This is a genomic window from Rhodoglobus aureus, assembly GCF_039527955.1.
GTDB lineage: Bacteria > Actinomycetota > Actinomycetes > Actinomycetales > Microbacteriaceae > Rhodoglobus > Rhodoglobus aureus.
Window position 1 is genome coordinate 1 of record NZ_BAAAKW010000008.1, and the last position, 114628, is coordinate 114628.

The window sequence follows — 114628 nt, forward strand, 5'->3', positions numbered from 1 at the left end:
GTCTGCCTGAAGTTGGGCCTGAGTCCCGAGGTAGAGACGTTCCTGTGGGCCACGAGTATCGAGCCGGTTGCGCAGGTACGGGCGCAGATTTGCGTGATCGTGCTCCGGCTGCCACGAACCTCGGTCCACCTCTCGGGTGATCGTGGAACGGTGAACCCCTAAACGGCGAGCAATCGCCGACCGACTGACACCACCTTCCCAGAGGCGTTGGAGCTCGAAGCGGTCATCGATCATCAAATGTCGGTATTGTGCGGTCAAGGAAGTGCAACCCTTCTCGGAGTGATCTCAATAACCACAACTTAGAAGGTGTTGCACTTCCGCTTAGAACCCGGGTTGTGCTCGACATGCGGGGCAACCGGACAGCGGCACAAATCCGCAGCATCTTGGCGCCCGGCGCACGCTATGTGGCCGCCAGTGGGCCGAAGACGAACCGCGTTCTCGGGCCCGTGCCGCACATCCTCAGAATGAAGTTCGCTATGAAGCGTGCCGGTGTGGGTTTCTCCCAGTTCACCGCCGCAGCCAACCACGACGACCTCAGCTACTTGGCGGGGCTGTTGGCGTCAGGGCAACTCGTTCCTGCGGTGGAGCGAGTCGTCGGTCTCGATGGGGTCGCCGAGGCGATCGACCAAATCGCTTCGGATCATGGACCGGGCAAGATCGTGGTCGTCCCGAGCAAGATTCCCTCGCAACCAGAGGGCGAAAGTTCACCCGCCGAGCGTCATATTCAGTAACTCAGCGCCAACGCGGGACTGTTCGTTTTAGCCTCGTGGAGTGAACGATCCCCGCAACCAACCCCAGTACCAAGTGCGTTTCGGCTTCGGCCGCCAACGTGCGCTCGAACTGAGCCCCGGTGCTGACGTCGTTGTGTGGGCGGATGCTCTGGCCAACGGTTCAACGCCCGTGCCCGAGTTGCCCGGAGCGTTCTCGATTCTCGCTGCCGGAACCGGGGCAGCCACAGCCGTCGCCGAGTGGGTCATCGCGCAACAAGAACTCAAGGGTGACAGGTTCACCGTTGCCGTAATCGCGGCGGGCGACCCGGACGGCGGGTTCACCGTCGACGATCTCCTCGCTGCCGGCGCGATCATTGATGCGCTTGCGGATGCCGGGGTCGACTACATTTCTCCAGAGTCGGCATCCGCTGTCGCCGCTTTCGCTAGCCTGAAGCCTGCCCACGACCACCTCTTGTCGGCCTGCGTAGCTGGACAACAGCACGTCAACAGCGCTGGCCGAGAAGCCCTAGATGCTGCCATCGCCAGCAACGCTGCAGCCAGTTTTGAGATCGTTCGGGAATGACGCTTGCTTCTCGAACGTTGGAGTGAGCAATCACCGACTCAATGGAGGACAGTATGAAGGCAGTAATCGGCGACACTGTGATCGCAGAAGCACCCCAAGAAGATCTCATCAAGATCGAGGGCAACTGGTACTTCCCACCGGCCAGCGTCAACCACGAGCTGCTTGAAAAGAGCCCCACCCCGTACCACTGCCCGTGGAAGGGTGACTGCCAGTACTTCGTCGTTAGTGCTGATGGCCAGAAGTTTCAGGACCGCGCCTTCAGCTACCCCAACATTCTTCCCGGCGCTGCCGAGCGCGTCGGTAAGGACTTCTCCAACTACGTAACCTTCTGGAAAGAGGTTCAGTTCGTCGAATAATCGACAACTGAGTGTGCACCGCTAGCGTCGAGTGACGCCGGGCGGGCACCTATCTTGTGCGCAGCTAGCGTGCCGCATTTCGGGCACGGTGGCTGCGCACTTTTGCGCGGTTACCGCAGCGCTGCATTGAGCACCAGCGGCGGTTGTTTGAGCGCGATTCGTCGTAGAAGACGAGTGCGCAATCATCGGCGGCGCACTCCCGAATTCGCTCGTGCTGTTCAGCCCCGAAGAGGAACACGGCCTCGCGGGCCATCGATGAGAGTGCTTGGCTGGTGCGAACGGTGGTGCGGCCGGCTTTCATGCCGCCACCCGCCAGTCGTGGCGGAACATCCGGTGTCGCCGCAAAGAGATTAATCACGTCGACCTGTTTCAGGTCGGGAGTCTCGTTCACGCTCAGAGCGGACGCAATTGTTGCGATCGCTTCTCGCAGGCCCCGAGCGTCGGTCAGGTCGCGCTCGCTGACGGTGCCATCGGATGCCTCGAATCGTCCTTCGAGCCACTGGGCAAAGTCGCTGGGGGAGTGCAATTTCTCCCAGGCCGGGTTGTCGCCCATGGCGCCGGTGTAGGCGAAATCGAGGGCGCGCGCACCAGAGTCAAACCACCACTGTCGTGAGGTGCTTGAGGTGAACCATTGGCCGTTGGGGCCAGAATTGCCGCTAATAGCGGGAGTATCGGGATTTTGCACCTAACCATTATCGCCGGTTACGCGTTGGCGCCTCGACCGCTAGGAGCCGCCGCGGCAACGACGCCGCCGCAACCATCTCTATTAGACGCGTGGACGCGAGACTGTGCGGTGCACCCATTCGATGCGGTGGGCGGTGGCGAACTTTCGTGAACACAGCCCGCACGCGAGAACGCGGGTCGGTTTGCGGTACCGGTAGTGCAGGTGTCCTGCTGGGCACGTGCCCACCCAGGGAGCGAACTCATCGGCGATTGCACCACCGTGCAGCCTTTTGCCTTCGTAGCCGAGCTCTTGCGCAACGGCTTTCCAGCGAGCTCCGTGGCCCGCACCAGATCCTGCCATCGCATGAGCGACCTCATGGAGCAATACCTGGTAGATCTCGTCATCCTCATAGCGGCGAGCTAAATATTTTGACACCGAAATGCGTTTGTGGGTGTAGTTACAGAGCCCGGCCCGCGTTTTGGCGTTGTCGAAAGTGAACTGCCAGTCGTCAGTCAGATGGAGTCGGATGAGCGCGTCAGCCCACACGCGCACTCGGGGAAGATCAGCCACCTATTGAGGCTAATCGATTGTGGGCTAGCGCTTCCGCGCGGCCTTGTTGGTGGGTGTCGCTGTGGACTTTTGTGCGGGCTTGCGTGTGGGATTCACGGCGGGTTCGGCTGCGACCACGACAGGTGCAGCCTCAACGAATGCAGCGAGTTCGGCTTCATGCTCGGCTTCGACGCGTTCCTGCTTCCGCTTACGAACGCTCGAGACGACGCCGCTCATGATCATGAAGCCGGCGTAGACGAAGAGGCTAATGGCAATTACGGGAACGAGCCACGATTGGCCATTTCCATTCACGTAGTTGCTGACATTTCCGATCCACGGAACGCTGTACCAGAGCTTGCCGACTACCTGCACGGGCAACACCTGAAGTTCATCGGCGACGTCATTGTTGTCGCCCTTCAGTGTGAAGGTGCGGTCGCCATCGCTCGAGTTGGTGATTCCCGTGACGCGGTGGGTGATCACGCCGGGTTTACCTGACTCGATTTGGTAGGTGATGACGTCGCCCATGGCGATCGCGTTGGTCTCAATCGGTTTCACCACGATGAGGGTTCCCGGCGGCAGCCCGGGTTCCATCGAACTCGTGAGCACTGTAAGCGGCATTGCGCCGGCGACTGTAGGGATAACGATCACGAGGGCACCAACCAGCAGTACTAGCCCGAAAAGACCCGCGCTTATGCCCATTCCCAGGTAATGGAGAGCCCCGTTCGGCTTATCGTCGGCGGTTCGCTGAGTTTTGCTTGGCTTAGCAGGCGCGCTGACCTCAACCATCTGCAGCCTCCTTTCGTGAACGTCGACCGGCTAGCCATGAGATACCGGCACCAATGCTTGCTGCCAGAAAGAGAATGAGTACAAGGTACTCCTGGTAGAGCCGCCAGGTGTTGGGGTCAAGGCTGAATGCTGAAGGCAACGCGGGGAGAAGTCCAGCGCTCGTCTCTTCTCCCGGGATTGTCGATGCGGAAGGGCTCGAATCCGGGTTCTGAACCGGAACGAATTCTTCGCCAAACGAGGAGTCGCTGGAGCCCGTAGAGCCACTGGCACCAGTTGAGTCCGTCACCACTGGTGACCCCGGAGAACCGGGACCCGGTGGAGTTGCCGGTACTGTCGTGCCCGCGTTGCCGCAGTTCGTGGGGGGCAGCGTGCCGGGGGTCGAATCGGAGAGGGAAAATCGCAGCGCAAGGGATGCGGTAGAGCCCTGCCCATCACTGCCGTTCAAATTCCCCAGCGCGAGCGTGGCAACGACGGGCACCACTTCGCCTGGAGCGACCACGGTTCCTTCGTGAGTCACTTGACACGGATTTGCGGAGCTGATTGCTCGAGCGTTGCCTGTGCTGCTCGGGGTGCTGGTAGTCACCGTCAGCGCATCGCCGTAGTGCTGGTCTGAATATTGCACGTCGCGCAGCGAGATACGAAGGTAACCCGAAACCGTTCCTGTGTTGCGGACGTAGATCGTTTCAGACTGGCTGTCACCCGGGCTCATTCGCGCGATGTTGTCAAAAACCACTCCGGGATAGCTGCGCGCAAAGGTCACGCCATCGTCGCTAACCTCAAGCACTCCCACGTTGCCTGCGGCGTTTGCGGGTGTGGCGCCGAGCATCAAGCCGAATGCCACCACTAGTGCTATTCCGGGTGCGAGGTTCGCTAGTTTACGCATGATAGGCCGCTGTTTCCGCTGCGCGGTTGAATCGGAATCACGGCCGAATCCACAGATTCAGTGCCCGTCAAGGTCACCGCTCGTACCGTCAGATTGCCCGTATTTCCACCGCTTGCAGAGTTTGACTGATCTGTCAGGATCGCGTTGGTCCCGGTGTTGGCCCTATTGGACACAAGAGTGCTGGCGCTCGTCGTGTTGCCTAGGTAGACACCCTCGAGATAGACGTTGTAGCCGCCATTGAGCACAGGGAATCCGCTAGGAGTGCTCCACGAAATGGTGATCATGCTCTTGTCGTGGTTGTCAACACACAGAATGTTGAGTGGCTGGTTCGGCGCGATGGGCTTGAAGATCAACTGCGTGAAAGTGCGGCTAGCGGAAGGCAATAAGTCATCCGCGACCCAGTTGGCGCTAGCGCTAGTTCGTACGGTAAAGCTGGAAGAGATCGACTGACCAGCCAGGGTCGTCATGTTGCCGGTGAATGTGGTTGACACACAGAGAACGGCGGAGTTGGATGCCGCGATCGTCAAGTTGAGGGTGCTCAGCGATACAGTTCCGCTACCGAGGGTTGTCGTGATGGTGGGAGTGGTGGCCGCGCAAGCGCTGCTCGTGCCGGCCCAAAACCTGGCAGTGATCTCTGAACCGGCGAGGGTTCCAATGCTTGTAATGGCGATGCTGCTTACAGACGCCTCGACGCTGCCGGTGTTGCGAACCGTGACGGGCTTCGTCACACTCTGGTTCGTTGATGTGTAGGTGAACGGGCCGAGCGCAGCGATCGTAGCGAGTCCACCGCTCGTTGCGGTGCTCACTGCCACGGCGCCCGCAGTTGCGGTAGCTGACTTGGATGACGAAGCAGTCCACGCCGCGAAACCGATGCTGGATGTCAGCGAAAGAAAGATAACGATACCGGCGGTGATTGACATCCGAGTTGAACGCTTCATGCCCTGGCGTTCCCCGGCGTCAGCACGCTCGGCGCGGCGGCTCACGGCTGCACCCCTGCGATTGTTGCGACGATTGAGGCACTCGCGGACTGAGCGCTTGCTGGTGCGTTCGCGGGCAGAGTGACCACGAGGCAGGCGCTAGTAGATGCGCCAGCAGCGAGCGTGTCGCTCAAGGTTCCCGCGGGAACGCCCGATGCCGGGCAGGTGCCATTGGCGACCGAGATGGTGAACGGGTTCGCGAGAGCTGACGGTGTCATGGTTGCTGCGATTGTCGCAGAAAGAACCAGAGGCACGTCACCAGTGTTGGTAATAGAGAAGGTGCCGGTGACTGACTTGCCAGGCGTGAGAGCTGACCAGTTGAGAGATTGCGATCCGACAGCAAGCGAGGAGGTGCCGGCGCTGAGTATCGACGCGGGCGCTGCCATGGCCGACGAGTTCAGGTAGGCATAAGTTCCACCCGTGCCGATGAGGCCGACGGTGATGGCGATGGTGAAGACTGCGGCGATCCTTAGGGTGCCAAGCAGTCCGCCACTGAACGAGGCTGGCGATAGTGCCGAGCGGCGCTGGAGGAGTCCCTTAACGCTGTAAAGACGGTGCGAGCCGCGAACGGTTGAAGAGTTCATGGTGCACCGCCTTTCAGGGTGAGAAGAGTGTTGTGAAGTCAAACAGGTTGATTGCCGGGTGTGCGTCCCCCCAGAGCGCACACCCAGCCGGGTAAAGCTAGTTCTGTGTGAGCGTGATTGCGAAGTTGCTGAGCGAAACTGCGCCGAGCATCGACGAGTTCTCGGTGCCAGCCGTGGTGCTCTTCGGGTACGTGATGGTGACAGTCACGACAACCTCTTGCGTGCCTGATTTCGGGCTAATGGTCGTTGTGGTTTTGTTGTCGACTGTGAAGACGGCCGACTTGGTGAGCGCCGCGGCAAGCGCCGTATCTGCTGCCTTAGATGAGCTGACCGGTGCGATAGCGAGTGTGCCAAGTGCGATGACTGCACTGAGGTTGTCACCGGTTGCGGTCACGTCGAAGGTCTTCGTGTAGGTGACGGTGTCGCCCGGAACGATCTTGAAACTAGCAGGCGAAGAAACTATTGAGCCGCTGCCGAGCTTCCAGCCGTCGTAATTACCGGTTGCTGCAACCACGTCGAGCGTTCCTGCGGTGATGCTGCCAGGTGCGGCTACGACCACGCTGGAGTTCCAGGTAGCGAGGGTTCCTGCGCCACCGAGGAGCAATGCGATTCCTGCTGCGCCTGCGATGGAGCCTTTAACGAGCTTGTTCATGATTTCCTTTCGCGGCGCAGCAGTTACTGACCGGGATGATTGTGGTTCGGGTTATCGGGATTCAAGAAGCTGTGTGCTGGTTTCGGGTTCCTGCAACTCGGTGGTGCGTGCGCGAGCTTTCGGGGCTCGCGTTCAACTTCTAATATCGAATCTATCTGTCCTCACTATGGAGGACAGTCCCCAGTAGTGGGGGGCAAGATGAGTCCGCACCATGGGGGACTAGATGTATCGGTTCGGGGGACGAACTACCCCGGTTTTCCGCGGAATTCGCGGTAAACAGGCAAAAAGGGGGACGGATTTGTACCCCGTTTGCTTCAACGAAACCGGGGTACAGGCGTCCCCCGTGTACGGAACGGTCTATCCACGCCCCTGTTTTACCTGGAAAATACTTTTCGCTGGAGGGGGTGATTTGACCGCAGTGTGGTCCGTAACGACCGGAGAGCTGCCAATAAAGTCGAGCAGTTCGACGCCCGCAATCACCTTTGAGGGGTGCGGGCCGCCGGCGAGGAGGCGCGGCATCCACTGAAGGGGCAGCGGCGCGGGTGAGCCCACAAACACGATGTTGCCGAATCGTCGACCTTTAAGGATCTGCGTTTCAGCAAGCGCAGCCACATGCCCAACCGTGTGTTTGAGGGTTGCTGCTTGGCTTCGAGCAAATGCGAGCCCTGGGCCGTCGGCGACGTTCACCACGATTACGCCCTCGGGCGCGAGCAGTGTCATGGCATCTGTATAGAACTCGAGACTCGTCACATGGGCTGGCGTGCGAGCCCCACTAAAGATGTCGACGACGAGGAGGTCGACGGCGCCGCGCAAGCCGGGCGGAAACTTTGCGAGCACGTCACGCGCGTCACCGTGACGCACACGAATGGATGCCTGCTTCGACCAGGGAAGCTCCTTGCGAACAAAATCGACGAGATCCGATTCCAGCTCGACGACCTGTTGGCGCGAGCCTGGGCGCGTGGCCTCAACGTAGCGGGGAAGGGTGAGTGCGCCACCGCCGAGGTGAACGGCGGTGATGGGCGCACCCGATTCGGTGAGTTGGTCGATCACGTGCCCCATTCGCTGCACGTACTCAAAGAACAACTCGCTGGGGTCATCCATGTTCACATGGGATTGCGGGGTGCCATCGACGGTGAGCGTGTAAGCGCCATCCATCCACTTATCGGGGGCGATCTCGGCTAGGTGGCCGCTGAGTTTTAATGTGATTGTTGGATGCTCGGCCATGTCATTGACTTTGCCACAATCCGGTGCACGCTGGAGTCGCGCGTCGGTGCGGCACGCCCGTGAATGCGTGTGCTGAGGGGATACGGTGAAGCATGGTCGATGTGAATCGTGAGCTTCCCCCTCACCTTCGAGCGCAATTGAATGCGCAGTCTTATGTTGGTCCCGCCACCTTCGGTATGCGACCGATGTTGAGCGAGCCAGAGCAGCTTGATTCGTGGATGCCCGATGTTGCCGTCGTGGGTGCGCCGTGGGACGACAGCACCACTAACCGTCCTGGTGCGCGCTTCGGGCCTCGGGCCCTTCGCGCCAGCGCCTATGACCCCGGCACCTATCACCTCGATCTTGGTGTCGAGATCTTCGACCACCTCGATGTCATCGACTACGGGGATGCCGTAACGAGCCACGGAATGTGGGAACTATCGAAGGCAGCCATTTACGAGCGCGTCTCTCAGGTCGCCAGCCGCGGAATCATTCCGTTCATCATTGGCGGAGACCACTCGATAACCTGGCCGGCAGCTACTGCGGTGGCCGAGCACCACGGTTTCGGCAATGTGGTGATGATCCACTTTGATGCCCACGCCGATACGGCAAACATTCTCGAGGGCAACCTCGCCAGCCACGGCACCCCGATGCGTCGGCTCATAGAGTCGGGCGCGATTCCGGGCCCCAACTTTTTGCAAGTCGGCTTGCGCGGTTACTGGCCAGGAGAAGAAGACCAGAAGTGGATGCGCGATAACGGTCTCAAGCACTTCATGATGCAAGAGTTTTGGGAACGTGGGGTGAAGGCCGTGATTCCCGACATAATCGCAGCAGCGAAGGCTCGAGCATCCAAGGTCTACATCTCAATAGACATCGATGTGCTTGATCCTGGGTTCGCCCCCGCAACGGGAACGCCCGAGCCTGGTGGTTTCGCGCCCATTGATTTGCTGCGCATGGTGCGTCAAATTGTGCTCGAAACGGATGTCGTTGGTTTCGACATCATGGAGGTCGCGCCGGCCTATGACCACGCCGATATCACGGTGAATAATGCCCACCGTTTGATCTGGGAGGCGTTCGGAGCGCTGGCGTCAAAGAACCGCGCTGCAGGACTCACAGCAAACCCCTAGTCGAAATTGTGAATTTGGTCAAGAATCAGGTGGACACGGGGCGGCATTCCGGCTTATAGTAGATCCTTGCGCTCCCAGACAAATTAAGCAGTCATATTGCGGACAGCTGGGTGCCCCGAGTATAGCGGCGGGGTGTTTCTGGTGAGCATTTCATTACCGACCGTCAATTATCTTGACAGACGAACCCGACGGGGTTCACGGAGGTTGTTCCTTGGCTGCTGCGCGCGATGCGTCCACCAATAAGTCCCTGAAAAACGGCCGCTCAGCTTCGCGGCTTTCTTTCGCAAAAATCACTGACACGCTAACGGTTCCCGATCTGCTCGCATTGCAGACCGAGAGCTTTGACTGGCTCGTCGGAAACGACATCTGGAAGCAGCGTGTAACTGACGGTGTAGCCGCTGGTCGCACTGATCTGCCGACACGCAGTGGTCTCGACGAAATCTTTGAAGAGATTTCGCCGATCGAAGACCTCGGCGAGACGATGCAGTTGTCGTTCACGGAGCCGGAGCTCGAAGAGCCCAAGTACTCCATCGACGAGTGCAAGGAGCGCGGCAAGACTTTTGCTGCTCCTCTCTACGTCAACGCCGAATTCATGAACCACCTCACCGGTGAGATCAAGACTCAGACCGTGTTCATGGGTGACTTCCCGCTCATGACCGAGCGCGGTACCTTCATCATCAACGGAACCGAGCGCGTAGTTGTTTCGCAGCTCGTGCGTTCACCCGGTGTGTACTTCGACCGCCAGCCTGAGAAGCTCTCCGACAAGGACATCTACTCGGCTCGCATCATCCCCAGCCGTGGTGCTTGGCTTGAATTCGAGATCGACAAGCGCGACCAGGTCGGCGTTCGCATCGACCGCAAGCGCAAGCAGTCGGTCACGGTCTTCCTGAAGGCCCTCGGCCTCTCGAGCGAAGAAATCCTTGAAGAATTCAAGGGCTTCCCGTCGATCGAAGCCACCTTGGAGAAAGACAACATCCTCACCAAGGAAGAAGCGCTCAAGGACATCTACCGCAAGCTTCGCCCAGGCGAGCAGGTTGCTGCCGAAGCCGCACGCGCGCTTCTTGACAACTTCTACTTCAACTCCAAGCGCTACGACCTCGCGAAGGTTGGTCGCTACAAGATCAACCGCAAGCTCGGTCTCGACACTGACATTAAAGAGTCGGTGCTCACCGTTGAAGACATCATCGCGACCATCAAGTACATGGTTTCGCTTCACGACAACTCGGCTCCCAACGTTTCGGTAAGCGACAGCGGTGTAGCCAGTGTCAAGGGAGTCCGCGACGGCAAGAAGGTAAATGTTCGTCTCGACATTGACGACATTGACCACTTCGGCAACCGTCGCATCCGTGCCGTGGGTGAGCTCATCCAGAACCAGGTTCGTACCGGCCTCAGCCGTATGGAACGTGTTGTTCGCGAGCGCATGACCACGCAGGACATCGAAGCGATCACTCCGCAGACCCTGATCAACGTGCGCCCCGTCGTTGCCGCGATCAAGGAGTTCTTCGGTACTTCGCAGCTCTCGCAGTTCATGGACCAGAACAACCCGCTCGCGGGACTGACCCACAAGCGTCGCCTTTCGGCGCTGGGCCCAGGTGGTTTGAGCCGTGAGCGTGCTGGTGTTGAAGTTCGAGACGTTCACCCCTCTCACTACGGCCGTATGTGCCCGATTGAGACTCCTGAAGGCCCCAACATTGGTCTGATTGGTTCGCTCGCATCGTTCGCCCGCATCAACGCATTCGGTTTCATTGAGACCCCGTACCGTCGCCTCATTAACGGCACGGTCTCAACCACGATCGACTACCTGACCGCGAGCGAAGAAGATGAGTTCGTTGTCGCCCAGGCAAACGCACCGCTCACCAAGGACATGAAGTTCGCTGAGCCTCGCGTTCTTGCTCGTAAGAAGAGCGGCGAGGTTGACCTCGTTCCCGTTGAAGACATCGCTTATATGGATGTTTCGCCGCGCCAGATGGTGTCGGTAGCTACCTCGCTCATTCCGTTCCTCGAGCACGACGATGCAAACCGCGCCCTCATGGGTGCCAACATGCAGCGTCAGGCTGTCCCGCTGCTGCGCAGCGAGAGCCCGCTCGTCGGAACCGGTATGGAAGGCTTCGCCGCAATTGACGCTGGAGACGTAGTCACCACGCTCAAGGCTGGTGTTGTTTCCGAGGTCTCGGCAGACGTCGTTGTAGTTCAGCTCGATGAGGGCGGAACGCAGGAATACTTCCTGCGCAAGTTCGACCGCTCCAACCAGGGCACGAGCTACAATCACCGCGTAATCGTCAGCGCCGGAGAACGCGTCGAAGAGGGTCAGGTTATTGCTGATGGCCCCGCGACCGAGAACGGCGAGCTCGCACTCGGAAAGAACCTCCTCGTGGCATTCATGCCGTGGGAGGGTCACAACTTCGAGGACGCGATCATCCTGAGCCAGAATCTGGTGAAGGACGACGTACTGTCGTCGATCCACATCGAAGAATATGAAGTGGATGCTCGCGACACCAAGCTCGGCAAAGAAGAGATCACTCGCGACCTGCCGAACGTCAGCCCAGAAATCTTGGCTGACCTCGACGAGCGTGGAATCATTCGCATCGGTGCCGAGGTTCGCCCCGGCGACATCCTCGTTGGCAAGGTAACGCCGAAGGGCGAGACCGAGCTTTCAGCCGAAGAGCGACTGCTCCGTGCCATTTTCAACGAGAAAAGCCGCGAAGTTCGCGACACCTCGCTGAAGGTTCCCCACGGTGAAGCCGGCACGATCATCGCTGTCAAGGAGTTCTCCGCAGACAACGATGACGAGCTCGGCTCTGGCGTCAACCAGCGTGTTGTTGTGTACATCGCCCAGAAGCGCAAGATCACCGAAGGTGACAAGCTCGCTGGTCGTCACGGCAACAAGGGTGTTATCTCGAAGATTCTGCCTGTCGAAGACATGCCGTTCCTCTCAGATGGAACCCCGGTTGACATCATCCTGAACCCGCTAGGTATCCCCGGTCGAATGAACTTCGGTCAGGTACTCGAAACTCACCTCGGTTGGGTTGCGAAGCAGGGTTGGGAAGTTGAAGGAAAGCCGGAGTGGGCACGCGCCCTCCCCGAGGAAGCCTTCAGCGCTGCGCCAGGAACCAAGGTTGCTACCCCTGTATTCGACGGTGCTTACGAAGAGGAAATCGCGGGTCTTCTTGACTCCACGACTCCTACTCGTGACGGCGTTCGCCTCATCGACTCCTCGGGTAAGACCCCGCTGTTCGATGGTCGCTCGGGTGAGCCGTTCCCGGCTCCCGTTTCGGTCGGCTACATGTACATCCTCAAGCTGCACCACCTCGTTGACGACAAGATCCACGCTCGTTCAACCGGACCGTACTCCATGATTACTCAGCAGCCACTCGGTGGTAAGGCTCAGTTCGGTGGGCAGCGCTTCGGTGAGATGGAAGTTTGGGCGCTCGAGGCATACGGTGCCGCATACGCACTGCAGGAGCTTCTGACGATCAAGTCGGATGACATCCTCGGTCGCGTCAAGGTATACGAAGCCATCGTTAAGGGCGAGAACATCCAGGAGCCCGGTATCCCCGAGAGCTTCAAGGTGCTTATCAAGGAAATGCAGTCGCTGTGCCTCAACGTCGAAGTTCTTTCGGCAGACGGTTCAACGGTCAACCTTCGCGACACGGACGATGAAGCGTTCCGTGCAGCAGAAGAGTTGGGCATCAACATTTCCGCGCGGTTCGAATCCTCGTCTGTCGACGAGATTTAACCGACCGATTACGACTGCAGAACTTTCGAAGAGAGAAGATAAATGCTCGACGTTCACGCGTTTGATGAAATCAAAATCGGTCTCGCTACCGCCGACGACATTCGTCGCTGGTCGCATGGTGAGGTTAAGAAGCCAGAGACCATTAACTACCGCACACTCAAGCCGGAGAAGGATGGTCTGTTCGGTGAACAGATTTTCGGTCCTTCCCGTGACTGGGAGTGCTCCTGTGGCAAGTACAAGCGTGTCCGCTTTAAGGGCATCGTTTGTGAGCGCTGTGGTGTTGAAGTAACCAAGTCGGCTGTGCGCCGTGAGCGCATGGGTCACATTGAGCTTGCTGCTCCGGTTACTCACATCTGGTACTTCAAGGGTGTTCCGAGTCGTCTCGGTTACCTGCTTGACATGGCGCCGAAGGACCTCGAAAAGGTCATCTACTTCGCCGCATACATGATCATTTCGGTTGACGAAGAGGGCCGTCACGCTGACATGCCTGCGCTTGAGAACGAGATCCGTCTCGAAATCAAGACGCTTGAGGGCCAGCGCGATTCCCGCATCGCCGACCGCTTGACCAAGTTCGAGGAAGACCTCGCCGCTCTGGAAGAAGAGGGCGCCAAGGCCGACCAGAAGCGTCGCATCAAGGATGCAGCTGAAAAAGAAATGAGCCAGCTGCGCAAGTCCATCGACGAGCAGATCTCACAGCTCGAGCGCGTCTGGGACGACTTCCGTAGCCTCAAGATCGGTGACCTCAAGCCTGAGGATTCCGTCTTCCAGGAGCTGCAGGACCGTTTCGGAAGCTACTTCGAAGCATTCATGGGTGCTGAAGCGATCAAGAAGCGCCTTCAGGCATTCGATCTCGCACTCGAGAGTGTTGAACTGCACGACCAGATCGCTAACGGCAAGGGTCAGAAGAAGATCCGCGCCATCAAGCGCCTGCGCGTAGTCAACTCCTTCCTGCAGACCGGTAACTCGCCGGCCGCGATGGTGCTCGACGTTGTTCCGGTTATTCCTCCGGAACTGCGCCCGATGGTTCAGTTGGATGGTGGCCGCTTTGCGACCTCCGACCTCAACGACCTCTACCGTCGTGTGATCAACCGCAACAACCGTCTGCGTCGCCTCCTTGACCTCGGTGCTCCCGAGATCATCGTCAACAACGAGAAGCGCATGCTTCAGGAAGCCGTTGACGCACTGTTCGACAACGGTCGTCGTGGTCGCCCCGTAACCGGTACCGGCAACCGTGCCCTCAAGTCCTTGAGCGACATGCTCAAGGGTAAGCAGGGTCGTTTCCGCCAGAACCTGCTCGGAAAGCGCGTTGACTACTCCGGTCGTTCAGTGATCATCGTTGGTCCGCAGCTCAAGCTGCACCAGTGTGGTCTGCCTAAGCAGATGGCTCTTGAACTCTTCAAGCCCTTTGTTATCAAGCGCCTGATCGACCTGAGCCACGCCCAGAACATCAAGAGCGCCAAGCGCATGGTTGAGCGTGCACGTCCGCAGGTATGGGATGTGCTCGAGGAAATCATTCGTGAGCGCCCCGTGCTGCTGAACCGTGCACCTACCCTGCACCGTTTGGGCATCCAAGCATTCGAACCTCAGCTCGTTGAGGGTAAGGCTATTCAGCTTCACCCCCTCGTTTGTGCTGCATTCAACGCTGACTTCGATGGTGACCAGATGGCTGTTCACCTTCCGTTGTCGGTCGAAGCACAGGCTGAAGCTCGCGTACTGATGCTCGCAAGCAACAACATCCTCAAGCCGTCTGACGGTCGCCCGGTGACTCTGCCTACCCAGGACATGATTATCGGTCTGCACCACTTGACGACGCTGAAGGAAGATGTCGCTGGCGAAGGCCGTGCGTTCACGTCGGTTGCGGAAGCGATCCTCGCGTTCGATCAGCACTCGCTCGACCTCAACGCCAAGGTGCGCCTGCGTCTTGACAACGTGTACCTCTCTGAAGAAGATGCCCCTGAGGGCTTCGTTCAGGGTCAGTCCAAGCTCATGGAGACGACCCTCGGTCGGGCCCTCTTCAACGAGGCTCTCCCTAAGGACTACCCCTACATTGAGTCGCTCGCTGACAAGGGCCAGATTTCGGCCATCGTCAACGACCTTGCTGAGCGGTACGTGAAGGTGGAGGTTGCTGCAGCCCTCGACGCGATCAAGGATGCTGGTTTCCACTGGGCTACCCGTTCAGGTGTTACCGTTGCGCTGTCTGACATCGTGACCCCGCCGAACAAGCCGGAGATCATCGGCCGCTACGAGAAGTTGGCTTCGAAGGTTCAGGGCCAGTTCGAGAAGGGACTCACGACCGACGCCGAGCGTCGTCAGGAGCTCATCGAGATCTGGAACAAGGCAACCGCAGAAGTTGCCACTGCCATGCAGTCGAACTTCCGCACAGACAACAACATCAACCGCATGGTGTCGTCTGGTGCTCGTGGTAACTGGATGCAGGTTCGTCAGATCGCCGGTATGCGTGGTCTGGTATCAAACCCGAAGGGTGAGATCATTCCTCGCCCGATCGTCCATTCCTACAAGGAGGGCCTGACCGTAGCCGAGTACTTCATCTCGACTCACGGTGCTCGTAAGGGCTTGGCTGACACCGCACTGCGTACCGCAGACTCTGGTTACCTGACGCGTCGACTCGTTGACGTTTCGCAGGATGTCATCATTCGTGAAGACAACTGTGGCACTGGCAAGGGCCTCGACATGCCGATCGCAGCACAGGATGCTGATGGCAAGTGGATTCTTGACGACAACGTCGAGAACTCGGTCTACGCACGCAGCCTCGCCGCAGACGCCACAGACGACAAGGGCGCTGTTGTCGCCTCGGCTGGTGCCGATGTCGGAGACGTTCTGCTCGAGAAGCTGGTTGCTGCTGGAGTTCACAGCATCAAGGTTCGTTCGGTACTCACGTGCGAGTCCGCTGTTGGTGTGTGTGCAGTCTGCTACGGCCGCTCGCTCGCGACTGGGCTACTCGTTGACATCGGTGAGGCTGTCGGAATTATCGCCGCACAGTCGATCGGTGAGCCCGGTACCCAGCTGACCATGCGTACCTTCCACACTGGTGGTGTTGCTTCGGCAGATGACATTACGCAGGGTCTTCCCCGCGTTACGGAACTCTTCGAAGCTCGTACCCCTAAGGGTGCAAGCCCCATTGCAGAAGCCGCTGGTCGCGTCACGATCGAAGACACCGACCGCAGTCGCAAGCTGATCCTCACGCCAGACAATGGCGACGAGCCCATCGCTTACCCGATCCTCCGTCGCGCAACCCTCCTCATCGAGGATGGCGAGCACGTCGAACTCGGCAAGCAGCTGCACGTCGGAAACGTTGACCCGAAGGAAGTTCTTCGAGTCCGCGGTGTCCGTGCCGTACAGCAGCACCTCGTCGATGGTGTGCAGGGCGTTTACCGTTCGCAGGGTGTACCGATTCACGATAAGCACATTGAGGTCATCGTTCGTCAGATGCTCCGCAAGGTGACTGTTGTTGACCACGGTGACACCGGTCTGCTTCCTGGTGAGCTCGTTGATCGTTCCAAGTACAACGACCTCAACCGGTCGGTACTGACCGAGGGCAAGGCAACGGCATCCGCGCGTCAGGAGATCTTGGGAATCACCAAGGCTTCGCTGGCAACCGAGTCGTGGCTGTCGGCTGCGTCGTTCCAGGAGACCACCCGCGTTCTTACGCAGGCGGCCATGGAAGGCAAGTCTGATCCGCTCATGGGACTCAAGGAGAACGTCATCATCGGTAAGCTCATCCCGGCTGGTACGGGATTGCCGCGCTACCGCGATGTGTCGGTCGAGGCAACGGAAGAGGCGAAAGCCGAACGTTACCCGAACCGCATCTTCGCCGATGATGCAAGCCTCAGTGAGAGCGACTTGAGCTTCGTCGACTTCGACAGCTTCAGCTCAAACGACTCAACACCGGGTACTTACAACTAAGTAGTCTCGGCGTCACCTTCGGGTGATACCACCGAAGGGCCCCTCGTCACTGCGACGAGGGGCCCTTCGTCGTTGGAGGCTAGGGTGCGGCATCCACCGGCTGCGCTGCACGGCCACTTGCTGCACTGGACAGCCACTGGCTTCGCTGTGCGTCCAGTGGCTATGCCGCCTGACCAGCGGATGCGAGACGACCGCGGCGATCTAGGTGACGGAAGCAGCAGTGGCAACGCTTGGCAGCGACGGCAGCTCGACCCGAGCGTACTCGTCGCCGTCTGCTACCAGCGTAGAGAGTAGTTGCCGGCCGGCGGGCAGCAGGCGAATCGTCACTGTGCCGTCATCGGCAGAGTCGAGCATCCGAACCGACGCACTAATCACTCGAGAAAGGGCCTCAGAGGGCAGCGCGAGTGGGTAGCGGTCGTCGAGTAAAAGTACGACGATGCCACGGCGCCGGGCGCGCTGAACCGCAGCAACGATCTCCGGAAGGTCAAGCTGGCGAGCGCGCAAACTGTCGCGAAGTCGTGCTTCTGCCACGAGAAGTTCGTGCCGGTCATTGTCGCTGAGTTCGGTGCCGTCAGCGATGCGTTGCAACTGGGGACCAACGGCGGCGTCGAGAGCGGCAAGGCGACGTGATCGCTCCGCAGTTCGCGCGAGTGCACCAGCTTCGGCAGCGACTCGAGCAGTATCTGCCTCGTGCACGTTCTCAAGCTTCTTGCTCGTGCGTTTCATTCCGAAGGAGAACAGCGAGCCAACCAACACAATGGGTGCCTGCCGAGCGACCAACAAAATCGCTTCAATCAAGCGATCGTCGGTCGTGAGGCCCCAAGCAATAGCAGCGAGCCCGATGGCGGCAAAGCCGACCCACGCGAACAGATCACGACCACGCAGACTGAGGTAGAACATGGCGAGCGCTCCAGCGCCGACATACCACTGGGAGAAGCCACCATGGATTGCGTTCCACGATGAGAGCAGCGTGGTGAACACACTTGCCGCGATGACAAAAACGGACACCCGAACGCTCACACGCTCACCCGTGTCGTTGGTGAGCGCGAACCAGATTGCTCCGAAAACTGCGACCGAAAGGTAGACAATCGTGGGGGAGTCCACATCGTCGAGAGAGAGCAGGGCAAGCGCCGACATCGTGATGAAGTAAATCCAGATCAGCAGGTGGGCGCCGCGACCTCGGAGCTCTGGGAGTTCTAGCCGCTGTGGCGTGCTCGAGTAGCGCTTCACCCCTGCCACCCGACGCTCACCCGTGTGCCTTCGCCTGGCTGCGACCAGACATTCGCTTGGGCGTTGGGAAGCGCATTGATCCGACCCAAGATGCTCACCACGATGCCGAGACGATTGTTGGGCACATTCGCGGCATCAAATCCGCGCCCATCATCGGTGATGGTGATATCGACACGTTCCGAACTCAGGCGAAGGCCGACGACTCGGTTTACTACCGCGGAGTCGAGCGATGCGTGGACGACACTGTTGCGCAGGGCCTCGACCGTAGCTTCGATAAGTGCGCTTGCAATCGAGGATGGGATGGGGTGCCGCCGCTCGCCGGTGACAACGAACTCAGCGGCGTCCGTGGCATCGTTGATCGAGGTGGCGAGACCCTGAATGAGGTAGTCAGAGTGGATGAGTTCAGGAACGCTTGCGGTGGCCTCGTGAAGTTCACTGAGGCGAGCGATGGTGCGCGCGGCCTGTGCACGTGTTGACTCCGAGTCGCTTCGTCCGGCTCCTGCCGCCGCAAAGATTGTCGCAATGACCTCGTCGTGAACAAGCGCATCAAGGTGAGCCTGTTCTTCGGCGCGTGCGGTTAACGCTGCGGCGCGCATCGATGATGTCCGTGCTGCGGCAGTCGCGACATCCACTTCTCGCCCAGCACCTATCGCGACAGTGGCAACAGCGGTAAACACCGCACACACCGTGATCGTGAAGAATGCGAACTGCACTGCGAGCGAAACATCGGCGCCGCCATCCGCAATGATGCGGATCGGGGCTATGACAAGAGAACTCGCAAGGAGAAAGGTCCAGGCAACTGCCGGGCGCCAGGCGATGGCGGCAGGAACCGTGCCCAGGGCGGTCATCCCTACAGTCCAGGGCGCCACATCGGTCGGCATGGGCCCGTTGATGAACGCGGGGATCCAACTCACTACTATCGCGCTGAACACTATCGCGTAGCCACCGTGCATGATTCGAAGCGCGCGGAGTGAACTCCACGGCGAAACTGCCGCCAGAATGACGGGGAGGCCAAAAATGGCTGCGGCCGCCACTGCCTGCCAGTGCGGAATAACAAAGCGATTCTGGTCAAAAAGTGAACCGATCGTGAGCGCCAGGAAGAGCATCGTGGTCGCTGCAAGTACCGCGCTCATTACGCGAACGACACCGAGTTCGGCGCTGGCGGTTGTTGGGGTACGTGGCGAGGAGCTGTTCACGAGTTGGGGGGAGGAAGGATGCCATCTTCGACAGCGCGCTTATAGAGGTCAACTTTGGTATGCGCTGGTCGGCCGACCATCGCGTACTTGTGGCGGATGCGGCGAACGTATTCCGCGACGGTGCTCGACGATAGTCCGGCGCGATGAGCCACCGCGATCGACTTGTCGCCTGAGGCGTAGTGCGCAAGCACTTCTTGTTCCTTGGGGCTCAGCCCGGCGGCGGCAAGTTCGGGATCGGAGTCAAGGGCTGCTGCCCAGTCAGTTGTCACGACAGGGTTGCCGAGCGCAGCCTGTCGAACCGCATCGACAATGACCCCACGGGATTCAGACTTGCGCATGATGCCCAGTACGCCGGCGCGGGAGGCTGCGCGGACCTCGCCAGCGTTGTCTGCAGCTGTGAAGACCAGCACGTTGATTCCCTGCTCGCGCAGCCAGGCGACATTGTTCTCTACTGTGCTGCCGTCAGAGAGGCGTACATCGAGAACCACCAAATCGAGGCGATCAGCGACTGAACTCAGTTCACGCACGCTCGATACGGATGCCTCGAGGCTGATATCAGGGCACTGCGAGAGCAGGGCGGCGAAGCCCAGCTGCACAGTTTCGTGGTCGTCAACATGCCCCACGCGATACGTGCGCTGAACATCACCTTGCGTTATCAATCGTGTCCCCGTTCGGGTCAGGGTGAACTAGGCCGCGACATATATTCGCATTCGCCTACGACAACCGTACCGGAACTTTCTGTCTGCCCCCCGAACGGGTGTCATTGATTATGACGACTGCCGCAAGTGTCGTCGTGGTGCGACGATCGATTGGTCACAACAATCAAGGGGGCGGAGGGCTTGTGAATCGTCACGCGGTTAACGATCTCATTGAGTGCTCTCTTCAGCGGTGGTACCGCACTGTCTCCGAGTGGCGCGGCCCTGTAGGCGGAACAGCGACCGGATGCGTGGCGTGCCGGGCATCGGAATTCGCGGTCTTCGATCGACAAGGGCAGTGGCCGCACGATCTTCTTCACTCACTTGTGGAGACTCTCGAACTCGTCTCGATGCAACTCGCGGTTGCTCTTCACGAAGACCGCCACTGCACAGGCGAAAGTGGGCGCGCTACTGCGCCGTGCGACACGTGCGCCGCCGAGGCCCGTTCAACCGTAAGTGCGCGCGCTCATCGTCACGGGCAAGACATCATTGACGTGATCAACGAGTGTGCGATTCCACGATTGGCCGCCTACGTCGAAAAGAACGCCAATTTGGCACTCAATGCCGCGACTCGCGGCGAATGGGCTTCCTGAAGCGGCTCAACGCCGGGAATCTGCAGCAAGGAACGCCAGTTCCACAGCAGCGCTAGTCAGGCTCTCGCTAGTAGACCGCGCGGGGCGTATACCCCCCGATAATGGGTATGGCGGTGAGGTGCCCCGGCGCGTTAGATTGACATCTCGGTGTTGAATGCCGCCTCATCCGACGAGGCACCAGCGCTGGGAGGAGCGACTTTAGGGGGAAGTTCTATGACTTCATTGACGGAGATTCTCATTCTGCGTGGGGTCATGCCCATTGAAAGCCTCGACTCTTTTACTGATGGCTGGGGCGAGGAAGAGAGTTCGGTTCGCGCCCTTGTTGAGAAGGGCGTCCTCAGCGAAGCCCAGGTAGCCTCGGCCCGTGCAGCCCAAGCAGGGTTGCCATTCATCGAACTCATCGAGCACCCTGTTGATCGAGTCGCTGTTTCACTGGTGCCTGTAGCACTCTGCCGCCGCCACGAAGTTTTGCCGATCGCCGTAGGCGAGGGATTCCTGACCCTGGCAATGGTTGATCCCGGAAACATCTTCGCCATTGATGATGTGCGTGCCGCAACGAAGATGCAGATTCATCTCGCTGTCGCAGAGCGCTCCGACCTGCTTAGCGCCATTGACCGCTTTCACCGCGCAGACGGTGAACTCAACGACCTCACCTCAGAGCTCGAAGAAGAAAACGTCGGAACTGACGTGGCGCTTGCCGGCGGGCAGGAGCCGCAACAGGATGATGCGCCGATCGTACGTTTCGTGAATCTGTTGATCAGCCAGGCCATCCAAGACCGTGCATCAGATATTCACATCGAACCAGCCGAACGCCAGCTCGATGTCCGCTACCGCATTGACGGTGTGCTCCACGAGATGCAGCAGGCACCGAAGTCAATCCAGAACGGTGTGATCTCTCGACTGAAGATCATGAGCGATATCGACATCGCGGAACGCCGCAAACCGCAGGATGGCCGCATGTCGGTCAGTCACGGCGGCCGAAAGATCGACCTTCGAGTAGCCACGTTGCCTACTGTATGGGGCGAAAAGGTCGTCATGCGTATTCTTGACAACGCACAATCCAGCATGGCTCTGAGCGACTTGGCGATGCTTGACCACAATTTGGACAGCTTCCGGTCGTCGTTTACGAAGCCTTACGGCATGATTTTGGTTACCGGACCGACTGGTTCCGGTAAGTCGACGACTCTATACACGACGCTGCATGCGGTGGCGAAGCCAGAGATCAACGTGATTACCGTCGAGGATCCGGTGGAATACCGGATGGCGGGCATCAACCAGGTGCAGGTCAACGCGAAAGCGGGCCTCACCTTCGCGAGCGCGCTGCGGTCCATACTTCGTTCCGACCCCGACGTGGTTCTCATCGGTGAGATCCGCGACCATGAGACGGCGCAGATCGCCATCGAGGCGGCCCTCACAGGTCACCTTGTACTCTCTACTCTTCACACCAACAATGCTCCGAGTGCTGTTACGCGTCTTACTGAAATGGATATCGAGCCTTTCTTGGTTGGGTCTGCCATCGACTGCGTCGTCGCGCAGCGTCTCGCTCGGCGGTTGTGTGACCGGTGCAAGCAGCCGTATCAGCACGATGCGACCGCGTTGACGAACCTGCGGGTCGGATACGATCCAAGCCAACCTCTGCCGACTCTGTTTCGCCCCGGCGGCTGCCAGACCTGTTCGGGAACCGGATACCGCGGTCGTATCGCCATTCACGAAGTCATGCAGATGTCTGAGGAGATCGAACGGATGGCGGTGGACCGTGCGTCCGCAGCCGATATTGCCCGAACCGCACGCTCGCAGGGGATGGTCCCACTGCGCGAGGACGGTTGGAAGAAAGTTCAGATGGGGCTCACCTCCGTAGAAGAAATTTTGCGGGTAGTTGCCTAATGTGGGCGAACAAGATCCTGGGGGGACCTGATGAGCAGAGAAGTACATGAGATTCCGATTTCCGATACGGCGAGTCCACTGCGCTCGCGCATTCGCAATCAGTCGACGGAGGGGTTTCCGCCACTGAACACACCGGTTCCAGCGTCCGCGTACGAGACCGCACCGCCGCCAGCGATGCCGGGCGCAGCTGCGCCGCAAACTTCAGGCGCGGAGTCCACGTCGCAGCCGCACGCAACGCCGCCTCATTCGGCACCAGTTGGGGCGCCTACGGCGGCACCTACCACCGCCGTTCCACCGATGGCTCCGCCTCAGAGGACGGTGCCTGCTTCGTCGATGGCTCCGCCTCAGATGGCTCCGCCTACCGCGCCGACGGCTCCGCCTCAGACGGCGGCGCCTGCCGCCTCGTTCGTTCAGCCTGCCGCGCCGCAGCCAGCAACCTCGACCACGCAGCCGCCTTCCGCCTTCGCGATGCCTACAGAGACCGCATCTACTTCGCCGCCTGCGACAGCGTCACCGAACGTTACGCCGCCGGACGAGGCGGAGCCACTCGATTCAGCGCCCCTTGGCGGGTTTCCACCGCCGGTCCCGAGCTTGCCTGAACCGCTCGAGGAAGACATCGATCCGTCTGGTCTCGGCGAAACTGGCGGCACCGTGCGCCCTGACGCTGACCCCCAGTTGCTTGCTGCACTTCGGGATGTTGTGCGATTGATCGCTTCTGACCTTCACGTGACGTCGAACGCGCCACCAATGCTGCGAATCGATGGCGCGTTGCAACCCCTTCCAGACTCCACAGTGTGGGATAAGAACCGGGTTTCCGACGCACTTGCGAGCCTGCTCACGCCTGCCCAAGCTGCGACATTTGAAGAGAACCTCGAACTCGACTTCGCATTCGCGGTGTCCGACAGCGCCCGTTTTCGCGTGAACTATTACCGTCAACGCGATGCAATAGGTGGTGCATTCCGTCTCATCCCGACCGAGATCAAGCCGCTCGAACAGCTGGGAATTCCCGATACGGTATCGCGCTTTGCGGAATTGGCTCGTGGTCTCGTGCTGGTCACTGGTCCAACCGGTTCGGGAAAGTCCACGACGCTCGCAGCCCTAGTGGATTTGGTAAACCGCACGCGTACCGACCACATTGTGACCGTCGAAGACCCGATTGAATTCATGCACGGCAACAAGCGGTCACTAATTAACCAGCGTGAAGTCGGAAGCGACACTCACAGCTTCGCTTCTGCACTCAAGCACGTACTTCGCCAGGACCCTGACGTGATTCTGATCGGCGAGCTCCGAGACCTTGAGACGATTTCGGTTGCGCTGACCGCTGCTGAAACCGGTCACCTCGTGTTCGCCACTCTGCACACGCAGAACGCGGCATCCACTATCGACCGTGTCATTGACGTCTTCCCGCCGCACCAGCAAGAGCAGGTGCGCGCGCAACTGGCCTCGACCCTTCAGGGTGTTGTGTGCCAGACGCTGGTAAAGAGGGCAAGCGGAAAGGGACGAGTTGTCGCTACTGAAGTAATGGTGGCCACTCCGGCAATCGCCAACCTGATCCGTGAAGGTAAGACCTACCAGATTCCTACCGCACTTCAGGCTGGCCGCGATCTTGGAATGTACTCGATGGATCAGCATCTCGCTGAATTGGTCGACAACGGCAAAATCACCCACGCGGCGGCGATGGAGAAAGCGCAAGACCTCGAGGGGTTGAAGCGACTCATTAACCGGGTCGATTCTGGTGGGGGCGCCGCATCTACTCAGATGGCGGCTGCCGCTCACGACTTCAGCGAAAGCTTCTCCGGAATGGGGAACTGACATGGCTAGTGCGGCAACGTTTACGTACAAAGGGCGGGATTCGAGCGGGAAGGTCGTCAAGGGCCGTATCGATGCGATGACCGAAGGCGCTGTCGCAAATCGACTGCGCACGATGGGAATCTCCCCGCTGTCGATTGAGGAAGCATCCGGGGCCACCGGTCTCCAAATGGAGATCAATCTGGGCTCGTTCGGCACGAAGGTTAAACTGAAGGACCTGGCCGTCATGAGCCGTCAGATGGCCACGATGATCACCTCGGGCCTCTCCCTCTTGCGCACTCTGGCGATCCTCGCCGAGCAGACCGTCAACCCCGAACTCAAGAAGATCCTCACCTCGATCACGCGCGAGGTGGAATCTGGCTCTTCTCTGTCAGAAGCAACGGCACGGCACAGCCGGGTGTTCCCTCCGATCATGATCAGCCTGATCCGTGCCGGTGAGACCGGCGGATTCCTTGATGGGGCACTGCTCTCGGTCGCCAAGAACTTTGAGTCGGAAGTCAAGCTTCGGGGAACCATTAAGTCGGCTATGACTTATCCGGTAATCGTGTTCATCATGGCTATCGTTGCGGTGATCGCCATGCTCGTTTTCATAGTTCCGATCTTCCAGACGATGTTTGAGGGGTTCGGGAGCGCACTTCCTCTTCCCACCCAAATGTTGGTGTGGCTCTCAAGCATCATGTGGTGGTTCTTGCCGCTGATGATCATTTCCGGGATCATTTTTTCCATCTGGTGGAACCGCAACAAGAACGCCGAGCAAGTTCGGCGAGTAGTGGATCCACTGAAGCTACGAATCCCGGTGTTTGGCCAGTTGTTCCGAAAGATCGCGATCGGGCGGTTCAGCCGCAACTTCTCTGCCATGATGGCCGCCGGCGTCCCGATCCTTCAAGTGCTCCACATCGTGGGAGAGACCTCAGGAAACTGGGTCATGGAAGAAGCCCTGCGAAAGGTCGCAGAGTCAGTGCGTCAGGGGCGCACAGTCGCTGAGCCCCTGTCACAGGAGAAGGTGTTTCCGTCGATGGTCACACAGATGATCGCCGTCGGTGAGGATGCTGGTGCGCTTGAGCAGATGTTGGAGAAGATCGCCGACTTCTACGACGAGGAAGTGCAGTCTGCCACGGAGCAACTGACCGCCATGATCGAGCCGCTCATGATCGCCTTCCTTGGCGTCGTCATCGGTGGAATGATCGTCGCCCTCTATCTGCCGATCTTCAGTATCTTCACGCTGCTCGGAGGGTAACGCCTGCTCGCGGGGTGCTTAGTAAACCACGGAATAGTTGTGTACTCATCGTGGCAATCTTGTCCACCCCTGCATTGGGGTCGAGAAACGATTGAATGTACCCCGTTTGCGGGATTACGCCCAGCGAACGTGGAGGCGACGATGGTCTGAGGGGGTCAAGTTTCATTGGGGGCCCTGTCCATTTTACTAAAAGAGACAGAGATGAATCGCATGCTTACACGAATGAAGAAAGAACTTAACGACCACCGCGCCGGCATCAAGCGCGAAGAGGGCTTCACCCTCATCGAGCTGCTCGTCGTGGTAATCATCATCGGCATCCTTGCCGCGATCGCCATTCCGATTTACATCGGAGTCCAGAACAGCGCGACTGACAGCTCGGTCAAGTCTGACCTGGCCAACTCGAAGATCGCCGTGGTTGCCTGGTACACCGACAACCCAGGTGCCGGTGCGCCGGCTCTCACCGCCGCCGCGCTTGCCGACTATGGCTTCACATCGGGCGGCGCAGTAAGTGCCGCGGGAATCACGTTCGGCACGGCGCCGACCGCTTCGGGAACACCTTTCTGCATCAACGCAACCAGCACGACCGGTGAAGCGTTCAGCGTCAGTGACACTGGCGGAGTTACCGATGGCGCCTGCGCTTAGTTAACAGCCACCGAGGATGGGGTGCCGCAGAAGTGGCACCCCATCCTCACCACTTAACCGAACACGATTTTGGCTCCAACGCCGCTCCATCCGACGGTGTCGTGGCCATTCAATAGCAATGACGCTCTGGGGGAGGATCCGTGAACACGCCACGCAAGCGCGAGACCGCACCGCCGGTCGCGCAGCAGTTGCGGAACTCCGATGACGGAATTGGACTCATCGAGATTGTGGTCTCGATGCTGCTGTTGGCCATCCTCGCCACAGCGTTGGTTCCGGTACTTCTCAGCGGTCTCAAACAGGCTTCGTCCAGTGCAACGCTGGCGACGGCAACGCAGCTCGCCAACGATGAGCTCGAGCGAGCACGCAGCTGGACGCGCTGCAGCGACCTAGACCCAGGGAACACAAGCATCACCGACGCTCGGGCCGTGGAGCTCACGATGTCGACAACCGTCGGTTCTTGCTCGCCTTCTCCGGAAAACCCAGTATCAGTACCGGTGAAAGTCGTCGTCACGCGAATGGACACCAACGTCGTGGTCACGTCCACGACGACCTATATCTTCATTGCGGAGTCGTGACATGAGCCAGTACACCGGGGCCTCGAAAGGAACTGACGCAAATGATGTTGCCGCAGACGAGCAAGGCTTCACGCTAATCGAGCTGTTGATCTATGCGCTCCTCCTCTCCTTCATTGTTGCCATCGCGGGCGGCATGATTTTCAGCGCCGTCACCACGTCGAAGACGGTGGTCAGCATGACTCAGAACTCGACTGCAGGGCAATTGGTTGCTCGATCCGTTGTCACCGGAATCCGAAACTCGTCGGACTTCCAACTTTCCGCTCCTGTGGGCGACGACCAGTTGCTGGTCGCTCGTCGTGCCGGATCAGGCGCGATCCTCGACTGGAGTTGTGAAGCCTGGTACTACTCGGCTGTGGACAACAAGGTGTGGTTCACGAGCTCCGATCTCGCAATTTTGCCCCCGACGGCAGCCGAAGTCGCCACCTGGACGCTGCTGACCGCAGATGTTCAACCAGCGTCAGGAACCGCCATTTTTAGTGCGTTGAATGATCGCCTATCTATATCCATCCTCGGTTTGGACGGCGCGCACCGACCTATCGACATCACAAGCTCGGCAACCAGTCGAGCCGGAGCATCAGGGAGTTTGACATGTTTCTAAAGCGATTCATTCCCGTACGGTCAGAAGATGGTTCAGCGTTAGTCGCCGTGCTCGGCGTCTTTGCGATGGGGCTTATCCTGACCACTCTCATCGTGTCGTCGGTTGTGCACGGTCTGGGGTTCAGCACGTTCTCCCGGGCGTCAGTACAGTCTCATGCCGCGGCAGACGCAGGTATTACTGCGGCTCGGGCCAGCCTTTATACCGCATCCAACTGCAACTCACAGTCCACGCCAGGTATCTACGTCTCTGCAGGCTCACCTAAATACCGAGCGACCGTCGAGCGAAACAATGGCTCCGGTTGGGTAACGGGATGCCCGAACGCCCTAACCTCTCAAGTACGCATCAGCTCGACCGGAACGGCAGCAGCTCCGGCTGTGTCGGGGGTGTCTGCTGGTGACACCTCCACAGTGCAGGCGGTGTACCAGTACATCGTCCCTGGCGTGAATCCGAGTGGGGTCGGCATGTATTTGCACGATGGTGCCATCATCGAGGCCAACTCGTCGCTTGACCTTTCTGAGGGCGGCAACACTGGCCTGATCGTCAAGAACGGCAGGCTGGACTGCAACAAGAACAACGGCGTGATCAACGGAAGCATAATGGTCCGCGGCGACCTGTCATTCGGGGGAAAGTGTACCGTGACTGGCAGTGCAGTAGTCACCGGACACACGACCCTCGGATCCGGCCGGATCGACGGAAATCTCACGTCCGGCTCGGTATCGCCGAACCCGCCCGGGTCGAAGGTCGGAGGAACCTACACCCAGAATGCGGCCACTCCGGCAGCCCCCGAGTGGGTAAACATAACCTATAAGCCATCGGATTGGCGGACCACAGCAGGTCTTCCTTACGAAGTTCGGCCGATGCCATCGAGTTGCACACTAAGTTCTGGCAACCTCGGTGGAACGACCCCCGGATACCCTCTCATTCTGAACGCGCTCGCATGTTCGGGAGGCGTTTCCGCCAACAACAACACAACCGTTAAGCTCACGAGCGATGTCGTGGTCTTCGCGAATAAGTTCGATTTCGGCGGAGTGAACTCCTTGTCATTCACATCGTCGAGCACGGCGAGTCACCGCATCTGGTTTATCACCCCGGATAACGGTCCCGCGGGAGACAAATCACCAACCTGTGCTTCCACGCAGGGAGACTTTTCGGTAAAGAACGGTTTCGAAGTGAAAGCACCGATCGCGGCCTTGCTTTACACCCCGTGTGCATTCGACGGCAAGAACGGGTTCACCTGGAACGGCCAAATTTACGCCGGCGACTACAGCGAAATTAAGAACAACCCGAGCTTTACCTTCGTTCAAGTGGGAGCTGCTGGCGTCGACTTCGACCAAGCCACGGTGACACCGCAGGTGACGAAACCTCAACCTGGTGGCTTAATCACTATGCGAGATCTCAGTGCTGGCTAGCATCCTGGTGGTCTTGGTCGGAGCCTTTGGACTGCTCATCGGCTCGTTTCTTAACGTTGTCGTTTATCGGGTGCCGGCGAAGCAATCAATTGTGTCTCCGCCGAGCGCTTGCCCGAACTGCGGCGAGCCGATTCGGCGCCGGGACAACGTACCTGTGTTGTCCTGGCTCTTCCTGCGTGGCAAATGCCGCGATTGCCAAGCGCCCATCTCGCGCCGCTACATCCTGGTGGAGCTCGCGACCGGCCTGTTCTTTGCTGCCGTGGCCGGCTGGTTCATTTTCGGTTGGGTTCCGACGTCGACAGTTGTATCAACCGGAGAGTACGTCGGTGCCGCTCTGGTGCTTGTCGCGTACCTGTACCTCGCCGCAGTTTCTGTGGCCCTAGCCCTGATTGACATCGATCATCATCGGCTTCCCAATAGCATCGTGTTACCCGGTTACGTAGTGGCAGCTGTACTGCTTGGTGCAGCTGCGGTGCTCATAGCGGACTATGCCGCACTACTGTCAGCGGTGATCGGTGCAGTAGCGATGTTCGGCTTCTACTTTCTGCTCGCGCTGGTGTATCCGCGCGGAATGGGCATGGGCGACGTTAAGCTCGCAGGTGTGCTTGGTGTGTTTCTCGGGTTTCTCGGATGGCAGACCCTAGTGGTCGGCGCATTCGCGGCGTTTTTCCTGGGTGGGATTTTTTCGATCGCCCTGGTGCTGATGCGTCGCGCTTCGCGCACGTCGGCAATTCCGTTCGGTCCGTGGATGCTTCTGGGCGCATGGGTGGGAATTTACTTCGGTGCTGCCATGATGAGTGGCTACTTGCAACTGTTCGGGATTAACTAGGGGGAAGTTATGGCTATTACACAGTTGGTTGGGGTCGATATCGGCTCTGGCGCGATTCGAGCGGTTGAGGTCGCGGGCATTGGATCGAAACGGCCGTCGGTCGTGCGATTCTTTACGATGCCGCTGCCAGAGGGAGCCGTGCACGCGGGCGAGGTGCTTGAAGTCAACACCGTCGCCGCAGCACTCAAACAATTGTGGAGTTCGGCGAAATTCAGCAGCAAAAATGTTGTGCTTGGCGTCGGAAACTCCAAGGTGTTAGTTCGCGACCTCACCGTTCCTAAGCTCAGCTTGACCGAGATTCGACAGTCGCTGCCGACCCACGTCCAGGCAATGTTGCCGGTGCCCGTCGCCGACGCTATTTTGGACTTCTATCCAATTTCGGAGGCAGCGTCAGAGTCGGGGCCCGTCGTGAACGGGTTGCTAGTTGCCGTTGTCAAGGAATCAGTGCTCGCCAATGTTAGAGCAGTGCAGGCCGCCGGATTGACTCCGGTCGGGGTCGATCTGATTCCGTTCGCCCTGCCTCGGCTCACAGCTGCCGCACGCTTGGTGGGGAACGTCGCGCACGTCGAGATTGGTGCCCGCACTACTAACGTGATCGTAACGACAGGAGGTGTGCCACAGTTCGTGCGAACTATAGCGAATGGTAGCCACGACCTGACTGTCGCTCTTTCTGATCGGTTAGAGATTTCGATCACCGACGCCGAGGCGTTGAAGCGCCAACTCGGACTCTCGGGAGCTTCGGCAACGGCTGAGCAAGCTCCCGCAGTCGCCGTAATTCGCGACGTAAGCGGCACACTGCTGTATAATTTGCGGGAGACGTTGGGCTATTTTGCGAACTCCCGTCAGAATGAGCCGTTTGCTGGCATCGTCCTTTCGGGCGGAGGGGCCCAACTCGTGGGCCTAGCGGACGCGTTCTCTGAGATAACGAGGATTCCAGTCGTCCTCGCCGACACATTTGGAAATATTGACGTAGCCAAGGATGCGGCCAAGGGAGCCCAGACTCAGTCTGGGCTCAACGTGGCCCTGGGGCTTGCGTTGGGGGGTGTTGCGGCATGAGTGGTAAAAAGCAGAGCAACGGGCGTCTAGTAGTAGGCGGTCCGGCTCAAGCCAACCTGCTTCCACCCGAGGTCGGAATCGCGGCGCAAGCTCGTGTAATGAGGCGCACCGCAAGTGTGCTCGTGGTGCTGTCGGTGGTGCTGGTGCTTGCAGCCTATGCGGCCGTATCGGTACTCACGGTGGTTGAGCAAGGACGGCTCGACGCGGCAAACCTCAGGACCGACGAGTTGGTGCAGGAACAATCCAAGTATTCCGAAGTGCAGCAAGTTCAAAGCATGCTGGCGGCTGCGAATGCTGCACAGCAGGTCGGAACGTCGACGGAAATTGATTGGAAGGCCTACTTGGTTAGCATCCAAAAGAGTCTTCCCAGTGGAACCCTCGTCACGAATGTGTCTGCCGAGACCGCGACGCCCATCGCCGATTTTGTGCAGCCATCCGTTCCGCTTCAGGGTGACCGCATCGGTGAACTCAGATTCACTGCGACCAGCACTTCGCTGCCGAACGTTGAAACGTGGCTCGATGCCCTAGCAAAGCTCACTGGTTACGTTGACGCGACCCCTGGCTCAGTCAGCTTGAACCCACAGTCCGGGCTCTACGAGGTGACGATCACGATGCATATCAACGCAGACGCGCTGCTGCTTCGGTTCGATGAGGAGGCACTGGCCGCGAGGGAACAGGCCGCGGCCGACAAAGAAGCGGCAACGGAAGATGCGGCATCGACAGACGATGGCTCGTCCACGGATGCCGGCACCAGTGGGGATGAGTGATCATGAATAACAGACTCTGGATGATCATTGCCGGTGTTATCGGTGTCGCCATCTTCGCGCTCGGATGGTTCATCGGGGTAGCGCCGAAGATCGATGAGATGAACGCGGCCGGCGAGCAGCGAACGGCTGTCGAGACGCAGAATCAACTCCACGAAGCCAGGTTGGCCCAGCTCAAGGAAGAGTTCGAGCAGCTTGACTCGTTTAAGCTCGAGTTGAAAAGCGCACAGGCGCTCCTTCCTCCCGGTGACGAGTTGTCGAGCTTCCTTGGTGAGCTCCATCGATTGGAGGCGTCAAGTGGCGTCGTGCTGACTGAATTCGGCGCGGGAGACGGGCAGGCCTATATCGCCGCCCCCAGTTCGGGAACCACGAATCCGTTGGTGACTGATCAGAATTTCATTGCCATTCCTATCAACCTGTCGGTGACCGGTAGTCGTGCGCAGGTTATCGAATTCCTCAGTGACCTGCAGTTCGGGACGCGCTTGTTTCTTGTTACCACGCTCACAGTCGCGGAAGACGATCAGGTCTCGGAAGACGGTCAGGAATCAGAAAGCTATAACGGCGACATTTCCGGCCTGGTATATGTGCTGGTCGACCCATCAGCGCCACCGCCAAGCCCGACACCCGCTGAACCTGTGGATGCTGAGCCTGCTCCGTAAGCAGGTCCGGTGCATACTGCTGCCGAAGAACGCCACGACGCACACTGTCGTGGCGTTCTTCTCACTTTTGAACCTTCGCTCAGTAGACTAGGTTCATCAGTCGCTGGAACGAGGAGGCAACAGTCATGACCGACCCATCTGTAGAGCGTGGTTCATCCGATCACAACCAGGACAACATTGAGGATGCCGTAGTCGTTGACGAGACGGTCTCTGATGACGGAACAACAACCACGGCAACGCCTCTCGTGGAGCCTGAGGTCGAATCATCGACCTCAGCGTCAGGCTCCGCATCCACGGCCGATTCCGTCTACGACGATGCGACGGTCGAAGCAGAAGCCGAGCCGCTCGCGGAGCCTGTAGTCGAGTACGAGCCCGAAATTGTTGCTGAGGCTGAAACAAACGCTACGGGAACCTCGGGAACGTCGAGCACGACGTCAGCTGGCGAGCCCCGCGTGGTCTATATGACCGCTCCTACGCCCCCGAAGGTTGCGGGCAACCGTGGCTTTGGCGTATTCATTGCGCTGGTATCCACCCTGGTGTTCGCAATCGTCTTTGCCATCGCCGTAGCGATCATCAACTCTGTGCAGGTTGGCCGAGCGGATATCGGCTTTGTGCAGCAGCCCGCGTTCTACGTGCCCATCGCGTTCTTTGCCCTTGGCGCGCTCATCATTGCGCTCATCGTCAACCGTGCAGGCTGGGCGGCACACGTGTTTGGCAGCATCATCGTCGGGCTGGTCGTCTACTTCGGTACAGTCGGCGTGCTGTTGCTTGCCAACGGCATCATCCAAAACACTCAAGAGCAGGCGCAACTTCTCTTCGCGCTGGCGCTCATTGACCCACGAGTAATCGCCGGGGGACTGATCGCCCGTGAGGTCTCCCTGTGGACCGGTGCGCTAGTAGCTAAGCGAGGCCGCAAGGTCACCGAACGCAACCGCGAATCCCGCACTCAGTGGGAAGCCGAGCTCGCTGAGAAATCTGCAGCTCAGCACTAGTCATGATTGCGCAGCCATCAGCCAGTTTTGCTTACTGCGTGTGGGCTGTGACCATTTGACCCCGGCCGGTCCGGGGGCTATTCTTTCTGAGGTGTGCGCTTTGTCGTGCGCTTGAACCGTGCCCTTCGGCCCAAACCGCAATTGCGGGGTTCTCGCGCCAGTCACTCCACACCACAGGGTTCAGCCTTCTGGCTGACCCCCACGGCATATCCACAAAGCATCCGATTCGTTCGGCTGGCGCGTGGGTCCAGATGAACTCGAAGTTCTGCGAAGAGCTTCGAATGCTAACCATCATGACGCTGTCACCGTGCAGCAAAATCAAGGAGTAATTTAGTGCCCACCATTCAGCAGTTGGTGCGTAAGGGACGCTCGCCGAAGGTCGTTAAGACCAAGGCTCCCGCCCTTAAGTCCAACCCGCAACAGCGCGGCGTTTGCACGCGTGTCTACACAACAACTCCGAAGAAGCCGAACTCGGCTCTCCGCAAGGTTGCTCGTGTCAAGCTTTCTAACGGCACCGAGGTCACCGCGTACATTCCCGGAGAAGGTCACAACCTTCAAGAGCACTCGATGGTGCTCATCCGTGGTGGTCGTGTAAAGGACCTCCCCGGTGTTCGCTACAAGATCGTTCGCGGAGCGCTCGACACCCAGGCCGTTAAGAACCGTAAGCAGGCTCGTAGCCTCTACGGCGCGAAGAAGGATAAGAAGTAATGCCTCGTAAAGGACCAGCACCAAAGCGTCCCGTAGTCGCAGATCCGGTATACGGCGCACCCATTGTTAGCCAGCTTGTCAACAAGATTCTTCTTGATGGCAAGAAGGGCCTTGCAGAGCGCATCGTTTACGGCGCACTCGCAGGCGTAACCGAGAAGACCGGCCAAGATGCCGTCGTCACGCTCAAGAAGGCACTCGACAACGTGCGTCCGACCCTTGAGGTCAAGTCGCGTCGTGTCGGTGGCTCGACCTACCAGGTTCCTGTTGAGGTCAAGTCGCACCGTGCAAACACTCTTGCATTGCGTTGGCTCACGAGCTACGCAAAGGGTCGTCGTGAAAAGACGATGACTGAGCGTCTCACCAACGAAATTTTGGACGCATCGAATGGACTTGGCGCCGCTGTAAAGCGTCGTGAAGACACCCACAAGATGGCCGAGTCCAACAAGGCATTCGCTCACTACCGCTGGTAGTAGCTACTCGTTGTGAGGCGAGTCAGAGAATCTCTGGCTCGCCTCACTTCTGAGTTTCGTTCTTCAACAACAAACTTTCGGAGGAACCTGTGGCACAGGACGTGCTCACGGACCTAAAAAAGGTCCGCAACATTGGCATCATGGCTCACATCGATGCTGGCAAGACCACCACGACTGAGCGCATCCTGTACTACACGGGTGTAAATCACAAGATCGGTGAAACTCACGACGGTGCGTCGACCACAGACTGGATGGAGCAGGAGCAAGAGCGTGGCATCACGATCACGTCTGCTGCTGTGACCTGTTTCTGGGACAAGAACCAGATCAACATCATTGATACCCCTGGCCACGTTGACTTCACGGTTGAGGTGGAGCGTTCGCTCCGCGTACTCGACGGTGCAGTTGCTGTGTTCGATGGTAAAGAGGGTGTGGAGCCGCAGTCTGAGACTGTCTGGCGCCAGGCCGACAAGTACAACGTTCCCCGCATCTGCTTCGTCAACAAGATGGACAAGATGGGTGCAGATTTCTACTACACCGTCGACACCATCGTTAGCCGCTTGGGCGCCCGCCCGCTGGTTATTCAGCTCCCCATCGGATTCGAGTCCGGTTTTGAAGGCGTTGTTGACCTCGTCGAAATGCGCGCATTGACGTGGCGTGGAGACTCCAAGGGTGACGTCGAGATGGGCTCAAAGTACGCCATCGAAGAGATCCCAGAAGACCTCAAGGAGAAGGCTGCGGAATACCGCACAGCTCTCCTCGAAGTTGTAGCTGAGACTGACGACGCCATCATGGAGCGTTACTTCGCCGGCGAAGAGATCACAGTTCCTGAGATCAAGGCTGCGATTCGTAAGCTCACCGTGAACAGCGAAATCTACCCTGTGCTCTGTGGTTCTGCTTTCAAGAACCGCGGCGTTCAGCCGATGCTTGACGCTGTTATTGACTACCTCCCGTCGCCTGTCGACGTGCCTCCGCTGGAAGCACACTCGCCTCGTGACGAAGAGAAGATCATCATTCGCAAGCCTGAGTCGACGGAGCCATTTGCGGCTCTCGCCTTCAAGGTTGCCGTCCACCCCTTCTTCGGTCGCCTTACCTACATTCGCGTGTACTCGGGCCGCCTTGATTCGGGTGGGGCTGTAGCTAACTCGACCAAGGGCAAGAAGGAGCGCATCGGAAAGATTTTCCAGATGGCTGCCAATAAGGAGATGCCTGTCGACAGCGTTACTGCTGGACACATCTACGCCGTAATCGGCCTCAAGGACACCACGACTGGTGACACGCTGTGTGACCTGAACGACCAAGTCGTTCTCGAGTCGATGACGTTCCCTGAGCCCGTGATCGAGGTAGCGATCGAGCCGAAGACGAAGGCCGACCAAGAAAAGCTTGGTCTCGCCATCCAGAAACTCGCCGAAGAAGACCCCACGTTCCGTACCGAACAGAACCAGGAAACTGGCCAGACGGTTATCAAGGGAATGGGTGAACTTCACCTCGACATCCTCGTAGACCGCATGAAGCGCGAATTCAACGTTGAAGCCAACGTTGGTAAGCCGCAGGTTGCCTATCGCGAGACGATTCGTCGCATTGTGGCCAAGCACGACTACACCCACAAGAAGCAGACGGGTGGATCGGGTCAGTTCGCTAAGATTCAGATTTCGCTTGAGCCGATGGACGTTGTCGGCGACACGATTTACGAATTCGTGAACAAGGTCACCGGTGGACGTATTCCTCGCGAATACATCGGCTCGATTGACCAGGGTTTCCAGGCTTCGATGGGTGTCGGAGTACTGGCAGGATTCCCCATGGTCGGCGTTAGGGGAATCATTCTCGATGGTGCCTCTCACGATGTTGACTCGTCAGAAATGGCGTTCAAGATCGCGGGAACAATGGCATTCAAAGAGGCAGCGCGTATGGCTGACCCAGCTCTCCTCGAGCCGCTCATGGCGGTCGAGGTTCGTACTCCCGAGGAGTACATGGGAGATGTCATCGGTGACCTCAACAGTCGCCGCGGACAGATCCAGTCCATGGAGGACGCGACCGGCGTAAAGGTCATTCGCGCCCACGTACCACTGTCGGAAATGTTCGGTTACGTCGGCGACTTGAGGTCGAAGACCTCGGGTCGCGCGGTGTACTCGATGACGTTCGACAGTTACTCTGAGGTTCCCCGTGCGGTAGCTGACGAGATTATTCAAAAGAACAAGGGCGAGTAATCGCCGCACTACCAGCGCGCAACTAACATAGATACACACCAACTTGCGAAACATTCGGCAGTGAAATGTCGTCGGATGCGGAGCAACCAAGTCCTGAGGAGGACCCACAGTGGCTAAGGCCAAGTTCGAGCGGACCAAGCCGCACGTAAACATCGGAACCATCGGTCACGTTGACCACGGAAAGACCACACTCACCGCAGCGATCTCGAAGGTACTTGCAGACAAGTTCCCTTCGGCAACTAACGTGCAGCGTGACTTCTCGTCGATTGACTCGGCTCCGGAAGAGCGTCAGCGCGGCATCACCATCAACATCTCGCACGTCGAGTACGAGACCCCCAAGCGCCACTACGCACACGTAGACGCTCCGGGCCACGCTGACTACATCAAGAACATGATCACCGGTGCAGCTCAGATGGACGGTGCAATCCTCGTGGTTGCAGCGACCGACGGACCGATGGCTCAGACTCGCGAGCACGTTCTGCTCGCGAAGCAGGTTGGTGTTCCTTACCTGCTCGTAGCACTCAACAAGTCCGACATGGTTGACGACGAAGAGATCCTTGAGCTCGTTGAGCTCGAAGTTCGCGAACTCCTCTCAAGCCAGGGCTTCGATGGCGACAACGTTCCCGTTGTTCAGGTATCGGGCCTCAAGGCTCTCGAGGGCGACGAGAAGTGGGTTCAGTCAATTCTGGACCTCATGGACGCTGTCGACGAGAGTGTTCCTGACCCCATCCGCGACAAGGACAAGCCGTTCTTGATGCCGGTTGAAGACGTCTTCACTATCACTGGTCGTGGAACCGTTGTTACGGGCCGCGCTGAGCGTGGAACTCTCAAGATCAACTCCGACATCGAGATCGTTGGAATCCGTCCGACCCAGAAGACCACGGTCACTGGTATCGAGATGTTCCACAAGCAGCTCGACGAGGCATGGGCCGGCGAGAACTGTGGTCTGCTCCTTCGTGGAACGAAGCGTGAAGATGTAGAGCGTGGACAGGTTGTTGTTAAGCCTGGTTCCGTTACTCCTCACACGAACTTCGAGGGAACCGCATACATCCTGTCAAAGGATGAGGGTGGGCGTCACAACCCGTTCTACGCGAACTACCGCCCGCAGTTCTACTTCCGTACCACCGACGTCACCGGCGTCATCACGTTGCCTGAGGGCACCGAGATGGTTATGCCTGGCGACACCACCGACATGACCGTTGAGCTCATTCAGCCCATCGCCATGGAAGAGGGCCTCGGCTTCGCTATCCGTGAGGGTGGCCGCACCGTAGGTGCCGGTAAGGTAACCAAGGTTCTGGCGTAACTCCAGCACTAATTACGACAGAGGGTCGAGCCGAAAGGCTCGGCCCTCTGTCGTTTAAGCGGCTCGGCCGGTGAGGCGGGTGGTGAGCGCGCGCGCGGCTGCAACTATCGCGGTGCCGAGCTCGTCCCAGTGATCGCCAACGGCATCCGTTCTGAAGGTGAGTCCGATCGAGGCCGAAGGGTATCCGTTTCGGTCGAAGGATGCGGCCCCGACGGAGGCGTAATCTGCAGTGACGTCACCGATCTCGATAGCCCATCCACGTTCCCGTGTGGTGCTGAGTAATTGGCTCAGCTCGTTGAGTGTCTGTGGTCCGGCTGACTGGCGACGAGTGAGTGAACTGCGGGACGGGTAGAGCGCACGCACTTGGTGTGCCGTGAGTTGCGCGAGCATTGCGCGCCCGGTCGCGGTGAGGTGCGCGGGTAGGCGAACCCCGACGGCCGAGACGGTCATTGGCGCGCGCGAGCCTTGTACGCGGGCTGCGTAACTGACCTCGGCACCAGTCAGCACGGCGAGGTGTGCCACCACCGGAATTGGCGCCTCGCTCGCCAGGCTGTGCATGAACGGAGTGGCCAGTCGTGAGAGGCGTTCACTGCGCAGCGCTGAGGTCCCAATTTCGGAGACGAGCGCGCTCAGCCCGTAGGTGCGGTCTTCGGGGTAATGCACCACAAAGCCCTCGTCGATCATGGCGGCGAGCAGTTGATAGACGGATGAGCGGGGCAGCTCAAGTTCGCGGGCGAGGCTCGACGCCTGAACCGGTCCAGGCCGGGAGGCGAGGTGCCGAAGCACTGCCATGGTGTTGCGGGCTGCCGGAATCTCGGACACAGTGCTCCTGTCTGGTATCTCAGACACCATATCCCGAAAGCCCCTCGCGGAGGAAGGCAGATGGGCGTTCACTTAGATCATGAATCTTGCCCCAGATGCGGCCGTCACCATCGGCGTAGGTCCTTTGAGCATCCACGATGTAGTTGCCGTGGCACGGTATCGCGCGCCCGTCGAGCTCGATCCTGCCGCTTACGACGCGATCACCGCATCCCGAGCCGTTATCGAAGCGCTCGCTGATGATGTGCGGCCACATTACGGGGTGTCCACTGGCTTTGGGGCCCTCGCTACAAAGCACATTGCGCCCGAACAACGCGTGCAGCTTCAGCGGTCGCTCGTTCGGAGTCACGCTGCAAGCTCCGGCGCAGAGATCGATGCGGAAGTTGTTCGAGCCACCATGCTGCTTCGCCTCTCGACCATGGCGACCGGGCGCACAGGCGTGCGGCCCATTGTGGCCGAGACGTATACTGCCTTGCTCAACGCGGGCATCACGCCGATCGTTGGCGAGTACGGCAGCCTCGGCTGCTCAGGTGACTTAGCGCCTCTCGCGCACTGTGCACTTGCCGTCATGGGGGAAGGTGACGTGCGGGTTGCCGGCGAACTGTTGCCAGCATCCGCAGCGCTGCGGGCAGCAGGCATCGAACCAGTTGTATTGCACGAGAAGGAGGGCCTTGCGCTGATCAACGGCACCGATGGGATGCTCGGAATGCTGTCGCTCGCGATCACCGATCTTCAGGCACTGCTCACCACCGCCGACTTGGCTGCAGCATTGAGCGTCGAAGGTCTGGCGGGCACCGATCGCGTGTTCGCGGAAGACCTGCAGCAGCTTCGGCCGCACCCAGGTCAAGCTCACTCCGCGGCAAACATGCGTGCCGTACTTAAGGGGTCCGGCACGATTGCGGCCCACGCTAGCAATGGTTTCACCAGAGTGCAGGATGCCTATTCGCTGCGCTGTGCGCCTCAAGTGCACGGTGCAGCCCGGGACACTGTTGAACATACGACCATGGTCGCCAAGCGCGAACTAGCAAGTGCCATCGACAACCCGGTCGTCACTCTCGACGGTCGCCTCGAGTCCAACGGAAACTTCCACGGTGCGCCGGTCGGGTACGCACTCGACTTTCTCGCGATCGTGAGTGCCGATGTTGCGAGCATGAGCGAACGCCGTACCGACCGTTTTCTCGACAGCAACCGAAACGGTGGGCTCAATGCCTTCCTCGCCGGCGACCCCGGAGTCGACTCCGGGCACATGATTGCGCAGTACACGCAGGCCGGGATTGTTAGTGAGCTGAAGCGGCTCGCTGCCCCGGCATCCGTCGATTCGATTCCAACGAGCGCGATGCAAGAGGATCACGTGTCGATGGGGTGGAGCGCTGGGCTCAAACTGCGTCGCAGCATCGATGGGCTCTCGCGTGTGCTTGCGATCGAGCTACTCACGGCAGCACGCGGCATAGAGATGCGGGGCGAGACACCGTCGCCGGTTTCTGCCGCCGTCATTGATTCGATTCGTGAACGGGTACCCGGCGCGGGGCCCGATCGCTACTTAGCGCCAGACATTGCCGCGAGCGTCGAACTTGTTCAGTCTGGCGCACTGCTTGCCGCAGCCCGATCCGTCACCGACCTTCACTAGACAGCTCAGGTCACAACCCATCGATTTTCACTAGGAGCACTGATGATTACCGCACACCGTGGAAGCACGCTTAACACTCTGGGCTGGCAGCAGGAAGGCGCACTGCGCATGCTGCAAAACAACCTCGATCCTGAGGTTGCCGAACATCCAGAAGATCTCGTTGTCTACGGCGGCACGGGCAAAGCCGCTCGCGACTGGCCGAGTTATCACGCCATCGTCCGGTCGCTCACGACCCTCAAGGGCGACGAGACTCTGCTTGTTCAGTCGGGCAAACCGGTCGGCGTAATGCAGACCCACGAGTGGGCTCCGCGAGTGCTGCTGGCCAACTCCAACCTTGTAGGCGACTGGGCAAACTGGGATGAGTTCCGCCGACTCGAGCAGCTCGGTCTCACCATGTATGGCCAGATGACAGCCGGATCTTGGATCTACATCGGCACCCAGGGCATCCTGCAGGGCACCTATGAAACGTTCTCTGCGGTCGCGGCGAAGCGTTTCGGTGGAACTCTGGCTGGCACCATTACTCTCACGGCAGGCCTCGGAGGCATGGGGGGCGCCCAGCCGCTCGCCGTAACCATGAACGACGGTGTTGCGATCTGTATCGACGTGGACCAGAGCCGCATCACTCGCCGTATCGATCATGGCTACCTCGATGTCGAAGCGAAGAACCTTGGCCATGCAGTCGAATTGGCGGTTGCCGCGCGCGACGCCAAGAAACCGCTGTCGATCGGCGTTCTGGCTAACGCTGCCGCGGCCATTCCCGAGCTGCTGGCCATGGGTGCGCCCATCGATATCGTCACCGACCAGACAAGTGCGCACGACCCTCTGGCCTACCTACCATTGGGCATCGATTTTGATGACTGGGAGAACGCCAGACGTGATCCCGGTTTCGCTCAGCGCTCGCGGGAGTCGATGGCTATCCACGTTGAGGGCATGGTCGGGTTCCAGCAGCAAGGAGCCGAGGTCTTCGACTATGGCAATAACCTTCGCACTGAGGCGCTCGCGGCAGGTTACGCGAATGCGTTCGCGTTTCCGGGGTTCGTGCCGGCGTACATTCGTCCGCTCTTTGCTGAGGGCAAGGGGCCGTTCCGCTGGGCTGCGCTGAGTGGCGAGGCGAGCGACATCCATAAGACTGACAAAGCGATTCTCAAGCTCTTTCCCGAGAATGAGTCGCTGGCACGGTGGATCAAACTCGCGGGCGAACGCGTGCACTTCCAGGGTCTCCCTGCCCGCATCTGCTGGCTGGGCTATGGTGAGCGCGATAAGGCTGGCCTCCTCTTCAACGAAATGGTGTCCTCGGGTGAGCTGGCCGCGCCGCTGGCAATCGGCCGCGATCACCTGGACAGTGGCTCGGTGGCGTCGCCCTATCGCGAGACTGAGGCTATGAAAGACGGCTCCGATGCGATTGCCGACTGGCCGCTACTGAACGCTCTCGTCAACACGTCGTCGGGGGCGACCTGGGTATCGATCCATCACGGTGGTGGCGTCGGCATTGGTCGGTCGATTCACGCTGGGCAGGTCACGGTTGCTGATGGAACAGACCTCGCAGCGCAAAAGCTTGAGCGGGTTCTCACGAACGATCCGGGCATGGGGGTAATTCGTCACGTCGATGCTGGCTACGATGAGGCCATTGCGGTTGCCGACAACCTTGGCGTGCGCATCCCGATGACGGAAGGTGACAATGCTCAACTCTGATCCACTCTGGCCGCGTGCGGGGGACTGGCCATCGCCGGTTGAGGAGGAGTGGGCGGATGTCGCGCTCATTGGTATGCCGACGTCGCGCACGTCTCTCTCGCCGACGCAGGCGCACACAACTCCCCGTGCAGTTCGCGAAGTGTTGCGACGCTATGCCGCGCTGACCGAGCTTCGGATCGTAGACGCAGGCAATGTGCGCGAACCTGATCTAAACGAGCAGGGTGCGATCGAGACGGTTGCTGCGCTGCGTGCAGAGTTGGTGATTGCGCTGGGTGGCGACAATGCCACGACAGTGCCGACGGCGTTGGGGCGTTGGGGCGATGCGCTCGATACGGCGGGGTTGATCACGCTCGATGCGCACTATGACTTGCGCGACGGCACCACTAATGGTTCTCCCGTTCGGCGTCTCCTCGAAGCAGGCCTTGATGGGCGTCGCGTGGTGCAGATCGGCATCGAGCCGTTAGCCAATTCGTTGGCCTATGCCGAGCGTGCTCACGATGCGGGCATCACGGTGATTACGCGTGATGAGTTGCGGGCGCGGTCGATGGAAGACGTGATGGCACAGGCACTCGAAATCGCTGGCGCCGCTGGTGGCCCGATCCATGTCGACTGTGATGTGGATGTCTGCGATCGTTCTGTAGCTCCCGCCTGCCCGGCATCGGTCCCTGGCGGAATTTCGGCTATCGAGCTGCGCACCGCCGCTCGACTGGCTGGCGCACATTCTTCGGTGTCGTCGATCGACCTGGTCGAAGTGGATGCCGCATCCGACTCGGCTGACGAACGTACTGTTCGCTTGGTCGCTCTCTGTGTTCTTGAGGCGATTTCGGGGGTTGCGTTGCGATGACCAGCGCTGCGAAGACCGGCGGTGCTGCAACCAGCTCTGCCCCGGCGAGCACGGTGGTCGACAATATTGGTCTCTTGCTCACCCACGACGAAGAGCGCCCCGAGTTCAGCGATGCGGCGATCGTCTTCGAGAACGGTCGTGTCGCGTGGTGGGGTGCTTCAGCTGATGCACCGAGCGCGGATGCTCGTGTAGACGCCGACGGTGGTTGCGTGCTCCCGGGCTTTGTCGACAGTCATAGTCATTTGCTGTTTGCGGGCGATCGATCTGACGAGTTTGAGGCGCGCATGGCGGGGAGACGTTATGAGGCGGGCGGGATTCGTCGCACCGTTGCGCTGTCACGGGAAGCGAGCGACGAGGAGCTGCTGGCAAATGCCTCGGCTCTGGTTGCGGAGATGCGCCGTCAGGGCACCACGACGGTAGAGATCAAGAGCGGTTACGGGCTGAGTGTGCACGACGAGGCGCGAATGCTGAGGCTCGCATCCACTCTGACGACGGAGACGACGTTCCTCGGGGCTCACGTTGTCCCTACGGAGTTCACGGATGACCGCGCCGCCTACGTTCGTCTGGTCATGGGGGACATGCTCGATGCGTGTGCGCCGCACTCTCGCTGGATTGATGTCTTTTGTGACAACGGGGCGTTCACCGAAGAAGAGACGCGGGCGATCATCGGCGCTGGTCACGCACGTGGCTTGGGTGCCCGCCTGCACGGCGCGCAGCTGGGGGAATCCGGCGCGGTTCAGCTTGCGGTCGAGCTGGGGGCGGCAAGTGTCGATCACTGCACCTACCTCAGTGACGCCGATGTGGATGCGCTCGCCGGCAGCAGCACGGTCGCTGGGGTGCTCCCCGGGGTGGAGTTCTCAACGAAGCACCCCTTTGTGGATGCACGTCGGCTGCTCGACGCGGGTGTAACTGTTGCGCTGGCCAGCGATTGCAATCCCGGCTCCAGCTTCACGTCATCCATCCCGTTCTGTATCGCGCTCGCGGTGCGCGAAATGGGCATGACCACGCGAGAAGCGGTCACGGCTGCGACTCTGGGCGGTGCCAGTTCGCTGCGCCTCGACGACGTGGGGCATCTGCGGGTCGGTGCCCGAGCAAATGCCCAGATTTTGGATGCCCCGAATTACCGTCATTTGGCCTATCGTCCCGGTGTTCCGTTGGTGGCGAGCGTGTTTCTGGATGGCGTACGAGACGTTGTGAAGCACCCTCACTAAAGGGCTGCACAATTCCGACACGCCCGGGTTGCAGCAAATGCCCGGATGTGACAGACTCTTCTAGTTCAACATTTCGCCACCTCGTGTGTGCGAATCACTCCCAGGCAGTGCATAGTTCCACAACGTGTGTCTCACGCAGAGCGTGTGTCACGCAAGGTGTAGTAGCTAGGCCGCGGGGAGCAGAACCAAGCTTAACCAACTCCCCACAGCTTCTCGAAAGAGAACAGCGTCTTGAAAGAGACGATGATGCGGGGAAAGTTTGTGCCGGCTCGCTGGCCCATTCTCCTCGCGTCTACGCGGGTTGGTATCACAAGCAGTGACAGCAAGAACTTGACAGATAAATAGTGGTGCGAAAGCAGAAGTGCTGAGCGTCTCCGGATGGCAACATTCAGTGGCGAGCAGCCCAGGTGCACGCAGTGCAACCAAACGCAGTGCAACCAAAGTACTAAGGGAAGAGAGCCAGTCATGGCGGGACAGAAGATCCGCATTCGACTTAAGTCGTACGACCACGAGGTCATCGACTCGTCGGCACGCAAAATCGTTGACACGGTTACCCGCGCGGGTGCCACGGTAGTAGGCCCAGTGCCGCTGCCCACTGAGAAGAATGTGATTGCGGTTATCCGCTCTCCCCACAAGTACAAGGACAGCCGCGAGCACTTCGAGAAGCGCACACACAAGCGGCTCATCGACATCATCGACCCGACGCCCAAGGCTGTGGATTCGCTTATGCGTCTCGACCTGCCGGCCGACGTCAACATCGAGATCAAGCTTTAGCTCGCGCAGTTATTGAGCGACAGAGCCGATAAGGAAAATAATGTCTATAACTAAGACGACTAAGGGTCTGCTGGGCAAGAAGCTCGGCATGACTCAGGTTTGGGACGAGAACAACAAACTCGTTCCCGTGACCGTTGTCGAGATCACCCCGAACGTGGTTACGCAGCTGCGTACCCCCGAGGTTGATGGATACAGCGCAGTCCAGATCGCGTACGGCCAGATTGACCCTCGTAAGGTCAACAAGCCGCTCACCGGTCACTTCGACAAGGCAGGCGTAACGCCTCGCCGTCACATCACCGAGATTCGCACCCCTGACGCCGCGGAGTACACCGTCGGCCAGGAGCTTGCAGTCGACATCTTCACCCCAGGCTCAAAGGTCGACGTTGTCGGCACGAGCAAGGGTAAAGGTTTCGCCGGTGTTATGAAGCGACACAACTTCAAGGGTGTTTCTGCGAGCCACGGTTCGCACCGCAACCACCGCAAGCCTGGTTCCATTGGTGCCTCGTCGACCCCCAGCCGTGTCTTCAAGGGCATGCGCATGGCCGGTCGTATGGGTGGTGACCGGGTAACGGTCATGAACCTCGCCGTCCACGCGATCGACCTTGAGAAGGGACTCGTGCTCATCAAGGGCGCCGTTCCCGGAGCTCGCGGCCGCATCGTCTTCGTCCGCAACGCAGTGAAGGGGGCGTAGTACACATGGCTACCTCCATCGACGTCATCGACGCCAAGGGCAAGAAGGTCGACTCTGTCGAACTTCCTGCCGAGATCTTCGACGTGCAGACCAACGTTCCCCTCATCCACCAGGTTGTTGTCGCTCAGCGCGCAGCAGCACGTCAGGGTACGCACAACACCCTGCGTCGCGGTGAAGTTTCGGGTTCAGGTCGCAAGCCGTTCAAGCAGAAGGGAACCGGTCGCGCTCGTCAGGGCTCGATCCGTGCTCCTCAGATGAAGGGTGGTGGAATCGTTCACGGTCCACACCCCCGTGACTACTCACAGCGCACCCCCAAGAAGATGATTGCTGCTGCCCTTCGCGGCGCATTGTCCGACCGGGCTCGCGGTGAGCGCATTCACGTAATCGACGCTCTGTCGGTCGACAACAAGCCTTCAACGAAGACTGTTTCGGCTCTGCTTACGAGCATCGCTCCGAGCAAGAACGTTCTCGTTGTGCTTCAGCGTGAAGACGCGATCAGCCTCAAGAGCATTCGTAACCTCGACGCCGTTCACGTTCTGTCTTACGACCAGCTCAACGCCTACGACGTCGTCGTCAGTGACGACATCGTGTTTAGCAAGGGCGCTTACGACGCGTTCGTTGCGTTCAACACCAAGTCTTCGAACAAGGAAGAGGTCAGCGCATGACCGTCACGTACAAGGACCCACGCGACATCATCATCGCTCCCGTGGTTTCTGAGAAGAGCTACAACCTGATCGATATGGGTAAGTACACCTTCGAGGTAGACCCCCGTGCGAACAAGACCGAGATCAAGCTCGCTATTGAGAAGATCTTCAACGTCAAGGTCGATTCGGTCAACACGTTGAACCGTACGGGCAAGACCCGTCGTACCCGTTTCGGTATGGGCAAGCGCAAGGACACCAAGCGCGCCATCGTCACGCTCAAGTCCGGTTCCATCGACATCTTCACAGCTGTCGGCTAGGGACCAAGGAGAAACTAATGGCTATTCGCAAGTACAAGCCCACGACGCCTGGTCGCCGTGGATCCTCGGTTGCAGACTTTGCTGAGATCACTCGGTCTACCCCAGAGAAGTCGCTTCTGCGCCCTCTGCCGAAGACTGGTGGCCGCAACAACGCAGGTCGCATCACGAGCCGTCACGTTGGTGGTGGCCACAAGCGCCAGTACCGCGTCATCGACTTCAAGCGCAACGACAAAGACGGCGTAAACGCCCGCGTTGCCGAGATCGAGTACGACCCCAACCGCACCGCACGTATCGCACTGCTCCACTTTGTTGATGGCAGCAAGCGCTACATCATTGCGCCCAACAAGCTCAAGCAGGGCGACATCATCGAGTCGGGTTCTGGTGCTGACATCAAGCCAGGCAACAACCTGCCGATGAAGAACATCCCCGTGGGTACGGTCATTCACATGATCGAACTTCGCCCCGGTGCTGGCGCCAAGATGGCCCGCTCCGCTGGCGCATCTGTTCGACTCGTTGCAAAAGAGGGCCCTTATGCGCAGCTGCGTTTGCCTTCCGGAGAAATCCGCAACGTTGACGTTCGTTGCCGCGCAACGATCGGCGAGGTCGGCAATGCCGAGCAGTCGAACATCAACTGGGGTAAGGCCGGCCGTATGCGCTGGAAGGGTGTCCGCCCAACAGTGCGTGGTGTCGCCATGAACCCCGTCGACCACCCCCACGGTGGTGGTGAGGGTAAGACGTCCGGTGGACGTCACCCCGTTTCCCCTTGGGGCCAGGCAGAGGGGCGCACTCGTAAGCGCAAACTGCCTAGTGACAAGCTCATCGTTCGCCGCCGCAATGTCGGCAAGAAGCGCAAGTAGTAGGAGAGTCAGAAGATGCCACGCAGTCTGAAGAAGGGCCCCTTCGTCGACGACCACCTCCTACAAAAGGTTGTCAAGGCGAACGAAGCCAAGAGCAAAAACGTAATCAAGACCTGGTCGCGCCGCTCAATGATCGTTCCAGCAATGCTGGGTCACACGATCGCGGTGCACGATGGTCGCAAGCACATTCCGGTGTTCATCACCGAAACCATGGTTGGGCACAAGCTCGGCGAGTTTTCGCCCACCCGTACCTTCCGTGGACACGTGAAGGACGACAAGAAGGGTCGCCGCCGCTAGCGCGGTGGTGGAGGAGGTAGAGAAATGGTGGAGTCGATCGCACGCGTGCGTCACATCCGCGTGACCCCCATGAAGGCTCGTCGCGTTGTCAACATGATCCGCGGCAAGCAAGCTCAAGAAGCATTGGCAATTTTGAAGTTCGCACCTCAGGGCGCGAGCGAGCCGGTGTACAAGCTAGTTGCGTCTGCAATCGCCAACGCGCGAGTCAAAGCAGATGCTGCAAATAGCTTCTTGGACGAGCAGGATCTGATCATCTCGAAGGCGTTTGTCGATGATGGTGCCACGTTGAAGCGTTTCCAGCCGCGTGCCCAGGGCCGTGCGTTCCAGATCTTGAAGCGCACCAGCCACATCACGATTGTTCTGGCCACGCCAGACCACGTCGTTGAAGCCAAGGCCGACAAGGCAGGGAAGAAGTAATGGGACAGAAGGTAAACCCCTACGGTTTCCGTCTAGGAATCACCACCGACCACGTGTCGCGTTGGTTCTCTGACAGCACCAAGGTGGGTCAGCGTTACAGCGACTACGTTGCGGAAGATGTAAAGATCCGCAACCTGCTCAAGTCGAACCTCGACCGCGCAGGTGTTGCTCGCATTGAAATCGAGCGCACCCGTGACCGCGTCCGCGTAGACATTCACACCGCCCGTCCGGGCATTGTGATCGGTCGTCGCGGCGCAGAGGCAGAGCGTATTCGTGGAGAGCTCGAGAAGCTCTCCGGTAAGCAGATTCAGCTCAACATCCTCGAGGTCAAGAACCCCGAGGCTGAAGCTCAGCTCGTTGCCCAGGGAATCGCAGAGCAGCTCGCTGCTCGTGTTGCGTTCCGTCGTGCAATGCGTAAGGGCCTCCAGGGTGCTCAGCGCGCCGGAGCCAAGGGTGTTCGCATCCAGGTATCGGGTCGTTTGGGTGGCGCAGAAATGAGCCGCTCCGAGTACTACCGTGAAGGTCGCGTACCGCTGCACACGCTCCGCGCAAACATCGACTACGGCTTCTACGAGGCCAAGACCACTTTCGGTCGCATCGGTGTCAAGGTGTGGGTCTACAAGGGCGATATCACCAACAAGGAGCTCGCTCGCGAGCAGGCCAACCAGAAGTCGTCGCGTCCAGAACGTCGCGATGGTGGCGACCGTGGCCGTCGTACCGGCGGTCCTTCGTCCGCACCGAAGGCTGAAGCACCCAAGGCAGATGCCCCTAAGGCAGATGCACCCAAGGCAGAAGCCCCTAAGGCAGATGCAACGGCTGCAGCAGGAGTTGAGGCGTAACAATGTTGATTCCGCGTAAGGTCAAGTACCGCAAGCAGCACCACCCCTCCCGTAGCGGTCACGCTACCGGTGGAACCACGGTGTCGTTTGGCGAGTACGGTATTCAGGCTTTGACGCCGGCATACGTAACGAACCGCCAGATTGAGGCAGCTCGTATCGCTATGACGCGTCACATCAAGCGTGGTGGAAAGGTGTGGATCAACATCTACCCCGACCGCCCGCTCACCAAAAAGCCCGCTGAAACCCGCATGGGTTCCGGTAAGGGTTCGCCCGAGTGGTGGGTCGCCAACGTCAAGCCAGGTCGCGTGCTCTTTGAGCTCAGCGGCGTGGACGAGACGACTGCGCGCGAAGCACTCACTCGTGCAATTCACAAGCTGCCCCTCAAGGCACGCATCATCAAGCGCGAGGAGGGCGACGCATAATGGCGATCGGATCCAAGGAGCTAGCCCCAGTCGAGCTAGACACTTTTGAAGACGAACGACTGATTGACGAGCTGAAGAAGGCGAAGGAAGAACTTTTCAACCTTCGTTTTCAGGCCGCAACCGGTCAACTGGAAAGCCACGGACGTATTCGCGCTGTTAAGCGCGACATCGCTCGCATCTACACGGTTATCCGTGAGCGCGAGCTGGGCATCCGTGCAACCCCTGCTGCTATCGAGGCTCCTGCAAAAGAGACCAAGAAGCGCAGCACCAAGAAGGCAGAAGTAGCGGATGAAACCGCAGCGGACGCCGCTGACGAGACGAAGGAGGCGTAGTCATGGCCAAGGTTGAAGACAAGAAGACCGCGGAGACCGCCGAGGTCGCTCGTGGGTACCGCAAAACCCGTCGCGGGTTAGTGACTAGCGACAAGATGGATAAGACCATCGTTGTCATAGTCGAAGACCGCGTGAAGCACCCGTTGTACGGCAAGGTTATTCGCCGTAACTCCAAGGTGAAGGTTCACGACGAGGCCAACACGGCCGGCGTTGGTGACTCCGTACTTATCAGCGAGACCCGTCCGCTCAGCGCCACGAAGCGCTGGCGTCTGGTCGAGATCCTCGAAAAGGCTAAGTAATGCTTCAGCAGGAATCCCGAGTAAAGGTTGCCGATAACACCGGCGCCAAGGAGCTCCTCACGATTCGCGTTCTCGGTGGCTCAGGCCGTCGTTACGCAGGTCTCGGCGATGTCATTGTGGCAACCGTAAAAGACGCGATTCCTGGCGGAAACGTCAAGAAGGGTGAGGTCGTCAAGGCCGTCATCGTTCGCGTCATCAAGCAGACTCGTCGTTCCGACGGTTCATACATCAAGTTTGATGAGAACGCAGCCGTAATCCTTAAGTCCGAAAGTAGTGACCCTCGTGGTACTCGCATCTTCGGACCGGTCGGCCGTGAGCTTCGCGACAAGAAGTTCATGAAGATCATCTCTCTCGCACCGGAGGTGCTGTAGTTATGGCAAAGATTCGCAAGGGTGACCTCGTACAGGTCATCAGCGGCCCGACCGAAGAGCGCGGCGGAAGCCGTGGCAAGCAGGGTCGCGTTATCAGGGTTATCGCTGGGAAAGACCGCGTCGTCGTGGAGGGTGTCAATTTCGTCACCAAGCACGTCAAGGTCGGTCAGACTCAGCGTGGAACCAAGACCGGTGGCATCGAGACGATGGAGGCACCGATTCACGTGTCCAACATTGCTCTCGTTGACCCCGAGACCAAGCTCCCGGCACGTGTCGGCTTCACTGTCGGCACTGACGACCGCGGAAAGACCACGCGCGAGCGCTTCTTTAAGAAGTCGCGCCGCGTAGAGACCAAGAAGTCGAAGGCAGCTACGGCTGAGCCCAAGGCCTCGACGAAGGATGCCGAAACGGCAACCGAGAAGGACGCAGACTAATGACGACGACTGCACCTGCAGCTGGCAAAATCCAGCCGCGCCTTAAGCAGAAGTACCGCACTGAAATTGCGGCGCAGCTCAAGAAGGATCTTGGGTTCACCAACGTGCACCAGGTTCCGGGGATCGTTAAGGTCGTCGTTAACACTGGTGTCGGTGAAGCGGCTCGCGACGGAAAGATCATCGATGGGGCCGTCAAGGACCTCACCGCGATCACCGGTCAGAAGCCCTACGTAACGAGCGCTCGCAAGTCGATTGCTCAGTTCAAGCTCCGTGAAGGACAGCCCATTGGCGCACACGTCACCCTCCGTGGTGACCGCGCTTGGGAGTTCCTCGACCGCTTGATCTCGCTCGCGCTTCCGCGTATCCGTGACTTCCGCGGCCTTTCGGACAAGCAGTTCGATGGCAACGGTAACTACACGTTCGGCCTCACGGAGCAGTCAATGTTCCACGAGATCGATCAGGACAAGATTGACCGCGTTCGTGGTTTCGACATCACAATCGTCACCACTGCAAAGAACAACGAAGAAGGCCGTGCGCTGTTGAAGGCACTCGGATTCCCGTTCCGTTCAGCAGAGAACGCATCTAACTAACCAAGTATCACCAATCGACCAGGTCGGCCTTCGTGTAACGGATGCCGAAACCAGACGAGACAGGAAACACATAATGACAATGACAGATCCGGTCGCTGACATGCTGACCAGACTGCGCAACGCCAATTCGGCGCACCACGACAGCGTTTCAATGCCTAATAGCAAGCTGAAGTCGCGCCTGGCCGAAATGCTCAAGGCCGAGGGATACATCCTCAGTTGGAGCACCGAGGACGCTCGCGTGGGCCAGACCCTCACGATCGAACTCAAGTACGGCCCCACTCGCGAGCGTTCCATCAAGGGAATCAAGCGCGTTTCGAAGCCTGGCCTTCGTGTATACGCTCGCTCGACCGAAATCCCCAAGGTTCTTGGCGGACTCGGTGTGGCAATTTTGTCCACCTCCTCTGGTCTCTTGACCGACAAAGAGGCGACTAAGAAGGGCGTAGGTGGGGAAGTCCTCGCTTACGTGTGGTAACTCAAAATGTCACGAATCGGAAGACTTCCTATTGATGTCCCCGCTGGTGTCACTATCACCATCGATGGACAAAACGTCGCTGTGAAGGGCCCGAAGGGTGAGCTTGCGCTCACCGTCAAGGCTCCTATCGCCGTAGCGCTCGAAGAGGGCCAGGTTCTCGTAACCCGCCCCAACGACGAGCGTGAATCGCGTTCGCTTCACGGCCTCACTCGTACGCTGATCTCTAACCAGATCGTTGGTGTCACCGACGGTTACACCAAGGGCCTTGAGGTCGTTGGTACTGGTTACCGTGTTACGGCAAAGGGCAGCTCAGTCGAGTTTGCTCTCGGGTACTCACACTCGATCACCGTTGACCCGCCCGCAGGCATTAGCTTCGCGGTCGAGGGCAACAACAAACTAGTTGTCAGCGGCATCGACAAGCAGGCGGTTGGCGAAGTAGCAGCCAACATTCGTAAATTGCGCAAGCCAGAGCCCTACAAGGGCAAGGGTGTGCGCTACGCCGGCGAAGTTGTTCGTCGCAAGGCCGGAAAGAGTGGTAAGTAGACATGGCTCTCGGAACCAGAGGTAAGAGCAAGTCGGCCGCTAAGGGCCGCAGGCATGCACGTCTCCGCAAGAAGGTCGTGGGCACTGAGGTGCGCCCCCGTCTCGTGGTTACGCGTTCAGCACGTCACGTATTCGTTCAGGTTGTCGATGACTCCAAGGGTGTCACCGTAGCCTCAGCTTCGACCATGGAGTCGAGCATGCGTACATTCGATGGCGACAAGACCGCTAAGGCACGCAAGATCGGCGAAATGGTTGCCGAGCGCGCCAAGGACGCCGGTGTTGAGGCCGTCGTATTTGATCGTGGTGGAAGCCGTTACGCAGGCCGCGTTGCAGCTATCGCCGACGGAGCGCGAGAGGGTGGATTGAACCTGTGAGCGACAACGTGGACAACAAGACAACTAACAAGGAGCAGGCCGTGGCCGCTGAGGCGACTAGCGCCATCTCCGTACCTGAGGTCGTCGTAGACGCCCCAGCAACCGACGTAACGAGCGAGCCTCGCGAGGCTCGTCGTGGCGGCCGTGAGCGTGGCCCCGACCGTGGTGGCCGTGGTGGAAACAACAGCCGCGACAACGACAAGAACCAGTTCTTGGAGCGCGTCGTGACCATCAACCGTGTATCGAAGGTCGTCAAGGGTGGTCGTCGCTTTAGCTTCACCGCTCTCGTCGTCGTCGGTGACGGTAACGGAATGGTTGGTGTCGGTTACGGCAAGGCTCGTGAGGTTCCCCTCGCGATCTCGAAGGGCGTTGAAGAAGCGAAGAAGAACTTCTTCCGCGTTCCTCGCGTTGCCGCATCGATTCCTCACTCGGTCCAGGGCGAGGCTGCTGCAGGCGTAGTCCTGCTGCGTCCCGCATCCGCTGGTACCGGTGTTATCGCTGGTGGTCCGGTTCGCGCCGTACTCGAGTGCGCCGGAATTCACGACGTTCTCAGCAAGTCACTCGGTTCTTCGAACACGATCAACATCGTTCACGCAACGGTTGCAGCACTCAAGCAGCTCGAAGAGCCTCGCTCGGTTGCCGCTCGTCGTGGGCTCGATGCAGAACACGTTATCCCGGCACGCTTGCTGCGCGCCGAGGCTGAAGCTAAGGCAGGTGTCTGATGGCTGGTCGCCTGAAGGTAACCCAAATCAAGTCCAAAATTAGTGAGAAGCAGAACCAACGCGACACGCTGCGGAGCCTTGGGCTCAAGCGCATCGGTTCCGTTGTTGTGCGCGAGGACAACTCGCAGAACCGTGGTTACGTCAACACGGTCGCTCACCTTGTCAAGGTCGAGGAGATTGACTAATGGCTGACGAGAAAGAAACTCCAAAGAAGGCTGCAGCCCCTAAGGCTGCTGCCGCGAAGAAGGACGCACCTGCGAAGGCACCCGCTGCCAAGAAGGCTGCTCCTGCTAAGGCAACGACGGCTAAGGCAACTACGGCTAAGACGACTACGGCTAAGGCTGCAGCTGACAAGCCTGCTACCAAGGCTCCTGCCGCAAAGTCCTCGACCGCCAAGAAGGCGTCGAGCGACGATGTTGCAAGTCGCCCGCAGGTTCTGAAGATGCACCACCTCCGTCCTGCCGCTGGCGCAAAGAAAGGCCGTATGCGTGTCGGCCGTGGTGAAGGCTCCAAGGGTAAGACCGCGGGTCGTGGAACCAAGGGAACAAAGGCGCGTTACAACATGCGTCTCGGCTTCGAAGCTGGAAACATCAACTTCGTTATGCGTGCACCTAAGTTGCGCGGATTTAAGAACCCGTTCCGCGTTGAGTACCAGGTTGTAAACCTCGAAAAGCTCGCGGAACTTTACCCCAAGGGTGGCGATGTAACCATTGCTGATCTCGTGTCGAAGGGCGCCGTTCGCAAGAACGAAAAGGTCAAGGTTCTTGGTCAAGGTGATATTGCGGTTAAGCTGAATGTTGCAGTTGACAAGGTCTCCGGCTCTGCTGAGCAGAAGATCGTTGCGGCCGGCGGTTCGGTCAAGTAACTGTCACTGCGCGAGACATTAGTGTCGCGCTGGTCACAACAGTGACCAAAGCAGACTGTATGGGTGGGGAATCCCGCATAAGGGATTCCCCATTCGCCCGCAGTACATAGATAAATCGGAGGCCTTGTGTTCACAGCTATCGCGCGGATTGTCCGCACGCCTGACCTTCGCAGGAAGATCGGGTTCACGCTAGGCATCATTGCGCTGTTTAGGCTTGGCTCCTTTATCCCGGCGCCGTTCGTCGACTTTGGCAACGTTCAGCTGTGTCTTGCAGCTAACTCGTCAAGCGGTGGGCTGTATGACCTCATCAACCTCTTTAGTGGTGGGGCGCTCCTTCAACTTTCTGTATTTGCACTCGGAATCATGCCGTACATCACGGCGTCGATCATCGTGCAACTACTTCGTGTGGTCATCCCACACTTCGAAACTCTTCACAAAGAGGGCCAGTCAGGCCAGTCAACGCTGACTCAGTACACGCGTTACCTCACGATCGCTCTGGCGATCCTTCAGTCGACAACGCTGATCACGGTTGCTCGAAGTGGCGCCCTGTTCCAGTCCGCTGGAGTTGCTGAATGTAGCCAACTCATCACGAATGATGCGTGGTACGCGATCCTTCTCATGGTCATTACGATGACCGCAGGAACCGGCCTCATCATGTGGATGGGCGAATTGGTAACCGAGCGCGGAATTGGCAACGGAATGTCGTTGCTGATCTTCACCTCGATCGCAGCAACCTTCCCGAGCGCACTCTGGGGCATTTACGTCAGCAGCGGGATCGAAATTTTCGTTCTCGTATTGCTCATGGGCATCCTGATTATGGGCGCTGTGGTATTCGTGGAACAGTCGCAACGACGCATTCCCGTTCAGTACGCCAAGCGGATGGTCGGCCGACGTACCTACGGCGGCAACAACACCTATATCCCTATCAAGGTCAACATGGCGGGTGTGATCCCCGTGATCTTCGCTTCGTCGCTGTTGTACCTGCCCGCCTTGATCGCAAACTTCAACCAGCCACAAGCTGGCGAAACGTCTGCAGCGTGGGTCGTCTGGATTCAGAACAACCTAGTTTCCGGCGATAGCCCGATCTACATGATCGGCTACTTCATGCTGATCGTTGGCTTCACGTACTTCTACGTCGCGATCACGTTCAACCCTGAAGAGGTCGCCGACAACATGAAGAAGTATGGCGGCTTCATCCCCGGTATTCGCGCCGGTCGACCGACCGCAGAATACCTCGACTACGTTTTGACTCGCGTTACCTTGCCCGGCTCGCTTTACCTCGGCATTGTGGCGTTGATCCCGTTGATTGCGTTTGTTCTTATCGGGGCCAACCAGAATTTCCCATTCGGCGGAGCAAGCATTCTGATTATCGTTGGTGTCGGTCTTGAGACCGTCAAGCAGATCGATTCGCAGTTGCAGCAGCGCCATTACGAAGGTTTGTTGCGTTGACACGACTCCTATTGATTGGCCCCCCTGGTGCAGGCAAGGGCACTCAAGCAGCGCGCCTCGCAGAGATTTACGGAATTCCCGCGATCTCGACAGGTGACATCTTTCGCAGCAACGTCAAGAATGGCACCGAGCTAGGTACCAAAGCGAAGGCATTTATGGATGCCGGCGACAACGTTCCTGATTCGCTGACAAACGAACTCATTCGCGATCGTCTTGAGGACGCTGACGCGCAAGATGGTTTCTTGCTTGACGGTTACCCGAGAACTACCGATCAGGTCCGCGAGCTCGACGCATTCTTGGCTAGCCACGGTGCTGCCCTCGATTCTGTTGTTGAGCTTGAGGCAGACCCCGAAGTTGTTGTTGCTCGACTGCGCAAGCGTGCTCTCGAGCAGGGCCGCAGCGACGACACCGAGGCGGTTGTCCGTCACCGCCTCGAGGTCTACAGCGAGCAGACTGCGCCGCTCATCAACGTTTATGCCACTCGCGAAGTGCTCGTCACGATCGACGCGCTTGGCGAGATTGACGCCGTTACGGCACGCATTACCGAGGCTCTTGTTGAGCGCGGCATTGTTGCGGCCGACGCTCCCTCTCGCTAGTACTCTGCGTCGGTGGCGGGTGCTGCTGGTAGCTGCCGCTACTATGTGAATCGCTGCCCGCGACGCGACAAAAAGGGGATTGACCATGGCGAACGATGGTCCAAGTTCTGAGCTGCAACCTGAACCTTCGAGTCCGTCTACAGCAGACGTCCAGCCGGCGCCGTTTTCAGACGCTGCACCGGCAGAATCGGCGGACACAGACGTTCCTCCTTCTCCCCAGGCCCCGGAACCTGACGCAGATTCGGTCTTGTCTGCTGAAAAGAAACCCAAAAAACGGCGCGGTGCAATAGTCGCAATCGTCTTGCTGGCCCTAGCGTTCTTAGTCGCGATTACTCTATTCGTGTTTTCCTCTATCCGGCTCGAGCAAGCTTTGGACATTGTCGAGCTGAGAGATCAGAAGATCAACGAGCAGAGTGAGCTCATTGATGAAAAGCAAACTTTCGGCCTAGCGATGGACAACCTTATGGCGGTCGTGGCCGAATACGAAGGTGTTCGTGTCGGGGGACTGGTCCACCTCGAGCGCTACGAGGGGTGGGCGCAGCAAACCTGGAAGGACAGGTGGGATGCGCAAGAGGTGCGCGAAGACACAATACGTGTTGAGGAAACCAGTATGGCGCTCGACGAGGCACTAGCTGCCGCCAAAGTGAACGCATCCACGAATACCACAGGCACGACAATGGAGGCTGTCACCGATTCGCTTGGCATGGGCTTCGCCAATTCAGCTCTCGATGATGCTGACACTCTCTGCGGGCAGGACGTCGCTGGATGCGTGACGTCTGACGACCCTTATACGGCGCACTACGATGCGGAATCTGACAAGCGACCGTATATGAACAAGTGGCTGCGCACTGGACTCGCCCATCACGAGTACGCGCACGTGCTGCAGTTCACTAACCCAGAAGCGACCGAAAAGGCTGTGGGGACTTTCACTGCAAGCGCGACCGCGGATGCTCCTGACTACGAGATCATGGCGGACTGCTTCGCACTTACCTTTCTTGACGGCTGGGAGATTGAACAAACCGTTTGGGTTAGTGCGTATGAGTACTGGGAGATCACAGGGTACGGGTACACCTGCAACGCTAGCCAAAAACAGATAATTCGCGATTGGTACGCGGCAATCGCCTTCATTCCTCGCACGGTCACACAGTAGTCTCCAACGCCGAACGCGCTGCTAGTTTTCGATTCCGCGCGCTAGTTCGTCGATGAAGGTCGGGAAGTCGACTGCGTTTCGCACGAGCTGCTGCACGTAATCGCGATCAGAAAACACTGTAACGAACTGGTGGAATACGGTTTGGAACGTCGTTCTTCCTGCCGCGCTAAAAGCGATGAGTGCGATCACGTTCACGCGATTCTCACCCCACTGCATCGGTGTTTCGTTGATAACGATGCTGATCGCGGTGCGGTGGGCGTTCATCGTCATCGCATGCGGTACGGCGAGGGTGTCTGTGAAGGCGGTCGACGACATCCGTTCTCGTTCGATCGCACCGGTGATGTAGCTGTGGTCAATAACTCCGGCTTCGATCATGCGTTGTCCCAGAGCGGCGATCATTGCCTCTTCGCTCGGCGCCGTGAAGTTTCGAAGGAACAGCGCAGGATCAAAGAACCGCATTAGTTCGTCGGTGAGCGCACGGCGACGGCGTTGCCTTCGCACCCGGCCGATGGTCTTGCGAATGCTGTCGACGTCTGTTTCCGTGAGGAACGGCTGAATGAGCACTACATTGTCGGCGAAGGAGCGCAGGTCGATAGTGGTGAGCACCAGGTCGGTCGAAAGCTCAGTGAGATCTACATCGGTGCGTGTGATGACGATGCGGAGTTGCAACTCTTCGCCCAATACGGCCTCGATGCGATCACGGAGTATGACGTGCAGGTCGTGGTAATTGGGGCAGACGAGGGCAGCAGTCAGCCGAACTTCACGTTTGTTTTGACGCTCTAGGTGAGACCCTACATGGAGAGCGATGTACGAAATCTCGTCATCGTGAACGGTGATTCCCTCGCTGCGTTGAACCTCGGCGGCGATAAAGACAGCCAGTTCATAGATCATCGGATAGGTCGTCTTGATGGACCGTGTCATCGGATTGCGCGAGTAGGAAAGATCTTGCGCGCGCGCAATCAGATTGCGCACGTGCAATGACAACCGCAGGATGAAGTCGTCGTCGTCGAGATCAACGAGGTATTCCTCGCCCACATGGTGCACAGTTCGCCGCATGCGGGTGATCAGTTCCTCGAGATCCACGTCGGGGGCCTCATCGGTTGTGATGGCCCGGGTGATAACTCGAGTAGTGAGGAGAGTTTCGATTTCGGTGAGCTCATCGCGTGCGAGGTTCACAGAAAAGTGCGTCGAGATGAGCGCGGCGAGTTCGTTGGAAAATTCCGGCGCAGAGTCAGCGAGAATCGGGCTGGTTGGGGAGGTGCGATCTGCGGCGATTGCGACGTGGAGCAATACGTGGTTGATGCCGTATTCGTTCACAAAGTAGCCGTGCGAATCGAGGAGGTCGAGCAACGAAGTTTTAAAGGCGCGCAGGTCAGATGTCTCAAACTCGCGCTGGATGCTCGCTAGCTCCAGAAACCCTTGGGTGTCTTCGTGGCGGAACATCTTGCTCAAGAGGCGCCGCAGATTTGGTTCCGTGCCCGACAGAATCACGAGGGCACCGCGTCTGGCGAGGGTGAGCCCCTCTTCAGCGACGGAAGTCTTGATCTTGCGCAGGTCCGCTTCGATCGTTGACTCGCTGACGAAGAAGCTCTCTGCGAGGGCATGGATGTCGACGCCCTCCGGGGCATCCCCAAGCCGTCGAACGAGATGGTACTGGCGATCGCGGGGGCGCTCCGTGTCTCGAGTCGATGCGCTCTTGAGGAACTCTGCGTAGTTCTCTCGGTGCAGACGGTAGCCGGCTGTCGACGATTCGATGACTTCGAGGGGAAGCGCAGAGGACTTTACCGCGGTGACGTAGCTGCGCACGCTGCGAGTTGTGACCCCGAGCTTGTCTGCGAGCTCGGCAGCAGTCACCCACCCCTCTGCCTGGGCGAGGTGTTCGATTAGTCGCGCATGGTTATCGAGCATCAGGTAACTATTCTCTCGTATGAACGTTTCCGCCGGTGCGGAATGTTCTCTATTGGAAGTGTCATGCCCGCTCACGCCACGATAGAGATTGGAAAAAGTTCGAGTGGTGCTCGCGAGGAGGCGACAACATGTCATCAGTGCTGGTTGTGTGCGGTGCAGGTGCTTCAAGCACTTTTTTGGCGCACGCTCTTCGCAATCAAGCGGCCGTGCGCGGCATCCAACACACGTTCATCCCGGCAAGCGTCGCAGCACTGAGTGTGCCGCTGACATCAGTGGATGTCGTGTTGGTGAGCGCACATGTGACTGACTTCTTTGAGCAGGCGAAAAACGCGGCCGAATTGATCGGGGCAACTGCTGTGCAGCTTCCCACCCTAAATTTCACTGCCGCCGGCGCTGACATTGTGCTCGACCTTCTTGCTTCTCTCCCTCACATAACCATAGAAAGCGGCAATCATGGCTGAACACACACTTAAGGTGGCGTCATCGCATGGGCTCCACGCTCGTCCGGCTTCGCTATTCACGCAAGCGGTCGCAGCATCCGGGCTTGACGTCACTATTTCTAAAGGCGACAAGTCAGTCAACGCTGCCAGCATCCTGAGCGTCATATCGCTCGGTGTGAGCCACGGTGACGAAGTCACTATCTCAGCGGACGGCGAAGGCGCTGACGCAGTTATCGCCGAGCTCACCGAAATTCTCAGTACCGATCACGACGAAAACTAGTCGTGTTCGGTCGTTTCCGTAGCAGTATCCCAACATCACAGATATCGGAGTAAAAAAATGACAACGTCGTCTACGACCGCCACGACTGGCGGTGCGCGCGTAGGAGTCCAGAAATTTGGAACCTTCGTCAGCGGAATGGTGATGCCGAACATTGCGGCATTCATCGCATGGGGCTTCATCACCGCACTGTTCATCCAGACTGGTTGGTTGCCGTTGCTCGGCATTGACCCGGTCTGGGTTCAGCAACTCGGTGGTTGGAGCCTTGATCCTGAAGTAACCAACACCGGTCTTGTTGGCCCGATGATCATCTACCTGCTCCCACTCTTAATTGCTAACACCGGTGGCCGCATGGTCTACGGAACCCGCGGAGGAGTTATCGGAACGATCGCAACGATGGGTGTCATCATCGGTGCCGGTATCCCCATGTTCTTGGGTGCCATGATCGTTGGACCCGGTGCTGCTTGGGTGATGAAGAAGATTGATGGTCTCTGGGCTGGCAAAATTCGTGCCGGCTTCGAGATGCTCGTCGACAACTTCTCCGGTGGAATCGTCGGCATGTTGCTCGCCATTGCATCCTTCTTCCTGATCGCGCCGATCGTAACCGCGATCAGCAACGGCCTCGAAGGCATCATCGGCTTCCTTGTTGACAACGGACTGCTTCCGCTGGCTAGCGTTTTCGTTGAGCCCGGCAAGATCCTCTTCCTCAACAACGCCATCAACCACGGTGTGTTCACGCCGCTGGGAACTGCGGAGTCGCTGGAAAAGGGACAGTCGATCCTCTTCCTTATCGAAGCAAACCCTGGCCCCGGCCTTGGTATCTTGCTCGCCTTCTTGGTGTTCGGCGTTGGACTGCTGCGCGCAAGCGCTCCCGGTGCGATCCTGATCCACTTCGTTGGTGGTATTCACGAGATCTACTTCCCCTACGTATTGGCTAAGCCGCTTCTGGTTGTTGCCGCTATCGCTGGTGGAGCTACTGGTGTTCTCACGAACGTCATCTTCCAGTCCGGTCTGCGCGCTCCGGCGTCACCTGGATCGATCATTGCGGTTATCGCACAGACACCTCCAGGAAGCATCGTCGGCGTACTGCTCTCGGTTGTCTTCTCGGCTGCAGTGTCGTTCGCAGTTGCTGCTGTCATCATCCGTGCTGGTCGCAAGCGTGACCTCGAGGCGATGGCTAACGGTGATGACGCACTTGCTGCCGCTGTTGCAAAGAACGAGGCCAACAAGGGCCGCGACAGCTCGGTTGGCGGACTGCTCAGCACGGGTGCCGCAGCCGGTGCCGCTGGTGCAGCGACCGCAACGAAGATCCAGAACATTGTGTTCGCTTGCGACGCCGGTATGGGTTCGAGTGCAATGGGGGCTACGGTTCTGCGCAACAAGTTCGCGAAAGCTGGCATCGAAGGTGTCAACGTCACGAACAAGGCAATCGCAAACCTGGATGGTACGGAAGACCTCATCATCACTCAGGACCAGCTGACGGATCGCGCTAAGCACAAGGTTCCCGGCGCAATCCATGTTTCAGTTGATAACTTCATGAACAGTCCGAAATACGATGAAGTCGTAGACATGGTTAGCAAGTAACAGGAGACATCATGAGTAAGGTACTCGAGCTAGACCAGATCAAAGCGGCTGGCACCGCTCGCACCAAAGAGGAAGCAATCGCTGAAGCGGCAGAAATCCTCATTGCTGCCGGTGCGGTAACGCCCGAGTACCTTGGCTTCATGAAGGCCCGTGAAGAGTTGACGTCAACCTTCATGGGTAACTTCCTGGCCATTCCGCACGGCACGAACGAGGGCAAGGACACGATCTTGTCGTCTGCGCTCTCGTTCGTGCGGTACGCGGATCCCATTGAATGGGACGGCAACGAGGTTCGCTTCGTTGTCGGAATCGCAGGCAAAGAAGGTGGCCACATGGACACTCTCGCTGCGGTTGCCACAATCTTCAGCGACAACGATGAAGTTCAGAAGCTGATCGACGCATCAACGGAAGAAGAACTTCTCTCCCTGCTGGCGGAATTGAATAACGCATGAAGGCCGTACATTTCGGTGCCGGCAACATTGGTCGGGGCTTTGTCGGACTGATCCTGCACAAGGCGGGTTATGAGATCGTATTCGCGGATGTCGCGGCAGAACTCATCGACACCCTCGCGGCCGCAGACAACTACCAGGTCCACGAAGTTGGAGCACAACCCCACACGTGGACCGTGGACAACTTCCGCGCACTTAATAGCGCGAGCAATGAAGCTGGCGTGATTGAAGAGATCGCCACCGCCGACATGGTTACGACCGCTGTCGGCCCCAACATCCTAAAATTTGTGGCGCCGTTGATCGCTAAGGCGATCAAGGCGCGCGCTGACAACCTCCCGCCATTGCAGGTGCTGGCGTGTGAGAACGCGCTCTACGCGACAAACAATTTGCGAGCCGAAATCGCTATAGCGGTAGATACCGAGACCTTGGCGGCAAAGGCGATCTTTGCCAACACGGCCGTTGACCGCATTGTGCCTGCCCAAGACTCCGCGGCGGGGCTCGACGTCACGGTTGAAGACTTCTTCGAGTGGGCCATCGAGAGCGGACCTTTCGGTGACAACGTGCCCGAGATTGCGGATGTGCACTTCGTCGCTGACCTTGAGCCTTACATTGAGCGCAAGCTCTTTACGGTGAACACCGGCCACGCGACGCTGGCCTACCACGGCCAGCTTCAGGGGGCAAAGACTCTGGCTGACGCGATGGCGATCACTGACGTCGCGGCCGAAGTTGATGCTGTTCTCGCCGAGACAAGCGCGATGCTTATCGCTAAGCACGGCTTCGATGCCGCTGATCACGCGTCCTACGTGAGCACCTGCATCCGTCGCTTCAGCAACCCCCATCTGCCCGACACTCCTGAGCGAGTGGGCCGCAGCCCGTTGCGCAAGCTTTCACGCGACGAACGCTTCATAAGCCCGGCGGTAGAGCTGGCGTCATCGGGCACCCAGCCCAGCGCCCTGTTGCGCGCGGTGGGCGCTGCGCTTCAATTTGATGTGGCCGAAGACCCCGAGAGCGTGCGGATGCTCGAATTGCGCTCCTCGCTGTCGGCCGAAGATTTCGTGAGCCAGGTTATGGGCTTGAGCGTTGGCGAAGTGTTGTATGCCGATGCTGTCGAAACAGTGAAGGCGCAATCTTAGCCCCAGCTTGGTGAAACGCCCGGGATTAGCGTAGGCTTGATCTTTGGTGTTTCAGGCCGATTTTTTCGTGCCTAGGTTTTCTCGAAAGCCACTCACCACAATCCACGCAGACCAGCGAACTCCACTTATAGCGACGAAGAGGCTATGGCCAAAAAAGACGGTGTCATTGAGATTGAAGGAGCAGTAGTTGAAGCTCTGCCCAACGCGATGTTTCGTGTTGAGTTGAGTAACGGCCACGTAGTGCTCGCTCATATCTCCGGCAAAATGCGACAGAACTACATTCGAATCCTTCCGGAAGACCGTGTGGTTGTCGAGTTGAGCCCGTATGACCTGACTCGCGGCCGCATCACCTACCGATACAAGTAGAGATCGCTCGAAAGTAACGTCCACTTCTCCTTTGCGGGATTAGTGGAACGAAGACAGCGATTCACAAGGAAAAATCATGAAGGTTAACCCCAGCGTCAAGCCCATGTGCGACCACTGCCGCGTTATTCGCCGCAACGGACGCGTCATGGTCATCTGCAAGTCGAACCCGCGTCACAAGCAACGCCAGGGCTAAGGTTCCGCGAGCAGATCGCACAGCGGTATGGGGTGGGGCGAGCAATCGCCACACACCAGCACACACAACTGAATACACAGAACTAGCAACACCAGATCCATCACTCGCGCAAGCGAAGGGCGGGGACACCACCGGTTGGAGGCCGGTGCACAGGTGCTGCTACAGACCTCCACTCACTAACAGGAGAAGCCACTATGGCACGTCTAGCCGGCGTCGACATCCCACGCGACAAGCGTGTAGAGGTCGCACTGACTTACATTTACGGTGTTGGCCGCACGAGGGCACTCAAAACCCTCGCCGACACACAAATCAGCGGAGAAATTCGCGTTCACGATCTGACCGATGACCAGCTCATCGTGCTTCGTGACTACATCGAAGGAAACTTCCAAGTAGAAGGTGACCTCCGCCGTGAGGTCGCAGCAGACATTCGCCGCAAGGTTGAAATCGGCAGCTACCAGGGTATCCGTCACCGCAAGGGACTGCCCGTTCACGGACAGCGCACGAAGACCAACGCTCGTACCCGCAAGGGCCCGAAGCGCACCGTAGCCGGCAAGAAGAAGGCCCGATAGACCCTGGGTTCACTCCCAGCGTCGTCGCCATCCAAGTTTTAGGAGAAAACAATGGCAGCACCAAAATCGGCCGCTCGTAAGCCGCGTCGTAAAGAAAAGAAGAATATTGCTGTGGGCCAAGCTCACATCAAGTCAACGTTCAACAACACCATCGTGACCATCACCGACCCCACCGGCGCAGTTCTTGCCTGGTCGTCGTCAGGTGTCGTCGGCTTCAAGGGTTCGCGCAAGTCGACTCCTTACGCCGCACAGATGTCTGCTGAGTCGGCTGCACGCCAGGCTCAGGAGCACGGTGTCAAGAAGGTAGACGTTTTCGTCAAGGGACCGGGTTCGGGTCGCGAAACTGCGATTCGTTCGCTGCAGGCCGCTGGCCTCGAAGTGGGTTCGATCAACGACGTAACACCGCAGACGCACAACGGTTGCCGTCCGCCCAAGCGTCGTCGCGTTTAGTTTTACGCCGTACTAACAGCAACTTGTTAGTGCTGGCGTCGTGGCGAGGGCCATTCGCGGCCCTCGCTCACAGCTCCAGCGCACAACTCAATAACACGTCGGGCCAGCCACCCGTCGCCCACAAGTGTCATATAGCGGACACTTCGCCGAAAGGAATCACCAGTGCTCATTGCACAGCGTCCCACCCTTGCTGAGGAGAACATCTCCGAATTCCGTTCACGGTTCGTCATCGAGCCGCTTGAGCCCGGTTTCGGTTACACCCTCGGAAACTCAATCCGTCGTACCCTTCTTTCGTCGATCCCCGGAGCAGCTGTAACCAGCATCCGCATCGACGGCGTTCTCCACGAGTTCAGCACCGTCGCCGGTGTAAAAGAAGACGTCACCGAGGTCATCCTCAACATCAAGAACCTCGTTGTTTCCAGCGAGCATGACGAGCCAATCACCGCTTACCTGCGCAAGCAGGGTGCTGGTGAGGTCACCGCCGCTGACATTTCCGCACCTGCCGGTGTAGAGATTCACAACCCCGAGCTCGTCATTGCAACGCTCAACGACAAGGCCAAGTTTGAACTTGAGCTGACGATCGAGCGTGGCCGTGGTTACGTCACCGCAACCCAGAACCGCAGCGAATTCAGCGAAGCCGGCCAAATTCCGGTTGACTCGATTTACTCGCCCGTACTCAAGGTCACCTACCGTGTCGAGGCAACTCGTGCCGGTGAGCGTACCGACTTTGACCGCCTGGTTGTAGATGTCGAAACCAAGTCGGCAATCACGCCTCGTGATGCCATCGCCTCAGCCGGTCGCACGCTGACCGAACTGTTCGGACTCGCACGCGAGCTCAACACGGCAGCCGAGGGTATTGAGATTGGTCCTGCACCGGTTGACGCCGTTCTCTCGACCGAACTCAGCATGCCGATCGAAGACCTTGATCTTTCGGTGCGCAGCTACAACTGCCTCAAGCGCGAAGGCATCAACACTGTAAGTGAACTGGTCGCTCTGTCGGAGACCCAGCTCATGAACATCCGTAACTTCGGTCAGAAGTCGGTTGATGAAGTACGCGACAAGCTCGTTGAGATGGGACTTTCATTGAAAGACAGCGTTCCCGGATTCGACAGCGCGCACTTCTACGGCGGATACGCCGACGACGAGACCAACGCTTGAGCCACTGGCTCGAACCTTTGACACTGGAGAATTAGAAAATGCCTACACCTACTAAGGGCCCGCGTCTCGGCGGTGGACCGGCGCACGAGCGCCACATGCTCGCCAACCTGGCCGCAGCCCTGTTTACTCACAAAAGCATCAAGACGACGGAAATGCGGGCCAAGCGCCTTCGTCCCGTCGCTGAGCGCCTGATCACGTTTGCGAAGAAGGGCGACCTGCACAACCGTCGCCGCGCACTCGGAATCATCGGTGACAAGACGGTCATCCACGAACTGTTCACGGTTATTGCACCGCAGGTCGAGAACCGTGATGGCGGCTACACCCGCATCACGAAGCTCGGCTTCCGTAAGGGTGACAACGCGTCGATGGTTCAGATGGAGCTCGTTCTTGAGCCCGTTACCCCTAAGAAGAAGTCGCCTAAGGCTGCCGCTAAGGCAGAGCCTAAGGCTGCTGCAGAAGAGCCCGCCGCCGAGGAAGCTCCTGCCGAAGAAGTAGCAACCGAAGACGTAGCCGTTGAGGCTCCTGCTGAGGATGCTGCTGCTGAGACTGCAGAAGAGAAGTAACTTTCGTAGTTTGAGATAACCCCGGTTCCGCCTTGTGCGGGCCGGGGTTTTCTTGGTGAAATAGGATTGAATTATGGATCAGACGGCACCCGCCAACCCGGTGAATCAGCCGGGTGTTGAGCCCGATGGTGGCGAGAGTCCCGATCCCCACCGGACCCGTCTGCGACTCGACATTTCCTACGACGGCACCGAGTTCTTCGGGTGGGGAAAGCAGCCGGTGCTCCGCACCGTTCAGGGCACGATTGAAGACGCGCTGAGCGTGATCTTCCGTCGCTTCGGCGTCATCCCAACACTCGTCGTTGCTGGCAGAACGGATGCCGGTGTACACGCTAGCGGCCAGGTTGCCCACCTAGATCTCACCGAGGCCCAGTTGCATAGCCTCGATCGCCCGCGCCGGGGAAACCTTCGTGGCAAGCGGTATGACGGGCCTGCGTCTCTGGCGCGACGGATCAACGGCATCGCGGGGCTCGAGGCCGACATCCACGTGTCGAAGTCTGAGATCGCGGCCGACGGTTTTGATGCCCGCTTTTCGCCACTCTGGCGCCGGTATGAGTATCGGATTGCCGACAACGAGTCGCCTCGCGATCCTCGGTACCGAAACCACACGGTCTGGTACCCCGCAACGCTCGATATCGATGCGATGAACGTGGCGGCGAAAGAACTTCTCGGGCTGCACGATTGGGCGGCATACTGCAAGCCGCGTGAGGGTGCGTCGACGGTAAGATGGCTTGAACATTTCAGCTGGCGACGAAATGAAGAGGGCATTATCGTTGCGGAAGTTCGTGCTGATGCTTTCTGCCACAGCATGGTGCGATCGCTCGTAGGCGCTGGCGTATTCGTGGGCCAGGGCAAGCTGGAGATCTCCCGCCCTGGCGAAATTCGGGATGAACGCTCGAAGGGGAGTGAGTACAAGGTCATGCCGGCCAAGGGCCTCACGCTCGTCGAGGTGGGCTACCCGGCAGATGACGGGCTCGCGGCGCGGGCAGAACTCACGCGCTCCCATCGCGCTCCGATGGACTAACAACAGTGGAGCGTTTGCTGCGTGGCCGAAGTTCGGCTATTGTTGACCCTTGGTGTCTGCACTATAGGGTGCGGCATCCGATCATGAGCCCTCCACCTGAATTGTTTCTTTCTGAAACAACCATCGGAGCGGGATTCACGAACACCTCACTCGATCAATGAAAGCAGCACTATTGTGACGCGTACATATTCGCCCAAGCCCGACGATGTCAAGCGGGAATGGGTCATCATCGACGCCGCCGACATCGTTCTCGGCCGTCTCGCCAGCCACGCAGCAATTCTGCTCCGTGGAAAGCACAAGGCCACCTTTGCTCCTCACATGGACATGGGTGACTTCGTCATCATCATCAACGCTGAGAAGGTCGCCCTCACCGGCTCCAAGCTCGCGAAGAAAAAGGCCTACCGTCACTCCGGTTACCCGGGCGGGCTCACGGCCACCACGTACTCCGAGATGCTGGAGAAGCACCCCACGCGCGCCGTTGAAAAGGCAGTCCGTGGAATGCTCCCGAAGAACTCACTCGGTCGCGCTCAGCTCTCCAAGTTGAAGGTTTACGCAGGCACTGAGCACCCTCACGCTGCTCAGCAGCCAACTCCGTACACCCTCACCCAGGTCGCTCAGTAGCGCCCGCGCTTTACGTAGCCAAGACTTAAGGACTTATTACTGTGGCCAAGATCGAAGATTCAATCACCGAGGGTACTCCCGAGTCGTATACGACTGAATCGGTAGCAACCGAGGCGCCAGCTGCGCCTCGCCCCGTACTCACCGTTCCCGGCGCAGCCGTTGGACGTCGCAAGCAGGCAATCGCCCGCGTTCGCCTCGTTCCCGGTTCAGGTACCATCACGGTCAACGGCCGTGAGCTCGCCGAGTACTTCCCCAACAAGCTTCACCAGCAGCTCATCAATGACCCGTTCAAGGTTCTTGACCTGCTCGGTGGCTACGACGTAGTCGCGCGCATCACCGGCGGCGGCCCTTCGGGTCAGGCTGGCGCGCTGCGTTTGGGCATCTCTCGTTCGCTCAACCTGATCGACGAAGAGAACAACCGCGCGATCCTCAAGAAGCATGGCTTCCTTTCCCGTGACGCTCGCGTCAAGGAGCGTAAGAAGGCTGGACTCAAGAAGGCGCGTAAGGCTCCGCAGTTCTCGAAGCGCTAACCCGCTTCACGCGCTAGCGGCAACGTATGGCACGTCTTTTTGGTACAGATGGCGTTCGCGGACTCGCGAACAGTGATCTTACTGTCGAGCTTGCACTTGGCTTGGCTCAGTCGGCAGCAGTCGTACTGGGCCAGGGGCGAGTTGCTGATGGTCGGCGCGCTTCAGGCCGTCGACCCATTGCCGTAGTCGCACGCGACCCGCGGGTATCCGGTGAGTTCATCTCAGCCGCGGTATCCGCGGGGCTCGCGAGCTCTGGCGTCGATGTTTTCGACGCTGGAGTGATCCCTACTCCCGCAGCGGCGTTCCTCGTTGCCGATTTCAAAGCCGACCTTGGAGTCATGATCTCCGCGTCGCACAACCCCGCCCCCGACAACGGAATTAAGTTTTTCGGTCAGGGCGGCACCAAACTTCCCGATGAGGTCGAAGACCGCATCGAGGCAGCACTCGCGGCGCCTAGCCTCGCTCCTACGGGCGTTGAGGTAGGCCGAATCCGACGGTTCGCCGATGCTGAAGACCGCTACGTCGTGCACCTGTTGTCGACGTTGCCGAACCAACTTGGCGGCATCCACGTGGTTCTTGACTGCGCTCACGGCGCTGCCTCCGGAGTTTCGCCACAGGTATTTACGGATGCCGGAGCCAAAGTCACCGTGATCGGTGCTGATCCCGATGGCATTAACATCAACGACGGCGTTGGATCAACCCATCTCGACAATCTCGCTGCCGCAGTGCTCTCGCACGGCGCCGACATCGGAATCGCTCACGACGGTGATGCCGATCGTTGCCTAGCGGTCGACAAAGACGGCAAGGTCGTTGATGGCGATCAAATCATGGCGATTCTGGCCGTATCGATGGCCGAGCGTGGAGTGCTTCACAACCGCACTCTCGTTGCGACCGTCATGAGCAACCTCGGCCTTCGCCGAGCAATGGCCGAGCACAACATCGAGATGCTTGAGACTAAGGTCGGCGACCGCTACGTGCTTGAAGCACTCGGTGAGCACGGTCTTTCGCTTGGCGGCGAACAATCTGGTCACGTGATCATGACCAAGTTCGCAACCACCGGCGACGGCATCCTCACGGGGTTGCACCTTGTTGCCGAGATGGAGCGAACGGGCAAGACGCTTGCCGAGTTGGCTTCTGTGATGACGGTGTATCCGCAAGTGCTCGAGAACGTGCGTGGCGTTAACCACCACTCGCTCGGTTCAGACACGGTGATCGCCGATGCGGCTGCCGCTGCGGAGGCAGAACTGGGTGATACCGGTCGAGTCTTGCTTCGCGCCTCAGGCACTGAGCCAATGGTTCGCGTGATGGTTGAGGCAGAGCACCAAGAGATCGCACAACAGATGGCCGAACGCCTGGCTGTAGTTGTGCGTGCTCAACTCGGCAACTAGACGGTTTTGAACGCCCTCTAGGTCTTGCGCAGCAGCACTTTCGATACCGCGTGATTGGCATCTTTGCGCAAGATCAGTGACGCTCGGGCCCTCGTTGGCAGCACGTTCTGGATGAGGTTTGGCTCGTTGGTGAGCTTCCACACCTGCTGGGCGCGTGCTCGGGCCGCACTCTCGCTGAGGTCAGCGAAGCGGTGAAAGTAGGAGCGCGGGTTGCTGAATGCACCGCGTTGGAGGCGCAGGAAGCGCTCCTCGTACCAGTGCGCAATATCGCTTGTGCGGGCATCCACATAGATGGTGAAGTCGAAGAGGTCGCTGACTGCGAGTTTTTTGCCAGGAGTCGGTGGCTGTAAGACGTTGAGGCCTTCGACGATGAGTACGTCGGGTTTGCGCACGGTTACGCCGGCGTCGGGAATGATGTCGTAGGCGAGGTGTGAGTAGAACGGGGCGCGCACTTCGGGCTCACCGGCCTTGATCTTGCTAACGAAGCGCAGGAGTGCGCGGCGGTCGTAGCTTTCGGGGAAACCTTTTCGTTCGAGGATGCCGCGGCGTTCGAGCTCGGCATTGGGGTGCAAGAAGCCGTCGGTGGTGATGAGCTCAACGCGCGGGGTGCCTTCCCAGCGGGAGAGAAGTTCGCGCAGCAGGCGGGCGATTGTGGATTTTCCGACGGCTACGGATCCGGCAACACCGATCACGAATGGCGTGCTGGTGGTGGATGCTCCCAAGAATTGGGTTGTCGCGGCATGCAACCTCTGAGCGTTCTCCGCATAGAGATTGAGTAGTCGGCTCAGCGGGAGGTAGACCTCTGAGACCTCAGTGACGTCGAGTTCGTCGCCGAGCCCGCGGAGCTCTACAAGTTCCGTTTGAGTGAGCGGAACCTCCATTTTTGGCGCGAGTTCGCTCCAATCGCTCCGATCGATTTCAAGAAAGGGAGAGATTTGACCGTGTGCGGAGCCGTTTTCATGCATCGGGTTCATCCTATCTGCGCACAGATACTCAGCTTGGGCATCTAAACTCGGTTCTATGTGTGGAATTGTGGGTTACGTCGGTAACAACAAAAGCCTTGAGGTTCTCCTCGGCGGTCTTAAGCGTCTCGAGTACCGGGGTTACGACTCTGCCGGTGTCGCCATTATTGACGAAGCCGGCACGCTGGGAACGCGCAAGCGTGCCGGCAAGCTTCAGATGCTTCTGGATGACCTAGCCGAGGCTCCTCTCGGCAACGGTGCCACGGGCATCGGTCACACCCGTTGGGCCACCCACGGTGGACCAACCGATGTGAACGCACACCCGCACTTGAGCCGCGACTCCAAGCTTGCTCTCATTCACAACGGCATCATCGAGAACTTCTCTGAGCTGAAGAATGAACTGTTGGCTGAGGGCGCTACGTTTGCGAGCGAGACTGACACCGAGGTGGCAGCACTTCTGGTCGGTCGCGAGTACGAAAAGACTGGCGACCTAACTCAGGCGTTGCGTGGCGTTGTTGCTCGCCTCGAGGGAGCATTCACTCTTCTCGCTGTGCACGAAGACCAGCCCGGGGTTGTTGTCGGCGCTCGCCGCAACTCACCTCTCGTGATTGGCTTGGGCGATGGCGAAAACTTCTTGGGTTCAGACGTCGCCGCGTTCGTTGAGTTCACGCGTCGAGCTGTTGCTATTGGCCAGGACCAGATCGTCACGATCCGTCCTGACTCTGTGGTTGTCACCGACTTCGATGGCAATGCCGTTGAGGTCGAGGAATTCGATATCGCTTGGGATGCCTCTGCGTCTGACAAGGGCGGTTGGTCGAGTTTCATGGCTAAGGAAATCAGCGAAGAGCCGGATGCTGTAGCTAACACGATCCTTGGCCGCGTTCAGGATGGCCTCGTCAAGCTCTCAGAGTTTGAGCCGCTCGGCGATGACGTTATTGCGAACATCGACCGCATTGTTGTTATTGCGTGCGGAACCGCGGCTTACGCGGGGATGCTCGGCAAGTACGCCATCGAGGCGTGGGCTCGCGTTCCGGTTGACGTTGAGTTGGCGCACGAGTTCCGCTACCGCAACCCGATTCTCACTGAGCGCACGCTTGTGATCTCGATCAGCCAGTCCGGCGAGACCATGGACACGCTGATGGCTGTGAAATTCGCTAGCGAATCCGGCGCGAAAGTTGTCTCGGTGTGCAACACGCACGGCGCAACGATTCCCCGCGAGTCAGACGCTGTTGTGTACACGCACGCTGGACCCGAGGTTGCTGTGGCATCCACAAAGGCATTCGTGGCTCAGGTGACCGCGCTCTACCTGATTGGTCTCCACATTGCCGGCGTGCGTGGCACGCTCAGCGATGAGGAGATTCGCGAGAACGTTGCCGAGTTGCAAGCCGTTCCCGACAAGATCTCTGAGGTGCTTGTGGCCTCGCAGTCGATCAAGCAGCTGGCGCGCTGGATGACGGACACCCAGTCGGTGCTCTTCCTCGGTCGCCACGTCGGTTACCCCATCGCTCTGGAGGGCGCGCTCAAGCTCAAGGAGCTCGCGTACATTCACGCTGAGGGCTTTGCTGCCGGCGAGCTGAAGCACGGCCCCATCGCGCTCATTGAGCCCGGCCAGGTTGTCTTCGTTATTGTGCCAAGCCCGCGTGACCCCAACTCGTTGCACAAGAAGGTTGTCTCCAATATTCAGGAGATTCGTGCCCGTGGCGCTCGCGTTATCGCGATCGCTGAGAAGGGCGACGCCGCTGTGCTGCCGTTCGCGGATGAGGTCATCCCGATTCCGTTGGCTGGTTCGTTCTTCGAGCCGCTTCTTGCGGTCATCCCGCTGCACATTTTTGGTATGGAACTTTCGGCAGCGAAGGGACTCGACGTCGACCAGCCTCGCAACCTCGCGAAGTCTGTCACCGTCGAATAGGCCTCACCGTGATTGTGGGGATCGGTGTGGATGTCGTCGACATCGCCCGCTTCGAACGTGCTTTGCAGCGCACGCCGACCCTCACATCGCGCTTGTTCTCTGAGAGCGAACAGCTGAAGGATGGTGTGGTCAGGCCGTTGCGGTCGCTCGCTGGCCGGTTTGCCGCCAAAGAGGCGCTCATCAAAGCTTTGGGAGACTCGAGTGGTGTCACGTGGCACGACATGAGGGTCGTATCTGACGCGCTCGGCAATCCCGCGTTCGAGCTGCTCAACTCCACGAAAACCATTGCTGAACGCCGGGGAATTACCTCGGTGCACCTCTCGATGAGCCATGATGCTGGCATTGCGATTGCCTATGTTGTTGCGGAGGCACATCATGACTGAACTTCGCCTCGCAACGATCAGCACGGGCGCAATCAGCCACAACGTTGAAACCTTGCGAGCCCTCGTCGCGCCCGCACAGGTCATGGCGGTCGTAAAGGCGAACGGTTACGGACACGGCGCCCTCGAAAGCGCACGGGCGGCGCTCGCTGGTGGCGCAGACTGGCTTGGCGTCGCCGACCTCACCGAGGCGTTTGCGCTGCGAAATGCAGGCATTGACGCTCCGCTTTTGGCGTGGTTGCACCAGCCGGGGGCAGCATTCAGCGAAGCGGTGCGCGCGAAAGTAGAGCTCGGCATCAGCAACATCGCGCAGCTCACGGAAGTTGCCGCGGCATCCGGAACCGCGTGCGTGCACCTCAAAGTCGACACGGGCTTGCACCGCAACGGAGCCGCTCTCGGCGACTGGCAGCAGTTCTTCGAGGCCGCTGTTGAGCACGAACTGGCCGGCCGTCTGCGGGTGCGAGGAATCTGGAGCCACCTTGCCAACGCGGGTGATGAGCACGATGCCAAGCAGATCGAACAGTTTGCGGCAGCTATTGCGATGGCAGAGTCGGTAGGGCTGCGGCCAGAATTCCGTCACTTGGCTGCCTCAGAGGGAGCAATCAAGCATCCAGACGCCCGGTTCAATTTGGTGCGGCTCGGAATCAGCACTTATGGTCTGGCCCCTTCCGACGATGTGGATGCTGCGGCTCTCGGGCTGGTGCCTGCGATGACCTTGAGCGCGCCCGTCATCTCGGTCAAGCGCGCTTCGGCGGGTGAGGGTGTTTCGTACGGGTTCGACTTTCACTGCGAGACCGATACGACTCTGGCTCTCGTTCCCCTGGGCTACGGCGATGGCGTTCCACGTCAGGCCTCCAACCGCGGGCCTGTTTCGATCAACGGAGTGACCGGTCGCATTGCTGGCCGGGTTGCGATGGATCAGATCGTGGTCGACATGGGCGATGTTCCCGTGGCAGTCGGAGACCGCGCAGTGCTCTTCGGCGACTCGTCGAGCGCTTCGGATCTCTCGAATTCGTCGGGCGCCTCGAACTTTTCGAACAGCGCAACCGCCTCGATGTCGGTGCCGAGCGCCGACAACTGGGCTGCAGCGGCCGGCACCATCAACTACGAGATTGTGACGCGCATCGGGCAGCGCGTAGTGCGCAGGTACGAACCGTGACCACACTGGTGATCGATTCCCCCGAGCGGATGGCTGAACTCGGGGCTGTGATCGCCGGGCAGCTCAGCGCCGGCGACCTCGTTTTACTCAATGGCGAGCTCGGTGCTGGCAAGACCACCCTCACTCGAGCGATCGGCGAAACCCTTGGCATTCGGGGCACAGTCACGAGCCCAACTTTTGTGCTCGCGCGCACGCATCCGAGGCTCGAAGCGCCGACACTGACACTGACACTGACACCGACACTGACACCGACACTGACACCGACGCCGACACTGACGCCGACACTGACACCGACGCCGACACCGACGTCGGGATCGACGTTCGCTTCGGCATCCGCGCCGGTATCGACACCCGGGTCCAGCCTGGCGCCCCTCGTGCACGTCGACGCGTATCGCTTGGGCAGCGCTGTTGAGCTCGACGATCTCGACATCGACTTTGAGGCATCCATTGTTGTGGTCGAATGGGGCGCAGGGTTACTTGACGGGGTCAGCGAGTCATGGTTGAACGTCGACATTGTGCGACCAACAGGTGCACGGGGCGAGGCGGGCACTGGCGGTGAGAACGCGGCTGCCGACGACTTCGCCGAAGAATCAGTGGAACCGCGCACGGTCACGGTTACCGGTTGTGGCCCCAAGTGGGCAGACATGGGGTGGCTCGATGTTCTTAGCGATTGATACGTCGGCAGGAACAAGTGTCGCCATCGTTGATGCGCTTGGCGTCGTGCACGCCGAGTGCGACTCTGCAGACACCCGCAAGCATGCCGAAGTTGTTGGCGACTTCATCTACACGTGCCTCGCTGAGGCTGGGCTGGCGGTAGCCGATCTCACCGGTGTTGTCGCTGGTATGGGCCCGGGACCCTTCACCGGACTGCGCGTTGGAATCGTTGCCGCACGCGCTTTCGCCTTCGGTGCTGGCCTGCCGCTATATCCGGTCGTCACCCACGACGCCATTGCCCTCGGCGAAACCGGACCAACCCTGATCGCCACCGACGCTCGGCGCAAAGAGTTCTATTGGTCGACCTACACGGGAATGGATGATGCGGGGCTGCCTATCCGCGACGCTGGCCCCGCGCTGTCTCCCGCCGCCGAACTCCCCACCCACGTGCCGAATTACGACCACTACGCGCTGCGGGAAGCCGCAATCGTACACGCCGCGAATTTGGCCAGGCTCGCGCACATCCTGAAAGCCAACGGACGCGAATTCGCGGGCGAAGAAGCCCTCTACCTGCGCTCGCCAGACATCAGCCTCTCCGCAGGACCGAAACGAGTAACCGCATGAGCTGGCAACTGCGCCGCGCCACCCCAAGCGATCTTGACGCCATCATGGTGATCGAGTCGAGCGAGTTCGCCAATGATGCTTGGTCGAGCGACATGATGGCAGCGGAGATCGTCGACAACCACGGTTATTACTTGGTCGCGCATCCGGTGGGGGAGCCAACGCAGGTGAAAGCCTATGCAGGATTGCGTGCTCCGTTCCGTTCGGGGCAGGCCGATATCCAAACCATTGCTGTTGCACCGGATGCTCGACGCCACGGTATTGGGCGTGCGCTGATGCACGCGCTCATGGTTGAGGCTCGCGATCGGGGGGCTGGCGAGCTCTTCTTGGAGGTGCGCGATGACAATCCGGCCGCGCAACGCCTCTATGAATCGCTCGGTTTTGAGCACATCGCTGTGCGTCCGAACTATTACCAGCCCGATGGTGTGGATGCGATTGTGATGCGCCTCACCATTCCCGAACCGAAACTCTCTCCGGCGGTGGGCGCATGAGCCAGCTCGCGGGCGAGACCCAGGCCGGAGCGGCGCGTCAGGCAGCTCGGGCGCGTCAGGTAGCACCGTCTAACCGGGAAGCACCGTCGAGCCGCAGCGTGCCCGAGAACACCACAGCGCCTCTCGTGCTGGGGATTGAAACGAGTTGTGACGAAACAGGGATCGGCATTGTTCGTGGCAGCCGATTGCTCGCTAACGTCATCTCGTCGTCGATGGACGAGCACGCCCGCTATGGCGGGGTGGTTCCGGAGGTTGCGGCACGGGCCCACCTTGAGGCGATGCAGCCGGCGCTCGTGCAGGCGCTCGCCGATGCGGGCGTAGAGCTTCACGAGATCGATGCGATTGCGGTCACGAGTGGTCCAGGACTTGCTGGTGCGCTCATGGTGGGTGTTGCCGCTGCGAAGGCGCTCGCCGTCGCGACCGACAAGCCGCTCTATGCCGTCAATCATCTTGTCGGCCACGTCGGCGCCGACGTGTTGCGCGATGACGGAACCGAGATCGATCTTCCGACAATCGCGCTGCTCGTGTCTGGCGGGCATACTTCGCTGCTGCACGTGCGTGATCTGGTTTCTGATGTCGAACTGCTCGGCGAAACAATTGACGATGCTGCGGGTGAAGCTTTCGACAAGGTTGCTCGGCTGCTCGGATTGCCCTACCCCGGCGGGCCACAGATAGACCGGGTCGCTGCAGGGGGAGACCCTCGGGCCATCCGATTCCCCCGAGGGCTTAGCAAGGCCAAAGACATGGAACGGCACCGCTACGACTTCTCGTTCTCCGGGCTAAAGACTGCAGTTGCGCGTTGGGTTGAGCGCGAGCAAGACGCCGGAACAGACTTTTCGATTGCGGATGTCGCGGCCAGCTTCCGTGAGGCAGTCGTCGACATCCTGCTGACCAAGGCTGTCGCGGCGTGTGTTGATCGCGGCGTACCTCGATTGCTGCTGGGCGGCGGAGTCGTGGCAAACGCCCGCGTGCGCGAGCTCGCACAGGAGCGGTGCGATGCTGCGGGCATCCAGTTGAGAATCCCGCCGTTGTCGTTGTGCACCGACAACGGTGCGATGATCGCCGCACTGGGCGCCCAATTGGTGATGGCCGGTAAACAACCGTCGACGCTCAGCTTTAGTGCGGACTCCACCCTCCCTGTCACCCAAATACAGGCGTAGAAACGGATCGGGCGCCAGACGGGGCGCATTGACAGCGTTCTCTCAGGCTGAGAATATGGTGGCGCCGCTATCGGTTTCATCTACTAAGGAGCACTCCGCCATGTCAGAACCCACGCCTTACGCCTCGACGCCAACGGGCGCGCCGGTTGCCAAGTGGAACGTACTCTCGATCGTTTCGCTCGTGACGTCGATCCTGTGGCTTAGCCTCATCGGTATTGTCACCGGCCACATTGCGCTCAGCCAGATCAAAAAGACCGGTGAACAGGGCAATGTGCTCGCCATAATCGGTCTCGTGCTCGGCTACCTCGGTTTGCTGGGGGCCATCATTGTCGCATTCCTCGTCATTGGTTCCTTGGCGGTCGGCTCGTCCATCACCGGCTATTGAGAACTTCGCTCTAGAGAAAGGGGCCGCACTTCCGTGCGGGCCTTTTTTGTTGAGTTGCGCTTGCTAAAGTATGCGAATGGCTACAAACAACTCAGACGACTCAACCTCGTCGATCCCCAATCCCGCTATTCCGGCGGTATCAAGCGCCCCCAAGGCGAAGGCGACTCCGTCAGCTAAGAAGCCTGCGGCCAAGAAGCCGACCTCCGCAGAGTCCGCAGCTAAGTCGACACCTGCTGCGAAGACCAGCCCGGCAAAGGCTACGGCCACACAGGCCGCCCCCGTGAAGTCGGCAGCACCAAAGGTGGCGCCAAAGAGCGCTGCAGAACACGCCAATACGGCAGTGGCTGCTGCACTGACGAAGCCCTATGCCGCAGCGTCAGCAAGCGCCGCCGACTCGAGCTCGACGAGTGCGACAACAGCACCCGCCGTAACTGGTGCCCCCAGCGCACCGGCGGCCACCTCAGTGCCCCCTGCGCCCCCTGTGCCGCCTGTTGCGACTAAGGCAACTCCGGCAGCATCGAACGACCCATACTCCGCACCGAGCGGCACCCCGATCGCCGGCTACGAGGGTGCGTCAACTCCGGGCCAGGCACCGTTCACGCCGGTTCCGGCTGGTCCCGCACAGGGACTCTCGATCGCCTCAATGGTTACCGGAATCTCGGGCATCCTGCTGTCGTTCGTCTTCTTCGGTTTCTTGCCCGGTTTGGCCGCAGTTGTTATGGGGCACATGGCGCAGAAGAAGCAGCCGCACGGGCGTCCGTTCTGGCTCACTGGTCTCATCACCGGCTATATCAGCGTCGCAATTGGCCTGATCACCGGGATCTTTGTGATCGGCGCTTTCCTTCTGTTTACAGCCGGCTTAAGCCAGCTAGACAACAGCTACTTCGGGTACTAACTAGCTTCCCGTGCTTAGCGGTTAGGCGTCACGCGCTGTGCAAGCAGCGCCCGGCGTTTGCCCGCAACGCGCGTCAGAATAAGTGTTGCGCTGTTCTCGCCTTTGAGCGAGAGCGATGTTCGAAAAGTCGCGGGGTCGATATCAACCCCGCGCTTTTTGATTTCCAGGGTGCCGATTTTGCGCGCAGCGAGTTCTTTTTTCAGCGACCGCTTGTCGAGGGGAAAGTCGGCCACTATCTCGAAGCACGTAGCGAAGGGCGAGGCTGCAGCGGTATCCGCGCTGAAGTAGGCGATCGAGGTATCGAGCATCCGGCCGTTCAACTGCCGGGCGAGGTCGCCAATGAGGCGTGCGCGGATGACGGCGCCGTCAGGTTCGAACAGGTACTGACCGAGTTCCCCAGCGGCTTCGTCCGCGCTGTCGGTGGCTGCCGTCATCTCGGCGGTGCCGTGTTCTCCGATCACGAGCGCTGCGCGCCGGATGCCGGGGCGGGCAACTGCGCCAAACCAGAGTCCGAGTTCGACGACTTCGCGCCCGACGGACACCCATTGGGCTTCGGCGCTGTCGGGGATTAGAGCGCGGTCGACACCTGGGCCGAGCTTGATTCCGGTGGGGTAGCGCTCGGCTAGGCCGAACGCGAAGTCGAGTGACGGTGTCCAGTCGGCGGGGTTGGTGAGGCGAACGCGGGCGTCTCGCCGTGCTGGATCAAGGTAGATGCCATCGATGCCGGTGAGGTCTGCGGATTCCGCATCGCCGTGTACGACTTGTGCGTTGCTCCACGGCGCTAGGTTGTAGCTCGCGATCGCTGCGGTGGTTTCATCGCGTTCTACCGCGGTGACGTTGAGGTCGAGGCCTGCGATGGCGAGCGCATCAGCTCCGATGCCGCAGCCGAGATCGGCGACCCACTTCACCCCGGCGGCGCTAAAACGGCCTGCGTGCAGAGAGGCAACGGAGAGTCGGGTTGCTTGTTCGAGGCCGGCTTCGGTGAAGAGCATCCGCTCTGCAAATGGACCAAACTTGCTTGCGGCTTTTGCGCGCAGTTTTGACTGACTGAGTACTGCTGCAACGAGTCCGGCGCTGTGGCCGGCCTTGCGGAGTTCGGCGACGGTTCGCACGATTTCGTCGTTCGATTGCCAGACCGGAAGTGAGTCAAGCAGGCGAAGGCCCTCGGTCGAAAGCAGCTCTCGCAATTCGCTCTGATTCATTCTCTAACCGTATCCGCATCCGTATTGGCACTCACGTTGATCGAGTGCCAACCAAGCCGTATAGTTGATCTGGCACTCCTACAGGGAGTGTGCCAACCCAAGAACTTTAGAAAGAGGTCCCACGTGTCGGTGTCCATTAAGCCGCTCGAAGATCGCATTGTTATCAAGCAGGTCGATGCAGAACAGACCACCGCGTCTGGGCTCGTCATTCCTGACACTGCGAAAGAGAAGCCCCAAGAGGGCGAAGTAGTCGCCGTAGGTCCCGGTCGCATCGATGACAACGGAAACCGCGTGCCTCTCGATATCGCCGTAGGTGACAAGGTCATCTACTCCAAGTATGGCGGAACCGAAGTGAAGTACGGCGGAGACGACCTGCTCGTTCTGTCGGCTCGCGACGTGCTCGCTGTGGTTGTTCGCTAACGCGACTACCTAAATCCTCGCCGAACGTCACTGTTCGGCTACACGAAAGCCCAAGGCTCCGGCCTTGGGCTTTCGTATTGTCTGGATGTCATAGGGAGCCCCAGCGCAGCCCTAAGCTTTAGTGGTGACCACGACTTCTCACGCAACTGATCGCGTATCGCCGAGCGGCCTCGGGTTCGCAGTATCCGCCTACGTTTTGTGGGGCGCGATGCCGATCGTGTTCTTCTCTCTCAAAGAGTCGGGCGCGATTGAAATCGTGGCCTGGCGCATCGTCTTGTCGCTCGTTTTTTGTGCGGCTCTTCTGCTGGTCACCCGCGGCTATGTGCGCGTTTTGGTCATCATCCGTGACCGCAAGACTTTCTGGAGCCTCGGTCTTGCCGGAGTGCTTGTCGTCATCAACTGGCTGATCTACGTGTACGCCAGCCTCAATGGTCACATTGTGGAAGCGTCATTGGGCTACTTCACCAACCCGATCGTCACGGTGTTGCTCGGCGTGATCATTCTGCGCGAACGGTTGCGTCCGCTGCAATGGGTTGCCCTCGGCATAAGCGCTCTTGCCGTGCTCGTTCTTGCCATCGGCTACGGCAGTTTTCCGTGGATCGCGTTGGGTCTGGCCTTCAGCTTTGGTCTTTACGGTCTCGTGAAAAAGAGCGTCGGGCCAAAAGCGGATGCGTTGGGCGGCCTAGCGGTCGAGACAGCATTCTTGACGCCCATTGCGATTGTTGTTCTGCTCGTGTTGAGCGCAAACGGCACTCTCTCGGTGGGCTCTGTCAGCACCGGTCACACGGTATTGACTTTGTTCTTGGGCGCGATCACGGCGATTCCGCTGATCCTGTTCGCCGCAGCAGCCCGCCGTCTGCCTCTCACCTACATGGGACTTGCGCAGTACTTGGCGCCCATCTTGCAGTTGGTCGTCGGTGTCTTCGTTTTCCATGAGGCGATGCCGCCAGAACGCTGGTTGGGCTTCGCAATTGTGTGGGTGGCGCTGGCAATCCTCACCTTCGATCTCTTCCGTCACTCTTCTCGCATTCGGCTAGGTTCGCCATCGGACGCTCCGGGGGCACCGTAGTATTCCTGTGAAGGTGCGTGATCGCCCGAAGATCGCGGCTCCGAGAGAGGTAAGTCAATGACGAGCTTTCGCGCGACTCGACGTCTGATCGTTGCGGCATCAGTTGTCGTAGTAGCCCTTGCGGCGTGCAGTTCGCCTGCCCCGACAGCCACACCGGTTTTCACTCCTGCGGCATCGCCTACTCCGACTCCGGTCGTGACTCCTGCTGGTGACGGTGTGCTGCGAGTGGGCACTATCTTTCCGACGAGCGGTATGTTCTCATTCTTGGCTGCTGCTCAAACTGCCGGTGTGGCGGCGGCGGTCAAGGAGATCAATGCTGCCGGTGGAGTGAACGGCGAACCGGTCACGGTAGTGAGCGTTGACTCTGGTGAGGCAAAGACCACCAAGCTGGAAACGTCGTTCAAAACGTTGGTGTCGAAGAAGGTGGATGTGGTTATTGGGCCATCGTCGTCGGCTCTCGCTCAGCGCGCTATCCCGTTGGCAATCGATGCCAAAATTCCCGTCATCTCTCCTGCGGCAACGTTCTCCGCACTCACTGATGTTTTTGACGACGGATACTTCTTCCGCACGATTCCCGCCTATGACCAGCAGGGGCATGCCCTAGCGGAGGAACTCGCTGGTGGGGACACCACGCAGCGCATTGCCTACGTTTATGTTGCCGACGATGAGGGCACAGCCCTACACGACACTTTCGTCACGGCGCTCGCGGATTACGACAGCGAGCTTGTCGCAGATGAAGCCTTTTCCAGCTCGACTACCAACTTTGATTCGATCATTGCCAGCCTCAAAAAGGCGCAACCTGATGTTGTCGTCGTCGGGTCGACGTATGGCTCGGTCAAGGCGACAAAGGCTGCAATTGGCAAGATCGTGGCTGCAGGCTACAAGGGTTCGAAGTTGTGGCTCACCTCTCTCAACACTGGCGACTATTCGCAATCGTTTAAGAATGGCACCCTGAAGGGCGTGCGAGGAGTGATTGAAGGCGCGCAGCCATCGAAGGCCTTCATCGCGACTCTCAAGGCGAGCAATTCGAAGCTGACCAGCTACCGCTATGCGATGGAGGCCTATGACGCCACGATGCTGGCTGCTCTCGCCGCGATCGTCGCGCAAGACGATGCGGGGGAGGCGATTGCGGGTTCCCTTTATGACGTCTCCAAAGGTGGCGTGAAATGCCTGAGTTTCACTGAGTGCCGTGAAGTGCTGAAAACTAGCAACGATATTGACTATGACGGCGTTTCCGGAACGGTGAACTTCACGCCAGGCGGCGATATTGAGCCCGGATACTGGGGTTATTACACCTACGACGGCGAGAACAAATTCGTTTTTAAGAGCGGATCTGTCGTCGGCTAAAACGAGTGCCGCCCGTATTGGGGGCACTCGTTCGGCGACAAATTGGGTTCCCTGAGTTCGTCTTTTGTGGTTTGCCCACTACCGTAACAATGCCGCTTTTTGTTTCCGGCGGTAGATAGGAGCGACTGTGATGACATCCATACCCGTTGGATCACGCGTGTCGCTGCGAACCCGTCGTGGGTTCACGGCAGTTGCTGGCGTTCTCGCGGCGGTACTTGTGCTGAGCGGATGCGCGGACGCAGAAGCTCCGAAAGAGGCCATCGCGCCCAAAGATTTGACCCTCACTATTGGTGCTCTGGTGCCGGAGTCAGGGTCACTCAAAAAGTTTGCTCCAGCCGTTTCAGCAGCAATTGCCTTGGCGGCACAAGACGTCAACGATGCAAACGCGATGCTCACGGTAAACGTCGAAACTCAGGATTCCGGTGATTCCACGGGTACGACGGCGGAGGATGCCGTGACTGAACTGCTCGCTGCCCGAGCCACCGTAATTATTGGAGGCCTGTCGAACGGTGTCTCGAAGAAAGTGATCGACAAGATCACCGGCGCCGGTGTTGTCGAGATTTCGCCGGCGAATGATTCGCCCGACTTCTCCACCTATGGCGACAGCATGCTCTACTGGCGCACTTCGCCTTCCTGCGCGCTCGAAGGTTCCGCTCTGGGAGCCGAGATGGCCGAACGAATCGACGGCTCAATCGCGATCCTGTCGGAGGACGTACTCTGTGGTCCGCTCTTGCCGCGTGCGGTCGGGGAAACCTTCCAGCGCGGTGGCGGCGAAGTCATCGTCGAGGAGACTATTGACGACAAGGCAACGGGCCTTGACGACCAAATCGCTGAGGCGATTGCAGCGAAGCCGGATGCCGTAGCGATTCTCGGCACGACGCAGGCAGAGAAGATTGCCAAGGCGTTCATTGCCGCGGGCTACTCGGGCGATCAGCTTTTCTTTAGTGGTCTTTCGTTGGGCGAGCGTGGTTCAGGATTTGCTGCGGGGAGCCTGACGGGTTCGATCGTCACACATCCGGGGCTAGAAATATCTACGATTTCTGAGTTCACCGACCGGCTCTTGGAGGTCAATCCGAGCTTAAAGGACTTCAGCTACGCGGCAGAGAGCTATGACGCCGTGATCTTGGCAAGCCTCGCAGCCTTGGCTTCGCAGGAGGTCTCGGGTGAAGGGATTGCGAGCAAGCTTCAAGAAGTCTCTGGTGGCTCTGGCGAAGGCGAAGTCGTGACGAATTTTGCGGATGCCGCGAAGATCATCCTTGATGGCGGGATCGTGGATTACGACGGTGTTTCGGGCCCAATAACCCTTAGCGACAATGGCGATCCCCAGGACGCCATTATTGGGATCTACCAATACGGTAGCGACAACGTGTACGCCCGGATTAACTGAGTAACATCTGCGTTTCAGAAGAGTCTACGAATGGTAACGATTCCCAAGAGTGTTACAAGGCTGTAGTACAGACGTATTGTGCGGACGTCCCGAGTGGGCATAGCTTGACAGTGTGGTGACAACGTAGTGCCACATTTGATTCCTGAACACATTCGAAACGCAAGGAGCAACATGAGCGTATTCGCGAAGGCTACGGCCTCCCCATCACGGTCCAAGCGGACCCTGTTGAGCAGTCTCGCCATTGTCGGTGCAAGTGCACTGGTACTGGCTGGCTGTGCAACAGACGGAGGGGAAACACCTTCCGGCGGCGACGGCGGCGAACTTTCGCTGAAGCTGGGAACGGCACTCCCCGTAACCGGTAACCTCGCGTTCCTCGGCCCGCCCGAGATCGCAGGAACCGAGTACGCAGCTGCTCAGGTTAACGAAGCCGATGCAGGCATCCAGGTCGAACTGATTCAGGGTGACTCCGGTGACACCGATAACAAGGCATACGAGACTGAAATTCCTCGTCTGCTCAATGAAGATGTTTCGGCCATTCTTGGCGCAGCATCCTCAGGTGTTTCGCTTCAGTTCATTGACCAGGTTGTTGGCGCTGGAGTAATCCAGTTCTCGCCGGCAAACACCTCGGCCGCATTCACGACGTACGACGACAAGGGCCTGTACTTCCGTACCGCTCCTTCCGACGTGCTCCAGGGTGAGGTTCTGGGTAACCTGATCGCTGCTGATGGTCACGAGACCCTCGGCATGATCGTCCTCAACGACTCCTACGGAACCGGCCTTGCTAAGTTCACGCAGGAAGCATTCGAAGCAGCCGGTGGTGAAGTTGTTTCACAGCCCACTTACAACACCGGTGACACCACGTTCGATGCTCAGATTTCAGAAGTTCTTGCTTCTGACCCTGATGCCATCGCACTGATCACCTTCGAAGAAGTTTCGACCATGCTTCCGAGCATCGTCAGCGGCTTCCCGGCGGAGAACCTCTACTTCGTAGACGGCAACCTCGCGAACTTCAGTGACGAGTTGGCTCCTGGCACCCTCACCGGCGCCAAGGGAACCCTTCCGGGTCTGAGCGTCGACACGATCGCAGAATTCACTTCTGCGCTCAGCGAGTTCTACGTGGGATCGGGTCAGCCTGAGCTCACCGAGTTCAGCTACGCAGCAGAGTCGTTCGACTCGGTCATCTTGCTCGCTCTCGCATCGCTCGCAGCCGGTTCAACCGACTCCGCAGCAATCGCAGAGAAGCTGCAGGAAGTATCGGGTGGTTCGGGTAACGGCGAGAAGTGCACCACCTTCGCCGACTGTGCAGACATCATCAATGGTGGCGGCGTAGCTGACTACGACGGCATCTCTGGTCCGATCTCCTTCGATGAACTCGGTGACCCCACCGAGGCCAAGGTTGGTATCTACCAGTACGGTGACGACAACACCTACAGCGCGTACAAGGGCTAATAACCTCTAATACTCGCTAAGAGAAAGGCCCCAACCCGCACAGGGTTGGGGCCTTTTTCGCGCGCTCACGCACCTGTAGCGGATGCTGAAGCAGTTTCACAGAGCGCTAGCAGTTGCTGATAAACCTGAAACTGCGTCAGCTGCCCTTGTAGGCGCCTCATTGCGGCGCGGATGAGCGTCTTCGCCGTCTCGCGCTGCTAACGGCGCTCAGGGTGGCATACAGCGCCTTGAGGGTGCCAATGTTTGGCCGACACAGCGTCTGACTTGACTCGACCCGATCCCGAGTGCGGCCGTCGTGGCGTTAACGCACACTGCCCCGCCCGGACGAATCCGGACGCGGCATTTTGTGGCGGTGCTGAGCGCTACTGGTTTAGGTGCCGAGCGTACCGAGGTACAGACCGATGACCTTGGGGTCGTTCAGGAGCTCGCGCCCGGTGCCTTCGTAGGCATCCTTGCCCTGGTCGAGAACGTAGCCGCGGTCACAGATCTGTAGGCAGCGTCGTGCATTCTGCTCAACCATGATCGTAGTGACGCCGGCCTTGTTGATCTCCGAAACACGAATGAACGCTTCGTCTTGCTTCACAGGAGACAAACCAGCGGATGGCTCGTCGAGCAGCAGCACGTGCGGGTCCATCATGAGTGCACGCGACATCGCGACCATTTGACGTTCACCGCCCGACAGCGAACCGGCGCGTTGCTTGAGCCGCGATTTGAGTTCGCCGAAGATGCCGACAACAAAGTCAAGCCGCTCGTCAAAGATTTTGGGGTTCTGGTAGAGCCCCATCTGAAGGTTCTCTGCGATCGTCAGGCTAGGGAACACGTTGTTGTTCTGTGGCACAAAACCCACACCGCGTGCCACGAGCTTGTTGGCCTTGAGCCCCGTGATGTCATCACCGTTCAGCGTGATCGACCCGCCGCGTACCTGCACTTGGCCAAAGATGGCTTTGAGCAGTGTCGACTTGCCGGCGCCGTTGGGCCCGATGATCCCGATGAGCTCACCCGGGTTTGCGACCAGGTTGCAGTCGTTCAGAATGTCGACTCCGGGAAGGTAGCCTGCGGTGAGGTCCTTGACGTGGACTACGGCATTCTCGGTGGGAATTGCATTCACTTGCGGGGCTCCTTGCGCTTAGCGATAGTGGAGTCGATTTCTTTGACCTCAGCAGCCAGATCGATCGCAGCCGTGTTCAGCTCACCCTCGATGCGACCGGTGACAATACCGAGGTCGACATCTTGGTGCGAACCGAGGTAGGCGTCGATCACGGCTTTGTTCTTCATGACCTCGTCTGGCGGGCCCTCTGCTACTACCTTGCCTTCGGCCATCACAATCACCCAGTCGGCGATGTGGCGAACCATGTGCATGTCGTGCTCGACGAAGAGCACAGTCATACCCTCTTCCTTCAAGTCGAGGATGTGGTCGAGCAGCGACTCCGTGAGCGCCGGGTTGACGCCTGCCATCGGTTCGTCAAGCATCACAAGCGTTGGCTCGCTCATCAGAGCGCGTGCCATCTCGAGCAGCTTGCGCTGTCCTCCAGAAAGGCTGGCAGCGAAGTCTGACGACTTGGTGTCGAGCTTGAACTTCTTGAGCAGAACCTCGGCGCGTGCTTCAATCTCGGCCTCTTGCTTGCGCCAGAGCTTCGGGATCATGCCGCGGAAAATGTTTTCCCCGATCTGGTCCTTGGCGCCGAGTTTCATGTTCTCGAGAACCGTCAAAAGCCCGAGAGCTTTCGTCAGCTGGAAGGTGCGCACTTGACCCAAGCGGGCCACTTTGTGTGCGCCCATCCCGGCAAGGGCGTGGCCGTTGAAGGTCCACTTACCTTCGTCGGGCTTGTCGAACCCGGTCAGAAGGTTGAACAGTGTCGTCTTGCCAGCACCGTTCGGACCAATCAGTGCGGTGATCGCATTCCGAGGGATCTCAATGTGGTCAACGTCGACCGCGGTGAGTCCACCGAACGTGCGACGAACTCCATCAGCAATGATGATCGGGTCGACCTTGGCAACTCCCGGAGCGATATCGCCCTTGTGGAGCCCCGTCGTCTTTTCGCGTTGCACCGGTGCAGCCGGTGTGTCTTTATTTGACAAAGGTCAGCTCCTTCTTATTGCCGAGGATGCCCTGCGGTCGATAGATCACGAGCAACATCAGCGCGATACCGACAAGGATGAAACGCACCGTTTGCGACTGCGTCGTGGTCATGAACGGCAGGACACCAATGTTGACCAGAGCGGGAAGCAGGTTGCTCAGCAGAACTTGAACGCCCCAGAAGATGACCGAACCGATCACGGGTCCAAAGATTGTTGCGGCACCACCGAGCAGCAGTGCGGTGTACACGAAGAACGTCAGCGACGTCACATACACACCGGGGTTCACGGATGCGGGGAGGGCGTACACGATGCCACCCATGGCCCCGAAGACTCCACCAAGCATCAGCGACTGCAGCTTGTAGGAGAACACGTTCTTGCCGAGGGCGCGCACGGCATCCTCGTCTTCACGGATTCCCTTAATGACACGACCCCAGGGGCTGCGCATGACAGACCACAGGATGAGCATCGCGATGACCAAAATCGTGATGCCGAAGATGCGCACCCACCATCCGTTTGCGTTATACACCCATGGGCCGAAACCGTAGGTGCCATCGGGGATCGGGTTGAACGCACGGAAGCTGTCGTGGTAGCCGCTCAGTCCATCGGCAGACCCGGTGTACTTGTCAAACGTTGTCGTCAGGAACAACAGGCGCACGACCTCGGCCGCCGCGATCGTCACGATTGCCAGGTAGTCACCGCGCAGTCGCAGCGTCGGAATTCCCAGGATGAGCGCGAACACGAGCGAGCCGCCGACACCGACGAGCATGCCGCCCCACCACGGAAAACCGAAGGTGAGGATTGAGATCGCATAGCCGTAAGCGCCGATCGCCATGAAGGCGGCGATACCCATGTTGAGCAAACCGGTGAAACCGAAGTGCAGCGCAAGACCGAGCGCCGCGAGGGCGTAGCCGATCGTTGCGGGTGCAATGAGTGATGACCCGGTATTGGAGAGAATTTGCAGAATATCCATGTGCGGCCCCTAACCTATTCTCTCAGAGCGACCGAGGATGCCCTGCGGTCTGAACAACAAGACGATGATGAGCACGCCGAGCGCACCCACATACTTCAAGTCGGATGGAATGAAGAGACTCGACGTCTCAACGAGGACTCCGACGATGATCGAGCCAACTAGTGCTCCGAATGCTGTTCCCAGACCACCCAGGGTGACTGCGGCGAACACGAGCAGAAGGATCTGCGCGCCCATATCCCAGCGGATTCCCGGGCGGAAGTAGGCCCACAGCACACCGGCAAGGCCGGCCATGGCTGCTGCGAGAATCCAGACAACCCGAACTACTTGGTCGACATCGATACCGGATGCGGCGGCAAGCGACGGGTTGTCAGAGACTGCACGAGTTGCCTTGCCGATCTTGGTCTTCACCAACCACCAAGCGAAGATCACGATCACGACGATGCTGATGACCATGCTGATCATGTTGGTCTGACTGAGCGACACCGATCCAAAGAGTGGGATGTCGGGGGAGTTAGAGCCGGGCAGTTGTTCTGTTCCGCCACCGCGGAAGTACTGGAACGTGTAACGAAGTGCCAGCGAAAGACCGATCGAGACGATCATGAGCTGGACGATGCCCACGCCCTTCTTGCGCAACGGTTTCCACAGGCCGGCGTCGAGCGCCCAGCCAAAGCCGGCGCTCAGTAGCACAGCCATGGGTATCGCAAACCAAACCGGTTGGCCAAGATCGACCGAGACAATTAGCGCCATCACCGCGCCAAAGGTCACCATTTCGGCGTGAGCGAAGTTGGATAGCCCGGTGGTTCCGTAGACGAGCGAGATGCCGATCGCGGCAAGTCCGAGCATGAGCCCGAAGTTGAGGCCGTTGACGAGGCGTTCGACAAGTTGGTCAACGAAGCTGACAACATTGCGCTCACCACGACCGATAAAGAAGTTCATCACTGTCGAACCGCTTGGCCCGATCATGGCTTCTTTGACGTTGGGGGTGTCATCATCGCCGACTTCATCGATAACTGCGATGCCCTCAGGCAGCGTGTTTTCGTCGAGCGTGACGCTGAATTCGTCACCGTCGGGTACGCCGACTTTCCATTGGCCGTCGGCATCCGTGACTACTTCAACTTCGTAGCCGCCACCAGCGATGGTGAGAAGCACGCCCTCCAACGGCACGCTTTCGAGCTTGACGTTACCGATGATGCTGTTGTCGTATTCGTCGACGTTAACCTCGTCGGCCATAGCGGGCATGGCCATCAGAGAGAAGGCAGCGGAGAGAGCAACGATGAGTGCGACAAGCACTCCCCGCCGATTTTTCCGCCGAGTGCGGCGATATTCCGCTGTGTTCACAGGACCTCCAGAAAGGGACCCAAACGGAATCAAGAATCCCGCGGGTTCTGATGTGTCGACGGCATTGACGACACCGGCCGATTGCGTCCGACACACAAGTGCTTGTCGGGTACAAAGCGGTGAAGCCATTATGCGGGGGAATGTTCAGGCAGGAAACCCGTTAATATTGATTGGCCGCAGATTTAACACAAGATCGCCGGTTTCACGCTACTGGTGCGAGGAAGATTTAACATGGAACAGCCTGACCCTTTCGGTTTCGTCGGACTTACTTATGACGACGTAATGCTTTTGCCCGGTCATACTGATGTGATTCCGAGCGATGCTGACACCAGTTCACGTCTCACCCGCAGGATTCGGCTATCTTCGCCCCTTATTTCATCGGCGATGGACACGGTTACAGAGGCGCGAATGGCGATCGCCATGGCTCGAAATGGTGGTCTCGGGGTGCTTCACCGCAACCTGTCGATCGACGATCAGGCCGCTTTCGTTGACAAGGTAAAGCGCAGTGAATCGGGCATGATTACCAATCCTGTAACAACTACGCAACAAGCGACTTTGGCCGAGGTCGACGCCCTATGTGGCCAGTTTCGGATTTCCGGTGTTCCCGTCATCGAAGAGGACGGAACGCTCGTCGGAATCGTCACCAACCGCGACATGCGGTTCATCGAGCCGCAAGACATGGACTCGACGCTGGTTCGCGATGTCATGACGACCATGCCGCTGATCACGGCCCGAGTTGGCATAGACCGTGACGGGGCGATTGCTCTCCTCAACAAGCACAAGATCGAGAAGCTCCCGCTCGTTGACGACAACGACAAGCTCATCGGTCTCATCACTGTCAAAGATTTCGAGAAGACCGATCAGTACCCCAACGCTACGAAAGACGAGGAAGGCCGACTGCGTGTAGGTGCCGCGATTGGATTCTTCGGCGATGCGTGGGAGCGCGCCGAGCGACTGCGCGATGCCGGCGTTGACCTCATCGTCGTTGACACCGCCAACGGTGAGTCTGCTGGCGTGATCGACATCGTTCGTCGTCTCAAGGCTGACTCTTCGTTCGATGCCATCGACATCGTCGGCGGAAACGTCGCCACTCGCTCGGGAGCTCAAGCGCTCATCGATGCCGGTGTGGATGCTGTCAAGGTCGGCGTTGGCCCCGGCTCCATTTGCACCACCCGCGTGGTTGCGGGCGTCGGAGTTCCGCAGGTGACTGCCGTCTACGAGGCGTCACTCGCTGCTCGCGAGGCAAGCATCCCGGTCATCGCAGACGGTGGACTTCAGTATTCGGGCGATATCGCCAAGGCACTCGTTGCGGGTGCAGACACCGTGATGCTCGGCTCGCTTCTCGCGGGAACAGACGAGAGCCCCGGCGACCTCATCTTCCTCAATGGCAAGCAGTTCAAGAGCTACCGCGGAATGGGTTCGCTCGGTGCGATGCAAACCCGCGGCAAGAAAACCTCGTACTCACGAGACCGCTACTTCCAGGCGGATGTTCCTTCCGATGATCAGCTGATCCCCGAAGGCATCGAAGGCCAGGTTCCCTATCGCGGCCCCGTCTCCACGGTGATGTACCAGTTGCTCGGCGGCTTACGACAGTCGATGTTCTACACGGGCGCCCGCACTATCGAAGAGTTGCAGATGAAGGGCAAGTTCGTGCGGATCACCGCCGCCGGGCTGAAAGAGTCACACCCCCACGACATCCAGATGGTCGTCGAGGCACCCAACTACCGCAGCTAGGCTGCGATCCGCTGATCCACCGATCGGCTGAGGTTGATCAGGAACCGGGACGAGACTTTCTGCGCCGGCTCAGCTACGCTGGCGACATAATGTGTGGGTAGACGACTCACTGTGCGTGTTCACATTGCCGGATTGTGTTTTTGGTGACCATCGCGGAGTGAACGCCAGAGGCATTCTCGACTGACGGCAGAAAGGCCACCCATGCTCGAAGTCACTGCGCTCCGTTGGACGCTCACCATCGGGCTCATTCTGGGGCTACTAGCTCTCGACCTAGGCCTAGCTGCTGCTCGGCCGCATGTCGTCAAGTTCCGCGAAGCGGCAATTTCATCAATCCTCTACATCGCCGTAGCGATCGCCTTCGGTCTGGTTTTTGCCGCGCAGGTGGGCTGGGGCTTCGGTGCGGAATACTTCGCCGGTTATATCGTAGAGAAGAGCCTGTCCATCGACAATCTCTTCGTTTTCGTGATCATTATGTCGACCTTTGCCGTCCCGGAGAAGTACCAGCAGAAGGTTCTGATCTTCGGTATAGCGATGGCCCTGGTTATGCGAGCGATCTTCATCGCATTAGGGGCCGTACTGCTCTCGCTATTCTCTTTCATGTTCCTGATCTTCGGTCTGGTGTTAGTCGTGACGGCCGTGCAGCTTTACCGGCACCGCAACGTCGACCCTGACGTGCACGACAATGTGCTGGTCCGGGTGGCCCGCCGCGGCCTGACCGTCACCAAGGAATATGAAGGCGGTCGATTGTTCACGCGCAGCGCCGGCCGCCGCGCAGTGACCCCACTTTTCATCGTGCTGCTGGCAATCGGCAGCACCGACCTGTTGTTCGCTCTCGACTCGATCCCAGCGATCTTCGGCATTACCGACGAACCATACATCGTATTCACCGCCAACGCTTTTGCGTTGCTGGGGCTGCGGGCGCTCTTCTTCCTCGTCAAAGGCCTTCTGGACCGGCTGGTCTACCTCTCCACAGGACTGGCGCTCATCCTGGCCTTCATCGGTGTGAAACTGGTTCTGCACTGGGGGCACGGCATCGACGACCGTGTGCCGGAGATCAGCACCAACTTCAGCCTTATCGTCATCGCTGTCGTCTTGACCGTGACCTCGATCGCCAGCATAATCAAGGTCCGAATGGACCCCACCGCGCGCGCCCATGCGGGCTCGCTGACCGCGGAGGATCCGCCCCGCTCCGGACAGGCAAGCTAGCCACCTGGTCACGAAAGGGGTCTGATTTGCGCTCCGGTCACGGCCGCGTTGCTCGCGCGTTTCGTTTCAGAGGGTGAGTTCGTTTCCTTGGGTTTCCCGTGCTGCCTTGCGAGGTTCTGGTTAGGCGGAGACGTCTCGGCGGTTGAACGCGATGCCGCCAATCACGAGTACGACGACCGAAATGCCGTAGATGAGGCCGAGTGAGTCCCAGTCTGCGCCGTCGCGCAGCGGTGAGTTGCCGAACGCCCAGTCGTATGGCGAGATGTTGTGCAGCCAATCAACATCGGCACTTTGGTTGCCGAGGGAGTTGAGCACATAACCGAGCAACGCGATTCCCGCAGCGGAAGCGCTGGCGAATGAGCGCCGTCCTGTGATTGCGCCTACCGCCAGCCCGAAGCTTGCGGCAAGAACACCGAGTCCGAGTAGGGCGAGGCATCCACCGACGATGTTTGCGGGTTCGAGTTTGGTTCCCGCGGAGTCGTTGAGCGCCAGGATGAGCAGCGCCGATACTGCAGCGAGCCACGTCAGTCGCAGGATGACGGCCAAGCTGCGCTCGACCATTATTTGCACCCGGGAGACGCCGTGGGCGAGAGTCAGCTCGAGTGATCCTGACTCTTCGTCGCCGGCGATCGCCGCTGAACTCCAGAGTGTTGCCGCGATGGTCATCAGTGCGAATCCGATGAGGCCGAGGAACGTCGCTTGAACATACCCGGCGCCGCTTGTGAGATCTTGAAAACCGAGAGTTGTTGCGAGCCCCGAGGGGAGGGTGTCGATCAGGTCTTGGAATCCGGTATCTTGGGCGGAGAATGACGAGTACAGAGGGATGTAGAGCATGATCGCCGCGACAAACCCGATCGTCCAGCCGAGGGTGCCTCGCCAAGAGTCGGCAAGGTTGCGTCGCAGTAGGGGCAGAAAGCTAGTTGTCATTGTTCGCCTCTGAAGAGTAGAGGTTGATAACCGATGACTCGAGGTCTTGTTCCTCAACTCGGAGGTCTACGACGTGGAACGGCGCGATTGCCTTGACGAGCGCATCGATGTGCCCTTCGACGGTGCCGGTGATGTGAACGATGTCTCCGTCCATAACCGTGAGGTCATTCAGTTGCGGCAGCGCTTCGAGGGTGTTGCGGATGCTGTCGGCCGAGACATCTGTGAGGTCGACGACGACGCGGCGCACAGCACTCGCTCGCAGCGTCGCGACGTCGCCAACTTTGACGATCTTTCCGTTGCGTAGGACGGCAACGTGATCCGCTGCAGTCTGAATTTCACTGAGCACGTGCGAACTGAGGAACACGGTTTGCCCTTTGTGCTGCGCCTCGCGCACCATCGTCAGAAATTCTTGCTGCACGAGAGGGTCGAGTCCGCTTGTTGGCTCGTCGAGCACGAGCAGTGGTGGCTCGTGCATGAACGCTTGAACGAGGCCAAGCTTTTGCTTGTTGCCCTTGGAGAGCTTGCGCACGTGTCGCGTGAGGTCGAGCCCGAGCCGCTCCGCGAGTTCATCGATGCGGCCGGCGGGCACAGGGCCGCTGATGTCTGCGTAGTGCGCGAGCAGTGCGCGGCCGGTTACTCGCCCCTCGAGCATGAGCTCGCCGGGAAGGAAGCCGATTCGGCGGCGAAGTGCTGCGCCTCCGGCTCGAGGAGATTCTCCCAGCACGGTGGCGTCGCCCGAGGTGGGGCGGATGATGTCGAGGAGCAGCCGCATGGCTGTGGTTTTGCCGGCACCGTTGGGCCCGATCATGCCGAACACGCTGCCGGTCTCCACGGCGAGATCCATGCCATCGAGCGCGGTGTGCCGGCCATAGCGCTTGGTGAGCGCCCTGGTTTCTATTGCGTAGGTCATAACGTGGGGCCGGAGCCCTGTCCTTTCTCAGCCTGGTGCTGGTGCGCGACGCTTGCTGCGTCACGGGATGCGTTGAGCACACCGCTGTCGACGTACAGCCCGTCGGTGTAGATCTCAAGCGCGGCATTGCCCATGCGGCTCAGGCTTTCTAGGCTGAACCGAGCGGTGTCGAGACTGCGGGCGATATGGCTTTGCAGAATGAGGGTGCCAAGACTGTGGGTCACGAGCAGTAGCGCTCGGGCGTGGGCGTCGGTGCTTGGCCGCATCTGCTGGCTGGACACACCGTCTTCGAGCATGCCCGCAGTCATGGTGACGATGCGATCGAAAAGTTCGGCACCGGCATCAGAGTCGTCGGTGAACAGTCGACTCAGGTAGTTGAGCCATGGCTGGTAGGCGTCGAGGTCTGAATACCACTCGTTCAGGCTCGCAGTGACGTCGCCCTCGCTCATCCCCGTTTTTCGACGGGCGACCTCCGTGATGATGAAGTCGTCGCAGGCAGTCTTGAGCTGGCGCATGCCGCCGAAGTGGTGGATGACGAGGCCGGCACTGACGCCGGCTTCAGCGGCCACGGCGCGGGCGCTCGTCGCGGCGAACCCTTTCTGCCCGATGAGCAGGATCGCGGCATCGCGGATTCGAGCTCGCGTCGTGGAATCATCCTTAGCTGAACGCATGTTCAACAAACTAAACGATCGTTCAGTTATCGTCAAGAGTGTTCACGCGCCGCGTGCAGACGGCCGCACCCAATCGTCAGCCGGGTAGGCTGGAGCAGTGAATGATTTCGAAATTGGCCGGGCCAAGCGCGCTCGCCGCGTCTATTCCTTTGATGACATTGCAATCGTGCCCTCGCGTCGCACGCGAGACCCGCGTGACGTGTCGGTGAGCTGGACGATTGACGCCTACACCTTCGACATTCCCGTCATCGCCGCTCCCATGGACTCAGTGGTTTCGCCGGCGACCGCGATCGAGATGGGCAAACTCGGCGGACTTGGCGTGCTCGACCTCGAAGGCCTCTGGACTCGCTACGAGAACCCTGAGCCAGTGCTCGAAGAAATTCGCCGCCTCCCCGCCGACCAGGCGACCGCTCGAATGCAACAGTTGTACTCCGAGCCGATCAAGCCCGAGCTTGTGACTCAACGGCTCGCCGAGATCCGCGAAGCCGGAGTGCCCGTCGCAGGCGCGCTCAGCCCGCAGCGTACGAAAGAACTCCACCAGACTGTACTCGATGCTGGGGTCGACCTCTTCGTCATCCGCGGCACGACGGTCAGCGCTGAGCACGTCTCCAAGGCCAGCGAACCCCTCAACCTCAAAGAGTTCATCTATGAACTTGACGTACCCGTAATTGTCGGAGGCGCCGCCACCTACACGGCAGCGCTGCACCTCATGCGCACGGGTGCCGCGGGCGTGCTCGTTGGCTTTGGCGGAGGAGCGTCAAGCACCACACGCAGCGCTCTCGGCATTCACGCCCCGATGGCAACAGCAGTTGCTGATGTTGCTGGCGCTCGTCGCGACTATATGGACGAATCTGGTGGCCGCTATGCTCATGTAATCGCCGATGGCGGTCTCGGCACGAGTGGTGACATTGTGAAAGCAATCTCCGTTGGTGCGGATGCCGTAATGCTCGGTAGCGCTCTTGCCCGCGCAACCGAAGCTCCCGGCGGAGGCTGGCACTGGGGACAAGAAGCGCACCACTCTGAGCTTCCCCGTGGCAACCGTGTCGAGGTTGGGCAACTTGCTCCGCTCGCCGAGATTCTCAACGGACCCTCGTCGCACGCGAACGGCCAGTCGAATCTCATCGGTGCGCTGCGTCGCTCGATGGCGACAACCGGTTACTCCGACCTGAAAGAGTTCCAACGGGTCGACGTCGTCGTCGCTCCCTACAACACGCTGTAACTGACTGGCAGGGCCGCTCTCCGGAAGAGCAGCTCTCAGGGGGGCAGTTCACAGGCAGAGATCAGCCGAACGCTGGAGGATTTGTCCATGGCTAAGCCCCGATCGATATCCCAGACAGCAGCGTTGAGCGCCGAACAGCGTGTCGGCGCTATCGCGGCCCTGCGTGACACCGAACTCGACATTCTCGTGATCGGCGGCGGCATCGTCGGCACGGGCAGTGCTTTGGATGCTGCAACGCGTGGCCTGAACGTCGGCATGGTTGAGGCGCGTGACTGGGCTTCGGGCACGTCGAGCCGGTCATCCAAATTGGTGCATGGCGGCATCCGCTACTTGGAGCAGCTTGATTTTCGCCTAGTGCGCGAAGCACTCAAGGAGCGCGGGCTGCTCTTGCAGCGCATTGCGCCCCACCTGGTGCGGCCTGTTCGTTTTCTTTACCCGGTGACGAAACCAATTTTCGAACGGCTATATATCGGTGCGGGAATGTTGTTGTACGATCTCCTCAGCTATTCGGGTGGGCGGCCTCCCGGGGTGCCCCATCACCGTCACCTGACCCGCGGACAGATGTTGCGAGCCGCGCCGAGTTTGCGCGCTGACGCTTTTCGCGGCGGCCTCACCTACTACGACGCTCAGGTAGACGACGCGCGATACGTGTCGACTCTTGCGCGCACCGCGAGCTTCTATGGTGCCCATGTGGCAAGCCGGGTTCGGGTCGAAGACTTCGTGAAAGTCGGTGAGCGGGTCGTCGGCGTGATGGCCCACGATCTCGAGACGGGCGAGCGCTTCGAAATCCGCGCCAAGCAGGTCGTGAATGCGACCGGGGTGTGGACGGATGACACTCAGGCGATGGTTGGCGAACGCGGACAATTCAGGGTGCGGGCGTCGAAGGGTGTGCATCTAGTGGTGCCTCGCGATCGCTTCCAGTCGAAGCTTGGCTTGCTATTGCGCACCGAGAAGAGCGTGCTGTTTGTAATCCCGTGGGGTCGACACTGGCTCATTGGCACGACAGACACCGACTGGGAACTCGACAAGGCACACCCCGCTGCTACCGCAGCAGACATCGACTATTTGCTTGACTGCGTCAACAAAGTACTGGCTGTTCCGCTTACCCGCGACGACGTTGAGGGTGTATTCGCCGGGCTGCGTCCGCTGCTTGCGGGGGAGTCTGACCTCACCTCCAAGCTCAGTCGCGAACACATCGTCACCCACAGCGTGCCCGGTTTGGTTGTCGTCGCCGGTGGTAAGTGGACGACCTACCGCATCATGGCGAAGGATGCGGTGGATGCCGCGGTCGATGCTCTTGACGGCAAAGTCTCGCCGAGCATCACCGAAGATGTCGCACTCCTCGGAGCAGAGGGATACCGGGTCGCGTGGAACAAGCGTGCAACGCTCGCCCGCACTTTTGGCCTCCACCGGACTCGGGTCGAACACCTGCTCAACCGCTACGGTGTGCTCGCTTCTGAAGTGCTCGAACTCGTTCGCGGCAATCCAGAACTTGCTGAGGCTCTGCCAGGCGCCGATGACTATATTGCGGCCGAAGTCGTCTATGCGGCTAGCCACGAAGGCGCCTTGCACCTTGACGATGTTTTGGCCCGCCGCACTCGTATATCGATTGAGGCATGGGACCGTGGCGTCTCAGCCGCGCCTGTCGCAGCAGAGCTTATGGCCGAGGTTTTGGGCTGGGATAAGGCACGCGCTGCCACCGAAGTTGAGCGCTATCTTCAGCGGGTCGAAGCCGAGATCGCTAGCCAGAAGCAACCCGACGATGAGTCGGCTGACAGGGTTCGTCTCGCAGCACCAGATATCGTTATCGAGTGAGTACGACGGTTTCTTCGCCAGTGGCGCCAGCAGCGTCAGCAACGCCGGCAACAATGTGGCAGATCGCACGACGACCACGCTGGATCGGTGCCCTCATCTTGGCGCTCGCTATCGCCTCGAGCTTCGCTGCTCTCGGTCAGTGGCAGCTGAGCCGCAGCCTTGAAGGCGGCGAGATCACCGAGCAGCAGAGTGAAACAGTTGTCGCGCTCGATTCGGTTGCGACCGCACAGGAGCCTCTCGCCTCGGTGACCACCGGACAATCGGTGAGCTTCACCGCCGAACTCGTTCCCGGCGACTATGTCGTGCTCGCAGAACGCCGCAACACTGCCGGGATGGGCTACTGGGTTGTCGGCCACGGGCAGGAACCCAGCGGGGCAAGCATCGCTATTGCACTCGGGTGGGCTTCGTCGACGGATGCTGCGGCATCCGCTATTGCTCAGCTTGAAGCCTCGCCACCAGCCTCGCCACCAGCCTCGTCCTTCTCTGGTCGTCTGCTGCCGACCGAGTCACCGCAAGTGTCCGATTTCGAATCGGGAGTCCGCAGCGCCCTCGCGGTCTCGGAGCTTGTGAACCTGTGGCAAGAAGTGCCTGCAGGAACCTATGGGGGTTACGTCGTAAGCTTCGACCCGCCAGCGGGCCTCGAAGCGATCGATTCGCCGCCGCCAATTACGGAAGTTTCGCTCAATCTGCTCAACGTTTTTTATGCGGTCGAGTGGGTTGTTTTCGCTGGCTTCGCCGTCTTCCTCTGGTACCGCCTTGTGCGGGATGTGTGGGAAGAGGAGCGCGAAGGTGTGGAGCCTAACGCGGCCGTAGACTAGAGCCATGGCTCTCGGTCCCCGGATTTCTGATTTCCCGCGCATTCGTCGCACTCTCTCGTTCTACAAGGTCTCGTCGATCATCACCGGCAGCTTCTTGCTCGTGCTCGTGCTCATGATGGTGTTCCGTTATGGGCTCGGTGGCGACATTGAGCTGAACGGCCCGGACGCTTTTCTGGCATTGCAGCACAAAGATCTAATCCAGGGCATCAACGTTTCGACGATCATCCTGATCGTGCACGGCTGGCTTTATGTCTTCTACGTCGCGGCCGACTTTGTGCTCTGGCGCTTGACGCGCTTCTCATTCTTACGGTTCTTGTACATCGCCCTCGGCGGTGTCATCCCGTTGCTGTCGTTCTTCTTGGAGCGTCAGGTTCCTCGTTTTGTTGAAGCGAAACTTGCCCGTATTGAATCCGCTGCAGCCGTGAAAGCGGCGGGCGCCGACTCCGCAAAGGCTTCCGCATGACCGATTCCTCGGCCTCGGCCACTTCCGCAGACACGAACGCTCGTCCCGTTCTCGTCGTCGACTTTGGCGCTCAGTACGCGCAGCTCATCGCGCGTCGCGTGCGTGAAGCAAACGTGTACAGCGAGATCGTTCCTCACACCATCACCGCTGAAGAGATCGCCGCGAAGAACCCGGTTGGCATTGTGCTGAGTGGTGGCCCGTCGAGTGTCTACGAGCCTGGCTCGCCCGACCTCGACCCCGGCATCCTTCAATTGGGTGTCCCGGTCTTCGGCATTTGCTACGGCTTTCAGGTGATGGCACGTCAGCTCGGAGGCACTGTCTCAAAGACGGGGCTGCGCGAGTATGGCGCGACCGACATGACTGTGCAGGGTGACGGTGGATCGCTGCTCGGTGAGCAGCCGAACAAGCAGACGGTGTGGATGAGTCACGGCGATGCTGTCACCGAAGCCCCCGAGGGTTTTGTTGTTCTGGCGAGCAGTGAGGCAACGCCGGTCGCTGCGTTTGCCAGCACTGAGCGCGGACTTTACGGTGTGCAGTGGCACCCCGAAGTGAAGCACTCCGAGTTCGGCCAGACCGTTCTCGAGAACTTCTTGCACGATGCTGCAGGCATCCCGGCCGACTGGAACAGCGGCAACGTTATTACTGAACAGGTTGCCCGCATTCGCGAGCAGGTTGGTTCGGCTCGTGTGATCTGCGGTCTTTCTGGCGGAGTCGACTCCGCCGTTGCTGCTGCGATCGTGCACAAAGCTGTTGGCGACCAACTCGTCTGCATTTTTGTTGACCATGGTCTGTTGCGTCAGGATGAACGCCGCCAGGTTGAAGAAGATTACGTGGCTTCGACAGGTGTTCGTCTTGTCACCGTCGATGCCGTTGACCAGTTCATGGATGCTCTCGCCGGAGTCACTGACCCTGAAACGAAGCGCAAGATCATCGGCCGCGAGTTCATCCGCAGCTTCGAGAACGCCGCTGAGGCCCTCGTGCTCGAAACTCAGGGCAGCGAAGACACCGTGAAGTTCCTCGTTCAAGGCACCCTGTACCCGGATGTTGTCGAAAGTGGCGGAGGAACTGGCACCGCCAACATCAAGAGCCACCACAACGTTGGCGGACTCCCCGAAGACTTGCAGTTCGCTCTCGTCGAGCCGCTGCGCACCCTGTTCAAGGACGAAGTGCGTGCGATTGGCCGCGAGCTTGGGCTTCCCGAAGTTATCGTCGGCCGCCAGCCGTTCCCTGGGCCAGGTCTCGGCATCCGCATTATCGGTGAAGTAACCCACGATCGTCTCGAACTGTTGCGCAAGGCGGATGCGATTGCTCGCGCCGAGCTGACCGCTGCGGGTCTCGATGGCACGATTTGGCAGTGCCCTGTAGTGCTCCTCGCCGACGTGCGTTCGGTTGGTGTGCAGGGCGATGGCCGCACCTACGGTCACCCGATCGTGTTGCGCCCCGTCTCCTCTGAGGATGCGATGACGGCCGACTGGACTCGTTTGCCGTATGACGTGCTCGCCAAGATCTCGAACCGCATCACCAATGAGGTGGATGGCGTGAACCGCGTCGTGCTCGACGTCACGTCGAAGCCGCCGGGAACTATCGAGTGGGAATAACGTCTTAACGAGAAAGCCCCCGCCGCTCGGCTACTGCCGGAGCGACGGGGGCTTTCTCGTTTGTAGCGCGGGGCTAGTTAGTCGCGCAGGATGGAGAAGAAGCGCAGCATCTCGAGGTACAGCCAGACAACCGTGACCATGATGCCGAATGTACCCTTCCACCCGAACGCGCGGGGTGCGCCGTTGGCAACACCTCTCTGGATCAAGTCGAAGTCGAGCACGAGTGAGTACGCGGCCATGATGACTACGAGCACACCGAGAACAGCGCCAAAGGGGATGCCGAGGAATGGAATTTCGGCGCTGCGGAGACCGAAGGCGTCGTCACTGCCGCCGAAGATCATGAGTCCAACGTTGACGAGGGAGAAGACCGCGTAGCCGACCATCGCGATCAGAAAGACCTTGGTGGCTTTCTTCGACGCACGGATCTTGCCGCTTGCGAAGAGTGCGAGAGTGACACCGACGACGACGATCGTCGCGATAACTGCTTGCGTGACAACGCCGCCATAGGCGTTCTCAAAGAACCGTGAGATGCCGCCGACGAAGACACCCTCCACGGCCGAGTACGCCAAGACAAGTGCACCAGACGGCTGCTTCTTGAAGATGTTGACGAGGGCGAGAACGAAACCGATGATGCCGGCGCCGATCCAGAGGAACGGCATTGACGGGGCGATTACCCAGCTGATCGCTGCGCCGACGAGCAGCAGCGCGAAAGCTCCTACGGTCTTGGCGATGGTGTCTTCGACCGTCATGACGTCGCCCGATGCGGGAGTCGACTCACGGCTGTACATGTCGTTGAGCTGCTGGTTCGAGACCTGGTTCGCTACGGCGATTCCACCGCGCGAGCTAAACGCAGCATCGCGGGAGAAAGCGGGGTTATTGAGTGCCATGATTCCTCTGTTTGGTGTAGCGCCACACGTTAATGGCGCACGTCAAAACTACCGGAGTCTGCTGAGAAAAGCCGCATTTTAGCGCCGGGATGCTGCGCTGTGAGCGATCGCCCGTGCAAGCCAGGCGGCCGCCACCAATACAACCGTTGAGATGGCGAGCGCTTCGGGCATCGCGGAGTACTCCTGAAAGAACCGCGGAAGGATTATTCCGTTGGCGATTGGCAACGCGAGCGCGAGATAGGAGATTAGTGGTCGGTGGCGCACGATCAACCAGGCGAGCAGCGGAATAGTCAGGGTCCACATCGACATGGGGCCGGTGAGCATGATCCAGATCTGGCTAATGGTGGGCAGTATCACGATCATCCGGCGCCAACCTCGGGCGGGCATGATCGACCATCCCACTGCTGTCGCTGTGGTGCCGATGAGCAAAATGATCAGCGTGTAGTTGTTGGCGCCTTGAAGGTGCACCGCCCCGGCGATGATCAGCAGAAGGCCAGCAAAGTAGCGGTCGTTGTAGCGACCCCACTTCAGCGGGAGTCGTCGCGCCGGCTCCCAGCGGCGCGCGCGCAGCGTTGTACTAGCGACCATCGGTGAGGAGGGAGTAGAGAACGATGCCCCAGACGACAAGCCAGACGTAGCCAAGAACTGTCGCGATTCGAGCCATGAGCAGCCCGCGCTCGCCTGTCTCTTTGATCTGTTGGATTGCTACGTGGCCGAAGATCAGCGCGGGAGCCCCAGTGATCGCAGCCAACGCAATGGCGATGATCGCCACTGGATTCGTGCGAGGGGCCACCAGCGGCGCAGGGCGCGTAGCATCCGCCGAGGTGGGTTCACCGCAATAGACACAGAACTTCCACTCCGGCCGCACTGGGGCCGCGCACGACGCGCATTCGGACATACCTAAATATTAGTCGCAGCCGCACTTCGGCATATTCTTTATGTGATGAGCACCACCACTAGCCCACTTGTGATCGGGCATCGCGGAGCCAGCGGCTACCGCCCAGAACACACTAGGGCTGCCTACAATCTCGCCTTCACCCTCGGGGCGGATGCCGTAGAACCCGACATTGTCGCGACTCGTGACGGTGTGCTTGTGCTGCGGCACGAGAACGAAATTTCGGGCACTACCAACGTCGCCGATCACCCAGAATTTGCGGATCGTCGAACGTCAAAGACGATCGACGGCACCGTGATGACGGGGTGGTTCACCGAAGATTTCACGTGGGCTGAACTGGCGACGTTGCGCGCTCGTGAACGACTGCCGGAAGTGCGCCGCGACAACGTTGCGTTCAACGACAGCGAACCGATTTTGCGGCTGAGCGATCTGCTGGAGCTCGTCGACCAGCACCCTGAAGCGCAGCGACGGCAGCTCCAAGTTGTGGCGGAGATCAAGCATGCGAGTTACTTCGAGTCGATCGGTTTGCCGCTCGACGAGCTCTTCGCCACAGAGGTAAGCGGCTGGGCGACTGCCGACAACCTCATCATCGAATCGTTTGAACAGAGTGTCTTGCATCGCATCCGGGATCGCGGCATTCCCGGCAAGTTGGTGTTCTTGCTCGAAAGCCGCGGGGCACCTTCGGATTTGGTTGTCCGTTTCGGTGCGCAGGCGCGTAACTATGCGGAACATCTAACCGAGGATGGGCTCGCCCAGCTTGCGCTCGAAGTCGACGGAATCAGTGTCGACAAGAAGATGCTCATGGTCAAAGACCTACCGGGAAATCTCACGGGAACCAACGATCTGGTGCCCAGAGCCCACGCAGCAGGGCTGTTGGTGTTCTGTTGGACGCTGCGAGCTGAGAACCGTTTCTTGCCCAAGAACTTGCGTTCGAGCAAACAGCCCGAGCAATTCGGCGATTGGCTCGGCGAGTTTCGCACGCTCATGGATTCCGGACTCGACGGGGTATTCACCGACCAACCCGACCTCGCCGTCACCGCACGCGGGTAGAGTCGAGAGGCAATGACCACAGTTTTTGACCCTTCTGACCCTGGCCGCTCTGCCGACGGTGATTCCGTTCGCGACCCCCTACTCGACGGGCTGAACCCTCGCCAACGTGAGGCAGTGGAATATCGGGGGCCTTCGCTGCTGATTGTGGCCGGTGCAGGTTCGGGCAAGACAAGCGTTCTGACTCGTCGTATCGCCGGCCTGCTGCGTTCACGGGAGGCCTGGCCGAGCCAGATCCTGGCTATCACCTTCACCAACAAGGCCGCAGCCGAGATGCGCGAACGTGTTGGCGCCATTGTGGGCAACACTGCCGAGGGCATGTGGATCTCGACGTTCCATTCCGCGTGCGTGCGCATTCTTCGTCGCGAAGCAGAAGCGTTCGGCTTCTCTAAGAACTTCACCATCTACGACTCCGCCGACAGCAAAGCGCTGCTCAAGCGAATCCTCAAAGAGCTCGACGCTGACATGTACGGGTTGACCGTCAGCAAGGCTGCAAACCGCATTTCGCAACTCAAGAACGAGCTAACCGACGTAGACGGTTTTGCTCGGGATGCCAATCTCAGCGACCCGGCGGAGAAGAAGTTCCTTGAAGTCTTCCGTCGCTACACACGCGGACTCAGCGACGCCAACGCCTTCGACTTTGACGACCTCATCGGCCAAACGGTGTACCTGTTCCGTGCCTTCCCGCAGATCGCGGCCACCTATCAGCGCCGCTTCAAGCACATCCTCGTCGATGAGTATCAAGACACCAACCACGCCCAATACTCCCTGATTCGTGAGCTGACGAGGCCGCCGGCTCCCGAGCAGTTCACGTCGGCGCAGGGCATGCTCGTGCAAGACAACAACACAGAGGCAGAAGCCGCGTCGCTGACCGTTGTTGGTGACAGCGACCAGTCCATTTATGCGTTCCGCGGAGCCGACATCCGCAACATTGTTGAATTCGAACGAGACTTTCCCCGCTCAACAGTGATTCTGCTCGAACAGAATTACCGGTCGACTCAGACGATTTTGGATGCCGCCAACGCGGTGATCTCGAACAACTTTGATCGCAAAGACAAGAAACTCTTCACGACGATCGGCGTTGGCGACAAGATTGTGGGCTTCACCGGCTATTCGGGCCACGACGAAGCGCAGTTTATTGCGGATGAGATTCAGAAGCTTCACGACGAGGGCGTCGCCTATAAAGATGTTGCGGTCTTCTATCGCACCAACTCGCAGACCCGTGCGCTTGAAGAGATCTTCATTCGCGCGGCCCTCCCGTATCGGGTGCTTGGCGGAACAAAGTTCTACGAGCGCGCAGAAATTAAAGATGCCTTCGGCTACCTGATTGCGGTCGCTAACCCGGCGGATCCGCTGGCGCTGCGTCGAATCATGAACACCCCCAAGCGCGGCATCGGCCCCGCAACGGAGTCAGCGCTGCAGGCGTGGGCGGATGACCGTGGCGTGACCCTGCGCGACGCGATGCGCAACGCAGTCGAGCTGGGTCTCGGTCCCAAGGTCACGAAGGCAATTGTTGATCTTGCTCGCTTGCTTGATGAAGTGATGGCGAAGGTGGAGACCGCTAAGCCCGCTGAGATCTTGAGCGAGCTGTTGGAGCGCTCGGGCTACGTGCGCACGTTGCGCGCGTCGCTAGACCCGCAGGATGAGGCTCGCGCCGAAAACGTTGATGAACTCATTGCCGTAACCAAGGAGTTCGGCAAGAACAATCCCGACGGCACCCTTCTCGATTTCCTCACCGAGGTATCTCTCGTAGCGGCGGCCGATGATTTGGATGACTCGAGCGGCACCGTTTCGCTGATGACGCTGCACACGGCGAAGGGCCTCGAATACGATTCGGTGTTCGTGACCGGTGTTGAAGAAGATCTGCTCCCACACCGTATGTCGGCAAATGAGCCCGGCGGGCCCGCCGAAGAGCGTCGACTTTTCTATGTGGGAATCACGCGTGCCCGCAAACGGCTCTTCCTCTCCTTGGCGATGACTCGTGCCCAATTTGGCGAGGTCAACGTGGCGATGCCGAGCCGTTTTCTCCAAGAAATTCCGGCAGATCTCATCGAGTGGAAGCAGTCTCCGGGCATGTCTAATTCGCGGAGCGGCTCGCAGTCTCGTTCGCTCAATGCGCGCCGTGGTAGTGGCAATGGTGGCGGCGGCTCGTGGGCTGGTTCGCTGCGCGAAGCAGCCTCAGGCGGTCTACCTCCTGCTCCACCGCGCGCAAAGACCGAATGGGCCAATGCGATCACGGCCACAGTTCGCGACAATGGTGATCTGACTCTGGCGGCGGGCGACCGCATCCGTCACACTGACTTTGGTGATGGCACCGTGAATCAGGTGACCGGCAACGGCCCCAAGAGCATCGCCGACGTTCAATTCGATACCGCCGGACGGAAGCGTCTGCTGATCAAGATTGCTCCCATTGAGAAACTTTGATTCTGAAAGCCACGATAGGTCGGGCAGAATGGCGCACGGAGAAGTGCGGCTCGTTGTTCCGCACGTTCGTCCGCTCGACACCGATGATGAGCTGGCCGCAGCGCTCGTGCAGGTGCGGGTAGACCTCAAACTACCCACTGCGTTCAGTGCTGAGGTTGAGGAAGCCGCTGACGCTGCGGTCGCGGCCTATGAGCCACCCGAGCTTGATCTCACTGATATTCCGTTTTCTACAATCGACCCTGTGGGAGCGACCGACCTCGACCAGGCTCTCTATTTGGAGCGAACCGGCGAGACACTGCGCGTGATGTACGCGATTGCCGAAGTCCCTGCATTCGTGTGGCCAGGTTCAGCCGTCGACGCTGAAGCTCGCAAACGTGGGCAGACGCTGTATGCGCCCGACGGTCGAGTTCCGCTCCACCCCACTGTGATCAGCGAAGATGCCGCATCATTGCTCGCCGGTGCCACTCGACCAGCCTTCGTGTGGACCTTTGACTTGGATGCTACGGGTGCGGTCACCGCGACGACTCTCGTGCGTGCCCAAGTGCGCAACCGTCGCCAGTATGACTACGTCGAAGTGCAGGATCTGCTCGATAAAGAGCTGGCCGACGAGTCGCTGTCGTTGCTGCCCGAATTTGGCCGTCTCCGTGCCGAGTTGGAGCGCCAGCGGGGAGGCGCAAGTCTCAATCGCCCCGACGAAGAAGTGGTGCTCGTCGACGGCACCTACGTGCTCGAGCGTCGTAGCCCGCTGCCGGTTGAGCAGTACAACGCGCACGTGTCGCTCATGACGGGCATGGAGGCCGCGCGCATCATGCTTGAGGGCAATGTGGGCATCCTGCGTACGATGCCTGCGCCCGATCCTGAGACGCTGGCCGACTTTCGACGCCAGGTTGCGAGTCTTGGATGCCCGTGGCCCGAGAACCAGAACTATGGCGAGTATTTGCGTGCCCTCGACCACAGTGACCCCCGCGCTCTCGCTGCGATTCACGCCGCCACGTCACTGTTCAGGGGCGCCGGGTACACCGTGTTCGACGGTGAGCATCCTGACGAAACCATTCAGGCTGCCGTTGCTGCTCCCTACGCTCACGCAACCGCGCCGTTGCGCCGCCTCGTCGATCGTTTTGTGCTCGTCGCGTGCGAGGCCATTATCTCGGGCCGCGGAGTGCCGAAGTGGGTGCGCGAAGCACTGCCCGAGCTTCCCAAGATCATGGCGCGCACCGGCTCGGTTGCCTCGCAACTGGAACGCGCCTCGGTCAATGCGATCGAGGCCGCACTGTTGAGCGCGCGAGTGGGAGACGAGTTTGACGCAACTGTCGTTTCGGAGCGCGCTGATGGTGGCGTCATCCAGATCGCCGACCCGGTGATCACTGCCCGCATTGAGGGCAAGGTCACGGCCGGCTCGAGCGTGCGAGCGCGGCTCGTGGCCGCTGAGATTGCAACTGGAACTGTGGAGTTCGTTCTCGCCTAGTTGTCCGTGAGAGTTCGCCGAGGCTTGCGAAACGCAGCGAGGTACCGGTGCTGCGCCGCAAACCGCACCCACCGGGGCAGCCGTGGGTAGACGGCACGCGTGACACGTATGATCCGGTCGAACCGTTTCTGGTTGTGGGAGAGCCCGTAGGCGGCGCGCAGTTCTTCGCTGAGCAATCCTGCTGTCAGTACGCGCACGAGCGGCATCGCTGGTCGTAACCACCACGGTCCGCCGGTTGGATGCAACAGCTGCTGGGCAACCCGTTGGCTCGCGTCAGTGACGCTCAACCCGGCCACGCTCTCGTTCCAGTAGCGGCCAAACGCCGCCCGATCCTCCGGCCACAGCGCGCGGGGAACGCCCAGCGCCGTCGCAATCACTGCGTAATCGGCGAGCAGCGTTTCGGCATCCACCTCTCGCAGCGGCCCGAACACGAGTTCGCGCACACGCATCGCGGTGTCATAGAGAGTCGCCGCGACCCACAACTGAAGATGCGCGTCGCGAGCGTCATAAGCGTCTGAGTGAACAGGCCGATGGGCCGCGCCCACGCGCCGCGCGACCTCTGCCGCCTCGGCCGGAGTGCCGTACACCGTCACGTACAAGTAGGTGAGGGTGCCGTTGAGGCGATCCAAGGGGCGCCGCGCAAAGTCGCTGTGCTCAGCCACTGCCAGCCCAACAGCAGGGTGCGCAATCTGTAACAGAATGGCCGCGCCGCCGCCAGCCAACAGGGCGACGTCGGCAGAGACATCCGCGATTCTGAGGGGGCTGGGGTTGGTCACTTGGCCAGTTTAGGAGCCACCAAGCACAAGATTCGCCGATCTTTCGTCGTCTGCAGCCCGCTATCGGAAAACACTCAACGTTAGGCACGGTAAGCTTTTCCACTGGCGTGCATCTCTAGGGGCCGACCAATTTGGTACCGTTTCGCCGCCTTCCCCACTCACCATTACGCGCGGATTGGAATGAGCAGCGTGGATCTATTTGAGTACCAGGCCAGGGACGTATTTGAGTCCTATGGCGTACCAGTACTTGCCGGCCTGATTGCCGACACACCAGAAGAAGCCAAAGCAGCAGCCGAGAAAATCGGTGGAACCGTTGTTGTTAAGGCTCAAGTCAAGTCCGGCGGACGCGGCAAAGCGGGTGGTGTCAAGGTTGTTCACAACGCCGACGACGCTTACGCCGCAGCCGAGCAGATCCTCGGCCTCGACATCAACGGCCACACGGTCAAGCGAGTAATGATTGCTGCCGGCGCTCGCATCGCGCAAGAGTTCTACTTCTCCGTGCTGCTCGACCGAGCTAACCGCTCGTACCTTTCGCTGTGCAGCGTTGAAGGTGGAGTCGAGATCGAGGTTCTTGCTGTTGAGCGCCCCGAAGCTCTCGCCAAGATCGAGATCAACCCGATGACGGGTATCGATCTCGCCAAGGCAACCGAGATCGCTAAGGCTGCCAAGTTCCCGGCAGAGCTCGTCGACAAGGTTGCTCCTGTCTTCGTGAAGCTCTATGAGGTGTACAAGGGCGAAGACGCAACCCTCGTTGAGGTCAACCCCCTCGTTCTCACCGAAGATGGTCAGATTCTGGCTCTCGACGGCAAAGTGTCGCTTGACGAGAACGCTGACTTCCGTCACCCCAAGCACGCCGCACTCGAAGATGCTGACGCTGCTGACCCCCTCGAGGCGAAAGCTAAGGCCAATGGCCTCAACTACGTCAAGCTCGATGGTGAAGTGGGTGTCATCGGCAACGGTGCTGGCCTCGTCATGTCGACGCTGGATGTTGTGGCGTACGCGGGCGAAAATCACGGCAACGTGAAGCCCGCCAACTTCCTCGACATCGGTGGCGGAGCATCAGCCGAGGTTATGGCCGCCGGTCTCGACGTCATTCTCAATGACCCACAGGTCAAGAGCGTATTCGTGAACGTCTTCGGTGGAATCACCGCGTGTGACGCTGTCGCTAAGGGAATTGTGGGCGCGCTCGCAGAACTCGGCAGTGCAGCCAACAAGCCACTTGTTGTCCGTCTCGACGGCAACAAGGTCGAGGAGGGTCGCGCGATTCTTGCTGAAGCGAACCACCTTCTCGTGACGCTAGCCGCATCTATGGACGAGGGCGCCGCTAAGGCCGCCGAACTCGCCAACGCCGCGAAGTAAGGAACCGAGCATGTCAATTTTCCTCAACAAGGATTCCAAAGTCATCGTCCAGGGCATCACTGGCGGTGAGGGCACCAAGCACACCGCCCTCATGCTCGCTGCTGGCACCCAGGTCGTTGGCGGCGTCAACGCACGCAAGGCCGGCACCACTGTCGTCCACGGCGACGTTGAGCTGCCCGTATTCGGCACTGTTGCTGAAGCAATGGAGAAGACGGGGGCGGATGTTTCGATCGCTTTTGTTCCTCCGGCCTTCACCAAGGATGCCGTTATCGAAGCTATCGACGCTGAGATGCCGCTGCTCGTCATCATCACCGAGGGTGTTCCCGTCGGCGACTCTGCCGAGTTCTGGGCTTACGCGCAGCAGAAGGGCAACAAGACCCGCATCATCGGGCCGAACTGTCCCGGAATCATCACGCCCGGTGAAGCACTCGTCGGCATCACGCCCGCGAACATCACCGGCAAGGGCCCGATCGGCCTCGTCTCCAAGTCGGGCACGCTCACGTACCAAATGATGTACGAACTGCGTGACCTCGGATTCTCGACCGCAATCGGCATCGGTGGTGACCCCATCATCGGCACGACGCACATCGACGCTCTTGAAGCGTTCGAGGCTGACCCCGAGACCAAGGCAATCGTCATGATCGGTGAAATTGGTGGAGATGCTGAAGAGCGTGCCGCTGACTACATCAAGGCTCACGTAACGAAGCCCGTTGTTGGTTACGTTGCTGGCTTCACGGCTCCCGAGGGTAAGACCATGGGGCACGCCGGTGCGATCGTTTCCGGTTCTGCCGGTACCGCTCAGGCTAAGAAGGAAGCTCTTGAAGCTGCTGGTGTGAAGGTCGGCAAGACGCCGTCTGAAGCCGCCAAGCTCATGCGCGAAATTCTCGCCACGCTCTAATCTGCGAAGACTGTTCGCGAGAGTAACTCGCTAGACAGAAGCGAACAAAAATGGAACCCAATACAGCAGGTACGACATTAANGCGTGTCCCCCAAAGAGCGGACAATCTGTCACGTTTTGGTAACGAGGCATTTGGGGCACCCCCTGTAGAGGGGTAGAACGGCTCTATAGTGGCACGTGGTGAGTGCCCGACCACCAGCAAGCAGTTAGCAAGCTAGCAAGTTCAGATCAGTAATCCCATTCAACGAAGAATAGGAACATTCGTGAGCATTCGAAGAATTATCTCGGTTGTGGCGGCGACAACGCTCGTTGCAACCTCTCTGGTTACCGGTGCCGCACTCGGCGCCACAGCTGCACCAGCATCCATTGGTGGCGGCGGCCAAACTGAATTCACCCCTGGGCGCTACATCGTCACCATGGTGGATCAGGCTGCAGCTACCTACGACGGAGGAGTTCGCGGCTTTGACGCCACGACGCCACCCGACGGCGAGCAACTCAACCCTCGCCGACAAGTAGTGCAGGACTACACCGAATACTTGGAAAAGAAGCAAGAGGATGCCGCGGCATCCGTCGGTGCTGACATCGAGTACTCGTACACGCTTGCTACCAACGGCTTCGCCGCAGATCTCACGGCAGCACAGGCCGTAAAGCTCTCCGCGAACAAACTGGTTGCGTCGATCGTGCCCGACGAGTTGAAGAAGATCACGGCAGCCCAGCGCTCGACCGAGTTCCTCGGACTTGAAGGTGCAGACGGACTGTGGGCATCCATCGGCGGTGCAGAAACCGCGGGTGAAGGAATCGTTGTTGGCGTGCTCGACACCGGCTTCGCGCCAGAGAACCCGGCATTCGCTGGCAACCCTCTCGGTACGGCACCAGGTGCGGCCCCGTACCGCGACGGTGACTCCGTCGTGTTCGCTAAGGCTGACGGACAAACCTTCACTGGAGCGTGCATCGAGGGCGAGCAGTTCACCACCGACGATTGCACCACCAAAGTCATTAGCGCCCGCTACTTCGTTGCCGGCTTCGGCGCCGGAAACCTCGGCGACGCGAGCGTTGGCGAATATGTTTCCCCGCGAGACGGCGACGGGCACGGATCGCACACCGCGAGCACCGCAGCCGGAAACCTTGAAGTTGATGCAACTGTTGGCGGAAACCCGCTTGGGTACTTCTCCGGTGTAGCGCCCGCGGCCAAGATCGCCGCCTACAAGGTCTGCTGGAGTGGCCCCGACCCGGTCGCGACGACCGACGACGGCTGTGCATCCACCGACCTCCTGGCCGCAATCGACCAGGCTATCGCCGATGGCGTTGACGTGATCAACTACTCGATCGGAGGGGGAGCTGCCAGCAGCACCGTCTCGCCGACCGACCAGGCATTCTTGGGTGCTGCCGCCGCTGGTGTATTCGTTGCTGCTTCGGCAGGTAACGACGGCCCGGGTGCGACAACCCTCGACAATGCAGCACCGTGGATCACCACCGTCGCGGCAAGCACTATTCCCAACTACGAAGCCACCGTCACTCTCGGTGATGGCCAGGCCTTCGCTGGTGCCTCCATCACGGTAAACCTCGACCCTGCTGCTGAGCCGCTCACCGGTGCGCTCGTGAATGCTGCGGATGTCGCGCTCGCCGGCGCAGACAGCGCCAACCTGTGCTTGCCAGATACTCTCGATCCCGTTCTCGTTGAGGGCAAGGTCGTGGTCTGTGAGCGTGGAGCTATCGCCCGCGTCGACAAGTCAGCCGAGGTTGCTCGTGCTGGTGGTATCGGTGCGATCTTGGTGAACGTGACGCCGAGCTCAACTGACCTCGACACTCACGTGATCCCCACCGTGCACTTGGATGCTCGCTACCACGACCAGGTGCTCGCGTATGCGGCAACTGAGGGTGCAACGGTAACCTTCACCGCTGGGAACGAAACGGACTACCAGCCACCGACACCACAGGTTGCCGGCTTCTCGTCGCGCGGCCCCGTTGAGGCTGATGGCAGCGATATCGTCAAGCCAGACGTATCGGCACCCGGCGTGGGTATCCTCGCTGCCGGCGCTAATGCTGAAGGTGCAGAACCGACCTTCCAGCTGCTGTCAGGCACCTCGATGTCATCGCCTCACGTAGCCGGTCTCGCCGCGCTGTACCTCGGCGAACGACCCAACGCGACACCAGCCGAAATCAAGTCGGCGTTCATGACCACCGCCTACGACACGGTTGACGGTGACGGAAACCCCGTAACCGATCCGTTCACTCAGGGCGCTGGCCACATTGATCCGACCAAGTTCTTCGAACCTGGCCTGCTCTACCTGAACGGCATCGGCGACTGGCTGTCCTACATTGAGGGCGCCGGTTACGACGTGCTCGACCCCTCGGTCGAAGCAATCGACCCCAGCAATCTCAACTTGGCATCCATCGGGATCGGTTCGTTGACGGCTCCTGAGACGATCACTCGCACGGTCACCTCCACCCAAGCGGGCAGCTTCGAGGCATCCATCTCGATCCCCGGCATCTCCGCAACGGTGTCGCCCTCAACGCTGACCTTTGGCGCCGCAGGCGAGACTCAGAGCTTTGAAGTGACCTTCAGCCGAACGGATGCTCCGCTCGACCAGTTCACCACCGGAACGCTCGTCTGGACCAGCGGTGACACCGTCGCGCACAGCCCCATTGCTGTGCGACCTGTCACGATCGTTGCTCCAGAGTTGGCCAGCGGTACCGGAACTTATGGTGCTGTTGACGTGACAGTGACCCCGGGGGGAACGGGCGACATCCCCCTCGCGACGACGGGGCTCAGTGCAGGAATCTTCCACGAAGATCCCACGGGAACTGAAACGGATCACTCCGGTTCGGGCGTCAGCGGCGATGAGTTCACCTATGACGTGACGGTGCCAGAGGGCACGACGTATGCGCGATTCGATCTCGATTCGATCGATGACACTGCCGATCTCGACCTGATCGTGTACCTGCTCAACGATGCAGGAACACCAATCGCGGGATGGCAGTCGGCAACGGGTGATGCTGATGAGCGAGTGAACCTCGTTGACCCGACTCCCGGTGCCTACCTGGTTATCGCGTCGGTCTACGCGGCGAATCCTTCGACGGCGTTCGATGTGCGTACCTACGCGGTTGTGCCGGGAGGCGAGCCCATTGGGCTGAACCCCGCGGTGCTGCCTGGTGTGCAGGGCGAAGCAGTGACCTATACGGCATCGTGGGAGGGTCTTGCACCCTTCACCAGTTACCTTGGCCTCATCAGCTATGGCGACACCGGTGCAGTCACAGCGCTTGAGGTAGTTACTCAGGAAGATGTTTTGCCGGGAACCCCGGTGAACACCGTGCTGCCGTCAATCACTGGCAAGCCCATCGTTGGCAAGAAACTCACCGCAAACCCGGGGGAGTGGGATGTCGACGGGCTGAAGTTTAGCTACCAGTGGCAGGCCGATGGTACCGATATTGCGGGTGCTGACAAGCGCAAATACACGGTCACGAAGGCGGATGAGGGCAAGGCGATCACGGTCGTGGTCACCACCAGCACGAAGGACCTGCCGAGCGCAACCGCTGTTTCTGAGTCGGTGATGATCAACTACAGCTCGAGCGTGAGCCTGTCAGTGAGTCGTCACGTCGCTTTCTCGTGGAACACCGTCAGTGCGACGATTCGTGTCGCCACGAGTGCGGATGACGCTGCTACCGGAACCGTGGAGGTCACGGTTGACGGCAAGAAGGTCGACTCGGTCACTCTGGGAGAAGCAGACAATGGAAAGGTGACGGTGAAGCTGCCGAA

The 114628-nt window shown here is 59.4% G+C and carries 118 protein-coding genes and 1 pseudogene (1 of these 119 cut by a window edge); 92 read left to right on the plus strand and 27 right to left on the minus strand.

Going from position 1 to position 114628, the window contains the following annotated elements:
• The coding region (locus ABD112_RS01400) for a helix-turn-helix domain-containing protein (protein ID WP_343922517.1) at nt 1-234 on the minus strand (234 nt) is incomplete at its 3' end.
• A 110-nt stretch (nt 235-344) separates the two neighbouring features.
• Here ABD112_RS01400 and ABD112_RS01405 point away from each other — a divergent pair.
• The 3 genes from ABD112_RS01405 to ABD112_RS01415 are packed head-to-tail and all read left to right on the plus strand — an operon-like array spanning nt 345 to nt 1649.
• Entirely contained in the window at nt 345-731 is a 387-nt protein-coding gene (locus tag ABD112_RS01405; protein ID WP_425563787.1) for a zinc-binding dehydrogenase, read from the plus strand.
• Nucleotides 732-771: 40 nt separating this feature from the next.
• Complete coding sequence (locus ABD112_RS01410; protein ID WP_343922521.1) at nt 772-1293, plus strand: 2-phosphosulfolactate phosphatase; 522 nt, start codon at nt 772-774, stop codon at nt 1291-1293.
• A 53-nt stretch (nt 1294-1346) separates the two neighbouring features.
• On the plus strand, nt 1347-1649 hold the full coding sequence (locus ABD112_RS01415) for a DUF427 domain-containing protein (RefSeq protein ID WP_343922522.1): 303 nt from the start codon (nt 1347-1349) through the stop codon (nt 1647-1649).
• 64 nt (nt 1650-1713) lie between these two features.
• On the opposite strand, the gene ABD112_RS01420 is transcribed toward ABD112_RS01415, so the two are convergent.
• The 8 genes from ABD112_RS01420 to ABD112_RS01455 form a co-directional block, all read right to left on the minus strand.
• Nucleotides 1714-2334: a CGNR zinc finger domain-containing protein gene (locus ABD112_RS01420; protein ID WP_343922524.1), complete on the minus strand. Its 621-nt coding sequence runs from the start codon at nt 2332-2334 to the stop codon at nt 1714-1716.
• 81 nt (nt 2335-2415) lie between these two features.
• Nucleotides 2416-2883: a SprT-like domain-containing protein gene (locus ABD112_RS01425; protein WP_343922526.1), complete on the minus strand. Its 468-nt coding sequence runs from the start codon at nt 2881-2883 to the stop codon at nt 2416-2418.
• A gap of 24 nt (nt 2884-2907) precedes the next feature.
• The gene (locus ABD112_RS01430) at nt 2908-3648 is read right to left on the minus strand and encodes a signal peptidase I (RefSeq protein ID WP_343922528.1); all 741 of its coding nucleotides are present in this window, start codon (nt 3646-3648) and stop codon (nt 2908-2910) included.
• A complete protein-coding gene (locus ABD112_RS01435) occupies nt 3641-4531 on the minus strand; it encodes a hypothetical protein (protein WP_343922530.1) in 891 nt (296 codons plus the stop codon). Before ABD112_RS01435 ends, ABD112_RS01430 begins: the two co-directional genes overlap by 8 nt.
• On the minus strand, nt 4519-5514 hold the full coding sequence (locus ABD112_RS01440) for a hypothetical protein (protein ID WP_343922532.1): 996 nt from the start codon (nt 5512-5514) through the stop codon (nt 4519-4521). Before ABD112_RS01440 ends, ABD112_RS01435 begins: the two co-directional genes overlap by 13 nt.
• Entirely contained in the window at nt 5511-6092 is a 582-nt protein-coding gene (locus ABD112_RS01445) for a TasA family protein (protein WP_343922534.1), read from the minus strand. The genes ABD112_RS01440 and ABD112_RS01445 overlap by 4 nt, the downstream gene beginning before the upstream one ends.
• Before the next feature lie 97 nt (nt 6093-6189).
• Nucleotides 6190-6744: an alternate-type signal peptide domain-containing protein gene (locus tag ABD112_RS01450; RefSeq protein WP_343922536.1), complete on the minus strand. Its 555-nt coding sequence runs from the start codon at nt 6742-6744 to the stop codon at nt 6190-6192.
• Nucleotides 6745-7101: 357 nt separating this feature from the next.
• Entirely contained in the window at nt 7102-7968 is an 867-nt protein-coding gene (locus ABD112_RS01455; RefSeq protein ID WP_343922538.1) for a spermidine synthase, read from the minus strand.
• A 92-nt stretch (nt 7969-8060) separates the two neighbouring features.
• Between ABD112_RS01455 and speB the strand changes: the two genes are divergently transcribed.
• From speB to ABD112_RS01470, 3 genes are all read left to right on the plus strand, one after another.
• Nucleotides 8061-9074, plus strand: a complete 1014-nt coding sequence (speB, locus tag ABD112_RS01460; RefSeq protein WP_343922540.1) for an agmatinase — start codon at nt 8061-8063, stop codon at nt 9072-9074.
• Between the two features lie 211 nt (nt 9075-9285).
• Entirely contained in the window at nt 9286-12810 is a 3525-nt protein-coding gene (gene rpoB, locus ABD112_RS01465) for a DNA-directed RNA polymerase subunit beta (protein ID WP_343922542.1), read from the plus strand.
• Between the two features lie 42 nt (nt 12811-12852).
• Nucleotides 12853-16734 (plus strand): DNA-directed RNA polymerase subunit beta', encoded by a 3882-nt coding sequence (locus tag ABD112_RS01470; RefSeq protein WP_343922544.1) that lies wholly within the window; start codon nt 12853-12855, stop codon nt 16732-16734.
• A gap of 201 nt (nt 16735-16935) precedes the next feature.
• On the opposite strand, the gene ABD112_RS01475 is transcribed toward ABD112_RS01470, so the two are convergent.
• Genes ABD112_RS01475 through ABD112_RS01485 form a run of 3 tightly spaced genes read right to left on the minus strand, consistent with a single transcriptional unit; the run spans nt 16936 to nt 19819 of the window.
• Nucleotides 16936-17964 carry a hypothetical protein gene (locus ABD112_RS01475; RefSeq protein ID WP_343922546.1) on the minus strand — a complete coding sequence of 343 codons (1029 nt, stop codon included), beginning with the start codon at nt 17962-17964 and terminating at the stop codon, nt 16936-16938.
• The gene (locus ABD112_RS01480; RefSeq protein WP_343922548.1) at nt 17961-19097 is read right to left on the minus strand and encodes a sensor histidine kinase; all 1137 of its coding nucleotides are present in this window, start codon (nt 19095-19097) and stop codon (nt 17961-17963) included. The genes ABD112_RS01475 and ABD112_RS01480 overlap by 4 nt, the downstream gene beginning before the upstream one ends.
• 59 nt (nt 19098-19156) lie before the next feature.
• Entirely contained in the window at nt 19157-19819 is a 663-nt protein-coding gene (locus ABD112_RS01485; RefSeq protein WP_343922550.1) for a LuxR C-terminal-related transcriptional regulator, read from the minus strand.
• Nucleotides 19820-19929: 110 nt separating this feature from the next.
• Between ABD112_RS01485 and ABD112_RS01490 the strand changes: the two genes are divergently transcribed.
• The 17 genes from ABD112_RS01490 (at nt 19930) to tuf (ending at nt 37587) form a co-directional block, all read left to right on the plus strand.
• On the plus strand, nt 19930-20448 hold the full coding sequence (locus ABD112_RS01490) for a hypothetical protein (RefSeq protein ID WP_343922552.1): 519 nt from the start codon (nt 19930-19932) through the stop codon (nt 20446-20448).
• Between the two features lie 213 nt (nt 20449-20661).
• Entirely contained in the window at nt 20662-22332 is a 1671-nt protein-coding gene (locus ABD112_RS01495) for a GspE/PulE family protein (RefSeq protein WP_343922554.1), read from the plus strand.
• Between the two features lie 591 nt (nt 22333-22923).
• Entirely contained in the window at nt 22924-24144 is a 1221-nt protein-coding gene (locus tag ABD112_RS01500) for a type IV pilus twitching motility protein PilT (RefSeq protein WP_425563786.1), read from the plus strand.
• Nucleotide 24145: 1 nt separating this feature from the next.
• Complete coding sequence (locus tag ABD112_RS01505; protein WP_343922556.1) at nt 24146-25378, plus strand: type II secretion system F family protein; 1233 nt, start codon at nt 24146-24148, stop codon at nt 25376-25378.
• A 222-nt stretch (nt 25379-25600) separates the two neighbouring features.
• Nucleotides 25601-26020, plus strand: coding sequence for a type II secretion system protein (locus tag ABD112_RS01510; protein WP_343922557.1), 420 nt, complete (start codon nt 25601-25603; stop codon nt 26018-26020).
• Between the two features lie 140 nt (nt 26021-26160).
• Nucleotides 26161-26595 carry a prepilin-type N-terminal cleavage/methylation domain-containing protein gene (locus ABD112_RS01515; protein WP_343922559.1) on the plus strand — a complete coding sequence of 145 codons (435 nt, stop codon included), beginning with the start codon at nt 26161-26163 and terminating at the stop codon, nt 26593-26595.
• Nucleotide 26596: 1 nt separating this feature from the next.
• A complete protein-coding gene (locus ABD112_RS01520; RefSeq protein WP_343922561.1) occupies nt 26597-27193 on the plus strand; it encodes a prepilin-type N-terminal cleavage/methylation domain-containing protein in 597 nt (198 codons plus the stop codon).
• Nucleotides 27184-28602 carry a hypothetical protein gene (locus ABD112_RS01525; RefSeq protein ID WP_343922563.1) on the plus strand — a complete coding sequence of 473 codons (1419 nt, stop codon included), beginning with the start codon at nt 27184-27186 and terminating at the stop codon, nt 28600-28602. Before ABD112_RS01520 ends, ABD112_RS01525 begins: the two co-directional genes overlap by 10 nt.
• A gap of 7 nt (nt 28603-28609) precedes the next feature.
• Nucleotides 28610-29431, plus strand: coding sequence for a prepilin peptidase (locus tag ABD112_RS01530; protein WP_343922732.1), 822 nt, complete (start codon nt 28610-28612; stop codon nt 29429-29431).
• 9 nt (nt 29432-29440) lie between these two features.
• Nucleotides 29441-30487 carry a type IV pilus assembly protein PilM gene (gene pilM, locus ABD112_RS01535; protein WP_343922564.1) on the plus strand — a complete coding sequence of 349 codons (1047 nt, stop codon included), beginning with the start codon at nt 29441-29443 and terminating at the stop codon, nt 30485-30487.
• A complete protein-coding gene (locus tag ABD112_RS01540; RefSeq protein ID WP_343922566.1) occupies nt 30484-31254 on the plus strand; it encodes a hypothetical protein in 771 nt (256 codons plus the stop codon). Before pilM ends, ABD112_RS01540 begins: the two co-directional genes overlap by 4 nt.
• A 2-nt stretch (nt 31255-31256) precedes the next feature.
• The gene (locus tag ABD112_RS01545) at nt 31257-31910 is read left to right on the plus strand and encodes a type IV pilus inner membrane component PilO (protein WP_343922568.1); all 654 of its coding nucleotides are present in this window, start codon (nt 31257-31259) and stop codon (nt 31908-31910) included.
• A 125-nt stretch (nt 31911-32035) separates the two neighbouring features.
• A complete protein-coding gene (locus ABD112_RS01550; RefSeq protein ID WP_343922570.1) occupies nt 32036-32902 on the plus strand; it encodes a hypothetical protein in 867 nt (288 codons plus the stop codon).
• 333 nt (nt 32903-33235) lie between these two features.
• Nucleotides 33236-33610: a 30S ribosomal protein S12 gene (rpsL, locus tag ABD112_RS01555; RefSeq protein ID WP_097060154.1), complete on the plus strand. Its 375-nt coding sequence runs from the start codon at nt 33236-33238 to the stop codon at nt 33608-33610.
• Complete coding sequence (gene rpsG, locus ABD112_RS01560) at nt 33610-34080, plus strand: 30S ribosomal protein S7 (RefSeq protein WP_010203848.1); 471 nt, start codon at nt 33610-33612, stop codon at nt 34078-34080. Before rpsL ends, rpsG begins: the two co-directional genes overlap by 1 nt.
• Before the next feature lie 89 nt (nt 34081-34169).
• Nucleotides 34170-36284, plus strand: coding sequence for an elongation factor G (gene fusA / locus ABD112_RS01565; protein ID WP_343922582.1), 2115 nt, complete (start codon nt 34170-34172; stop codon nt 36282-36284).
• A 109-nt stretch (nt 36285-36393) separates the two neighbouring features.
• Complete coding sequence (tuf, locus tag ABD112_RS01570) at nt 36394-37587, plus strand: elongation factor Tu (protein WP_343922584.1); 1194 nt, start codon at nt 36394-36396, stop codon at nt 37585-37587.
• A 54-nt stretch (nt 37588-37641) separates the two neighbouring features.
• On the opposite strand, the gene ABD112_RS01575 is transcribed toward tuf, so the two are convergent.
• The gene (locus ABD112_RS01575) at nt 37642-38409 is read right to left on the minus strand and encodes an IclR family transcriptional regulator (RefSeq protein ID WP_343922586.1); all 768 of its coding nucleotides are present in this window, start codon (nt 38407-38409) and stop codon (nt 37642-37644) included.
• A 79-nt stretch (nt 38410-38488) separates the two neighbouring features.
• On the opposite strand from ABD112_RS01575, the gene hutH reads away from it, so the two are divergent.
• The 27 genes and pseudogenes from hutH to ABD112_RS01710 all read left to right on the plus strand — a co-directional run bounded on the left by hutH (nt 38489) and on the right by ABD112_RS01710 (nt 57235).
• Nucleotides 38489-40033 carry a histidine ammonia-lyase gene (hutH, locus tag ABD112_RS01580; protein ID WP_343922588.1) on the plus strand — a complete coding sequence of 515 codons (1545 nt, stop codon included), beginning with the start codon at nt 38489-38491 and terminating at the stop codon, nt 40031-40033.
• A gap of 42 nt (nt 40034-40075) precedes the next feature.
• Nucleotides 40076-41725 carry a urocanate hydratase gene (gene hutU / locus ABD112_RS01585; protein ID WP_343922590.1) on the plus strand — a complete coding sequence of 550 codons (1650 nt, stop codon included), beginning with the start codon at nt 40076-40078 and terminating at the stop codon, nt 41723-41725.
• Nucleotides 41712-42569: an arginase family protein gene (locus tag ABD112_RS01590; protein WP_343922592.1), complete on the plus strand. Its 858-nt coding sequence runs from the start codon at nt 41712-41714 to the stop codon at nt 42567-42569. The genes hutU and ABD112_RS01590 overlap by 14 nt, the downstream gene beginning before the upstream one ends.
• Nucleotides 42566-43780 (plus strand): imidazolonepropionase, encoded by a 1215-nt coding sequence (gene hutI / locus ABD112_RS01595; protein WP_343922594.1) that lies wholly within the window; start codon nt 42566-42568, stop codon nt 43778-43780. Before ABD112_RS01590 ends, hutI begins: the two co-directional genes overlap by 4 nt.
• Nucleotides 43781-44245: 465 nt before the next feature.
• Nucleotides 44246-44554 (plus strand): 30S ribosomal protein S10, encoded by a 309-nt coding sequence (gene rpsJ, locus ABD112_RS01600; protein WP_009773132.1) that lies wholly within the window; start codon nt 44246-44248, stop codon nt 44552-44554.
• A 40-nt stretch (nt 44555-44594) separates the two neighbouring features.
• Entirely contained in the window at nt 44595-45245 is a 651-nt protein-coding gene (gene rplC / locus ABD112_RS01605; RefSeq protein ID WP_343922599.1) for a 50S ribosomal protein L3, read from the plus strand.
• Nucleotides 45246-45250: 5 nt separating this feature from the next.
• Nucleotides 45251-45910 (plus strand): 50S ribosomal protein L4, encoded by a 660-nt coding sequence (gene rplD / locus ABD112_RS01610; RefSeq protein ID WP_343922601.1) that lies wholly within the window; start codon nt 45251-45253, stop codon nt 45908-45910.
• Complete coding sequence (rplW, locus tag ABD112_RS01615; RefSeq protein ID WP_009773129.1) at nt 45907-46206, plus strand: 50S ribosomal protein L23; 300 nt, start codon at nt 45907-45909, stop codon at nt 46204-46206. The genes rplD and rplW overlap by 4 nt, the downstream gene beginning before the upstream one ends.
• A 17-nt stretch (nt 46207-46223) precedes the next feature.
• Complete coding sequence (gene rplB / locus ABD112_RS01620; RefSeq protein WP_343922604.1) at nt 46224-47063, plus strand: 50S ribosomal protein L2; 840 nt, start codon at nt 46224-46226, stop codon at nt 47061-47063.
• Nucleotides 47064-47078: 15 nt separating this feature from the next.
• Nucleotides 47079-47360, plus strand: a complete 282-nt coding sequence (rpsS, locus tag ABD112_RS01625) for a 30S ribosomal protein S19 (RefSeq protein ID WP_009773127.1) — start codon at nt 47079-47081, stop codon at nt 47358-47360.
• 24 nt (nt 47361-47384) lie between these two features.
• Entirely contained in the window at nt 47385-47777 is a 393-nt protein-coding gene (gene rplV, locus ABD112_RS01630) for a 50S ribosomal protein L22 (protein WP_343922606.1), read from the plus strand.
• Nucleotides 47777-48616 (plus strand): 30S ribosomal protein S3, encoded by an 840-nt coding sequence (gene rpsC / locus ABD112_RS01635; protein ID WP_343922608.1) that lies wholly within the window; start codon nt 47777-47779, stop codon nt 48614-48616. Before rplV ends, rpsC begins: the two co-directional genes overlap by 1 nt.
• Nucleotides 48617-48618: 2 nt before the next feature.
• Entirely contained in the window at nt 48619-49038 is a 420-nt protein-coding gene (rplP, locus tag ABD112_RS01640) for a 50S ribosomal protein L16 (protein WP_009773124.1), read from the plus strand.
• Nucleotides 49038-49370 (plus strand): 50S ribosomal protein L29, encoded by a 333-nt coding sequence (rpmC, locus tag ABD112_RS01645; RefSeq protein ID WP_343922610.1) that lies wholly within the window; start codon nt 49038-49040, stop codon nt 49368-49370. Before rplP ends, rpmC begins: the two co-directional genes overlap by 1 nt.
• Before the next feature lie 2 nt (nt 49371-49372).
• Nucleotides 49373-49669 carry a 30S ribosomal protein S17 gene (gene rpsQ, locus ABD112_RS01650; protein WP_009773122.1) on the plus strand — a complete coding sequence of 99 codons (297 nt, stop codon included), beginning with the start codon at nt 49373-49375 and terminating at the stop codon, nt 49667-49669.
• On the plus strand, nt 49669-50040 hold the full coding sequence (gene rplN / locus ABD112_RS01655; protein ID WP_343922613.1) for a 50S ribosomal protein L14: 372 nt from the start codon (nt 49669-49671) through the stop codon (nt 50038-50040). The genes rpsQ and rplN overlap by 1 nt, the downstream gene beginning before the upstream one ends.
• A gap of 2 nt (nt 50041-50042) precedes the next feature.
• A pseudogene (gene rplX / locus ABD112_RS01660) lies at nt 50043-50378 on the plus strand (50S ribosomal protein L24); the annotation flags it as partial.
• Nucleotides 50379-50473: 95 nt separating this feature from the next.
• Entirely contained in the window at nt 50474-51064 is a 591-nt protein-coding gene (rplE, locus tag ABD112_RS01665; RefSeq protein WP_343922615.1) for a 50S ribosomal protein L5, read from the plus strand.
• Between the two features lie 73 nt (nt 51065-51137).
• Nucleotides 51138-51536, plus strand: a complete 399-nt coding sequence (rpsH, locus tag ABD112_RS01670; protein WP_010203816.1) for a 30S ribosomal protein S8 — start codon at nt 51138-51140, stop codon at nt 51534-51536.
• 6 nt (nt 51537-51542) lie between these two features.
• Nucleotides 51543-52079, plus strand: coding sequence for a 50S ribosomal protein L6 (rplF, locus tag ABD112_RS01675; RefSeq protein WP_009773117.1), 537 nt, complete (start codon nt 51543-51545; stop codon nt 52077-52079).
• Between the two features lie 2 nt (nt 52080-52081).
• A complete protein-coding gene (gene rplR / locus ABD112_RS01680) occupies nt 52082-52453 on the plus strand; it encodes a 50S ribosomal protein L18 (RefSeq protein ID WP_341952855.1) in 372 nt (123 codons plus the stop codon).
• Entirely contained in the window at nt 52450-53175 is a 726-nt protein-coding gene (gene rpsE, locus ABD112_RS01685) for a 30S ribosomal protein S5 (protein WP_010203812.1), read from the plus strand. Before rplR ends, rpsE begins: the two co-directional genes overlap by 4 nt.
• Complete coding sequence (gene rpmD / locus ABD112_RS01690) at nt 53175-53360, plus strand: 50S ribosomal protein L30 (protein WP_009773114.1); 186 nt, start codon at nt 53175-53177, stop codon at nt 53358-53360. Before rpsE ends, rpmD begins: the two co-directional genes overlap by 1 nt.
• A complete protein-coding gene (rplO, locus tag ABD112_RS01695; protein WP_343922621.1) occupies nt 53360-54040 on the plus strand; it encodes a 50S ribosomal protein L15 in 681 nt (226 codons plus the stop codon). Before rpmD ends, rplO begins: the two co-directional genes overlap by 1 nt.
• A gap of 126 nt (nt 54041-54166) precedes the next feature.
• Nucleotides 54167-55489 carry a preprotein translocase subunit SecY gene (gene secY, locus ABD112_RS01700; RefSeq protein ID WP_343922623.1) on the plus strand — a complete coding sequence of 441 codons (1323 nt, stop codon included), beginning with the start codon at nt 54167-54169 and terminating at the stop codon, nt 55487-55489.
• Complete coding sequence (locus tag ABD112_RS01705; RefSeq protein ID WP_343922624.1) at nt 55486-56085, plus strand: adenylate kinase; 600 nt, start codon at nt 55486-55488, stop codon at nt 56083-56085. Before secY ends, ABD112_RS01705 begins: the two co-directional genes overlap by 4 nt.
• A 340-nt stretch (nt 56086-56425) precedes the next feature.
• A complete protein-coding gene (locus tag ABD112_RS01710; protein ID WP_343922626.1) occupies nt 56426-57235 on the plus strand; it encodes a hypothetical protein in 810 nt (269 codons plus the stop codon).
• 21 nt (nt 57236-57256) lie between these two features.
• Here ABD112_RS01710 and ABD112_RS01715 read toward each other — a convergent pair whose 3' ends face one another.
• The gene (locus ABD112_RS01715) at nt 57257-59143 is read right to left on the minus strand and encodes a BglG family transcription antiterminator (protein WP_343922627.1); all 1887 of its coding nucleotides are present in this window, start codon (nt 59141-59143) and stop codon (nt 57257-57259) included.
• Between the two features lie 128 nt (nt 59144-59271).
• Between ABD112_RS01715 and ABD112_RS01720 the strand changes: the two genes are divergently transcribed.
• The 15 genes from ABD112_RS01720 (at nt 59272) to glmM (ending at nt 69882) form a co-directional block, all read left to right on the plus strand.
• A complete protein-coding gene (locus tag ABD112_RS01720; RefSeq protein WP_343922628.1) occupies nt 59272-59604 on the plus strand; it encodes a PTS sugar transporter subunit IIB in 333 nt (110 codons plus the stop codon).
• Nucleotides 59597-59863, plus strand: coding sequence for an HPr family phosphocarrier protein (locus ABD112_RS01725; protein ID WP_343922629.1), 267 nt, complete (start codon nt 59597-59599; stop codon nt 59861-59863). Before ABD112_RS01720 ends, ABD112_RS01725 begins: the two co-directional genes overlap by 8 nt.
• A gap of 57 nt (nt 59864-59920) precedes the next feature.
• Nucleotides 59921-61444, plus strand: coding sequence for a PTS mannitol transporter subunit IIBC (locus ABD112_RS01730; protein ID WP_343922631.1), 1524 nt, complete (start codon nt 59921-59923; stop codon nt 61442-61444).
• A gap of 11 nt (nt 61445-61455) precedes the next feature.
• The gene (locus tag ABD112_RS01735) at nt 61456-61893 is read left to right on the plus strand and encodes a PTS mannitol transporter subunit IIA (RefSeq protein ID WP_343922633.1); all 438 of its coding nucleotides are present in this window, start codon (nt 61456-61458) and stop codon (nt 61891-61893) included.
• Nucleotides 61890-63023: a mannitol-1-phosphate 5-dehydrogenase gene (locus tag ABD112_RS01740; RefSeq protein WP_343922635.1), complete on the plus strand. Its 1134-nt coding sequence runs from the start codon at nt 61890-61892 to the stop codon at nt 63021-63023. Before ABD112_RS01735 ends, ABD112_RS01740 begins: the two co-directional genes overlap by 4 nt.
• 144 nt (nt 63024-63167) lie before the next feature.
• Nucleotides 63168-63389, plus strand: coding sequence for a translation initiation factor IF-1 (gene infA, locus ABD112_RS01745; protein WP_009773103.1), 222 nt, complete (start codon nt 63168-63170; stop codon nt 63387-63389).
• A gap of 76 nt (nt 63390-63465) precedes the next feature.
• Nucleotides 63466-63582, plus strand: coding sequence for a 50S ribosomal protein L36 (gene rpmJ / locus ABD112_RS01750; RefSeq protein WP_009773102.1), 117 nt, complete (start codon nt 63466-63468; stop codon nt 63580-63582).
• 194 nt (nt 63583-63776) lie between these two features.
• Nucleotides 63777-64151, plus strand: coding sequence for a 30S ribosomal protein S13 (gene rpsM / locus ABD112_RS01755; protein ID WP_141990764.1), 375 nt, complete (start codon nt 63777-63779; stop codon nt 64149-64151).
• A 51-nt stretch (nt 64152-64202) separates the two neighbouring features.
• Nucleotides 64203-64601: a 30S ribosomal protein S11 gene (gene rpsK / locus ABD112_RS01760; RefSeq protein WP_197106438.1), complete on the plus strand. Its 399-nt coding sequence runs from the start codon at nt 64203-64205 to the stop codon at nt 64599-64601.
• A 162-nt stretch (nt 64602-64763) separates the two neighbouring features.
• Nucleotides 64764-65759, plus strand: coding sequence for a DNA-directed RNA polymerase subunit alpha (locus tag ABD112_RS01765; protein ID WP_219950252.1), 996 nt, complete (start codon nt 64764-64766; stop codon nt 65757-65759).
• 38 nt (nt 65760-65797) lie between these two features.
• The gene (rplQ, locus tag ABD112_RS01770) at nt 65798-66322 is read left to right on the plus strand and encodes a 50S ribosomal protein L17 (protein WP_343922641.1); all 525 of its coding nucleotides are present in this window, start codon (nt 65798-65800) and stop codon (nt 66320-66322) included.
• A gap of 73 nt (nt 66323-66395) precedes the next feature.
• Nucleotides 66396-67343, plus strand: coding sequence for a tRNA pseudouridine synthase A (locus ABD112_RS01775; RefSeq protein WP_343922642.1), 948 nt, complete (start codon nt 66396-66398; stop codon nt 67341-67343).
• A 174-nt stretch (nt 67344-67517) separates the two neighbouring features.
• Nucleotides 67518-67964, plus strand: a complete 447-nt coding sequence (rplM, locus tag ABD112_RS01780; RefSeq protein ID WP_343922643.1) for a 50S ribosomal protein L13 — start codon at nt 67518-67520, stop codon at nt 67962-67964.
• A gap of 41 nt (nt 67965-68005) precedes the next feature.
• Nucleotides 68006-68494, plus strand: a complete 489-nt coding sequence (gene rpsI / locus ABD112_RS01785; protein ID WP_343922644.1) for a 30S ribosomal protein S9 — start codon at nt 68006-68008, stop codon at nt 68492-68494.
• A gap of 26 nt (nt 68495-68520) precedes the next feature.
• Entirely contained in the window at nt 68521-69882 is a 1362-nt protein-coding gene (gene glmM / locus ABD112_RS01790; RefSeq protein WP_343922646.1) for a phosphoglucosamine mutase, read from the plus strand.
• A gap of 17 nt (nt 69883-69899) precedes the next feature.
• Here the strand turns inward: glmM and coaA are convergent, their stop codons facing one another.
• Entirely contained in the window at nt 69900-70847 is a 948-nt protein-coding gene (gene coaA, locus ABD112_RS01795; RefSeq protein ID WP_343922647.1) for a type I pantothenate kinase, read from the minus strand.
• A 55-nt stretch (nt 70848-70902) separates the two neighbouring features.
• Here coaA and glmS point away from each other — a divergent pair, with 55 nt between their 5' ends.
• From glmS to ABD112_RS01840, 9 genes are all read left to right on the plus strand, one after another.
• The gene (gene glmS, locus ABD112_RS01800) at nt 70903-72753 is read left to right on the plus strand and encodes a glutamine--fructose-6-phosphate transaminase (isomerizing) (protein WP_343922648.1); all 1851 of its coding nucleotides are present in this window, start codon (nt 70903-70905) and stop codon (nt 72751-72753) included.
• Nucleotides 72754-72761: 8 nt separating this feature from the next.
• Nucleotides 72762-73136, plus strand: coding sequence for a holo-ACP synthase (locus ABD112_RS01805; RefSeq protein ID WP_343922649.1), 375 nt, complete (start codon nt 72762-72764; stop codon nt 73134-73136).
• Nucleotides 73129-74292 (plus strand): alanine racemase, encoded by a 1164-nt coding sequence (gene alr / locus ABD112_RS01810; RefSeq protein WP_343922651.1) that lies wholly within the window; start codon nt 73129-73131, stop codon nt 74290-74292. Before ABD112_RS01805 ends, alr begins: the two co-directional genes overlap by 8 nt.
• Entirely contained in the window at nt 74289-74966 is a 678-nt protein-coding gene (tsaE, locus tag ABD112_RS01815) for a tRNA (adenosine(37)-N6)-threonylcarbamoyltransferase complex ATPase subunit type 1 TsaE (RefSeq protein ID WP_343922652.1), read from the plus strand. The genes alr and tsaE overlap by 4 nt, the downstream gene beginning before the upstream one ends.
• Complete coding sequence (gene tsaB / locus ABD112_RS01820; protein WP_343922653.1) at nt 74950-75570, plus strand: tRNA (adenosine(37)-N6)-threonylcarbamoyltransferase complex dimerization subunit type 1 TsaB; 621 nt, start codon at nt 74950-74952, stop codon at nt 75568-75570. The genes tsaE and tsaB overlap by 17 nt, the downstream gene beginning before the upstream one ends.
• A complete protein-coding gene (gene rimI / locus ABD112_RS01825) occupies nt 75567-76058 on the plus strand; it encodes a ribosomal protein S18-alanine N-acetyltransferase (RefSeq protein ID WP_343922654.1) in 492 nt (163 codons plus the stop codon). The genes tsaB and rimI overlap by 4 nt, the downstream gene beginning before the upstream one ends.
• Nucleotides 76059-76186: 128 nt before the next feature.
• Complete coding sequence (tsaD, locus tag ABD112_RS01830) at nt 76187-77218, plus strand: tRNA (adenosine(37)-N6)-threonylcarbamoyltransferase complex transferase subunit TsaD (protein ID WP_343922733.1); 1032 nt, start codon at nt 76187-76189, stop codon at nt 77216-77218.
• Between the two features lie 100 nt (nt 77219-77318).
• Nucleotides 77319-77603 (plus strand): DUF4190 domain-containing protein, encoded by a 285-nt coding sequence (locus tag ABD112_RS01835; protein ID WP_343922656.1) that lies wholly within the window; start codon nt 77319-77321, stop codon nt 77601-77603.
• A 76-nt stretch (nt 77604-77679) separates the two neighbouring features.
• Nucleotides 77680-78498: a DUF4190 domain-containing protein gene (locus tag ABD112_RS01840; protein ID WP_343922658.1), complete on the plus strand. Its 819-nt coding sequence runs from the start codon at nt 77680-77682 to the stop codon at nt 78496-78498.
• Between the two features lie 14 nt (nt 78499-78512).
• Here ABD112_RS01840 and ABD112_RS01845 read toward each other — a convergent pair whose 3' ends face one another.
• On the minus strand, nt 78513-79700 hold the full coding sequence (locus tag ABD112_RS01845) for a class I SAM-dependent methyltransferase (protein ID WP_343922659.1): 1188 nt from the start codon (nt 79698-79700) through the stop codon (nt 78513-78515).
• A gap of 123 nt (nt 79701-79823) precedes the next feature.
• Between ABD112_RS01845 and groES the strand changes: the two genes are divergently transcribed.
• The 5 genes from groES (at nt 79824) to ABD112_RS01870 (ending at nt 85372) form a co-directional block, all read left to right on the plus strand.
• Nucleotides 79824-80120: a co-chaperone GroES gene (gene groES, locus ABD112_RS01850; RefSeq protein ID WP_021809375.1), complete on the plus strand. Its 297-nt coding sequence runs from the start codon at nt 79824-79826 to the stop codon at nt 80118-80120.
• Nucleotides 80121-80241: 121 nt separating this feature from the next.
• Complete coding sequence (gene rarD / locus ABD112_RS01855) at nt 80242-81189, plus strand: EamA family transporter RarD (protein WP_343922661.1); 948 nt, start codon at nt 80242-80244, stop codon at nt 81187-81189.
• Between the two features lie 57 nt (nt 81190-81246).
• Nucleotides 81247-82536, plus strand: a complete 1290-nt coding sequence (locus tag ABD112_RS01860; protein ID WP_343922662.1) for an ABC transporter substrate-binding protein — start codon at nt 81247-81249, stop codon at nt 82534-82536.
• A 130-nt stretch (nt 82537-82666) separates the two neighbouring features.
• A complete protein-coding gene (locus ABD112_RS01865) occupies nt 82667-83923 on the plus strand; it encodes an ABC transporter substrate-binding protein (RefSeq protein WP_343922664.1) in 1257 nt (418 codons plus the stop codon).
• 171 nt (nt 83924-84094) lie between these two features.
• Nucleotides 84095-85372, plus strand: coding sequence for an ABC transporter substrate-binding protein (locus tag ABD112_RS01870; RefSeq protein ID WP_343922666.1), 1278 nt, complete (start codon nt 84095-84097; stop codon nt 85370-85372).
• A 370-nt stretch (nt 85373-85742) separates the two neighbouring features.
• On the opposite strand, the gene ABD112_RS01875 is transcribed toward ABD112_RS01870, so the two are convergent.
• The 4 genes from ABD112_RS01875 to ABD112_RS01890 are packed head-to-tail and all read right to left on the minus strand — an operon-like array spanning nt 85743 to nt 89711.
• Entirely contained in the window at nt 85743-86480 is a 738-nt protein-coding gene (locus ABD112_RS01875) for an ABC transporter ATP-binding protein (RefSeq protein WP_343922667.1), read from the minus strand.
• On the minus strand, nt 86477-87421 hold the full coding sequence (locus tag ABD112_RS01880; RefSeq protein ID WP_425563788.1) for an ABC transporter ATP-binding protein: 945 nt from the start codon (nt 87419-87421) through the stop codon (nt 86477-86479). Before ABD112_RS01880 ends, ABD112_RS01875 begins: the two co-directional genes overlap by 4 nt.
• A gap of 19 nt (nt 87422-87440) precedes the next feature.
• Entirely contained in the window at nt 87441-88421 is a 981-nt protein-coding gene (locus ABD112_RS01885) for a branched-chain amino acid ABC transporter permease (RefSeq protein ID WP_343922669.1), read from the minus strand.
• Nucleotides 88422-88430: 9 nt separating this feature from the next.
• Nucleotides 88431-89711, minus strand: coding sequence for a branched-chain amino acid ABC transporter permease (locus tag ABD112_RS01890; RefSeq protein WP_343922670.1), 1281 nt, complete (start codon nt 89709-89711; stop codon nt 88431-88433).
• 279 nt (nt 89712-89990) lie between these two features.
• On the opposite strand from ABD112_RS01890, the gene guaB reads away from it, so the two are divergent.
• Complete coding sequence (gene guaB, locus ABD112_RS01895) at nt 89991-91493, plus strand: IMP dehydrogenase (protein ID WP_343922671.1); 1503 nt, start codon at nt 89991-89993, stop codon at nt 91491-91493.
• 201 nt (nt 91494-91694) lie between these two features.
• The gene (locus ABD112_RS01900; RefSeq protein ID WP_343922673.1) at nt 91695-92699 is read left to right on the plus strand and encodes a TerC/Alx family metal homeostasis membrane protein; all 1005 of its coding nucleotides are present in this window, start codon (nt 91695-91697) and stop codon (nt 92697-92699) included.
• Between the two features lie 120 nt (nt 92700-92819).
• Here ABD112_RS01900 and ABD112_RS01905 read toward each other — a convergent pair whose 3' ends face one another.
• The 3 genes from ABD112_RS01905 to ABD112_RS01915 are packed head-to-tail and all read right to left on the minus strand — an operon-like array spanning nt 92820 to nt 95207.
• Nucleotides 92820-93626, minus strand: coding sequence for an ABC transporter permease subunit (locus ABD112_RS01905; RefSeq protein WP_343922675.1), 807 nt, complete (start codon nt 93624-93626; stop codon nt 92820-92822).
• The gene (locus ABD112_RS01910; protein WP_343922677.1) at nt 93616-94536 is read right to left on the minus strand and encodes an ABC transporter ATP-binding protein; all 921 of its coding nucleotides are present in this window, start codon (nt 94534-94536) and stop codon (nt 93616-93618) included. The genes ABD112_RS01905 and ABD112_RS01910 overlap by 11 nt, the downstream gene beginning before the upstream one ends.
• Entirely contained in the window at nt 94533-95207 is a 675-nt protein-coding gene (locus ABD112_RS01915; RefSeq protein ID WP_343922679.1) for a TetR/AcrR family transcriptional regulator, read from the minus strand. Before ABD112_RS01915 ends, ABD112_RS01910 begins: the two co-directional genes overlap by 4 nt.
• Nucleotides 95208-95304: 97 nt before the next feature.
• Here ABD112_RS01915 and ABD112_RS01920 point away from each other — a divergent pair, with 97 nt between their 5' ends.
• The 5 genes from ABD112_RS01920 (at nt 95305) to guaA (ending at nt 101120) form a co-directional block, all read left to right on the plus strand.
• Entirely contained in the window at nt 95305-96426 is a 1122-nt protein-coding gene (locus tag ABD112_RS01920) for a GuaB3 family IMP dehydrogenase-related protein (protein WP_343922681.1), read from the plus strand.
• 87 nt (nt 96427-96513) lie between these two features.
• Complete coding sequence (locus tag ABD112_RS01925; RefSeq protein WP_343922683.1) at nt 96514-98241, plus strand: glycerol-3-phosphate dehydrogenase/oxidase; 1728 nt, start codon at nt 96514-96516, stop codon at nt 98239-98241.
• A complete protein-coding gene (locus tag ABD112_RS01930) occupies nt 98238-99059 on the plus strand; it encodes an SURF1 family cytochrome oxidase biogenesis protein (protein ID WP_343922685.1) in 822 nt (273 codons plus the stop codon). The genes ABD112_RS01925 and ABD112_RS01930 overlap by 4 nt, the downstream gene beginning before the upstream one ends.
• 4 nt (nt 99060-99063) lie before the next feature.
• Entirely contained in the window at nt 99064-99522 is a 459-nt protein-coding gene (locus ABD112_RS01935) for a DUF3817 domain-containing protein (protein WP_343922687.1), read from the plus strand.
• Nucleotides 99519-101120 carry a glutamine-hydrolyzing GMP synthase gene (guaA, locus tag ABD112_RS01940; protein ID WP_343922689.1) on the plus strand — a complete coding sequence of 534 codons (1602 nt, stop codon included), beginning with the start codon at nt 99519-99521 and terminating at the stop codon, nt 101118-101120. The genes ABD112_RS01935 and guaA overlap by 4 nt, the downstream gene beginning before the upstream one ends.
• Before the next feature lie 77 nt (nt 101121-101197).
• Here the strand turns inward: guaA and ABD112_RS01945 are convergent, their stop codons facing one another.
• The 3 genes from ABD112_RS01945 to ABD112_RS01955 form a co-directional block, all read right to left on the minus strand.
• Complete coding sequence (locus tag ABD112_RS01945) at nt 101198-102007, minus strand: Bax inhibitor-1/YccA family protein (protein WP_343922691.1); 810 nt, start codon at nt 102005-102007, stop codon at nt 101198-101200.
• A 78-nt stretch (nt 102008-102085) separates the two neighbouring features.
• Nucleotides 102086-102595 (minus strand): hypothetical protein, encoded by a 510-nt coding sequence (locus ABD112_RS01950; protein ID WP_343922693.1) that lies wholly within the window; start codon nt 102593-102595, stop codon nt 102086-102088.
• A complete protein-coding gene (locus tag ABD112_RS01955; protein ID WP_343922695.1) occupies nt 102585-102905 on the minus strand; it encodes a DUF4190 domain-containing protein in 321 nt (106 codons plus the stop codon). Before ABD112_RS01955 ends, ABD112_RS01950 begins: the two co-directional genes overlap by 11 nt.
• Nucleotides 102906-102950: 45 nt before the next feature.
• On the opposite strand from ABD112_RS01955, the gene ABD112_RS01960 reads away from it, so the two are divergent.
• From ABD112_RS01960 to ABD112_RS01970, 3 genes are read left to right on the plus strand one after another with little or no spacing between them, the layout of a single operon-like run.
• Nucleotides 102951-103952 carry a glycerophosphodiester phosphodiesterase family protein gene (locus ABD112_RS01960; RefSeq protein WP_343922697.1) on the plus strand — a complete coding sequence of 334 codons (1002 nt, stop codon included), beginning with the start codon at nt 102951-102953 and terminating at the stop codon, nt 103950-103952.
• Nucleotides 103953-103964: 12 nt separating this feature from the next.
• The gene (locus tag ABD112_RS01965; protein ID WP_343922698.1) at nt 103965-106373 is read left to right on the plus strand and encodes an ATP-dependent helicase; all 2409 of its coding nucleotides are present in this window, start codon (nt 103965-103967) and stop codon (nt 106371-106373) included.
• 28 nt (nt 106374-106401) lie between these two features.
• Nucleotides 106402-107838: an RNB domain-containing ribonuclease gene (locus ABD112_RS01970; RefSeq protein WP_343922699.1), complete on the plus strand. Its 1437-nt coding sequence runs from the start codon at nt 106402-106404 to the stop codon at nt 107836-107838.
• Here the strand turns inward: ABD112_RS01970 and ABD112_RS01975 are convergent.
• Nucleotides 107835-108614, minus strand: coding sequence for an oxygenase MpaB family protein (locus tag ABD112_RS01975; RefSeq protein WP_343922700.1), 780 nt, complete (start codon nt 108612-108614; stop codon nt 107835-107837). The genes ABD112_RS01970 and ABD112_RS01975 overlap by 4 nt on opposite strands.
• 189 nt (nt 108615-108803) lie before the next feature.
• On the opposite strand from ABD112_RS01975, the gene sucC reads away from it, so the two are divergent.
• The 3 genes from sucC to ABD112_RS01990 form a co-directional block, all read left to right on the plus strand.
• Nucleotides 108804-109973, plus strand: coding sequence for an ADP-forming succinate--CoA ligase subunit beta (gene sucC / locus ABD112_RS01980; RefSeq protein ID WP_343922734.1), 1170 nt, complete (start codon nt 108804-108806; stop codon nt 109971-109973).
• Nucleotides 109974-109983: 10 nt separating this feature from the next.
• Nucleotides 109984-110871: a succinate--CoA ligase subunit alpha gene (gene sucD / locus ABD112_RS01985; RefSeq protein WP_343922701.1), complete on the plus strand. Its 888-nt coding sequence runs from the start codon at nt 109984-109986 to the stop codon at nt 110869-110871.
• Between the two features lie 263 nt (nt 110872-111134).
• A protein-coding gene (locus ABD112_RS01990) for a S8 family serine peptidase (protein WP_343922702.1) crosses the window boundary here: on the plus strand, nt 111135-114628 show its 5' portion. 103 nt of this gene lie beyond the right edge of the window; only the first 3494 of its 3597 coding nucleotides appear in the window; it begins with the start codon at nt 111135-111137; its stop codon lies beyond the right edge, outside the window.

What these genes read in the sequence shown, in the direction of transcription:
- rplO (WP_343922621.1), top strand. Translation starts at nt 53,360, where the DNA reads ATGGCTGACGAGAAAGAAACTCCAAAGAAGGCTGCAGCCCCTAAGGCT.
- rpsS (WP_009773127.1), top strand. Translation starts at nt 47,079, where the DNA reads ATGCCACGCAGTCTGAAGAAGGGCCCCTTCGTCGACGACCACCTCCTA.
- rpmD (WP_009773114.1), top strand. Translation starts at nt 53,175, where the DNA reads ATGGCTGGTCGCCTGAAGGTAACCCAAATCAAGTCCAAAATTAGTGAG.
- rplC (WP_343922599.1), top strand. Translation starts at nt 44,595, where the DNA reads ATGTCTATAACTAAGACGACTAAGGGTCTGCTGGGCAAGAAGCTCGGC.
- hutI (WP_343922594.1), top strand. Translation starts at nt 42,566, where the DNA reads ATGACCAGCGCTGCGAAGACCGGCGGTGCTGCAACCAGCTCTGCCCCG.
- glmS (WP_343922648.1), top strand. Translation starts at nt 70,903, where the DNA reads ATGTGTGGAATTGTGGGTTACGTCGGTAACAACAAAAGCCTTGAGGTT.
- ABD112_RS01505 (WP_343922556.1), top strand. Translation starts at nt 24,146, where the DNA reads ATGGCTAGTGCGGCAACGTTTACGTACAAAGGGCGGGATTCGAGCGGG.
- ABD112_RS01735 (WP_343922633.1), top strand. Translation starts at nt 61,456, where the DNA reads ATGAGTAAGGTACTCGAGCTAGACCAGATCAAAGCGGCTGGCACCGCT.
- ABD112_RS01725 (WP_343922629.1), top strand. Translation starts at nt 59,597, where the DNA reads ATGGCTGAACACACACTTAAGGTGGCGTCATCGCATGGGCTCCACGCT.
- ABD112_RS01415 (WP_343922522.1), top strand. Translation starts at nt 1,347, where the DNA reads ATGAAGGCAGTAATCGGCGACACTGTGATCGCAGAAGCACCCCAAGAA.
- rplE (WP_343922615.1), top strand. Translation starts at nt 50,474, where the DNA reads ATGACGACGACTGCACCTGCAGCTGGCAAAATCCAGCCGCGCCTTAAG.
- pilM (WP_343922564.1), top strand. Translation starts at nt 29,441, where the DNA reads ATGGCTATTACACAGTTGGTTGGGGTCGATATCGGCTCTGGCGCGATT.
- rpsG (WP_010203848.1), top strand. Translation starts at nt 33,610, where the DNA reads ATGCCTCGTAAAGGACCAGCACCAAAGCGTCCCGTAGTCGCAGATCCG.
- rpsC (WP_343922608.1), top strand. Translation starts at nt 47,777, where the DNA reads ATGGGACAGAAGGTAAACCCCTACGGTTTCCGTCTAGGAATCACCACC.
- rpsK (WP_197106438.1), top strand. Translation starts at nt 64,203, where the DNA reads ATGGCAGCACCAAAATCGGCCGCTCGTAAGCCGCGTCGTAAAGAAAAG.
- ABD112_RS01905 (WP_343922675.1), bottom strand. Translation starts at nt 93,626, where the DNA reads ATGACAACTAGCTTTCTGCCCCTACTGCGACGCAACCTTGCCGACTCT.
- rplD (WP_343922601.1), top strand. Translation starts at nt 45,251, where the DNA reads ATGGCTACCTCCATCGACGTCATCGACGCCAAGGGCAAGAAGGTCGAC.
- rpsJ (WP_009773132.1), top strand. Translation starts at nt 44,246, where the DNA reads ATGGCGGGACAGAAGATCCGCATTCGACTTAAGTCGTACGACCACGAG.
- ABD112_RS01870 (WP_343922666.1), top strand. Translation starts at nt 84,095, where the DNA reads ATGAGCGTATTCGCGAAGGCTACGGCCTCCCCATCACGGTCCAAGCGG.
- ABD112_RS01405 (WP_425563787.1), top strand. Translation starts at nt 345, where the DNA reads ATGCGGGGCAACCGGACAGCGGCACAAATCCGCAGCATCTTGGCGCCC.
- ABD112_RS01510 (WP_343922557.1), top strand. Translation starts at nt 25,601, where the DNA reads ATGAAGAAAGAACTTAACGACCACCGCGCCGGCATCAAGCGCGAAGAG.
- rplN (WP_343922613.1), top strand. Translation starts at nt 49,669, where the DNA reads ATGCTTCAGCAGGAATCCCGAGTAAAGGTTGCCGATAACACCGGCGCC.
- rplB (WP_343922604.1), top strand. Translation starts at nt 46,224, where the DNA reads ATGGCTATTCGCAAGTACAAGCCCACGACGCCTGGTCGCCGTGGATCC.
- ABD112_RS01550 (WP_343922570.1), top strand. Translation starts at nt 32,036, where the DNA reads ATGACCGACCCATCTGTAGAGCGTGGTTCATCCGATCACAACCAGGAC.
- ABD112_RS01925 (WP_343922683.1), top strand. Translation starts at nt 96,514, where the DNA reads ATGGCTAAGCCCCGATCGATATCCCAGACAGCAGCGTTGAGCGCCGAA.
- ABD112_RS01545 (WP_343922568.1), top strand. Translation starts at nt 31,257, where the DNA reads ATGAATAACAGACTCTGGATGATCATTGCCGGTGTTATCGGTGTCGCC.
- rpsM (WP_141990764.1), top strand. Translation starts at nt 63,777, where the DNA reads ATGGCACGTCTAGCCGGCGTCGACATCCCACGCGACAAGCGTGTAGAG.
- rplV (WP_343922606.1), top strand. Translation starts at nt 47,385, where the DNA reads ATGGTGGAGTCGATCGCACGCGTGCGTCACATCCGCGTGACCCCCATG.
- ABD112_RS01840 (WP_343922658.1), top strand. Translation starts at nt 77,680, where the DNA reads ATGGCTACAAACAACTCAGACGACTCAACCTCGTCGATCCCCAATCCC.
- hutU (WP_343922590.1), top strand. Translation starts at nt 40,076, where the DNA reads ATGATTACCGCACACCGTGGAAGCACGCTTAACACTCTGGGCTGGCAG.
- glmM (WP_343922646.1), top strand. Translation starts at nt 68,521, where the DNA reads ATGGCACGTCTTTTTGGTACAGATGGCGTTCGCGGACTCGCGAACAGT.
- ABD112_RS01955 (WP_343922695.1), bottom strand. Translation starts at nt 102,905, where the DNA reads ATGTCCGAATGCGCGTCGTGCGCGGCCCCAGTGCGGCCGGAGTGGAAG.
- ABD112_RS01910 (WP_343922677.1), bottom strand. Translation starts at nt 94,536, where the DNA reads ATGACCTACGCAATAGAAACCAGGGCGCTCACCAAGCGCTATGGCCGG.
- rplF (WP_009773117.1), top strand. Translation starts at nt 51,543, where the DNA reads ATGTCACGAATCGGAAGACTTCCTATTGATGTCCCCGCTGGTGTCACT.
- rpmJ (WP_009773102.1), top strand. Translation starts at nt 63,466, where the DNA reads ATGAAGGTTAACCCCAGCGTCAAGCCCATGTGCGACCACTGCCGCGTT.
- rplW (WP_009773129.1), top strand. Translation starts at nt 45,907, where the DNA reads ATGACCGTCACGTACAAGGACCCACGCGACATCATCATCGCTCCCGTG.
- guaA (WP_343922689.1), top strand. Translation starts at nt 99,519, where the DNA reads ATGACCGATTCCTCGGCCTCGGCCACTTCCGCAGACACGAACGCTCGT.
- ABD112_RS01540 (WP_343922566.1), top strand. Translation starts at nt 30,484, where the DNA reads ATGAGTGGTAAAAAGCAGAGCAACGGGCGTCTAGTAGTAGGCGGTCCG.
- ABD112_RS01490 (WP_343922552.1), top strand. Translation starts at nt 19,930, where the DNA reads ATGACGACTGCCGCAAGTGTCGTCGTGGTGCGACGATCGATTGGTCAC.
- ABD112_RS01525 (WP_343922563.1), top strand. Translation starts at nt 27,184, where the DNA reads ATGTTTCTAAAGCGATTCATTCCCGTACGGTCAGAAGATGGTTCAGCG.
- ABD112_RS01885 (WP_343922669.1), bottom strand. Translation starts at nt 88,421, where the DNA reads ATGGATATTCTGCAAATTCTCTCCAATACCGGGTCATCACTCATTGCA.
- ABD112_RS01730 (WP_343922631.1), top strand. Translation starts at nt 59,921, where the DNA reads ATGACAACGTCGTCTACGACCGCCACGACTGGCGGTGCGCGCGTAGGA.
- ABD112_RS01945 (WP_343922691.1), bottom strand. Translation starts at nt 102,007, where the DNA reads ATGGCACTCAATAACCCCGCTTTCTCCCGCGATGCTGCGTTTAGCTCG.
- ABD112_RS01970 (WP_343922699.1), top strand. Translation starts at nt 106,402, where the DNA reads ATGGCGCACGGAGAAGTGCGGCTCGTTGTTCCGCACGTTCGTCCGCTC.
- ABD112_RS01720 (WP_343922628.1), top strand. Translation starts at nt 59,272, where the DNA reads ATGTCATCAGTGCTGGTTGTGTGCGGTGCAGGTGCTTCAAGCACTTTT.
- ABD112_RS01495 (WP_343922554.1), top strand. Translation starts at nt 20,662, where the DNA reads ATGACTTCATTGACGGAGATTCTCATTCTGCGTGGGGTCATGCCCATT.
- speB (WP_343922540.1), top strand. Translation starts at nt 8,061, where the DNA reads ATGGTCGATGTGAATCGTGAGCTTCCCCCTCACCTTCGAGCGCAATTG.
- ABD112_RS01450 (WP_343922536.1), bottom strand. Translation starts at nt 6,744, where the DNA reads ATGAACAAGCTCGTTAAAGGCTCCATCGCAGGCGCAGCAGGAATCGCA.
- ABD112_RS01430 (WP_343922528.1), bottom strand. Translation starts at nt 3,648, where the DNA reads ATGGTTGAGGTCAGCGCGCCTGCTAAGCCAAGCAAAACTCAGCGAACC.
- ABD112_RS01915 (WP_343922679.1), bottom strand. Translation starts at nt 95,207, where the DNA reads ATGCGTTCAGCTAAGGATGATTCCACGACGCGAGCTCGAATCCGCGAT.
- guaB (WP_343922671.1), top strand. Translation starts at nt 89,991, where the DNA reads ATGGAACAGCCTGACCCTTTCGGTTTCGTCGGACTTACTTATGACGAC.
- rplQ (WP_343922641.1), top strand. Translation starts at nt 65,798, where the DNA reads ATGCCTACACCTACTAAGGGCCCGCGTCTCGGCGGTGGACCGGCGCAC.
- ABD112_RS01950 (WP_343922693.1), bottom strand. Translation starts at nt 102,595, where the DNA reads ATGGTCGCTAGTACAACGCTGCGCGCGCGCCGCTGGGAGCCGGCGCGA.
- rpsH (WP_010203816.1), top strand. Translation starts at nt 51,138, where the DNA reads ATGACAATGACAGATCCGGTCGCTGACATGCTGACCAGACTGCGCAAC.
- ABD112_RS01435 (WP_343922530.1), bottom strand. Translation starts at nt 4,531, where the DNA reads ATGCGTAAACTAGCGAACCTCGCACCCGGAATAGCACTAGTGGTGGCA.
- ABD112_RS01860 (WP_343922662.1), top strand. Translation starts at nt 81,247, where the DNA reads ATGACGAGCTTTCGCGCGACTCGACGTCTGATCGTTGCGGCATCAGTT.
- ABD112_RS01470 (WP_343922544.1), top strand. Translation starts at nt 12,853, where the DNA reads ATGCTCGACGTTCACGCGTTTGATGAAATCAAAATCGGTCTCGCTACC.
- ABD112_RS01900 (WP_343922673.1), top strand. Translation starts at nt 91,695, where the DNA reads ATGCTCGAAGTCACTGCGCTCCGTTGGACGCTCACCATCGGGCTCATT.
- ABD112_RS01590 (WP_343922592.1), top strand. Translation starts at nt 41,712, where the DNA reads ATGCTCAACTCTGATCCACTCTGGCCGCGTGCGGGGGACTGGCCATCG.
- ABD112_RS01455 (WP_343922538.1), bottom strand. Translation starts at nt 7,968, where the DNA reads ATGGCCGAGCATCCAACAATCACATTAAAACTCAGCGGCCACCTAGCC.
- rplR (WP_341952855.1), top strand. Translation starts at nt 52,082, where the DNA reads ATGGCTCTCGGAACCAGAGGTAAGAGCAAGTCGGCCGCTAAGGGCCGC.
- rimI (WP_343922654.1), top strand. Translation starts at nt 75,567, where the DNA reads ATGAGCTGGCAACTGCGCCGCGCCACCCCAAGCGATCTTGACGCCATC.
- ABD112_RS01480 (WP_343922548.1), bottom strand. Translation starts at nt 19,097, where the DNA reads ATGAGCGCGGTACTTGCAGCGACCACGATGCTCTTCCTGGCGCTCACG.
- ABD112_RS01935 (WP_343922687.1), top strand. Translation starts at nt 99,064, where the DNA reads ATGGCTCTCGGTCCCCGGATTTCTGATTTCCCGCGCATTCGTCGCACT.
- ABD112_RS01445 (WP_343922534.1), bottom strand. Translation starts at nt 6,092, where the DNA reads ATGAACTCTTCAACCGTTCGCGGCTCGCACCGTCTTTACAGCGTTAAG.
- tsaB (WP_343922653.1), top strand. Translation starts at nt 74,950, where the DNA reads ATGTTCTTAGCGATTGATACGTCGGCAGGAACAAGTGTCGCCATCGTT.
- ABD112_RS01775 (WP_343922642.1), top strand. Translation starts at nt 66,396, where the DNA reads ATGGATCAGACGGCACCCGCCAACCCGGTGAATCAGCCGGGTGTTGAG.
- rplP (WP_009773124.1), top strand. Translation starts at nt 48,619, where the DNA reads ATGTTGATTCCGCGTAAGGTCAAGTACCGCAAGCAGCACCACCCCTCC.
- coaA (WP_343922647.1), bottom strand. Translation starts at nt 70,847, where the DNA reads ATGCATGAAAACGGCTCCGCACACGGTCAAATCTCTCCCTTTCTTGAA.
- ABD112_RS01740 (WP_343922635.1), top strand. Translation starts at nt 61,890, where the DNA reads ATGAAGGCCGTACATTTCGGTGCCGGCAACATTGGTCGGGGCTTTGTC.
- hutH (WP_343922588.1), top strand. Translation starts at nt 38,489, where the DNA reads ATGAATCTTGCCCCAGATGCGGCCGTCACCATCGGCGTAGGTCCTTTG.
- ABD112_RS01965 (WP_343922698.1), top strand. Translation starts at nt 103,965, where the DNA reads ATGACCACAGTTTTTGACCCTTCTGACCCTGGCCGCTCTGCCGACGGT.
- ABD112_RS01835 (WP_343922656.1), top strand. Translation starts at nt 77,319, where the DNA reads ATGTCAGAACCCACGCCTTACGCCTCGACGCCAACGGGCGCGCCGGTT.
- sucD (WP_343922701.1), top strand. Translation starts at nt 109,984, where the DNA reads ATGTCAATTTTCCTCAACAAGGATTCCAAAGTCATCGTCCAGGGCATC.
- rpsQ (WP_009773122.1), top strand. Translation starts at nt 49,373, where the DNA reads ATGGCCAAGGTTGAAGACAAGAAGACCGCGGAGACCGCCGAGGTCGCT.
- ABD112_RS01715 (WP_343922627.1), bottom strand. Translation starts at nt 59,143, where the DNA reads ATGCTCGATAACCATGCGCGACTAATCGAACACCTCGCCCAGGCAGAG.
- ABD112_RS01845 (WP_343922659.1), bottom strand. Translation starts at nt 79,700, where the DNA reads ATGAATCAGAGCGAATTGCGAGAGCTGCTTTCGACCGAGGGCCTTCGC.
- infA (WP_009773103.1), top strand. Translation starts at nt 63,168, where the DNA reads ATGGCCAAAAAAGACGGTGTCATTGAGATTGAAGGAGCAGTAGTTGAA.
- ABD112_RS01520 (WP_343922561.1), top strand. Translation starts at nt 26,597, where the DNA reads ATGAGCCAGTACACCGGGGCCTCGAAAGGAACTGACGCAAATGATGTT.
- ABD112_RS01865 (WP_343922664.1), top strand. Translation starts at nt 82,667, where the DNA reads ATGACATCCATACCCGTTGGATCACGCGTGTCGCTGCGAACCCGTCGT.
- ABD112_RS01960 (WP_343922697.1), top strand. Translation starts at nt 102,951, where the DNA reads ATGAGCACCACCACTAGCCCACTTGTGATCGGGCATCGCGGAGCCAGC.
- rpmC (WP_343922610.1), top strand. Translation starts at nt 49,038, where the DNA reads ATGGCGATCGGATCCAAGGAGCTAGCCCCAGTCGAGCTAGACACTTTT.
- alr (WP_343922651.1), top strand. Translation starts at nt 73,129, where the DNA reads ATGACTGAACTTCGCCTCGCAACGATCAGCACGGGCGCAATCAGCCAC.